We start from the raw sequence: 115,343 nt of genomic DNA, 5'->3' as shown, positions 1-115,343 counted from the left end.
GAATTCGTGCGACAGTTCAAGTGGGCGCTGTCGAGCCGCGAGGTATTCAAGTGGCTACAGGATACGCCACCACATACCCTGACGGATATCCAGCGCGCGGCCCGTTTCTTCTACCTGCAGCAGCATGCCTTCGGTGGCAAGGTCGACGGGCAAACATGGGGCACAGCCACGACGGCGCCGCCGATTAACCTGCTGCGCATCGAGGAGAACTTGTCGGCCGCGCACCTGCGTTTGTCTGGCGCTTATATCGAAAACCTTGACTGGTACAAGTGCATGGAGCGCTACGACCGGCCCCACACGCTGTTTTACTTGGACCCGCCGTACTGGGAGACAGCCGGCTATGGCGTGGAGTTTGAATTCGCGCAGTACGAGAAGATGGCCGAGTTGATGGCCAGGCTGAAGGGCAAGGCCATCTTGAGCCTGAATGACCACCCGGACATCCGGCGCGTGTTTGCGCGCTTCCAGATGGATACAACTGGCATCCAGTACAACGTGGGCGGCGGAGGCAAGGCGGTGGAGCGCAATGAGTTGATCATTTACAGTTGGGACAAGCAGGCTGAGCCGGCCGGGCTGTTCTAAGAATTCCGATAGGCACGCACCATTAGCCGCCGACTGTTTGATCCTTCTGCTCTTGACGCATGCCTATTCCAAGGTTGTACTGCTGAAGCTATGCACGAAGGAGGATATGGTTCTTCATCTGCTAATTGGCTTTTTACTAAATATTTGAAGGAATTGGTATAATAATGAAAATAAGACTCCACTTTGTGTCGAGGTTTTCATGCTCATTAATACTTTAGTAGCTGGTTTATTTGGTGCAATTGTTGCCGGAATGATTAATTTTTTTGTTAGGAGATTTTTAGACAAAAAAGCTATTCATCTAGCTGAAAGAAAGCTGGCATACGTGCACTTTGTTCGGATTTCAGGAATGTTAGCGACGGAAATGGCGTTGAAAAATATTTTTAAACTATACGCTAAGGATGTGAAGATAGGAAGTGAGGAGAGGAGTGGATATTCAATATCGCACGATATTTCTGTTCTTATTTCGGCGAAATTGAATGAGATCGACTCGAAGGAAATCGCTAAAAATCCAAATATTAAAATGGCTGTGAATTTTGTTGAATTTCAAGTTGAGGATTTGAAAGGCAATAAACTTTCTTTTGATGATTTATCTAAGTTTCCAAAAGAAATAATAAATGATTACTCTAATTTTTTAAGTGTTCTGAGTCACATAATTGTTTCATTGGACTTCTGGAAAGTCAGTATGTCTACCGGTGAATTTAAGTGGGCAACTCCAGAATCTATATATGATCAATGGTTGTTGTTGCAGCGATTTTCAAAATCAGTCGCTAGTGTACGCTCAAAAATGCTTGGTGCCGGTGTCGTAACTCCATTAGAGGCACACGTACTTCTAAAATCGCAGTTGGATTTTCTAAATAATATTACGCTTCAAAGTTTATTAAATAGAGATGCGCTCAAAGCTGCGGGGAATTCGGCGGATATGCGAAAAAGTAAAATGGATAATGGTTAATGTAAAGCAATTTAGTTTTTTTGTGAAATCCAAAAATAAATTAAACATTTGAAAAAACCTTGATGGTGGTAAATTGAAATTTAAAAAAATAATCAAAAAGAAAGTTGAGCCGGGAAATTGGTTTTCAAAATTGACTTTGGCGGCTCAATCTTACACTTCAATTGTCAGCGTGCTGGGAGGGGTGTCGATTTATATTGGCTGGACGTATTGTAATTCCTATTTCTCCACTATGGACGCGTCGTGGGTTGTTAGCTCTATTGGTGTGATAACGATGATTAAAATGTCGGCGCAAGTTATTGTTCCAATATTGATGATTCTGCTGGTGCTTTATACTTTTATGGCGCATTCTAATGATAAGAGAAAAGTTTTATTTAAAATAGATAAATATTCTGTCATCTGTCTTCTTTTATGGATTTTTATTTTTTCTATTTTGGTTTTTGTTTTTGATAGGGATCTTGGTTTTATTTTTCAATATGGAATTTCATTTTTCATATATGTGGTTTCTTCATCAGCGATTCTTGGCCTGATGGTTGATGTAGGTAGTAAGGATTATTCCTGGGAGAAGTTAAGAGAAAATTTGGTGAATGGTGTTCTAATGTTGGTGTTTCTTGTTGGACCTAGTTATCAGGCTTCACTTAAAGCTCGTTCTGATATGGATATTGTAGAAAGTGCATTGCCAGTTGTTAAAAGTGAATTATTGCCAAAAGACATTAAGTGGCGTTTGCTTACAACGTTGGATAGTACGTATGTTCTGGTCGCTCTTGCTCAACATCCAAAAGATAGAATTTTTAGAGTTTTGAATGTGAAAGAGCCGCTAACAATTAATTCTGCTGGTAAGTAAGTGAAGTTGGATTGTTATATTTTTGACATTTCTTCGCAAAAATCCAATAGGTAATTTATGTGTGCTGACTACACCCCTAGCCGTAAAGAACAGATCGAAGAAAGCTTTCAAGCCGGATACCCGCTGCTCGACCTTCCGCCAGAGGCATGGCCCGGCTACATGGCGCCTATTCTGCGCGGCTCGCATGAGGCGCCCGGCGAGTTGGAGATCGCTCCCGCCATGTTCGGCATGGTGCCGCATTGGGCTGACCACAAGCTGGCCCGCCAGACCTACAATGCCCGCACCGAGACGGTGGCCAGTAAGCCATCCTTCCGCAGCGCCTGGAAGCGCAAGCAGTTCTGCATCATCCCGGCCGCCAATTTCTTTGAGCCCAATTACGAAACCGGCAAGCCTGTGCGCTGGCGCATCGAACGAGCCGACGGCAGCCCGGTGGCCATTGCCGGCATCTGGGAGTACCGTCCGGCCGATCAGCTGCTCTCGTTCTCAATGCTGACGATCAACGCCGACGGGCACCCGCTGATGCAGCGCTTCCATAAACCAGACGATGAAAAGCGGATGGTGATGATCCTAAACCCGGACCAGTATCACGGCTGGCTGGACGGCTCGCTGGTGTCGGAGGAGGACGTTTATCGGCAGTATCCTGCAGAGCTGCTCGTTGCGCAGCCCGATCCGATGCAGCCGCGAACCCGTGCGAAAGCGCCTGCGCCAGTTACGCCTGTGGAGCAGGGCGGCCTCTTCTAGTTACAAATTTCGACTTCTCGTTGTTCCTTTTTGCCAATATACTGTATATATGTACAGTATTTTTGGAGTTCGTGATGAAGGTATGGGCGAAGCGACGGCGACAGGGCGGGGCGGTGCTTGGAGTGCCCGCGCCGGTGGTCGAGGGCGCCATGCTATTGGAGCTGCTGGTGGTCGAAGTCACGCTGGAGGGGAATCGACGCCCATCAAAAGTAGCGCGTTTGCAGACGATAGGTGCGCCACGCATTCTGGCGCAGCTTGCCAGGCCCAAGCTGGTGCGGGCACAGGGATGGAATCTGGTGCTGAGCGGCATTGAGGCAACGAGGGATGAGTCTGGCCACGCCCGCGAGGTCGCCCAGACCTGGGTGTGTAAGCTTTTCGTGCCGGAGCACGCCGTCGGATTCCGGATCAAGGAACTATATCGATCGGGAGTAGCGCTACCGAAAAAACTTGCGCGCGAGAGCAGTGGCTCGCGTGGGTTGCTGGCTGTGGCCGACGACTACTCAAATGTGCTACAGCGGCACACCACTTGCGCCGAGCTGCGCAGGCACCAGATTTCCACGTTTCCGGAGGGGCGTTTGATAGACTGTCACATCGAGTGGATGTCGGAAGAGTCGTTCGAACTGGGAGGCTTGCAGTTGCGGGAAGCATTTGAGAGCCGGCCCGAGCAATTGGAGCGAGGCGGGTGGATGATCGACATCGACTTCAAGGAACGCGAGCTGTCGAAGAGCGATGCGCGCATGCTGCGATAAAGTCATTCCAGCACATCTTTTAGGCCTATCCCAGCTTTCGCGCAATGATTGCCTGATGACGACCAGCCAGCTACGCGCTGCGCCTGGTCGACCAGTACGATGACCTGGCAGCCAGCCGCTGTGCTGCCATAGTTCAGCTGCAGATATTCGCCGAGGTGCTGATAGCTGGCGGGTGTGCCGTAGCGGGCGGCGAGGGCGAAGCTGTTCATTCCCGCCAGATCAATGTCGGCATGGCCATTGTCGCCGCTGGTAGCGCAGGCAGACAGAGCTGGTAAGATGAGCGCTACAAGTTGGCGCTTCATTGCAGACCTATAGTTAGCGGAAAATAAGTCTATTGTTGGGCACGCCGGCCGGACTGCTCTTGCGGATGCGCAGCAAGCGGCAATTCTGTCGGTGGACGCGGTCAAAAAACGCGGGCGGAATTTGGGCGAAAACGCAGACTTTTCCAGACTTTTCCAGACCACTCAATAAATGCGGTGGTCGCATTCCCACTATGTCTACAAAGGTTTACCGAAGTTCAAGACAAAAGATGAGAATTTCCGTATAATCTGCTTTTGCGCCAATAGGAAATGCTATGCGTCTACTTCAAAAAGCACTCACATTCGATGACGTGCTGCTCGTCCCAGCCTACTCCAACGTTCTGCCCGCCGATACGTCCCTCAAAACTCGCCTGACCCGCAATATCACCTTGAATATTCCCTTGCTGTCCGCAGCCATGGATACGGTGACGGAAGCCCGTCTGGCGATCGCGATGGCCCAGGAAGGCGGCATCGGCATCATCCACAAGAATTTGAACCCGAAGGACCAGGCACGTGAAGTGGCCCGCGTAAAGCGTTTCGAAGCAGGTGTGCTGCGTGATCCGATCACGATTCCGCCGGAAATGAAAATCCGCGACGTGATCGCGCTGACGGAACAATACGGCATCAGCGGTTTCCCTGTCGTCAAAGGCAAGGAAGTCGTCGGCATCATCACCAACCGCGATTTGCGTTTTGAGCAGGAACTCGACGCGGAAGCTTCCGCCAAGATGACCCCGCGCGAAAAGCTGGTGGTCGTCAAGGAAGACGCCGATACGGCTGAAGCCAAGCGCCTGATGAACAAGCACCGCCTCGAGCGCGTGCTGGTCGTCAACGACGCGTTTGAACTGCGCGGCCTGATCACCGTCAAGGATATCCAGAAGTCGACTTCCCACCCATTCGCGTCGAAAGACAGCCAGGGCAAACTGCTGGTCGGCGCTGCCGTCGGCGTGGGTGCCAAGGATGAAGAGCGCATCGACCTGCTGGTCGCCGCCGGCGTCGACGTGCTGGTGGTCGATACGGCCCACGGCCACTCGCAAGGCATCCTCGACCGCGTACGCTGGATCAAGACCAAGTATCCGCAAGTCGAAGTAATTGGCGGCAACATCGCTACCGCCGCTGCCGCCAAGGCGCTGGTGGAATACGGCGCCGATGCGGTCAAGGTCGGCATCGGTCCTGGCTCGATCTGCACCACGCGTATCGTCGCCGGTGTGGGCGTGCCGCAAATCACGGCCATCTCGAATGTGGCCGAAGCACTGGAAGGCACGGGCGTGCCATGTATCGCCGACGGCGGTATCCGCTTCTCGGGCGACATTTCCAAAGCGCTGGCCGCTGGCGCCTCGACCGTCATGATGGGTTCCATGTTTGCCGGTACGGAAGAAGCGCCAGGCGAAGTGATCCTGTACCAGGGCCGCAGCTACAAGTCGTACCGCGGCATGGGTTCGCTGGGCGCGATGTCCGATGGTTCGGCTGACCGTTATTTCCAGGACGCCACCATGAAGGCCGACAAGTTCGTGCCTGAAGGTATCGAAGGCCGCGTCGCCTACAAGGGCAGCGTGCTGGCGATCATCTTCCAGCTGGTGGGCGGCGTGCGTCAATCGATGGGTTACTGCGGTTGCGCCACCATCGACGAACTGCGCGAAAAAGCGGAATTCGTGGAAATCACCTCGGCCGGCATGCGCGAGTCGCATGTCCATGATGTGCAGATCACCAAGGAAGCGCCGAATTACCGTTCCGAGTAAATAGCGACAGACCAGACCGGCGCCTAGTGCGCCGGTTTTGTAATGACCTCAGATAAAGTCCCCATCATGCATTCTAAAATCCTCATTCTCGATTTCGGTTCCCAAGTCACCCAGTTGATCGCCCGCCGCGTGCGCGATTCCGGCGTGTTTTCCGAAGTCTTCCCGTATGACGTCAGCGACGAGTTCGTGCGCAACTATGGCGCCGCCGGCGTGATCCTGTCGGGCAGCCACAATTCCACCCTGGACGGCGACTCGCCGCGTGCGCCGCAAGCCGTGTTCGAGCTGGGTGTGCCCGTGCTGGGCATCTGCTACGGCATGCAAACCATGGCGGCCCAGCTGGGCGGCAAGGTGGAAAACGGCCTGGTGCGCGAATTCGGCTACGCCGAAGTGCGCGCTCGCAGCCACACCAAGTTGCTCAACGGTATCGCCGACTTTGTCACCGACGAAGGCCACGGCATGCTGAAAGTGTGGATGAGCCATGGCGACAAGGTGCTGGAAATGCCGCCAGGCTTCAAACTGATGGGCAACACCCCGAGCTGCCCGATCGCCGCCATGGCCGACGAAGAGCGCCAGTTCTACGGCGTGCAATTCCACCCGGAAGTGACGCACACGGTGCAGGGCAAGGCCATGCTCGGCCGTTTCGTACATGAAATCTGCGGCTGCAAATCGGACTGGAATATGCCCGACTACATCAGCGAAGCCGTGGAAAAAATTCGCGCGCAAGTGGGCACCGATGACGTCATCCTGGGCCTGTCCGGCGGCGTCGACTCCTCCGTCGCGGCAGCCCTGATCCACCGCGCCATCGGCGACCAGCTGACCTGCGTCTTCGTCGACCACGGCCTGCTGCGCCTGGACGAAGGCAAGATGGTGATGGACATGTTCGCCAAGAACCTGGGCGTGAAAGTCATCCGCGTCGATGCGGAAGACCAGTTCATGGGCCACCTGGCCGGCGTCACCGATCCTGAGCAAAAGCGCAAGATCATCGGCCGCGAATTCGTCGAAGTGTTCCAGGTAGAATCGGGCAAGCTGGTCAACGCCAAATGGCTGGCGCAAGGCACGATCTACCCGGACGTGATCGAATCCGCAGGCAAGGGCAAGAAAGGCCAGACCATCAAGAGCCACCACAACGTGGGCGGTTTGCCGGACACCATGAAGCTCAAGTTGCTGGAGCCGCTGCGCGAACTGTTCAAGGACGAAGTGCGTAAACTCGGCGTGGCCTTGGGCTTGCCGCATGACATGGTCTACCGCCACCCATTCCCGGGCCCTGGTCTGGGCGTGCGCATCCTCGGCGAAGTCAAGAAAGACTACGCCGACCTGCTGCGCCGCGCCGACGCCATCTTCATCGAAGAACTGCGCAACACGCCGTATGAGCCGGTCGTGGTTCCTGGCTTCGACCAGGATAGCGTTCCGACCAACTGGTACGAAGCGACGAGCCAGGCGTTTGCCGTCTTCCTGCCAGTCAAATCGGTGGGCGTGATGGGCGATGGCCGCACCTACGAATACGTGGTGGCCCTGCGCGCCGTGCAAACTCAGGACTTCATGACGGCCCACTGGGCGCACCTGCCGCACAGCCTGCTGGGCAAGGTCTCGAACCGCATCATCAATGAAGTGCGCGGCATCAATCGCGTCGTCTACGATATTTCGGGCAAGCCGCCGGCGACGATTGAGTGGGAGTGATGAGTTCGCTTTAACTGTTTGAATTTAAAGTGAAAAATAGATGGCCGTTGATGATTTAAAAAAATTATCAATGGCCATTTTTTTGATGTGCGTGCGGTTGACCCTTCGCGCCAAGGAAATACTTGCATTGACGTCTACGCCGCGATCCCAGGTCAATGACTTCATCCAGCCATCAGGCAGTTTTTTGACTACACAGGTCAGCGCATGAATCACGCTCCGCGTATTTCCCCGTGAGCTGCACCACTCCATCTACGGCGACTTCTCAGCAAGGTAGTGATCCGGTTATTTCTCGCTCTTGCTTGCGGACGCGGCGCAATCCAAGGCTTTTTTGTGCATGGCTTCGAGGCCTTGATGCGCGAGGTCCAGCAGCTCTATTTCTACGGTGCTACCATTTTGTATGGACAGGCGCTTCACGGCGGAGGCAAGCATGGGAGGAAGTTCCAGAAAGTTCAGGATTAGCGCCCCTCCGGCCGGCACTGGCGGGTCGGTTTGCGTCCCTCTGGCGATGGGTAATGTCCCATGGACAAGCCAGGCGGTGCTGACGCCGAGGGCCGCGGCAATCTTCTCTGCCGCGTCCATAAGTAGTTTGGCTTTGCCTGATTCATAGCGATACAGTTGCGTGGGATTGATGCCCGCCAGTTCGGCAAGCAGCACTTGTGAGATATGAAGATTCTCGCGGCAGCTTTTGAGGCGCTCAGAAACATGGGTGTTGCCAGACATACATATTGCCTTTCAATATACAACGTTCGTGAATGACCGGCTGTGACGCAGCTGTCTCCATAATGATGAAAGGAGCGAGAGCGTTTTTCCAGCCACAGCCTGGTCAACAGCAGTGATTTTACTGTCCGGGAGCGGCATGGCGGCATCCCTTGTTTCATATTCCTTCCGGTCGGCCCGGCCAATGTCGAGATCGTGTACGAGTGCCGGAGCTGACGCTGCCCCGCGCAGGGGAGGGCATTGGGCGCAGTTGAGCTTGTCAAGAGGAGGCCTGCGTTGCATGAGCTGTCTTGCTTGAACTCGCTCTCAGGTCCTGGATGTCAGCGCTCAGGATGGATGAAATACTGACGAATACGGTTTTTCTTGCGGAAGTGCTTTGCTTCCTCAATTTTCCCTTGGGCGAGCAGCGCATGGATTGCGTGGGCCAGCGGCGTCACATCCACCACCCTGGTTATCCATTGATGTACGTAAAGTTCTACCGCCCTTTTGCTGAGGCCGATCTGAATGGCTCTGTGAGCCTGCGGCCGCAACAGCAGATCCCGCTCTGGGTCCCATTGGATGCGCACGGGCGATGCCTCTTTCTTCGCCGACCATTCGTCCTTGCTCATGGATGCATCCGCGTGGCTCAGGCAACCGTGCTCCAGTGCCCATTCAAATCCCGCTCTGCTGATATCGATCGCCAGTATGCGTTGCTGACCAGCGTCTTTGAATCCCCAGCCCGCACGATACATCATCCATAAGAAAGACGGTTTAATCCAGGTCATGCGTTCCATCTTGAATGGGGGCGATGTAAATGTGCCGTTCGTCAATGCTGCATCCGTGATCGCATCCGGATAGGCCTGATAGACACGGATGGTCGATTCGTCGTAGGTGGCCCTGATCTGACGTTCAGGGATGGCTGATGTCGGGTGCTGATCATCTTGCATTGTTACCTTGATTGAAGCCAGGGAGAATCCCGGCGAGTTTGAACATGATGCTGACCGTGCCACCCGACTCCTGTGCGTGGCCTAAGCAATCCTTCTGCCAGCCATCCGTCGCCGGTTGATAGGTCATGCCGGAGGGCCCACCAGGAGGGTGGCAAGGTGGATGGCCTGACTGGCGAAAGTGGGGCGTGGTCAGCTTCGTAAATCTTACACGACCTTGGCCTTGTCCCGCTGCATGCGCAGGGTGCGTAGCTTGCCGATCAAGACGGTGGGAAGGCTGGGGACATTCTGACGCGATCTTAGTTAATACGGTACGCATCACCATCGCCTGCCCACCTGTTTTACTAGTGGTAATTGGATAGTTGAATGGCAGTTACCAAAGAGGTAAAGTTCTCAAGAAATAAATAAAATTTCCATAAGGAAATAATTATTTTATAATCTACTTAAGAAAATAATTACGTAAGGCAACATATGCACCTGCGCTTGACGCCATGGTGCGGTGTATTTTTGTTTAGCGGTACCTTGTGTGCCGCCGTGTCCGCGCAGACCCGTCCTGAAATCGCGCCGCCCCTTCCCACCACGCCTGGCACCAGCCAGCGCGACGATGCCAGCCAAGAATTGATACGCCAGCAAGAGCGCGAGCGCCTCCTGCGCCAGCAGCAGGAGCGCAGTCCAGACGTGCGCCTGCTCGAGACGCCGGCGGCCGTGTCAGCCAACCGCTTGCCGACAGGCGAATCGCCGTGTTTTACGATCGACCACCTTGTGTTGCGCGGCGAGGATGCCGCGCAGTTCCAGTGGACATTGGATGCCGCCAGCCGCGACGACCTGGGCGCGCCGGATTCTGCGCTGGGGCGCTGCCTGGGCACGCAGGCCATCAATGTGCTGATGGGCCGCATGCAGAACGCCGTGATCGCGCGCGGCTACGTCACCACGCGCGTGCTGGCCGAACCGCAGGACTTGAGCCTTGGCACCCTGGCATTGACCTTGATACCGGGGCGCATCCGCCAGATCGGTTTTGCACCCGGCACCAATCCCCGGGGTACCTGGTGGAATGCCGTGCCGGCGCGCCCGGGCGAGCTGCTCAATGTGCGCGATACGGAGCAGGCGCTGGAGAACTTCAAGCGCGTGCCGACGGCCGAGGCCGATATCCAGATCATGCCGGCCGAGGGCGGCAACGCCAAGCCGGGCGAGAGCGACCTGCAGATCCAGTGGAAGCAGGGCTTGCCGTTTCGGCTGGCGCTGGGCCTTGACGATGGCGGCTCGCGTTCGACAGGCAAGCTGCAGGGCAGCGTGACCCTGTCGTATGACCACTGGCTGACCCTGAACGACCTGTTTTACCTGAGCCTGAACCAGAACGTCGACGGCGACCGCAACGGCCCGCGCGGCACGGGCGGCATGGTGGCCCACTATTCGATTCCCTACGCCTACTGGCTGCTGGCTTTTACGGTGAGCGACAGCCATTACCACCAGTCCGTGGCCGGCATCAATCAAGACTACAACTACAGCGGCGCCAGCCAGAATCGCGAAGTGAAACTGTCGCGCCTGGTGTACCGCGACGCGTCGCGCAAGACGACGTTGTCCCTGCGCGGCTGGCAGCGCGCCGCGCAAAACTTCATCGACGACACGGAAGTGGAAGTGCAGCGCCGCCGCATGGCCGGCTGGGAACTGGGTATCGGTCATCGGGAATTCCTGGGCCAGGCGACGCTGGACCTGAACCTGCAATACCGGCGCGGTACGGGCGCGATGGACTCGATGGCGGCGCCCGAGGAAGCGTTTGGCGAGGGTACGTCGCGTTTCAAACTGATCCTGGCCGACGCGGCCCTGTCGGCGCCGTTCAAGCTGGCCGGCCAGCCGCTGCGCTACTCGGGCAGCTGGCGCATGCAGCACAACCGCACGCCGCTGGTGCCGCAAGACCGCTTTGCCATCGGCGGGCGCTACACGGTGCGCGGCTACGACGGCGAAAGCAGCTTGTCTGCCGAGCGCGGCTGGCTGCTGCGCAACGAGCTAGGCATTCCTCTGGGCAGCAGCGGCCAGGAAGCGTATGCCGGCCTGGACCACGGCGAAGTGTCGGGACCATCCGCCGAATGGCTGATCGCGCGGCGCCTGACGGGCGGCTTCGTCGGTGTGCGCGGCCAGTGGCTGGGGGTGCAGTACGACGCCTTTGTCGGCTGGCCCGTGCGCAAACCCGAGCTGTTCCGCACGGCCAGCCGTACGGCAGGCTTCAGCCTGAACGCCAGCTATTAAAAAATAACGATGTGAGACGCCGCCATCGACCAGGTGTTCTCTCCCTTTTTCGCATCATTTAATTGTCATTAGGACATTTCATGAACAAGAACCTGTACCGCATCATCTTCAACAAACGCCGTGGCCAACTGATGGTCGTCGCCGAAAACGCTTCGTCGCAAGGCAAGGCGGCCAAGGGCGAAGGTAGCCTGGACAGTGGCGTATTTGATGGCGATGGCGGTGGCGGGATCAATGGGCGCTTGCGGCCGCTGGCCTTGGCGATATTTGGCGCGCTGGGCATGGTGAGCTTTGTGGCCGGCCCGGCCATGGGACAGATCGTGGCCGACCCGAATGCGCCGGGCCGGCAGCGTCCGACGGTGGTGCAAAGCGCCAACGGCGTGACGCAGGTGAATATCCAGACGCCGAGCGCGGCCGGCGTCTCGCGCAATACCTACAGCCAGTTCGACGTGACGGCGAATGGCGCCATCCTCAACAACAGCCGCGGCAATGTGCAGACGCAGACGGGCGGCTGGGTACAAGGCAACCCATGGCTGGCGGGCGGCAGCGCGCGCGTCATCCTCAACGAAGTCAATTCGGCCGACCCGAGCCAGCTGCGCGGCTATGTCGAGGTGGCGGGCCAGCGGGCAGAGGTCGTCATCGCCAACCCGGCCGGCGTGGCCATCGACGGCGGCGGCTTCATCAATGCCAGTCGGGTCACGCTGACGACAGGCACGCCTATCCTCAATGGCGGCAACCTGGACGGCTACATGGTGCAGCGCGGCGTGGTCAGCATCAACGGGCGCGGCCTCGACACGTCGCTGAGCGACTATACGGCCATCCTGGCGCGCGCCGCACAAATCAATGGCGGGATCTGGGCGCAGGAACTGAAAGTGGTGACGGGCGCCAACCAGCTCGATGCGGCGCATGGCGTGGCGGGCGGCATCGCCGGCACGGGACCGGCGCCAGTCTATGCGCTGGACGTGGCGCAACTGGGCGGCATGTATGCGGGCAAGATCACCCTGATCGGCACGGAAGCGGGCCTGGGCGTGCGCAACGCGGGCGTCCTGGCGGCCACGGCGGGCAACCTGGTGCTGCAATCGAACGGCTGGCTGAGCAACAGCGGCAACATTCAGTCTGCCGGCACGGGCAGCCAGACCGGCATCGCCGTCACGGGCGATGTGGCGAACAGCGGCACCGTGTATGCGGGCGGCGACAGCCAGGTGCAGGCACAGGGCAATATTGCCAGTAGCGGCCTGATCGCTGCACAAAACAATGTCACGATGCAAGCGTCTGGGGCTGGGTCGCATATCGATCTGGCTGCCAGTGCCGTCATTGCAAGTGGCCTCAATGCGGACAACAGCGTACGCCAAGCCGGTGACTTGCGCATTGAGGCTGGCGATACGATTCGCATCCATGGCAATAGCGTCTCGGGCGGCAATAGCCAGATCGCGGCTGGCCAGCTGGACCTGAAGGATGCCAGGGTGTCCGGTGCACAGTTGAATCTGTCGGCAAGCGCGGGTGATCTCGATGCCAGCCGCGCGAGTATTGCAATACAGGGCGGGTTGTCCCTCAACGCTACAGCTACAGTGCGCACGGACGCGGCCGTCGTGACCGCCAATCAGATTGATCTGCGCGCGCATGATTTGTCCAATATCGGTGGGCAGATATCTCAATTTGGTAGCAGCGATCTGCTGCTTCAGTTGCCAGGTACACTGAACAATAGTTCCGGACGCATTGCGAGCAATAGCCAAAACCTGGCTATCCGCACGCAGCTGCTCTATAACGTCGATGGCAAGATGGAACACGCTGGCACGGGAGCATTCACCATGGCGGTGGCCGATACGCTCCTGGGGCAGCGTGGACGCATTATCACGAATGGCGGCTTGTCGCTCGATGCCAGCAAGCTTGATCATCGCGATGCGGTCATGTCGGCGCAGCAGATTGGCATCAAGAGCGCAGTGCTTGACAATCGCGGCGGCAGCATCAGCCAGACCGGTTCCGGCCAGGCATCGCTGCTGGCAACCCAAAGTCTGGATAACCGCGCCGGCAGTATTGAGCTTGGCGGCAATGCGGCGATAGCGACTTCGCTACTGTCGAATGCCAAGGGACGCATTACCTCCACCCAAAGCATCGATGTCAAGGCAGGTTCGGAGCTGAATAACCATGCCGGCATCGTAGCATCTGGACAGAACCTGACGCTTGAGGCTGGGAGTATTGAAAATACCGAAGGCACCTTGCAGGCGTTTGCCGGTCAGGTAAATTTCCAGTTTGCGGATATGAATAACACAGCGGGTAGCATTTTCGCTGGAAGCAATGCAAATCTCCAAGGTGGCAATGCCTATAGCAGCGGCAGTGTGTATGCGGTTGGTAACCTGGCCTTGAATCTTGGCGGCAAACTCACAAATACCGGCGTCATTGCCGCGCATGGCAATAATAGTATTCGAGCCGACAGTTTAAGCAGTGGAGTTGGTAGTCTGATTGGTGCCGGCGTCAAATCCGACGGCGGCTTGGCCGCTGCCGGCGATCTCACCGTCAATGTAAGTAATGACCTGGCCGCGCATGGCCAAAACCTGGCCGCTGGAACCGCCAGACTGAATGCGGCCTCAGTGAATCTGGATGCAAGTCAAACCAGTGCCTCGCAGATTGCGATGGTGGCAAGCGCGGGCAATGTCAGTAGCGCGGGCGCGGTCATCAGCACGCCTGGTACGCTGTCCATTACGGCAAATGCCAACACGAACCAGGTGCTGGACAACAACAAGGGAACCCTAAGTGCCGGCCAGCTTGATGTCGCGCTCTCGGGTCTGAATAACCGTGATGGCGTCATCATCCAGACGGGTGCTGGCGACACGAATATTGCGCTGAAGTCCCCGAGCGGCTTGCTGGACAATACGCGCGGCCGCATTGCCGTCAATAGCCGTGGCCTGGATATCGCAGCATCTTCGGTGACCAATGCGCAAGGGCGTATTGAACATGCCGGCAGCGGGAACTTATCCCTTCAAGCGGCTGTTCTGAATGACGAACAAGGAACATTGATCAGCAATGGTACTGTGCATATCGTCGCCGATGCCATGCAACATGATGAGGCAATGACATCGGCCAATCGTTTGAATGTGGATGTCAATGTTCTCAGTAATCAGGCGGGCCAGCTGGTACAAACTGGTACCGGGAACGCCGTGTTCACTGTCCGGCAAGGGTTGGACAACGCTGCTGGCGAGATCGCCAGTAACGGTACGCTGTCCTTGCAGGCCGGAAGTATTGACAATACCAAAGGACGGATTACGTCGGCAGCAGCTGCTTCAATCTCCAGCAAGGGGCAACTGGAGAATCGTGATGGCGTGATCAGTACCGGCAGCGATCTGGCATTCAAGATCGCAGGGGACTTCAGTAACTCGGGATTGATGTACGCGGGCCGCGACCAGCAGTGGACGGTGGGCGGTGCGCTGGCCAATAGCGGTTCCATCGCGGCGCTGGGCAACACGACCTTGCAGGCCAACAGCATTGCCAGTAGCGGCTTGCTGGGCGCGGGCCTGCAAGCGGACGGCAGTTTGGGGACCAGCGGCAACCTGAGCTTGACCGCCACGCAGGGCATCGTGGCCACCGGCCAGAACCTGGCGGCGGGCCAGGCCAGCTTGACAGGCGCGTCGCTGGACCTGAGCGGCAGCCAGACGGGCGCCGCCAGTATCAATCTGACGGCGACGCAAGGCAATGTGCTGACGCATGGCGCGGTGGTGAGCACGCCGGGCCTGTTGGCGATCACGGCGAATGCCGGCAACGCGCAGGCGCTGGTGAATACGGGCAAGGGACAACTGAGTGCGGGCCAGCTGGCCCTGCAGGTGGCGAATCTGGACAATAGCGGCGGCGACATCGTGCAGACGGGGCAGGGCAAGACCGTCATCGCCACGGGTCTGCTGAACAACACGGGCGGGCGCATCGCCGTCAACAGCAGCGATCTTGACCTGAGCGCAGCGACCTTGACGAATCTGAACGGGCGCATCGAGCATGCGGGCACTGGCGTGCTGGCCATCACGGCAAGCACCCTGAACGGACAAGGCGGCAAACTCATCGGCAACGGCGCGCTGCGCATCGACGCCGGCAGCATCGATCACCGCGACGCCACCCTGATGGCGCAGCAGGTGACGATCCAGGCGGGCAGCCTGGACAACCGTGGCGGAGGCATCGGCCAGACGGGCAGCGGCAGCATGACGCTGGGTATCGCTCAGACGCTGGACAATACAGGCGGTCGCATCGAGAGCAATGGCGACCTGGCCGTGACGGCTGGCAGCGTGCTGAACCAGCAGGGTTTATTAAGCGCCGTGCAGCAGGCGGCGTTGACGGTGACAGGCAAGATCGACAATACCGCCGGTACGTTGGCGGCCGGCCAGAACCTGACCGTGACCGCGCAACAACTGGATAACCTTGGCGGCAAGGTACAGGCGCAAAACGGCAATGCCACCTTGCAACTGCAGCAATTGCAGAACACGGGCAGCGTGTTTGCCGGCGGTAAGCTGGATACACAGGCCGAGGTGGTGCGCAACAGCGGCAGCCTGTACGCGGCCGGCGAGCAGCGCTTGCAGGTAACGGGGGCCTTGACCAACACGGGCGTGATCGCGGCGCAGGGCGACAACCGCATCACGGCGGCGCAGATCGACAGCGGTGCGCAAAGCCTGCTGGGCGCCGGCATCAAGGCCGATGGCAGCCTGGCGCAAGGCGGCGACCTGACCTTGACGGCCACGCAAGCGATCACGGCCAGCGGGCAGACTCTGGCGGCGGGCCACGCCAGCCTGACGGGCGCCTCGCTGGACCTGGGGTTGAGCCAGACCAGCGCCGGCAGCATTGACTTGACGGCGAGCCATGGCAATATCAGCACGGCGGGTGCTGTGGTGAGTACGCCGGGGCTGCTGAGCATCACGGCCAACAACCAGGAACAGCAAACCCTGCAGAACGCGAAAGGTACCCTGAGCGCGGGCCAGCTGGCCGTGCAGGTGGGTCAGCTGGACAACCAGGGCGGCAAGCTGCTGCAGACGGGCATGGACAAGGCCAGCGTGACGGTGCGCGGGCAGCTCGATAACAGCCAGGCGGGGGAGCTGGCCAGCAATGGCCAACTGCTGGTGCAGGCGGGCGGCATCGACAATAGCGGCAAAGGCCGCATCACCTCGACGGCGTCGCTGGACCTGAAAAGTGTCAATGCAGTGAACAATGTGGATGGCGTGCTCGCCGCCACGCAGGATATCAGTGTGACGGCCGGCAGTGTCGACAACAGCGGCGGCACGCTGCAGGCGAGCGGCGGCAGCATCGTCCTCGATGCGGGCAGCGTGCGCAATGCACAGGGCGTGCTGAGCGCGGGCAAGGATGTGCTGGCCACGCTGACGGGCGACTTGAACAACACGGGCTTGCTGTACGCGGGCCGCGACCAGCAGTGGACGGTGGGCGGTGCGCTGGCCAATAGCGGTTCCATCGCGGCGCTGGGCAACACGGCCTTGCAGGCCAACAGCATTGCCAGTAGCGGCTTGCTGGGCGCGGGCCTGCAAGCGGACGGCAGCCTGGGCACCAGCGGCAACCTGAGCTTGACCGCCACGCAGGGCATCGTGGCCAGCGGCCAGAACCTGGCAGCGGGCCAGGCCAGCTTGACGGGCACGTCGCTGGACCTGAGCGGCAGCCAGACGGGCGCCGCCAATATCGACTTGACGGCGCGTGCTGGCAACATCACCACGGTGGGCGCGGTGGTCAGCACGCCGGGCCTGCTGTCGATCACAGCCAACGCGGGCAGCGCGCAGGCGCTGGTGAACACGGGCAAGGGACAATTGAGTGCGGGCCAGCTGGCCCTGCAGGTGGCGAACCTGGACAACAGCGGCGGCGACATCGTGCAGACGGGGCAGGGCAAGACCGTGATCGCCACGGGTCTGCTGAACAACACGGGCGGGCGCATCGCCGTCAACAGCAGCGATCTTGACCTGAGCGCAGCGACCTTGACGAATCTGAACGGGCGCATCGAGCATGCGGGCACTGGCGTGCTGGCCATCACGGCAAGCACCCTGAACGGGCAGGGCGGCAAACTCATCGGCAATGGCGCGCTGCGCGTCGAGGCAGGGCGCTTCGACCACCGCGACGCCACCCTGGTGGCGCAGCAGGTGACGATCCAGGCGGGTAGCCTGGACAACCGCGGCGGTCATGTTATCCAGACCGGCTTGGGGCAGACAGACATCAAGGTGAACCAGACATTGAACAATGCCTTGGGTGAGATCGCAAGTAGCGGCATGCTGGCCATTCGCGCAGACATGCTTGGCAACGCTGGCGGCCAAATTAGCACGAATCAAGGCGCGAACATCGACGTTACTTCAGGTTTCATCAATACAGATGGTGTCATCGCGGCAGTACAGGATTTGTCGCTGAGCGCAGCTTCCATCGACAATCAAGGCGGCAACCTGCGGGCCGTCGGCGGCAATGTTACTTTGCAGGCTGAGGACTTTGGCAACAAGGGCGGCAGCGTGTATGCCGGCCATGACTTGAAGTCGACTGTTGTTAACATGAACAATAGTGGCAGCTTGTATGCTCTCGGCAACCAGATATTGAATGCCAGTGGAAGCTTGGAAAACGCGGGTGTGATCGCATCCCTGGGCAATACCGACATTCATGCTGGCAGCTTCCGTAGCCAAGGAGCGGCAAGCCTGTTGGGGGCTGGTATCAAGGCAGACGGTACGCTGGTCAATTCGGCCACCTTGAACGTCGTTGCCACTCAGGATCTGCTTGCCAGGGGCCAGAATCTCGCTACCGGCAACGCCGTATTCACCGGCGCTTCCGTGGATGTCAGCGGCAGCAAGACAAGCGCCACCAATATCACGCTCACCGCCACTAGCGGTAATGTGACGACCAGCAGTGCGGCCGTCAGCGCATCGGATGCGTTGACAGTCAATGCCGGCGCACAGGATAGTCAAAGCTGGATTAACAGCATGGGTGAGGCGAGTGCCGGGCAATTGTTGGTGCATGCTGCCAACTTGGATAACAGCAAGGGGACCATCATCCAGTCCGGCGTTGGCGATAGCGCCATCAGTGTGAGTTCTGCGACCGGTGTTTTGAATAATACGGGTGGCCGTATTGCCGTCAACGCCAATAACTTTAGTTTGGCTGCCAAGACGCTGCTGAACGTTGATGGAAAAATGGAACATGCGTCCTCCGGCATTTTTGCCATTGGTGCCGGCAACTTTACCGGCGACCGCGGCTGGATCACGTCGAACGGCTCGGTGAAAATCGATGCGGGCACTTTCAATCATGGCGGCGCAAGTCTGGTCGCCCGCCAAGTCAGCATTGAGGCGCAGGCGCTCAATAATGCCAAAGGCAGCATTACCCAACTGGGCACGGCACACAGCGATATCAAGGTCAGCGGACGGCTCGACAATAACGAGGGCGTCATCGCCAGCAATGGCGATATCGCGATCAAGGCTGGCGACCTGGATAACCGGCTCGGCACCTTGCAGGCCGCTGGAACTGCGCAGCTCGATCTTGCGATTACGGGCACCTTGGACAACCGCAAACTGAACAGTGCGGACAAGGGCTTGATCGCAGCTGGCGGAAAAGTCTCCATTACCGCCGGCGAGCTCTTAAATCAACAAGGTAAAGTAACGGCTGGTACTACTCTGGAGGTGAGTGTCGGGAACGGTATCGAGAATGCCGGCGGCCTGTTGGCCGCCACAGGCAACGCCATCGTAACGGGCGCCTCGCTGAACAATGCTGGCGGCACGCTCGCGTCTGTCGGTGGGAATGTTCAGGCCACGCTGTCGGGGCTCATGTATAACGCCGGCGGCAAAGTTCAGGCTGGTGGCGATGTGATCCTGAATAACCACGGCTTGACGAACAGCGATGGTGCGAGCATTACCGGGCGCAATGTAGCTATCGATAGCAATGGCCAGGAGTTGAATAATCGTCTGGGAACGATTGCCGGCACGCAGAGCGTCAATCTGCAGACCGGCGCCATTCAGAATGCCGGTGGCCGCATGCAGGCTGGCACTTCGCTGTCCGTGGATACCCATGGCCAGGTGCTGAACAATGCGAATACCGGCAATATCACCAGCGGCGGAACAGTCAATCTTGCGGTGGGCAATGTAAACAATGCCGGTGGCTATATCGGCGCGGCCGGCGCCATCACAGGCCATGCCGGGCAGATCGATAACACGGCCAATGGTGCGATCGTTGGCCAGTCCACCCTGAATCTGACTATCGGCGGCTTGAACAATCAAGGCGGACAAATTCAGGTGCTTGGCGATCTTGGCTTGAATACGGCTGGAACAATTGCAAATCAGCAAGGATTGATACGCGGCGGCGGCACCGTCACCCTGAGCGGTGCCGCAATCGACAATAGCAATACGCAAACGAGCAACCAGGGCATCGAGGGTATCAACCTCGCGTTGACCGCATCCAATGTCGTCAACAGTCAGGGTGCTTTGCGCGCCGACAATAACTTGATGCTACTCAGCTCTGGTGTCATTAACAATAATCAAGGACTGATAAGTGCGGGAAATGCGCTGAACATCCGTGACCTTGGCCCGGCACGCAGCCTGTCCTTCAGCAATAGTGGCGGTACCGCAATTGCCGGCAAGAATCTTGAGGTGCGTGCCGCCAGCCTGAGTGGCGATGGCAGTCTTTTGTCGCAACAGGATTTGACCCTGGATTTGTCGGGGAACTACAGCCATGGGAATGGCGGCAAGATTACGGCCAACAACAACGCCAGCATTGTGGTTGGCGGAAACCTGAGCAATGCGGGCATGTTGCAGGCCGGTGGCCTGCTTGACTTGCGTGCAGGCAGTCTCGACAACTCAATGACTGGCGATATCCATGCCACAACGACGCGGTTGAGCACGTCCGGGACCTTGAACAATCGCGGCCTGATCGATGGCATCAATACGGAAGTCAACACGGGAGCCCTGAATAACGTTGGTTCCGGCCGCATTTATGGCGATCACCTGAGCATTGCCGCAGGCAACATCGACAACAATGTGGAAGCGGGCCAGGCCGCCGTCATCGCGGCCCGTACGCGCCTGGACATCGGCGCGCAGACGATCAACAACAATGAACATGCGTTAATTTTTAGCGGTGGCGATATGGCGATCGGCGGGGTGCTGGATGCCAGCCGCTTTGCGGCAGGACAAGCCGCTCAGTTGACCAACGCCAGTGCAGAGATCGAGGCGCTGGGTAATATGCGGCTCGACGTGGCGCGTATCGACAACCTTAACAAGCATTTTACCCTGCAGTTGGGGGCGAATACGGTTGAGGAGATCGTTGAGTACCAGATGCCGGGTGAAGAGTACCGGCGTCAAACTGAACCTATTCCTTACTGTACGGGCTCAGCCTGTGACCCGCGAAATAGCAGAAACATAGAATATACGCAATATACGTATACGCGGACCACCACCAATAGCGCCATTCTGACCTCCGATCCTGGGAAGATTGTAGCGGGGGGAAGTCTTATTATTTCCTCAGGTAAAGTTGTTAATGAAAATAGCCACATTATCGCTGGCGGCTTGCTCAGCATTACACCAGGCACATTGGTCAATACATCGACACAGAGTGTTTCCGTGGTGACCGAACGTGGTGTCGCAGAGAAATATCTCATTCCTGAAGAGGTGGGTGGGGGGATGGATGTGGCGGAGTGGACGCCTCAGTTTAACGGTCGAGAAGTGTATGAGAGGGATATTCCGGGCCAGAGCGCACCAGTTACCGCCGGACGCGTTGAGGGTAATACGGCGGTGAGCGCTACCGGAAAAAGACCGGATGCGGTTTCCGGCATCGGCGGTCTGTCAGGTACCAGCGGCGCAGGCAAGGCCAATGCTGGCATCAGCCTGGCTGGCGTAGCGCAAGGCAGCACGGGCGTGGCGACGGTGCAAAATGTCAATGGACAAGGTGCGACGGCCGCAACGGGGGCGGGGGCGGTCAATTCGACTGATCGCGCAGGATCGGCCGGCCAGGCAGGCGACGTAGCGAAGGCGGCGGGTACGACAGTTGCTGCGGTGCAGGGCGGCGCGGCGCATGGCAGCGTCGGCCTGTCGCGGGCATCGGACGTGAGCACGGCTGCACAAGGCCGTGATGCCAACAACACCGCCAAGCTTGCTGATAGCGCCAAGGGTGGCACGGTCAGTGCTGTCGGCGCCGCGACGGCAGGCAATGCGAACCCGCTTGTGGCGGCAGACGGCAGCGTCGATGCAAAAGCGTTGGAGCGCGCTGCAAATGGCAAGGCACCAGGTGCAATCACGGGCGCCGCAGGCGTTAATCATAGCGACCGTGCAGGAGATGCGGGACGCGGTGGTGCCGTTGCTGCGATAGCCGGCATCAGCGCCGGCGCGGCGAATGGCGGCGCGACGGGCATGGCCGACCCATCGGCACTTGCCGGTGCCGTCAATAGTGGTGCAGCTGGAACGGTGGCTGCGGTCAATGGGCCGAATGCAAGCGATCGCACGGGAAGTGCGGGCCAGCGCGGCTCCATTACAGTGGCCAGCGGTACCAAGGTGGGAGTGGCCAGTGGTGCTGCGGCGGAAAATTCGGCCGGGCCGTTGGCCGGCGCCGTTGTCGGCGCGGCAGCTGGCGAAGCCGTCAACGCCGCATCCGGGGCGGACGCCCCCGCCGGCACCAAGGTGCAAGCAATTGGCCAAGTCGCATTGGCGAGCCCATCCGGCCGCGCGCAAGTGGTGCGTACCACTCTGCCATCGATGCAACTACCTACTGCCAGCCTGTTCAAGCTGAGCCCTGCGCCCGATGCGCGCTTCCTGGTTGAAACGGATCCACGTTTTACAAATCACCGTGAATGGACCGGCTCGGATTACTTGCTGGCACAAGTACAGCTGGACCCATCCGTGACGCAGAAACGCCTGGGCGACGGCTTTTACGAGCAGCGTCTGGTGCGCGAGCAAATCGCACAGCTAACGGGCCAGCGATTCGTCGGCGACTACACCGGCGATGAAGAGCAATACAAGGGACTGATGGATGCCGGCGCAAACTATGCCAAGCAATGGGATCTGCGCCCCGGCGTCGCCTTGACTGCCGAGCAAATGGCAGCCTTGACCAGCGACATCGTCTGGCTGGTGGAGCAGGATGTCACTTTGGCCGATGGATCGACGCAAAAAGCGCTGGTGCCGCAGGTCTATGTGCGCTTGCGCGAAGGCGATATAAACGGCAGTGGCGCGTTGTTGGCCGGCAAGGACGTCGACATCAATCTGAAGGGAGACCTGACCAATAGCGGCACCATCGCGGGCCGGGACATCGTCCGTCTGACGGCTGAAAATGTACAAAACATGGGCGGGCGCATTGACGGCGATGCCGTCGGCATCGCAGCCCGGAACGATCTCAACAATATCGGTGGCGCTATTTCTGCCAACAGTGAACTGATTGTCACTGCGGGCCGTGACATCAACATCACATCGACGATCAATACCAATACCGGGCGTCAAGGCGATGCCGCGCTGACGGGCACGGGCATTGGTCGGGTGGCGGGCCTGTACGTGAGCGATGAAGGTGGCACGCTGGCTGCTTCGGCCGGCCGCGACATCTCCCTGCTGGCCGGCGAGATTAACAACAGCGGCAAAAACGGCGCTACAGTGATCAAGGCGGGCGGCAACCTGGCCCTGGGAACCCTGACGACTGGCGATAATGCCAATCTGGTTTGGGGTGGGGACTACAGTGCGGGCAAGGCTGGCACTTCCCAGGAAACGGGCAGCACGATTACCGGTGCCGGCAGCGTGAGCATGAATGTCGGGGGCGACATCAATTCCCGTTACTCGAACGTGCAGGCGGGTACGGCCCTGGCGGTGATTGCAGGCCGGGATATCAACAATAACGGTAGCACCTTCACTGCCGCCAATCACTTGCAGGCCAGCGCGGGCCGCGATATTAATCTGGTGACGACGACCGTCAGCGACTCTCATGTACGCATGGATGGCAGAAACACCATCAGCGACAGCAGCACGGTAGTCGACAAGGTGGCTGGCATGTATGTCACCGGCAGTGGCGAGGGCAACACCTTGATAGCCCAGGCGGGACGCGATATTACCGTGACGGCAGGCGTCATCGCGAATGCCGGCGTGAATGGTCAGACTGCTTTAATCGCAGGCAATAACCTGAACCTCAATACGGTCACCGTCGCCTCAACGCACAACGAAGTGCGCAATAAGGACAATTACAGCAAGCAGAGCAAGACCAGCGAAGTGGGCAGCCAGATCATGGGTGCCGGCAATGTCAATTTGCAGGCGGGCAATGACCTGACGGCGCGCGCGGCGGACGTGCAGGCAGGCGGCATCTTGGGACTAGCGGCGGGCAATGACATCAGCTTGGTCAATGGTTTGCAGAACGAAGTGAGCGATGTCGCCAGCAAGTCGACGAAAAGTGGATTCTGGAACAAGACCACCACCATCAAGCATGACGTGGTCGATACCACCACGGCGATCGGCACCTCGCTTGGCGGCAGCAGCGTGACGGTGCAGGCGGGACACGATCTGCAGGTGACGGGTTCGAGCATCTTGAGCGACGATGCGACGCGATTACTCGCGGGTAATAACATCACGATCGACGCGGCCACCAATACCGTGTACGAGCTGCATCATTCCAGCACAAAGAAAAGCGGCTTCATGAGTAGCGGCGGCATCGGTTTCAGCTACGGCACCAAGACTACGACGGTGGACCAGGAGCGCGATGCCACCTTGCAAAGCGGCGAGGCGCGCAGTTCGATCGGCGCCACGGGCGGTGCGCTGACGATGGTTGCCGGCAATAACGTGACGATAGGCGGCAGCGATATTCTTGCCGCCACCGATCTCGACATCATCGGCAAGAGCGTTACCATCAAGCCGGGCCAGGACAATGAGAAGGGCAAGTTCGAAGTCAAGACGACGCAGGATGGCTTGACCCTGGCCCTGGGCGGCAGCGTGATCAGCGCCATCCAGACCCTGCAAACCATGAGCAAGGCAGCCAGCACCGCCAAGGATGGCCGTGTCACGGCGATGGCGGCGGCGACCACGGCGATGGCGGCGAACGGTGCGGCCAAGGACATGATGAAGGAAGGCGGGCCAAGTATCAGCATCAGCCTGACGGCAGGCCATTCTGAAAGCATACAGACGCAAACGACGGCCAGCACCACGCATAGCGGCAGCGTTTTGACGGGTAACAATATCAACATCACGGCCTTGGGCGGCGGCAAGGATAGCAATATTAATATCCTGGGCAGCGACCTGAACGCGAAGAACGATATCCGCCTGCATGCCGATAACAATGTCAACTTGCTGGCGGCACAGGATACGGAAAGCCAGCACAGCAAGAGCTCAAGCCTGAGCGCCTCAATGGGGGTGCAAGCCATCGTCAGCACCAAGGGTACCTCGTTCGGCTTCACGGCCAGCGTCAGCGGCAGCAAGGGGCATGAGGACGGCGACGGCACGACGCAACTCAACACGCATGTGAATGCTGGCGACAAGCTGGTGATCAGCAGCGGCGGCGACACCAACATCAAGGGCGCCGTGGCCAGCGCCAACCAGGTGATTGCCGACATCAAGGGCAATCTGAACCTGGAAAGCTTGCAAGACCTGGCCAAGTTCGACAGCAAGAGCCAGAGTATTTCCGCCAGCGGTACGGTGGGCATTGGCGCCAGCTTCAGCGGCAGCTATAGCCAGAGCAACATGCACAACGACTATGCCAGCGTGCAGGCGCAAAGCGGCATCAAGGCGGGCAACGGCGGCTTCCAGATCAAGGTGGGCGGCAATACGGACTTGAAGGGAGCCGTCATCAGCGCCACGGAGGCGGGCGAGCTGAACAGCAGTTTGACCACCGCGACCCTGACGCATAGCGACATTGCCAACCATGCGATATCGAAGGGTAGCAGTGTGGGTGTTTCGGGCGGTTTTTCGGTAGCGGGCAAGGAGACCGAAGAGAATAAGAATTTGACCAATGTTGGCGGTAAAGGCGGCACCACCGCAGGCCTGCCTGCCATTGTCGCACTTAGCGAGAACGCCAGCAGTACGACGCGTAGCGGCATCAGCGGTGGCACTCTGGTCATCACCGATGAGGCGGCTCAGCGCGCGGCAACGGGCAAGGGAGCGGATGAAGCTATCGCCGGTGTGAATCGCAATGTGACGACTGGAGTGGATTCCAGCGGCAAGATCGGCAATAATTTCGACAAGACCAAGTTGCAGGCGACGATGGATGTGACGGCGGCGTTTGCGGCAGCGGCGGCGAAAGAAGTGGGAGATTTTGCCGACAAACGCTTGGCGGAATCCAAAGAACTCGCAAAGCAAGCGAATGATGAAAAAGATCCTGCCAAAAAAGCCGAGTTATTGCAACAGAGTAAGGAGCTGGCAGAAACATGGAAGGAGGGTGGTTTTGCCAAGACAGCTTTGCATACGGCTATCGGTGGTATTGTGGGCGGAGCCGGTGGGGCATTAGGTGCAGGTGCAGCAGAAATGACGACGCAAGCCCTATCGGCGCAAATTGCCAAGCTGGGCCTGCCTAAAGAACTGCATAGTGCATTGTTGCTGGCAGCTAGTGCATCCGTAGGGGCTGCTGTCGGCGGTGGCGCTGGGGCGAATAGCGCGTTAAATGAGGTGGCGAATAATTACCTTAATCACAACAAGGTAGGCATTAAAAATTCGGAGCGGGAGCAATATGATGCGGCACGGGCTGCTTGCAAGAGCCCTAGTGATCCGTCTTGTAAAACCGCCGAAGCTTTGGCGAAAAAGTCGGCGGAGCAGGATGCGTTGTTGATTTCGGCCTGTGCTGGGGGGGGCGTCGTTAGATTGTAACGTATTGACAAATGAAGCTATTGCATATGGCAATAGAGTCATCTACGATCATAATAAGCTGCCACATGCGATATCGAAAAATGAGTCGATGCTGCAGGCAATTCCGGATTATCGTGCTGGAACTTATCACTATACTCAGGCCGCCAATTTACGCGATGGCGTGGAGATGGTTGCGACTGATTTTGTGATCGGCAAAGCGCTGGGTGGTATTGCTGCAGGTGGAAGGTATATATATGATGGTTTGGTCATTGGCGCAAAGTCAATGGCGCCAGCGATTGGTGAGGCTGTTTTTAAGTATGCTGAGCGTACGGGATTAATTTCTTATGCGGCAGAGAATACAGGTGCTTCTTCAGTAAAGGTCGGAGGTTTTTCGCAAGGGACAAATAAGATAGTCACAAGCGATGCCAAGTTAATTCCTGATTATATTGCAACATCTAATGGTGATATCGGATCTACTTTAGGTTTAGGGCCAAGAAAATTAACAGCACTTGAACGGGAGCTGCAGGTTGCAGAGATAACTGGAGGGCGTTCTGCTCAAACATCTCGAATTGGTCCAAATGGCAACTTAGTAATTGAGGACACTCCAATTTATCGAGATGGCCAAGTTGTATCTGGGGTAGATGTTTTTGGTAAAAATGGTGAGTTGATTCAAGTGGGTGGGCCAGGGAAGAATGCAAACGATGTAGTATTTGAACGAACTAAGAAAGCGTTGGAAGCGCTGAAGAGCGAAGCAAAAGCACGAGGGACGACGGCGCAAGTTTATTATGAGGCCGGAAATAGTGAGAGATTTAATAATCTTATCTTGGAGTCCAAAAAAATATTGGGGAAAAATAATGTATTTATATTGCCTAAAAAGGATTTATGATAATGGCTTATCAAATCTATATTTGTAATGATTCATCCTCGGATGATTTATTGCTTGATTTGTATTTGGGGTCCGCAGTCACAATTGAAATGTATTGGGAGTCAATTGGCCGTAAGCTGGAGTTGCCAATTATTTCCACGTTGACGGAAAAGGCAGATTCTGAAGAGGGACTTGCGTTGTCTGGTAATGATCTAGTCCTATTTAAAGATGAGATGAATATTTTTGAGCAATATTGGATTAGTGAAAATTCCAATATTGACCTTCCTGAAGGTTTTTTAGTTAATATTAGAAAGATTGTTGAAGAAACTGAGCATGCTATTAGCCGTGGATTAACGTTGATGGTTAGCTAAGAATAAATACGCAAATGGTGCAAGTGGAAATTTACTGTTCCGAGAGAAGTGCATGGCAGAGGGCCAGGGTCAGATACCGTCTTGAATGGCAAGCCCTTTTGCCAAATAATGCGCATCAAAGGGCTTGCCAGTATGGATCACACCATAGATCAGATGCGGAGCGAGGCCGGGGTCAGGTCCGGCATCCGTACACGATCTCAGCCTTAGTTGTCTCGATCTGCGCGAGGCCGCGAGGCCGCGAGGCCGGGGTCAGGTCCAGCATTCGTACACGATCTCAGCCTTGGCCGTCAGGAGGCCGCGAGGCCGGGGTCAGGTCCGGCATTCGTACACGATCTCAGCCTTAGTCGTCTCGATCTGCAGCAGGTTGCGTTTTACTAAACGAGGCCGGGGTCAGGTCCGGCATTCGTACACGATCTCAGCCTTATTCGTCTCGATCTGCAGCAGCTTGCGTTTTACTAAATGTCGATACGGCCCGACTGACTGTCCTGCTTGAGACGTGAAAAGCGGCGGCGATGTGGGACATGGTAAAAGCGGTTGAGAGATAGGCGCGTGCCATTGCCTCGTCTCTGTTGCTATAGAGGGCTTTGTATTGCGCTAGTGATAGCGCGACAGCGCGGCGCTGCTGCCTTGGCGTATCTTTGAATGCATCGGAAAGCTGCGATTGCTGATGTGCCGAAACGAAGGCGTCATCGCCCAGAAGCATCTGGTGGCAGGTATGCGCGAGCGGACTAGTTTCGCCCATCCCAGCCGCGACAAACCGAGAATAGTTGGCGACCGCCTCTTCGCGCGTGGTGCCAAACTGGCTTAAGAGCCAGTCACGCGTCAACCAGCATGGAGACGCTGTGTCGTCCAAAACGTAGTGATGGCTGCTCCAGTACCAGTCGTCGGGTGATGCCACCATGTGCGCCCGGACTGGATTCAAGACGATGTAGCGGGCTAATTCCAACAGATAATTTTCTTTCTGCACCAAGATGGCTTTGTAGCGGCCTTGCAATACGTGCCCGACAAGCTTGTGGCGTCGATTGAAATGCTGGGTATAAACGCCATTGAGTTGGCGCATGCCTTGCGACAGATTTGCCTCAACCGTTTCAACGAGAAGATGATAATGATTGCTCATCTGGCAGAAACTGTGCACGATAAAATGGTGCCGTCCACATACATGTTCTAATACTTCTTGCCAAGCAAGGCGATCAGTATCGTCCCGATAAATTGCGCTACGCCGGTCGCCGCGCGAAGTAACGTGGTAGAGAGCACCGGCAAACTCAAGTCGTAGTGGTCGCGTCATACGGTACAGGATATCTGAGCCGTAGGCATTGGCACTGAGATTGCGCAGAGGTTTTAGGTTGGGTATGGTTGGGGCCGTGTCGGAATGGCGGACCTGACCCCGCCTCCGTTGGGGCCGTGTCGGAATGGCGGACCTGACCCCGCCTCCTGAAATAATGCGCATCAAAGGGCTTGCCAGTATGGATCACACCATAGATCAGATGCGGAGCGAGGCCGGGGTCAAGCGAGGCCGGGGTCAGGTCCGGCATTCGTACACGATCTCAGCCTTAGTCGTCTCGATCTGCAGCAGCTTGCGTTTTACTAAATGTCGATATGGCCCGACTGACTGTCCTGCTTGAGACGTGAAAAGCGGCGGCGATGTGGGACATGGTAAAAGCGGTTGAGAGATAGGCGCGTGCCATTGCCTCGTCTCTGTTGCTATAGAGGGCTTTGTATTGCGCTAGTGATAGCGCGACAGCGCGGCGCTGCTGCCTTGGCGTATCTTTGTATGCATCGGAACGCTGCGATTGCTGATGTGCCGAAACGAAGGCGTCATCGCCCAGAAGCATCTGGTGACAGGTATGCGCGAGCGGACTAGTTTCGCTCATCCCGGCCGCAACCAAGCGGCAACCATAGATAAATCCGGTGAGGGTATCGGTTACTGAATGGTTTGGAAATCACTGAAAAATCAATCGCTTAGCCACCTCGTTGACCATCGAGTGGGAATAATCTCCCGTCCAGAACCGTAGGCTAATGCCGGGTCAATGAAACAGCTAAGCTCTGGCTATTAGGTTTTTTTGCCTAGTAGCCGTCGCAAACTACTGGCGATACCTGCATCGGCTATGCCATCTGCCCCAAGCTGATCAACCGAACCAGCGTCTCCTGCGCATTCATGCTCTTGGCCAGCTTGACGGCGTTCATGCCGCGGCTATCCACGGCATCAATGCGGGCGCCGTGTTGCAGCAGCAGGTCGAGGATGGCCAGGCGGTTGAACATGGCGGCCATCATCAATGGTGTCTTGCCGTCCGGGCTGGCGCCTTCCACATTCGCGCCGTGCTTGAGCAGTAGCTCGGCGATGTCCTGGTAGCCTTTGTATGCCACGCCGGCCAGCGGTGTCTGGCCCTGGTCGTTGGGGACGTTGGCGTCGGCGCCTGCTTCGAGCAGCAGGCGCGATGTCTCCAGGTGGCCATGGTAGCTGGCCAGCATGATCAGGCTGTCGCCTTTCTCGTTGCGGAAGTTGACCGGCACGCCTTGCGTGACCATGGCGCCCAGTTGCTGCGTGTCGCCTTCGCGCACGAGGGCAAACAGGCCCTGGATGAATTCCAGGGTTTCGGCATCCATCGTTGGCGGGAGGTTTCGTGCTTCGGTGTTCATCGTGTTCTTTCTGCGAAGGTTAAATGGATATTGAAGTAGTGGCAGGGAAGTGTCAATTGTACGAGTCCGGCTTCCCACTTGAGGTAAATACAACAAGGTGCTCTGCTTGTAAATTTCCATTATTAAACTATATTGGAAAATGATGTGTTTTATATATCATTTCAGTTATTCCGATTCGGAAATTTAATACTTCCAGAAAATCCAAAGGGGGGACGAGTCATGAGTGCAATGTTAGAAAAGAAATCCATGGATACGCCGGACGAAGTGCGCCCATTCAAGGACGGGGCAGGCCGGATGGCTGTCTTTACGCTAGGCGAACAGACCATGGGGCGCGGCGAATTTGAGCCCGGCTGGCGCTGGAGCCTGCATGTCAAACCGATTGCGGGAACGGATTCGTGCCAGGCCGCGCATACCGGCATGGTCCTCGAGGGGCGGATGGTGGTACGGATGAATGATGGCGCAGAGATGGAATATGGACCGGGTGACGTCTTCTATATGCCACCGGGACATGATGCCTGGGTGGTTGGAAACCAGCGTTGTGTCCTGTTCGATGTCACCGGTGTCGCAAGGTATGCCAAACCGCAATAAGGGCGGCAACTGAAGACAGCCGCTCACGCGCCCGCCGCCAGCGCCTTTTGCCGCGATGCCAATGCGGCGCCGATGAAGAGGGCGAGGGCCGAGGCGATCAAGCCCCGTTCCAGTCCGGCGGGGCCGTCGGCGATCCAGCCGACGACGATGGGGCCAACGATCTGGCCCAGCGCGAATACCGTCGTGTAGGCACTGATGCCGGCCGTCCAGGATTGCGGTGGCAGGTTATGCCGCACGAGGGCCGTGGTCGACGCCACCACCGACAGGAACACGGCGCCGAAGACGAGGCCCGAAATGAACACGACGGGCGCAAAGCTCGTCAGTGCGGGCAGGATGGTGACTGCGCCCAGCACGCCATTCAATATCGCCAGCGATTCGCCGCCCTTGTAGCGGTCCAGCATGCGCGCCCAGATGCGCGACGACGCCACCACCGCCAGCCCCAACAAGGTGTAGAACACGGTGATCAGGGTGGCGCTCATGCCTTGCTGCTTGAGCAGGGCGATGACGAAGGTCATGTAGCCGATGTAGCCGACGCCAAACATGAAGTAGCCGGCCAGACTGGGGGCAAAGTCGCGCCAGGCGAAGCGCCGCGGCGTATCGAGGGCGCGCGGCGCTTCGCCGATCGCCTTCGCCGGCACGGCCATGACGGCGGTGGCGGCCAGGCAGGCGATGCCCAAGGCCAGCCACGGCCATTGCCAGGCATGCGCGGCGCCGTGGTCTTGCGCGGCGGCCAATGCTGCCGGCACCAGCAGGGCCGACAGCGCAATACCAAAACCCGTGCCACCGTAATACAGGCCGATGTAGAAGCCGGCGCGCTGGCTATGCATGGAGCCGAGCCGCGCCGCCAGCACGCCGCCGGCGATGAAAATGAAGGCGCTGGCAACGCCTGCGCACACGCGTTGCAGGAACAGGGTGGTCGTGCTGCTGACCAGGCCCGACATCAGCATGAAGATGCTGGCCAGCACGGAACCGGCGATCAGCAGGCGCCACACGCCAAGGCGGCGCATCAGCGCCGGCGTGGCCAGGGCGCCGAGAAAATAGCCGAGCGCATTGAAGGTGTTCATGGCCCCGGCCAGCAGGTAGGACCAGCCCAGGTCGTCGCGCATGGGCGGCAGCAGCAAGCCATAGGAAAAGCGCGACAGGCCCAGAGCGACGGCGGCGCCCAGCGACAGCGCCAGCGCGGTGAACAGCGGATGGGACGGAGAACGATCGTGTGTCGGCATGGCCTGAGACCCATCCTGGTAGGGGAAAGCGTACGGTGGCGCTGGCGGCACGCTTTTTTGCTACCAAGTTAATGAATTGGGCGTGGGAAGTCAAGACGGGCCGCACTTGTATGTGGCAGGCAACAATGCAATCTTTGTCATCGTTACTTTTGGAGAGAATTGTGAGACATGCAATCTCATATAATTGCAATTAGGAAATTAACTTGCCAAAATTCAATTTTGCGGGTTGCTCCTGATCCTCCATATCTTAAGGGCACTATGAACAAGAATAAACCTGGCGCGTTGTTGATTGCAGCGCTGATTGGTGCGGCGTTGGCTGGCTGCGCTTCCGAATCGTCGCAAGCCGTGGCTGTTCCCACAGTGGCCAGCGCGGCCCGACCTTACGTTGGTCCACGTACCCTGATCGCTGTCGGCAAGTTCGACAACCGTTCCAGCTTCATGCGCGGCATCTTTTCTGATGGCGTCGATCGCCTGGGCAGCCAGTCGAAAACGATCCTGATTGCGCACCTGCAGACGTCCAACCGTTTCAACGTCCTCGACCGCGACAACATGGCCGAGCTCAAGCAGGAAGCCGACTTCAAGAAACAAGGCCAGAACATCAAGGGCGCGGACTTCGTCGTCACGGGCGACGTGACCGAATTCGGCCGCAAGGAAGTGGGCGACAAGCAATTGTTTGGCATCATGGGCCGCGGCAAGACGCAAGTGGCGTATGCCAAGGTCACCTTGAACGTTGTCAACATCGCTACGTCTGAAGTCGTGTTTTCGGCCGGCGGCGCCGGCGAATACAGCCTGTCGAACCGTGAAGTGCTGGGTTTTGGCGGCACCGCCAGCTATGACGCCACCCTCAACGGCAAAGTCCTGGACCTGGCCATGCGCGAAGCGGTCGAGCGCCTGGTGGCCGGCGTCGAAGCGGGCGCATTGCGCAAACAATAAGGTATCCCATGAAAACAATGATGAACAAGGGCGCCGCCCTGCTGGCCATGCTCGCCTGTGCCGCCCTGACCGGTTGCGCCACGCAGTCGAAGACCCTGTACCAATGGGAAGGCTACCAGCCGCAAGTGTACGAATACCTGAAAGGCGAAAGTCCGGAGCAGCAGATGGCCGCCATGGAAAAAGACCTGCAAGTGATCGCTGCGAAAGGCAATCATGCGCCGCCGGGCTTCCATGCCCACCTGGGCATGTTGTACTCGATCGCCGGCAAGCCGGAGCAGGTCGCCGCGCAATTCGAAGACGAGAAAAAACTTTTCCCGGAATCGACGCCGTACATGGACTTCCTGTTGGGTAAATTGAAAAAAGGCGAGAAATTATGATGTCGCGCATGTTGAAAATGGCCCTGTGCCTGGGCCCCGCCATCTTCATGGTGGGTTGCGCCACCAAGCAGGCGGCATACGATTACACCGCATTCAAGGCGGCCAAGCCCCGTTCGATCGTGGTCTTGCCACCGTTGAACAACTCGCCGGAAGTCAATGCCGGCAACAGCGTCTACGCACAAGTGACGTATCCGCTGGCCGAAGCGGGCTACTACGTGCTGCCGGTGGCCGTGGTCGGTGAAACCTTCAAGCAGAACGGCTTGACGAACGCCGCCGATATCCACGGCGTCGATGCGAAAAAGCTCAACGAGATCTTTGGCGCCGATGCGGGCCTGTACGTGACGATCTCCAAGTACGGCACGACGTACGCCGTGATCGACAGCGTGACGGTGGTGTCGGTCGATGCCAAGCTGGTCGACCTGAAGACGGGCACCTTGCTGTGGCAGGGCGCGGCCAGCGCATCTAGCAATGAAGGCAACAATAACAGCGGTGGCGGCCTGATCGGCGCCCTGGTGACGGCGGCGGTCAAGCAGATCATCAACACCAGCACCGATGCCAGTCATCCTATCGCCGGTACGGCGAATGCGCGGCTGCTGTCGGCCGGCGTGCCGAACGGCCTGCTGTACGGTCCTCGTTCGGAACGCTACCTGGCGCAGTAATTGTATTACCAGGCCCGGCGCTTTGCCGGGCCTGCCGCATGGCCTTCAACGCCCGAAGCAATCATGGACTCGGCTTTCGGCGCTGTCTTTCCTGAGTGCGTGCAAATTCCCTGCAAGGAGCAAGTGATGGCAACCCAATTCAACGTCCGCTACAAGGTGGAAACGGACGAGCTGCAAGGCAGATCCGTGCTGGTCTTTCTGAAGCCACACCAGCCGCAGGGCCATTGCCAGATCCACGCATGGCAGGTGTTGACCGGCTCGGCCGGCGCCACCGAATCGTTCGATTACGAAGACCGGATCTCGACCGATGTGAGCAGTTTCGGCATCAACAGGAACAGGATACTGTCTGGCCGCCAGGGCATCGCGCCAGGCCAGCTGCTGTCGGCCATCAGCCCGCATGGCTTGTCGCCGCTGCTGCAGCCGGCGCCCATGTCGTTGGCGCAAGCCAAGCTGACGCCGGCGCAATGTGGCGTCATCAACCAGACCAACCCGTTCATCGAATTCAGCTGCAACTGGTATGTCAACGAGCGGCCCGTCGTGAGCATGCCCAATATCGATGCCAACATGACGGTGAGTTTCGAATACCAGCCCAGCTTCTACTTCATGGTGGCCACGCCGCCGATGGCGGGACAGACCTACAGCCTGGAGAGCTTTCCAGACATGACGCAGTATGCGCGGCCGATCACGGCCACCAAGGTGGACGTCACCGTGAGCCGCCAGCAGGGCCTGTGGAGTTTCGACTTCAGCGCCAGCTAGCGCGCGCCGACCTGCACCGGCCGGCGCCGGCTCCAGAACGGCGCCGACGGCCAGCGCGTTTCCTGGCCGTAGCAATATGCCAGGTGGCGTTCGTACGCCGCGCCGATGGCCGCCAGTTCCCCATTGTAGTGCCGGCAGGCTTGCAGTTCGCCCTGCAGCGTGCGGTCGCCTGCCTCGGCCGCGGCGAGGCCCGTGTACAGGGCGTTGAAGATGCCTTGCGACGACAGCGGGTCGAAGCTCAGGGCCGCGTCGCCGACGGCGAACCAGCCTGGGCCGGCGCCGGCGTCCAGGCTGGCCGTATGCGCGGGCGTCGCCATGGCGAGCGTATCGGCCGCATAGCCTTGCTGCTCCAGCAGCTCTCGTGTGGCGGGCAGCTGGCGCGCCGCCGTTTCCAGCCAGCCGGCGTCGCGCAAGGCGGCGCTGGCGAGCAAGTCCGCATCCGTATGCAGGGCCAGCACGCGGCGCTGGCCGGGCAGGGGCGCGCTGTACCACCAGCCGTATTCGCAAGCTTCGATGTGGGCAAAGCCCCGCGCGGAAGGCGTGCGGTCGTGTCCGTATTGCCATACTGAAACCAGCCGGTCGCCGCGCTGGCGCCGCGCCCCGACTTTGCGGGCGAGCCGCGCGCTGCGTCCCGTGGCGTCGATGACGATGCGCGCGGCCGCGTCGCAGGGGCCATGCTGCGTTTGCAGCCGTACTCGCCAGACGCCATTTTCCGGCGTGATGCCCGCGACTGTGGCCGAGGCCAGCACGGCGGCGCCGCGCCGGCGCGCTTCGTCGCGCAGCCACAGGTCGAAGGTGCCGCGTGCCAGGTGCCAGCCGTGGCCATCGGGATCGCTGAGGAAATGGTGTTCCGTCCACGAGCCGTTCCACCAGGCGCGGTTGCCGTGGTAGGGCGCATGGTCCTGCCGCAGGAAGGCGTCAAGCAAGCCCATGTCCTGCAGCAGGCGCGCGGCGGCCGGCGACAACGATTCGCCGATGCGCGCCAGCGGTGCGGCCAACCGGTCGACCAGCAACACCCGGTGCCGCCCCGCCAGGTTCAGGGCGGCCGTGGCGCCGGCCGGACCGGCGCCGACGATGAGCACGTCGGCCTGCAGCAAGGTCACAAGCGGTGCCGCTGCAGATGGCGCGCTTTTTCCGTGTCTTCCAGGTCGACGTCGACGAACTCGTCCGGTATGGCCGCCGCCGCGCGCAGCTGGTGCTTGCCGGCTACCGGCTGCGGCAGGTTTTCCACCTGCAGGAAAGCGGGGAAGCCGGTCGCGTCCGCAGGGCCGGGGCGCACCTCGACCACGCCCACTTGCGCCAGGTCGGCGATCATGTTGTTGATCTGCTCTTCATAGCTGATGTTGCCCAGCGGACGTATCCACGCGGCGCGCCGGGCGAAGGCGGCCAGGCGGTCGTCGACGGGTACTTCGCGGTTCATCACCGTGTCGTAGGCCAGCTTGCTCATTACCTGGTTCGGCACGCGCGCGGGCCAGAACGTGGGCACATAGGGATCGTAGTCGGACTGGTAGCCGGAGCGGCAGCTGGCCGTGTCCGTCTGCCATGGCACGGCCATCCAGCGCGTCACGCCGCCCGCGATCTGCGCCGAGCAGGGGCTGCCGATATTGTCCGGCGTCAGGACAGCGCCGTAGTCGGGCTCGACCCAGCCCGGCGGCCGGTGCGCCAGGCGGAACGGCGCGCTGTACATGCTGGCCTGGCGCATGGGCCAGGTCATTTCGCAGCCGGGGTGGAAGGCGTCGGCCAGGCAGAATTCCATGGCCGCGCGCAGCAGGGTGTCCGGTTGCTGCGCCACGTCCACGTCGGCCAGGCTTTGCGGCGGCGTCTTGCCGGGCGCGTAGTCGGGCGTGAATTCGCCGGCCGCCCATTGCTTCAGGAAGCGCAATTGCAGATTGCTCAGCGCGCAGTTCTGGCGCGGCGTGTCTGCCGGCGGGATGGCCATCGCATCGCCATACAGCCACGGCCACGGCGATGGCGCCCAGGCGTCGCGCTCGAACTGGCGGAACTGGTTATAGATGACGTTGCGCCACTCCCTGCGGTTTTCGGACGGGCTGGCCAGGCGCGCCATCCACTCGTCGCGGCTGAACGGCGTGCTGCCGTCCCAGCCGAAGGCGGCTGCGAAGCCCGCGTTGACCCATTGCAGGTTGGACAGGCGCTCGAAAATGGGACGGATATCGTCCTGGAACGAGGGAACGGCAGGTGCGGCAATTTTGCCTTCGGAAACAAACAAGTCGCGCATCAAGTCCCACATCGTGCGCACGGACTTTTGCTGCGGCGCGTAATCGGGCGGCGCGACGACCACCCAGGCCATGTCGACGGGCAAAGCCTGGCCCTGGTAGTGGACGGTGGCGCAGACGGGGCCGTCGGCCGTGTCGTCATGCCAGCCTTCGTTGTTGGCAAAGGTGATGGCGCGCGCGCCATTCCACGAGGCCGACTTGCCATGGCCGCCCAGCACGATCAGCCGCCCCATGGCGTCCGTGCGCAATTCGCCCAGGTAGACGGGCGTGCCCAGGAAGCTGCCGCTGTCGAAGGCGACGGCCGGCTGTTCGCTGCCGCTGATCTTGCGCTCGCCCGGCGTGATGGACAATTGCGCGCGGTCGGTGACGGCCATGTTGCGCAGGAACGAGGGCTGGGTGATGTGCGCCTCGGGAATATCGAGCGCGATCTGGAACTGGTACCACGCCGCCTTGGTGTTGGCCAGGGTGACGGCCCATTCGATGTCGGCATTGCTTGCGTTCAATTCGGCCACCGCCACGCCGGCGGCATTCAGGCCGTAGATGCGAAAGAGCGCCGCCTGGCGCTTGATGGCCCCGGACGCATCGCGGTAGTATCCGGCCGGGCGCGCCGCCGGTTCCGGCACTTCCGGTCCCAGAAAGTATTCGCTGGGGCTGTTGCCCACGCGGGCAATGCCGATGGGCGGATAAATCGCCGCCTTGACGATGACGGTATCTTGGGTGGAACTGGACATGGCGTGCCTTTCCAGATGCGTGGAGGGAAGGAAAATATACCGCATAAAAAACGCGCCAAATGCGCACATAGTCACCGCATAGTGAATTCGTGCGAGGGGCGCCGGACACATGCTGCCGCGGCGGCCAGGCCCGCTTTTTCCAGCCGCGTTAAGATAGCGGTATTTTCAAGACTGCGAGAGGTCCAGGTGCGCGTGTTGCTGGTGGAAGACGATCCGATGATCGGGGAAAGCCTGGTCGAGGGCTTGCGCGGCGAGTGCTATGCCGTGGACTGGGTGCGCGACGGCCACGATGCGGAGCTGGCGCTGGCCGGTTTCGCCTACGATTTGATGCTGCTGGACCTGGGCTTGCCCGGCAAGCAGGGCATGGACGTGCTGCGCGCCATGCGTGCGCGGGGCGCCGAGTTGCCCGTGCTGATCATCACGGCGCGCGACGGCACGCCGGCACGCGTCGACGGGCTCGACAGCGGCGCCGACGATTACCTGGTCAAGCCCTTCGATCTCGACGAGCTGCTGGCGCGCATCCGCGCGCTGCTGCGGCGCCGGGTCAGCCGTTCGCGCTCCGTCATCGAGCATGGCGCGCTGATCCTCGACCTGGCCAGCCACGACGTCACGTTCGAGGGGGAACTGATCAAATTGCCGCCGCGCGAGTTTTCCGTGCTGCGCGCCTTGCTCGACCATCCGGGCAAGGTGGTGTCGAAGCGCCAGCTGAGCGAAAAGCTGTACGGCTGGGATTGTGAAGTGGAAAGCAATACCGTCGACGTGTACGTGTACCAGCTGCGCAAGAAATTCGGCGCGGACTGCATCCAGACCGTGCGCGGCGTGGGCTACAAGATGCGGGTGGCGGCATGCTGACCATCCGCCGCCAGTTGCTGCTCGGTTTGCTGGCCGCCACCTTGCTGTGCGTGCTCGGCGCCGGCATTTCCTTGTTCCGCTCGCTGCTGGAAGAAACCAATGAACTGGCCGACTTGCAATTGCGCCAGCTGGCCGTGGCCTTGCCCGACGAGTTCGAGCCGCAGGCGGGCCTGGTCGCCGCGCAGGATCCGGAAGAAGCGTTCGTGCTGCAGGCGTGGGACGAGGACGGCCAGCCATTGCCCGTCCTGCAGGGCCAGCCGGCATTGCCGCGCTATGCGCTGGCCGGTTTTGCCGATGTCGTGCTGCACGGCGAGGACTGGCGCCTGTACGGCGAGACGCGGCGCGGCCGCTACGTGCAGGTGGCGCAGGCGCAGGCCGTGCGCGACCAGCTGGCCTGGCAGATGACCATGCGGGCCGGCGCACCGCTGCTGGTGTTCGCGCTGATCCTGGCGCTGCTGATCGTCGTCGTCGTGGGGCGCGCGCTGGCGCCGCTGCACCGGCTGGCCGAATCCGTGGCGGGCCGCTCGCCGGACGCCTTGACGCCGCTGGCGGCCGACGACATGCCGCCCGAACTGCGGCCCGTGGCGCTGGCGTTGAATAGTTTGATGGGACAGTTCGAGACGGCGCTGACGGCGCAGCGTACGTTTGTTGCCGATGCCGCGCATGAATTGCGCTCGCCGCTGACGGCGCTGAAACTGCAGCTGCAGGTGGCCGAGCGGGCCGGCAGCGAGGAAGAACGCCGCGTGGCGCTGGCGCGCCTGCACGAACGGCTGGACCGCAGCACGCACCTCGTGCGGCAACTGCTCAGCCTGGCGCGCCATGAAACGGCGCTCACGGCCAGCCAGCTGCACACAGTGGATCTGGGACAATTGCTGGAAGCGGCCGTGGCCGACCACAGCGCGCTGGCCGATAGCCGCGACATCGACCTGGGCGTGGTGGAAGCCCCGCCGGCCAGAGTGCTGGTGCAAGCCGATCCCGATGGCTTGCAGGTGTTGCTGAATAACCTGATCGACAACGCCTTGCGTTACACGCAGCAGGGCGGCAGGGTCGATTTGCAGGCTGCGCTGGAAGAGGGCAGGCCCCTGCTGCGCGTGTCCGACAACGGCCCCGGCGTGCCGCGGCAGCACCATGCGCGCCTGTTCGACCGCTTCTTCCGGCCCGACGGCAACGACGCCTGGGGCTGCGGCCTGGGCCTGTCCATCGTGCGCCACATCGCCGAGCACCACCAGGCCGACATCGCGCTGGCCGAAGGCGAGGCGGGACGGGGACTGCAGGTGACGGTGCGTTTTCCGCAGCCAGCCTGACAAAAAAAAGCGGATGCCGTCGCCGGCATCCGCTTTTCATTCACGCTCGAGGCGCTTACGCCAGCTCGGTGATGAATTGCTCGCGTGCAGGGCGCACTTTTTTCAGGTCCACCAGCCAGTCGCCTTCGCCGGCGCGGTAGCCCAGCGGCAGCATGACGACGGAACGCAGGCCTTTTTCGCGCAAGCCCAGGATCTCGTCGACCTTGGCCGGATCAAAACCTTCCATCGGCGTCGAATCGACTTTTTCCTGCGCCGCGGCGATCAGGGCCGTGCCCACGCCGATGTAGGCCTGGCGCGCCGCGTGCTGGTAGTTGGTCTCGGCATCGCGCTGCGGATACGTGGCGAGGATTTGCTGGCGGTACGCTTCCCAGCCTTCATTCTTGAAGCCGCGCACGGTGTTGACCAGGTCAAACATCTTGTTGATGCGCTCGACCGTGTAATTGTCCCAGGCGGCAAACACCAGCAGATGCGAGGCGTCCGTCACTTGCGACTGGTTCCACGCATGCGGCTTGATCTGCTCGCGCAGGGCCGGATTCGTCACGACGAAGACTTCGTAAGGATGCAGTCCGCTGGAGCTGGCCGTCAGGCGCACGGCTTCCAGAATGCGCTCGACCTTGTCTTGCGGCACCGTTTTCGTCGGGTCCATTTTCTTGGTGGCGTAACGCCATTGCAGTGTTTCGAGCAAATCGGACATGTAAATCCCTTTCATAATGAATAGTTCAGATTGGAAATGATAGCGGATTCAGGCATTTCAAGTGCAAAGGGGCAAAGAATTGCTTGTCGCACTCAAGTTAGCGCACACCAGCATGGTTGTCTACAGGCCAACCATGGCAAGCTCCACCGCCGGGTAGCGCGCGCCCTGGACGGCGGCGGGTGCGATGGCCGCGCCGATGGCGGCCAGCTCGGTGTCGCTCAGTTTGATTTGCGCGGCGGCCACATTCTCTTCCAGATGCGCCAGGCTGCGGGCGCCCGGTATCGGCACGATGTCGGTACCTTGCGCCAGCAGCCAGGCCAGCGCCAGTTGCGCCGCCGTGGCGCCGCGCGCGGCCGCCAGACGCTGCAGTTCGGCAACGAGATGCCCGTTGGCCGCCATCGCGGGCGGCTGGAAGCGGGGCAGGCTGTGGCGGTAGTCGTCTGGCGCCAGCGTGGCGCTGGAGTTCAGCTGGCCCGTCAGGAAGCCCCGGCCCAGCGGGCTGTAGGGCACGAAGCCGATGCCCAGTTCCCGGCAGGCGGGTAGCACCTCGGCTTCCACGTCGCGGCTCCACAGCGAGTATTCGGACTGCACGGCGGCAATCGCATGCACGGCGTGGGCGCGGCGCAAGGTGGCGGCCGACACTTCCGACAGGCCCAGGTGGCGTACCTTGCCCGCCCGCACCAGACCGGCCATGGCGCCGACCACGTCTTCGATGGGCACGGCGGGGTCCACGCGGTGCTGGTACAGCAAGTCGATGCACTCGATGCCGAGCCTGGACAGCGACGCTTCCACAGCCCGGACGATGTGCTCGGGGCGGCTGTCGACGCCCGCCATGCGTTCCACGCCTTGGCCGTGGGGCAATATCTTGAAGCCGAACTTGGTGGCGATGTGGACCTTGCCGCGCAGTTCCTTCAGGGCGCGGCCTACTAAGTCCTCGTTGGCGTAGGGGCCGTAGACTTCCGCCGTATCGATCAGGGTCACGCCCAGTTCCACGGCGCGGTGCAGCACGCGCAGCGAGGTGGCCTCGTCCGCGCCGCCGTAGGCAAAGCTCATGCCCATGCAGCCCAGGCCGATGGGGGCGACGCGCAAGCCGGAGTTGCCCAGTGTTCTGTGTTCCATTGTCATTCCTTTTCAAAAAAAGATGCTGGGAGTATGGGCGAAGGAACTGCATGCGATAAGATGGCTTATCCTGCATGTATTGCTGAATGAAACTCATGAATAATGGCTGACCTCAACGAATTGACGGCTTTTGCCGCCGTCGCCCGCCTGCGCAGCTTCCGCAAGGCGGCCCTGGAACGGGGCGTATCCGCCTCCGCCCTCAGCCACGCGTTGCGCGCGCTGGAAGAGCGCCTGGGCGTGCGCCTGCTGAACCGCACCACGCGCAGCGTCACGCCGACGGAGGCGGGGCAGCTGCTGCTGGCGCGGCTGGCGCCGGCCATGCGTGAAATCGATGATGCCTTGCTGGACCTGAGCACCTTGCAGGATGTGCCCGCAGGCAAGCTGCGCCTGAACGTGCCCCGTCCCGCCGCCCGGCTGCTGCTTGCGCCCATGCTGGCCAGTTTTGTCGCCCGTTATCCGCGCGTACAGGTAGAAGTGATCACCGATGACGGCATGATCGATATCGTGCGCGATGGTTTTGACGCGGGCATCCGCTTCGGCGAGCAGGTGGCGGCCGACATGATCGCCGTGCCTGTCGGCGCGCCGCAGCCGTTCGTGGTGGTGGCGTCGCCCGCCTACCTTGCCGCGCATGGCGCGCCAAGCACGCCGCGCGCGCTGCTGACCCACGCCTGCATAGGCCGGCGTTTTCCCAGCGGGCGCCAGTATGCGTGGGAGTTCGAGCAGGCAGGCGAGGGCTTCAGCATCGCCGTCGGCGGCCCGCTCGTGTTCGACGACGATGAATTGATGCTGCGCGCGGCCCGCGATGGCGCGGGACTGGCGTATGTGTACGAAGCCGATGCGCGCGCCGATATCGCGGCGGGCCGCCTGGCGTGCGTGCTGGAGAGTTGCCTGCCGCCGCCGCCCCGTTACTTCCTGTACTACCCGAGCCGGCGCCAGATGCCGGCCGTCCTGCGCGCCTTTGTCGACATGCTGCGCGCGCCGGCGTAGTCAGCCGGCGGGCGGCGGCGCGGCATGCTCGACCGGCCACTTGATCGTAAACAGGCTGCCGCCCGCCTTGCCACGCGTGCAGACGGCGCTGCCGCCGTGGGCGCGTGCGATGGCTTCGACCACGGCCAGGCCCAGGCCGCTGCCCGCGTTCAGGTCGACCCTGGTGCTGTCGCCGCGGCGGAACGCTTCGAACACGTGCGGCGCCAGTTCGTCGGCAATGCCGGGGCCCGCGTCCTCGACGCTCAGGTAGTACTGGCCGGCCAGCACGCGGGTGCGCACGCGCAGCAGGCCCGGATGCGCATAGCGGCGCGCATTGTCGAGCAGGGCCAGCACGATTTGCCGGATGCGCGCCGCGTCGCAGCAGACGGGATGGTCGGACAGGTGCAGCTGCAAGGTAAACCCGGCCGCTTCCATTTCCTGCGCCAGCAACCGGCCCACTTCCTCGATTTCCAGGGTCAGGTCCGTCCACGCCATGCGCAGCTGCATGTGGCCGCTGTCGGCCAGGCTCAGGGTGCGCAAGTCCTCGATCAGGCGCCCCAGGTCTTCCACTTGCGCCAGCAGGCTGGAAAACGGCACTTCCTCGGGCTTGAAGACGCCATCGACGACGCCCTGCAAGGTGCCGCGCAGGATGGTCACGGGCGTGCGCAGTTCGTGCGCGATGGCCGCATTCCACGTTTCGCTTTCCTGCGCTCCCCGCTGCAGGCGCTCGGCCATGCTGTTGAAATCGTCGACCAGCATGGCCGTCTCGCCCAGGCTGCGGTCGCCGGCAAACGCGCGCGCGGACAGGTCGCCATGCGCCACGCGGCGCACGCTGTCCATCACGGAATTGATCGGTTTCAGTATGCGCGAAGCCAGCTTGATGGCGAAAAACGCGGCCAGGCCCAGGCCGAAGATGGTGATGGCGAAGATCCACAGCCACTCGACGGTGCTGGGCGACCAGTCGTCCGGCTCGGACAGCATGCCGGGATCGATCTTGAAGGCGATGGCGAAGAAGGTCCAGGAGCCGATCCAGATGATCAGGATACTGCACACCATCAGCACGGACATCGACAGGATGATCTGCCGGTTCAAGCCTGTGAAGCGCATCAGAGCTCGCTTTCGAGACGGTAGCCCACGCCGCGCAGGCTGGCCGGCATGTTCATCACGCCCGCTTCTTCGAGTTTCTTGCGCAGCTTGCTGACGTGGCTGTCCACCGTGCGTTCCATCGAATTGCTTTCGGGCATGCACGACTCGAGCAATTCCAGGCGGCTGCAAACGCGGCGCGGCGTGCGCGCCAGGTGCGCCAGCAGGCGAAATTCCGTCAACGTCAGGCTGAGCGCCACGGCCATGCCATCGTGCAGCACGCTGGCCACATACGTTTCCTGGTCGATTTCGATGGGGCCGCAGCGCAGGCGCTGGCCGCCCACCGGGTGGTGGCGCACGCGCGAGCGGCGCAGCACGGCCGCCACGCGCGCCACCACTTCGGCCGGATTGAATGGCTTGATGATGTAGTCGTCGGCGCCCACGCGCAGGGCGGCCAGTTTATCCGCGTCCTGGTCGCGCGCCGTCAGCATGATGACGGGCGTTTCGCCGCGCCGCCGCACTTCCGCCAGCACGCCCCAGCCGTCTACTCTGGGCATTTGCACGTCGAGCAGCAAGAGGTCCGGCGCCAGCGCCAGGTGCTGGTTCAGCGCTTCCTGGCCATCGTGCGCAAAGGCCGTGCGGTAGCCGTCGCGCTCGAGGTAACCGGCGAGGATGCGGGCGATTTGCGGTTCATCTTCAGCGATCAGGACGAGGGCGGAAGGCGGCGTGGTGGCAAGGAAGGAGGGCTGGCTGGCGCTGTGATGATAGTTCATGCAAATAGTCTAGCATTCTTCGCTGTCTCCATCGAATCTCCACATTTCTTTGACGGAACATCCATGTTGGCCTTCTATGCTCTTGTTATCTGTCGACCGGACCGCCGGTTGGGATCTGCCATAGAGAAAGACCATGCATCCGAGCCACCTCACCAAGAAAAACATGTTGATCGCCGCGGCACTGCTCAGCCTTGCCGCCTGTTCCAAACCCGCGCCGGAAGAAGATACCGCGCCGCCCGCCGCCGTCACTGTGCTCAAGCTGCAAGCGGCGCCCGTCGTCCTCAGCGATGAATTGCCGGGCAGGGTGGCCGCCTTCCGCACGGCCGATATCCGCCCGCAGGTGGGCGGCATCGTGCTGCGCCGCCAGTTCGAGCAGGGCGCCGAAGTGAAAGCGGGGCAGAAGCTGTTTCAGCTGAACCCAGCGCCATTCCAGGCGGACGTCGATTCGGCCGCCGCCGCCCTGCAGCATGCGGTGGCCACGGCGAAGCGCGCCAGCAGCCAGGCCGACAGGTTAAAACCGCTGGTCGAGGCGGACGCCATCAGCCGCCAGGCGTATGACGACGCCGTGGCCCAACGCGAGCAGGCCGTGGCCACCGTGGCGCAGGCGCGTGCCGCCCTGGCGCGCCGCCGCCTGGACCTGGCCTTTGCCAGCATCGAGGCGCCGATTGCCGGGCGCATCGGCTCCGAACTGGTGACGGAAGGCGCGCTCGTGGGCCTGGCCGATGCGACGCCGATGGCGCGCATCCAGCAGATCGACAAAGTGTACGTCGACGTGCGCCAGCCGGCCGCCGCGCTGGCCGCCTTGCAAGCCTCGGGCAACGGCGGCGCGGACAAGGTGCCCGTGACCATTTTAGGCGCCGATGGCCAGCCGCATCCCGTCACGGGGCGCATCCTGTTCTCCGGCATCAGCGTCGATGCGGGCACGGGCGACGCCGTCGTCCGCGTGCTGGTCGATAATCCGCAGCGCCAACTGCTGCCGGGGATGTTTGTGCGCGCGCGCATCGCCCGCGCCGTGCAGGCAAACGGCGTGCTGCTGCCGCAACAAGCCGTCTTGCGCAGCAGCGGCGGCCAGGCGCAGGCCTGGGTCCTCGACGGCACGAACAAAGCGAGCCTGAAAACGATCGCCGTGGGCGACGTGATCGACCACCAGTACGTGGTCAACGGCGGCCTGAAAGCGGGCGAAACCGTCGTCATCGAAGGCCAGGAACGCTTGCAGCCGGGCGCCACTGCCGCGCCGCAGCCATGGAAGCGCGCCGCCGCCGTGGCCACCGCACCTGTCGTCAGTGCCGTGCGCTGACTCGTACATATTGAAAGTTTAACGACATGCCTCAATTTTTCATCAACCGCCCCGTTTTTGCGTGGGTGGTGGCGGTCTTCATCGTCCTGTTCGGACTGATCGCCATACCGCAATTGCCGATTGCGCGCTTCCCTTCGGTGGCGCCGCCCAGCGTCAGCATCAGCGCCAACTACCCCGGCGCCACGCCGCAAACCATGAACGATTCCGTGGTGGGCCTGATCGAACGCGAACTGTCGGGCGTCAAGCACCTGCTGTATTTCGAGTCGTCCACCGATACGTCGGGTTCGGCCTCGATCACCGTCACCTTCCAGCCCGGTACGAATCCGGAAATGGCGCAGGTGGACGTGCAGAACCGCCTGAAAGCCATCGAACCGCGCCTGCCGCAAGCCGTGCGGCAAAATGGCTTGACGGTGGAGTCGGCGTCGTCCGGCTTCCTGATGATCGTCAGCCTGATTTCCGATAATGGCCAGCACGATGAAGTGGCGCTGGGCGACTATCTGGCGCGCAACGTGACGGAAGAACTGCGCCGCATTCCCGGCGTGGGCAAGGTGCAGCTGTTCGGCTCCGAGCGGGCCATGCGCATCTGGGTCGATCCTGCCAAGCTGGTGTCGTACAACATCGCCATGGGCGAGCTGACGGCCGCCATTGCGCAGCAAAATGCGCAGATCGCCCCGGGCCGCCTGGGCGATTCGCCCGCCGTGCACGGCCAGCGCGTGACCATTCCGCTGACGGTGCAGGGCCAGCTGCAAACGCCTGCCGAATTTGCCGCCATCGTCCTGCGCGCGAATGCGGACGGCTCGAAAGTGACGATCGGCGACGTGGCGAAAGTGTCGCTGGGCGCGCAAAGCTTCAACTTCAGCATCCGCGAAAACGGGCAAGCCGCGTCGGGTGCCGCCATCATGCTGTCGCCCGGTGCCAACGCCGTGCAAACGGCCAGCGCCGTGCGTGCGCGCATGGCCGAACTGGCGCACACCATGCCTGCCGGGATCAAGTATTCGGTGCCGTTCGATACGGCGCCGTTCGTGAAGATCTCGATTGAAAAGGTGGTCGTTACCTTGCTGGAAGCGATGGTGCTGGTCTTCCTCGTCATGTATCTGTTCCTGCAAAAGATACGCTACACCCTGATTCCCGCCATTGTCGCGCCGATCGCGCTGATGGGCACCTTTACGGTCATGCTGATGGCCGGCTACTCCGTCAACGTGCTGACCATGTTCGGCATGGTGCTGGCCATCGGCATCATCGTCGACGATGCCATCGTCGTGGTGGAAGCCGTCGAGCGCCTGATGGCCACCGAAGGCTTGTCGCCGAAGGAAGCGACGTCGAAGGCCATGCGTGAAATCACCGGGGCGGTGGTGGGCATCACCCTGGTGCTGACGGCCGTGTTCATCCCGATGGCCCTGGCCAGCGGCTCCGTGGGCGCGATCTACCGCCAGTTCACCGTGGCCATGGCCGTGTCCATCCTGTTCTCGGCGTTCCTGGCCTTGACCCTGACGCCGGCCCTGTGCGCCACCATGCTTAAACCGATAGGCCCGCACGACCATGACAAGAAGGGCTTCTTCCTGTGGTTCGACCGCGGTTTTGAGCGCATGACGGCGCGCTATGAAAAAGGCGTGGTGGCGATGGTGAAACGCGCGGGCCGCTCGATGGTGCTGTATGGCGCCATCGTCGCGGCGCTGGGCGTCGCTTTCATGCAGCTGCCGTCGGCCTTTTTGCCGGAAGAAGACCAGGGATACTTTATCACCTCGATCCAGCTGCCGTCCGACGCGACGATGGAGCGCACGCTCGATGTCGTCAAACTGTACGAGCGGCACGTGGCCACGCGGCCAGGCATCGAAGTGAACCAGTCTATTCTCGGCTTCAGCTTTTCCGGCGCGGGACCGAATGCGGGCCTGGCGTTCACCATGCTGAAGGACTGGAAAGAGCGCAACGGCGCCACGGCGCAGGAAGAAGTGGCGCTGGCGCAGGCCGCCATGTCGCAGGCGAAAGAGGGCGTGATCATGAGCCTGATGCCGCCCGCCATCGATGAACTGGGTAATTCGTCCGGCTTTTCCCTGCGCCTGCAAGACCGCGCCAACCAGGGTATCGCGGCCATGCAGGCGGCGCAGAACCGGTTGCTGGGACTGGCCGCGCAAAGCAGCAAGGTGGCCGGCGTGTATCCGGACGGCTTGCCGCCCGGCGCCAGCGTGCGCCTCGATATCGACCGCACCAAGGCCGAAGCGCTGGGTGTGTCGTTTACGGCGATTGCAGACATGCTGACGGCGGCCATGGGTTCGACCTATGTCAACGATTTCCCGAATGCCGGCCGCATGCAGCAGGTGATCATCCAGGCCGATGCGCCGTCGCGCATGCAGTTGAACGACGTGCTGGCCCTGCGCATCCGCAATAACGCGGGCGGCATGGTGGCCCTGGGTGAACTGGTGCGTCCCGTATGGAGCGAGTCGCCGCTGCAGCTGGTGCGCTACCAGGGTTATCCTGCGGCGCGCATTTCGGGCAGCGCGGCGCCGGGCGTCTCCAGCGGCGACGCCATGCTGGAAATGGAACGGCTCGTGAAACAGCTGCCACCGGGCTTTGCGCTCGCGTGGACGGGCCAGTCGCTGCAGGAGAAGGAATCGGCCTCGCAGGCACCGATGCTGATGGCGCTGTCGATGCTGGTGGTCTTCCTCGTGCTGGCGGCGCTGTATGAAAGCTGGTCGATTCCCGTCTCCGTGATGCTGGTCGTGCCTTTGGGATTGCTGGGCGCCGTGCTGGCCGTGATGTTGCGCGGCATGCCGAACGATGTGTTCTTCAAGGTGGGCATGATCACGATCATCGGCCTGTCGGCGAAGAATGCGATTTTGATCGTCGAATATGCGCGCCAACTGCAGGCGCAAGGCAAGGGGCTGGTCGAAGCGACGGTGGAGGCGGCCCGCTTGCGCTTGCGCCCGATTTTGATGACGTCGCTGGCGTTCGCGCTGGGCGTGGTGCCGCTGATGCTGGCCACGGGCGCCAGCGCCGAGACGCAGCATGCGATCGGCACGGGCGTATTCGGCGGCATGATCACCGCTACCGTGCTGGCCGTGTTTTTCGTGCCCGTGTTCTTTGTCGTGGTGCTGGGCGCCGTCGACAAGATGAGCAGCTATTTCAACAAACGCAGTCATCGCATCGCCGTCAAGGCGGTGGAAGGAGAGTTGTAATGCGTTTATTCTTTATTACGCCCCTGGCCGCGCTGGCCTTGTCGGCGTGTTCCTTGACGCCGCCGCTGGTCAAGCCGGCGGCGCCGATCCCTGCAGCGTATGCCGAGGTCTCCGCACCGGGCATGGGCGACACCTCAGCGGACCTGGGCTGGCGCCAGATGCTGCTCGATGCGCGCCTGCAGCGCCTGGTCGACATTGCGCTGGAAAACAACCGCGATTTGCGCGTGGCGGCCCTCAACGTGGAAGCCGTGCGGGCCCAGTACCAGATCCAGGATGCGGGCCGCTATCCGGCCGTCGGCGCCGATGCGGGCGGCGTGCGCCAGCGCGGCGCCGATGCGGTAACGCAAAACCAGTTCACGGCCGGCATTGCCATGAGCGCGTTCGAGATCGACCTGTTCGGCCGCCTGCGTTCCCTGTCGGACGCCGCGTTTGCCCGCTATCTGGCCACGCAGCAGGGCCAGCGCGCCGCGCACATGGCCCTGATCGGCGCCGTGGCCGATGCCTATCTGGAACAGCGGCTGGCGGAAGAGCAGCTGGCGCTGGCGCGGCAAACCCTGCTCGACTGGCGCTGGGCCTTGCTCCTGACGCAGCGCCTGCACGGCGCGCAGCAGGGTAGCGGCCTGGATGTGGCGCAGGCGGAAGGGCAGGCCGCGACGGCGGAAGCGGACGTGCTGGCGCGCGAACGGGCCAGTGCCCTGGCGCGCAACAACCTGGAATTGCTGCTCGGCGCGCCGCTGCCCGCCGATCTACCGGCTGGCCGCGCCCTTGATGGCCAGCCCGTGCTGACGCAGCTGCCGCCCGGCCTGCCGTCGGACTTGCTGGCGCGCCGTCCCGACATCCTGCAGGCGGAATATGCGCTGGTGGCGGCGAATGCGGAAATCGGCGCCGCCCGCGCCGCCTTCTTCCCGCGCCTGTCCCTGACGGCGTCGCTGGGTTTTGCCAGCCCGGAGCTCGGTGACCTGTTCCGCGGCAGCGCGCGCAGCTGGTCGTTCGCGCCGCAAGTGACGCAACCGCTGTTCCAGGGCGGCCAGCTGCGCGCCGAACTGCAGCTGTCTCGCCTGCGCAAGGACGTGGCTGTGCTGCAGTACGAACAGGCGATCCAGGTAGCGTTTCGTGAAGTGCGCGACGGCCTCGCCGGCAGCGCCACGTATGCGCAGCAAATCGATGCGCAGCAGCGCGTGGCGGCGGCGGCGCAGCAGCGCCAGCGCCTGTCGCAGCTGCGCTACGACGCGGGCCAGGACAGCCGCCTGGAGTTGCTCGACGCGCAGCGCCAGTCGTATGCGGCCCAGCAAGCCTTGCTCGACGCACGGCGCGACCAGTTCAAGTCGGCCGTGGCCTTGTACAAGGCGCTGGGGGGAGGGCTGGAGGAGTAGGGCCTTGTATGCTTAGACCGTAAAAGCTCCGATGGGCCGGTTGCGCGCCAGGCTCCAGCCTGTCGTGTGTTGGGGGCCGGGCTTGCCGTCGGCCTGCTGCACGCTGTGGCTCCAGAGGATTTCCGTGAAATTCAGCTTGAACTGCTCGGTCGGCATGTCATCGGGATGGGTTTGCAGCTGGATTTCGCTGATGATGGCGTCGCGCAGCCAAATGGTGATGATGTTGGCCGTCTTGTCGCCCGAGTTGCGGGCGATGTAGAGCTTGGTTGGCTGGTCCGCGCCCGTGCCCAGCGGCTTGGCTTGCAGGCACAGGTCGTACAAGTTGACCGAGGTCCGGTCGACATATTTAACGCAGGTAAATTCCGTGATCACGGGCCGTCCCGACGTGCGCGCCGAATTGCTGACGTCCGTCGTCACCTGCTGCTTCATGCCTTGATGTAATGACACCAGCTCGATGCACTGGCCCGTGCCCTGCAGCGCAGCGGCGTCGCGCCAGATGGCGTCGATGCCACCGTTGCCACCGTCCGGCGTCTTGCCGAACACGAGTTCCCCGTTGCCGGGTTCCAACAAGATCAAATCCATGACGAGCTCCTCCGCTTGATGTCAGCTGCCGCCGTGCGACAGGCAGCCCTTGAGCCGATGTGGCCGGGTCCAACCCGCTTCGCTGGCGTGGTCGACAAAACTGATGGTCAGCTGCGCGAAGCCTTGCGAGGTGAAATACACGCTGGCCGTTGCATCCTTGCGCTCACGGGTGATGAACCACTGTGCGTCGCCATGCGCCAGGCCCCAGCTGGCCACGCGGTGCACCAGCAAGTCGGCATTGCCACGCTGCACGATGGCCACCCGCACGTCGGCTTCGCCCATGTTGTTGGTCTGATAGATGCGTGCCACTTTCCTGACTCCAGTTTCAATCGTGCCTGCGACTATACACCGATTAAGTTGCCTAAACACAAGCATAAATTGCGCCGAAATAAATTTTTTGGCTCTGTCATCGGCAAGTAGGGGAATGCCGGAATTTTCCCTTGGCAGTGCTGTCTGACTCTGCATATCAATCACGCAGGGAGCAGATCATGCGGTCAGCCGAATGGATCACCTTGATTGCGCAGTTTGCTCACTTGAGCAGACGCCAGCGGCAAGCAGGCATTGCCCTGCTGCGTGGCAGCGCACCACACGACGCGACCGTCGCGTTGCTGGAAAATGTGGCGCAGCCGCGATTGGCCTGTCCCGCTTGCGGCTCGGCGCACCTGCACCGGCATGGTCATGCGCACGGACTGCAGCGCTACCGTTGCGTGCCCTGCGGCCGCACCTTCAACGCCTTGACGGGCACGCCGCTGGCGCACCTGCGCCACAAGACCTTGTGGCTCGATTACGCTGATTGTCTGCTGGCATCGGATTCCGTGCGCAAGGCCGCGCGCCAACTGGGCGTGCACCGTAACACCTCGTTTCGCTGGCGTCACCGGTTTTTGTCCTTGGCAAAGACGGACCGGCCGCATGGCCTGCACGGCATCGCCGAGGCAGACGAGTTATATCTGCTGGCATCGGAAAAGGGATCCAGAAACATGACGCGTCCGCCCCGCCGCAGGGGCGGCCATGCCCATAAACGCGGCATATCGAACGAACAGGTCTGCATCCTGGTGGCGCGCGACCGTACGGGACAGACCCTCGATTTCGTCACGGGCAAAGGGGCGTTGACGAAGGCGCAGTTGCACCACTGTTTGTTGCCCGTCATCGACAAGGATGTGCTGCTGGTCACCGATGGTCATGCCACCTACCGGGCTTTTGCCAGGGAAGCAGGGATCAGCCACCAGGCCGTCAACTTGCGCGCCGGCATCCGTGCGCAGGGCGCCGCCCACATGCAGAACGTCAACGCCTATCACAGCCGTTTGCGGCAATGGCTGGGGCCGTTTCACGGCGTAGCGATGCGCTACCTGCCAAACTACCTGGGATGGCGCTGGATACTCGACGCCAGGCGCATTCGCTCCCCTGAAACGTTATTGAAGGCAACGCTGGGCGCCTTCCCACATCTAATGGTGACATAGCCCATTTTTTTTGCATCACTGCATCCAAACGCGGGCACGGCGCGTAGTACAGGGGCGCGCTCGCCGCAACGGCGGCATGAGCGGCACCTCCACTCACTCTATCGGGAGCACGACCATGTCACCACTGCCAACCTTGCCATACGCCAAGCTGCTGCTTGTTTCCGCCGTCGTCATGACCCTGTCCGCTTGCGGCGGCAGCGACCACGACGATGTTGTCGTCACGCCACCGCCGCCCGTGGTGGTGGCCGGCGACGTTTTCGTGCTCACCGCCAGCAACAAGCTGCTGTCATTCGACCGCGCCACGCCGGCCACCATCCGCACCACGGCCATCGTCACGGGCTTGCAGGCCGGCGAAAACCTGCTGGGCATCGATTTCCGTCCCGCCGATGGCCAGTTGTATGGCGTCGGCAGCACGGGCCGCATCTACACCCTGAATGGCGTGACGGGCGCCGCCACCGTCAAAGCCACCCTGGCGGCCGATGCGGCCGATGCGACGGCCCCGTACATGGCGCTGGCCGGCACGGAGTTCGGCGTCGACTTCAATCCGGTCGCCGACCGCCTGCGCATCGTCAGCAACACGGGACAGAGTTTGCGCATCAACGTCGATACGGGCGCAACCACGACAGATGGCAATATCAACGGCGGCGCAGCGAATACGACCATCACGGCGGTCGCCTATACGAACAGCTTTGGCGGCACGGCCAGCACCACTTTATTTGTCATCGACGCGGCCAACGCCACCCTGTACACGCAAAATCCGCCCAACAACGGCACCCTGGCCAGCGCCGTGCCGCTGGGCGTGGCGGCCACCGGCGTGGCCGGCTTCGACATCGATGCGCGCACGAATACGGGCTACGCCGTCATGACGGTGGCCGGCGCGCGCAACCTGTACACCTTGAACCTGGCCGCAGCCACGGCGCCGGCGACTCTGGTGGCGGCCGTCGGCGTGACGGAAGAATTGCGCGGCATCGCCCTGAAAGCGCCGGTCGCGCCCGTCGCCTACGGCTTGACGGACGACGCCCGCATCGTTACTTTCAAGACGGCCACGCCGAACACCCTCGATGCCAACGTGGCCGTGACGGGCCTGGCGGCGGGCGAGCGCCTGCTGGGCTTTGACATCCGTCCCAAGGATGGCTTGCTGTACGGGATATCGTCGACGGGGCGCATCGTCACCATCGACCCGGCGACGGGGGCGGCCACCGTCAAGGCGACGCTGGCCGCCGATGCCTTGGACGTCAGCGCGCCGTACACGGCCATCGCGGGCACGGCCTTTGGCGTCGATTTCAATCCCGTTGCCGACCGCCTGCGCGTGATCGGCAACGCTGGGCAAAGCCTGCGCATCAATGTCGACACGGGCGCCACCACCACCGACGGTACCGTCAACCGCGCGGGCGCGGCGCCTAGCGTGACGGCCGCCGCCTATACCAACAGCTTTGCCGGCACGACGGCGACCATGCTGTTCGATATCGACACGGCCAGCGCCTCGCTCGCCCTGCAAAATCCCCCCAACGACGGCACTTTGGTGAATGTCGGCGCGCTTGGCGTGGCTGTGGCGGGCGACATGGGCTTCGATATCGCCGGTGGCGCCAATGGTCTGGCCCTGGCGGCCTTGCGTACGTCGGCCACGGGGCCGAGCTCGCTGTACCGCATCGACCTGGCGACGGGTACGGCCGTGCTGAGCGGCGGTGCGGCCACGCCGGCCGCTTCCGCCATCGGCAACGGGGCGGTGGGGCTGGTCGATATCGCCATCGCGCTGAAGTAAGGAAGTACACCGCAGCTTTGCTTTGATTCAATAATTCCAGTATTATAGAATTATTGATGGTATTCAATGGCTGCGGCGCATGGTGCCCGCGATGCCGCATCGAACGGAATCTCGCCCCATGCTCACCGCTTTCCTCATCTTTCTCGCCACCTTAATCCTCGTCATCTGGCAGCCGCGCGGCCTGGGCATCGGCTGGAGCGCCGTCATCGGCGCCTGTGTCGCCTTGCTGGCCGGCGTGATCCATTGGGGCGACATTCCCGTCGTCTGGCATATCGTGTGGAACGCCACGGGCACCTTCGTGGCCGTGATCATCATCAGCCTGCTGCTGGACGCGGCCGGCTTCTTCGAGTGGGCCGCGCTGCACGTGGCGCGCTGGGGCGGGGGCAGCGGCAGAAAACTGTTCGTGCTGCTGGTCTTGCTGGGCGCGCTCGTCTCCGCCGTGTTCGCGAATGACGGCGCCGCGCTGATCCTGACGCCCATCGTCATCGCCATGCTGCGGGCGCTGAAGTTTTCCGCCAGGGCTACCTTGGCCTACGTGATGGCGGCCGGTTTCATCGCCGACACGGCCAGCCTGCCGCTCGTGGTGTCGAACCTGGTCAATATTGTTTCGGCCGATTTCTTCAAGATCGGCTTTGCCGAGTACGCTGCCGTGATGGCGCCCGTCAACGTCGTCGCCGTACTGGCGACCCTGGCCGCCTTGCTGATCTTTTTCCGCAAGGATATCCCCCGCGACTACGAAGTCGCGCAGCTGAAACGCCCTGACGCCGCCATCCACGACCTGGGTACTTTCCGCGCCGGCTGGCTGGTGCTGGCGCTGCTGCTGGTGGGATTTTTCTCGCAGGAGCACTTGGGCGTGCCCATCAGCCTGATCGCGGCCGTGGGCGCCGCGCTGCTGCTGCTGGTGGCCGGCAGGGGCCACGTGATTTCCACGCGCCACGTGCTGCGCCATGCGCCGTGGCAGATCGTCGTCTTTTCGCTGGGCATGTATCTTGTCGTGTACGGCTTGCGCAATGCGGGCTTGACGGCTTACCTGACGGGCATGCTGAACCACTTTGCCCAGTACGGCGTGTGGGGCGCGGCCATGGGTACGGGCGTGCTGACGGCCTTGTTGTCGTCCGTGATGAACAACTTGCCGACGGTGCTCGTGGGCGCGCTGGCCATCGACCCGACGACGGCGCAGGGGGCCGTGCGCGAAGCGATGATCTACGCGAACGTCATCGGCAGCGACCTGGGGCCGAAGATCACGCCCATCGGCAGCCTGGCCACCTTGCTGTGGCTGCACGTGCTCGACAGCAAGAATATCCACATTTCCTGGGGCTACTATTTCCGCGTCGGCATCGTGCTGACCGTGCCCGTGCTGCTCGTAACCCTGGCGGCGCTGGCGCTGCGCCTGGGGTGATGGCGGAGTAGGGGATAGTTTACTAGACGACCGGTCAGATTTTTTGCTATACTGGCCGCATGAGCAAAAAATCTTCCGCTGACATGCGCCAGCACCTGATCGACATCGCCAAGGCCCTGATGGCCGAGAAGGGCTATACGGCCGTGGGCCTGGCGGAACTGGTGGCGGCGGCCGGCGTGCCGAAAGGCTCGTTCTACTATTACTTCAAGTCGAAGGAAGAGTTTGGCCAAGCCTTGCTCGATGACTATTTCACCACCTATCTGCAAACGGTCGACGCCTTGCTGGACGGCCCGGGCACCGCCCGCGAGCGCCTGCTGGCCTATTTTGACTACTGGAGCACGACGCAGGCCAGCAGCGCGCCGGAAGGCAAATGCCTGGTGGTCAAGCTGGGCGCCGAAGTGTGCGACCTGTCCGTGGACATGGGCGCCGTGCTGCAGCAGGGCACGGGCGCCATCCTGGACCGCCTGACGCAGTGCGTGGAAGCGGGCCACCTCGACGGTTCCGTGGCGGCGGCAACGCCGGCCCGCGTGCTGGCCGAATCGCTGTACCAGCTGTGGCTGGGCGCTTCCCTGATGGTCAAGGTCGCCAGGAGCGGCGGGCCGTTCGACGCTGCCATGTCAACCACGCAACGGCTGCTGGCGTAGCCGTTTTTTTAACTATTTAATAGACGACCGGTCAGTTATTTTCGACCTCTCGCACAATATGAAAGCAATACGATGACCGAGCAGCATGAAAACGATTTATTTTCTCCAGTCGAGCTGGGCGCGCTGGCGCTGGCCAACCGCATCGTCATGGCGCCGCTCACGCGCAGCCGCATGGCCGACGATGGCGTGCCGAACGCCTTGCACGCCGAGTACTACGCCCAGCGGGCCAGCGCCGGCCTGATCATCAGCGAGGCGACGAATATTTCGCCGCAGGCGCGCGGCTACGCCCTGACACCGGGCATCTGGTCGGACGAGCAGGTGGCTGGCTGGAAGCTGGTCACGGATGCCGTGCATGCGGCCGGCGGCAAGATCGTTTGCCAGCTGTGGCATGTGGGGCGGTTTTCGCACACGAGCCTGCAGCCCGATGGCACCGCGCCCGTCGCGCCGTCCGCCATCCGGGCCGAGGGCAGCACCTATACGGCCAGCGGCATGCAGCCCGTGTCGATGCCGCGCGCGCTGGAAACTGGGGAAATCGCCGGCATCGTTGCCCAGTATGCGCATGCGGCCGCATGCGCGCTGCGCGCCGGTTTCGACGGCGTCGAGGTGCATTCGGCCAATAGCTACCTGCTCGACCAGTTCCTGCGCGATTCGACCAACCGGCGCACGGACGCTTATGGCGGCAGCATCGACAACCGCGCGCGGCTGACCCTGGAAGTGACGCAAGCCGTGGTAGACATCTGGGGCGCAGCAAGGGTGGGCATCCGTTTGTCGCCCGTCACGCCCGACGCGGGCAACACGCCCGTCGACAGCGACGTGATGGCCACTTATGGCTACCTGATCGGACAGTTGAACCGCCACGGGCTGGCCTACCTGCACTTCGTCGAGGGCGCCACGGCCACCTCGCGCGACGTGCCCGATGGCGTCGACCTTGATGCGTTGCGGGCGCTGTTCGATGGCCCCTACATCGGCAACAACCATTACGACCTGCCGCTGGCGCTGGCGCGCCGCGCCGAAGGCAAGGTCGATGCGGTGGCCTTCGGCCGTCCCTTCATCGCCAACCCGGACCTCGTGGCGCGCCTGCGCCATGGCGTGGCGCTGGCCGTGGCGCCGCGCGCGGCGTATTACGGCGGCGGCGCCGTCGGCTACACCGACTGGCCCGCCAGCCAGTCTTGATTTTTCTTTTTACCCACCCAAGGAGCGCAACATGAACAACACCACTTATGTGCAGGATTACCAGGCCATCGTCGCCGTGCTGAATCAATACAATGCGGGCGGGGCGCAGGCCGACAGCAGCATCATGCGCCCGGCCTTCAGCAGCGAGGCCACCATTTTCGGTATCGACGGCGACGATAAACTGACGGGCGGGCCCATCGAAGGCCTGTTCGAAATCATCGACAGCGCCTTCCGGCCATCGCCGCAGGCAAAGGCGGCCATCGCGCGCATCGATATCGTGGGCACGGCGGCCAGCGCGCGCGTCGATACGGACGATATCTCGGGCTTCCGCTTCACCGACTTTTTCAATCTGCTCAAGGTGCAAGGCGAGTGGAGCATCGTGAGCAAGATCTATCACACGCACGCGGGCGCCTGATGCGCTGCCTGGGCGCCCGATGCTGTATCGTGTGGCGTCCAGCATGCGGGGAGAATGAATGAAACTGATACTGATAGGCGCCACGGGCCTGGTGGGCCGCGAAGTGCTGCGCCTGGCGCTGATGGATGCGCGCGTCACGGCCATCGTCGCGCCCGTGCGCAAGCCCTTGCCGGCGCATCCCAAATTGGACGCGCCGCTCGTCGACTTCGACCGCTTGCCGGCGGACGCGCCATGGTGGCAGGCGGACGCCGTCATCTGCACCCTGGGCACGACCATGAAGGTGGCGGGCACGCGGCAAGCGTTCCGAAGAGTCGACCATGACTATCCGCTGGCCGCGGCGCGGCTGGCGCGGGCGGCCGGCACGCGCGCGTATGCGCTCAATTCCGCCGCCGGCGCCAACGCGGCCTCGCGCTTTTTCTACAACCGCGTCAAGGGAGACTTGGAACGCGACCTCGAAGCGCTGGGCTTTGCATCGCTCACCCACGTGCGGCCGGGACTGATCGGCGGCGAACGCGAGGAGGCGCGGGCGGGCGAGGGCGCTGCCTTGCGCGTCCTGCGCGTGCTCGGTCCCGCGCTGCCGCGCCGCTGGCGCATCAATCCCGCGCCGCGTATCGCCAGCGCCTTGCTGGAAGCGGCGCTGGCCGGCACGCCGGGCGTGCACGTCGTGGGCCCGGAACAGCTGGCTTGAGCGCGCGCCCCTTATAATTGTCATTCATGTTTTTGGGTACAAAAAATGCAAACAGTGCGCCCTTACCAGGCCGGCGACCGCGACGCCTGCCTGGCCCTTTTCGACGGCAATACGCCGCGCTTTTTCGACCCGTCCGAGCGCGCGGACTTTGCCGCCTGGCTGGAAAATTCGACACATCCGTATCTGGTCATCGAGCGCCACGGACGCATCGTCGCCTGCGGCGGCCATGCGCTGGACGCGGGCGGCACGGTGGCCAGCCTGTGCTGGGGCATGGTGGCGCAGGATCTGCACGGCCAGGGCCTGGGCCGCGCGCTGACGCAGGCGCGCCTGGACGCCATCCGCGCCGTGCCGGGCGTGGCCAAGGTGAGCATGAACACCAGCCAGCACACGCAGGCCTTTTATGCGCGTTTCGGCTTTGAGACAGTCAAGGTGACGCCGGACGGCTTCGGGCCCGGCATCGATCAGTGGGATATGGTTCTGTCGCTGAAAAACGGGGACGATGCCCATGTCCACATCGCCGCCGTGCCGCTGGAAAAAGCCTATCGCCTGCTCAATCACGGCCCGTCCATCCTCGTCTCGGCCCGCCATGGCGGCATCGATAACGTGATGGCCGCCGCCTGGGCCTGCGCCCTCGATTTCGCGCCGCCGAAACTGACCGTGGTGCTGGACAAGGCAACGCGCACGCGCGCCCTGGTCGAAGGCAGCGGCACGTTTGTCATCCAGGTGCCGACGGCGGCGCAGCTGCAACTGACCCACGCCGTCGGCACGCACAGCCTCGATGCGCAGCCCGACAAACTGGCGCGCGCCGGCGTGCGGCTGTTTCACATGGACGGCTTTGATTCGCCGTTCGTGGCCGGATGTTCCGCTTGGCTGGCCTGCCGTTTGGTCCCCGAGCCGCACAACCAGACCGCATATGACCTGTTCATCGGCGAAGTGGTGGGCGCCTGGGCCGACACGCGCGTGTTCCGCGACGGGCACTGGCATTTCGAAGACGCCGATCCATCCTGGCGCAGCCTGCACTACATCGCCGGCGGGCGCTTTTATGCGATCGGCGAGGCGCTCGATGCTGTCCCAAGCTGATCCGCTGGCGAGCCAGGCCGCCGTCACGCCGCTCGTCATCGTCGCCAGCAGCGGCACGGGCGGCGACATGCAACCGTTTATCGCGCTGGCGCAGGGCTTGCAGCAGCGGGGCCGGCGCGTGCTGCTGCTGGTGCCGGGCTGGCAGGAAGCGGCAGCGCAGGCGTCAAGGCTGCCATATCACACCTTCGGCAGTGCGGCGGAGGGCCAGGCCATGCTGGGCGACCCGGGCCTGTGGGATGAGCGCAAGGGCTGGGGCTTGGTGTGGCGCGGCCTCGTGCCGCACCTGGGCGCCGTGCGCGGCATCGTGCAAGGCTTGCCGGACGGTGAAGATTGCGTGGTGCTGTGCCACCCCTTCCTCGTGCCGATGGCCGCGCTGGCACGCTCGGCACGCCCGGGCCTGCGCATCGTCGCGGCCTATCTGGCGCCATCGAATTTGTGCAGCAGTCATGATTTCCTGGCGGCCGGTTCGCTGCGCGTTCCCGCCTGGGTGCCGCTGGCCTGGCGCCAGGCCCTGTGGCGGCTGATCAACCGCAGCATGGTCGACCCGGTGCTGCTGCCTGGCCTGAACGGGGCGCGCGCGCAGCACGGCTTGCCGCCCGAAGCGCATTTTTTTGCGCACATGCTGACTGCGCCGGATGCCTCGCTGGGACTCTTTCCAACGTGGTTCGCTGCACCGCAGGCGGACTGGCCGCCGCATTTCGTGCAAACTGGTTTCGCCGGCGCCGCCACGCATGGCGCTGCGGCCCTGACGCCGGAGCTGGAACGCTTTCTGGGCGAGGGCGAGCCGCCCATCGTGTTTACGCCCGGTACCGGGCACCAGCACGCGCAGCGCTATTTCAGTATCGCCCTGAAAGTGTTGCGGCGGCTGGGGCGGCGCGGCCTGTTCCTCACGCCGCATGCGGCGCAAGTGCCGCAGGATTTGCCGGCCAGCGTCATGTGGCAGGCGCACGTGCCGTTTCCGGCCCTGTTGCCGCGCGTGGCTGCCGTGGTGCACCATGGCGGCATCGGCACCAGCGCGGATGCTTTCCGCGCGGGCATTCCGCAACTGATCGTGCCGTTCGCGTACGACCAGTTCGATAATGGCTGGAGGGTCAAACGGCTCGGCGTGGGGGATGTCTTGCTGGCCAGGCGTCTGTCGGCGGGACGCATGCAGCGGCAGCTGGCGCGCCTGCTTGCCGCGCCCGGGGTCCAGCTGGCGTGCGGTGACGTGGCTCGCAGGATGGGGCAGGGGCTCGAACCATCGCGCCTGCTTGACCAGGTCGAAGCGGCGCTGGCCGCTGCTTAGGGACTGTCGTCAGGGACTGTCATGCGGCGTATCGTCGAGGGCGATGACCCGGTCGTTCGCGCCGGGCACGCAGCCGTCGGCGATCGCATCCCAGCCCCGGTGCACCACCACCTGCTTGCCGTCGTGGCAGATTTCCACGCGCTCGCTGGCCGGCAGGCGCTGGCGTGCGAACGCTTCCAGGCTGGCCGGCAGGCTCACTGCCAGCTGCATCGTGCCGATGGCTTCCGGCGGGTGGTCGTCCATGTGCACGAGGGGCACGAAGATGGAACCGAGCATCAGCCAGCGCGCACCCACGTCGACAGGGGCGGGCGCATACGGCGCCGCGCGCAGCCAGTCCTGGGCGCGGGCGCGCAAGTCGCTGCCCGCGTCCAGTTCGCCCCAGGCGGCGGCCAGCAATTCCACCACCCACTGATTGCAATTCTGGTATTTCAGGCTGTAGGCATAGGCGTTGGCGCTGTAGCGGCCCGCCAGCAGTTGCTGCACGCGCACGGGGTCGAGCAGGGCGCGGCGCAGGGGCGGCACGGTTTCGGCCGGCAGTTTCACGAGCGAGATGTAGCCGAGCGCAGGGTTTTCCGTGCCCATGGCGAAACCGGCCGTGCCCTGGTCGAAGATGCGCGGGCGGCCTTCGTCGCAGGCGTAGTACAGCTGGCGCGCGGACCAGCCGCTGTCGTTGTCGTGGCGCCAGGCCAGCGCGGCGTGCGAATAGCGGATGCCGAAGCGGGCCAGGTCCAGGCCCGAGCGGCTGATCAGGGCCACGCTGCCTTCGCTGGCGGCCAGTTCTTCGCGCACGACGGCGGCAAAGCGCAACAGGCGATCCTGTTCCGTGGCCGTGAGTTCCTGCGCGCGGTCGCAAAAGCGTGATGTGGCGAGCGAAGTGCCCGCCTGCGCGGCGCCGGCGCTGAAGATGGCGCAAACGCCCAGCAGCAGTGCCGGGCGGCGCGGGAGAAAACGAATCAAAGGCTGACGGGACGCGTGGCCATTTCGCCGTACCAGTCGTCGGCCAGCACGAGGAAGAAGGCGGCGCGCGTGTCGTTGCGCGAGAATTCGATGCCGTAGGCGCGGTTTTGCGCATGCACCACGTCGCCCTGCGCCAACTGCTGCTTGTCGAGCGCCGCTTGCGGCAAGTCCAGCACCAGCGGCGTCGCCGTGGCGTCGGCCTGCATGGTCAGGCGCGTCATGCCGTTGCGGCCCGGCAAGGCGGCCACGTCGATGATGCGGTAGGGGCCATTGGCGACCTTGTTGTCGCGCGACGAGCTGTTGCTCGAACCGTTGAGCGAATCGGAAATGCTGCCGCTCGACTGGGAGCCGGCGCTGGAGGCCGAGGAAACGAAGCTGTCGGCGTTGGCGTTGCACGCCATGGTCAGAGCTGCGGCCAGGCCGAGCATGCGTAAGGAGGTAGTCAAGGCAGTTTTCCAGTGGACATCAATGAAAGCGGACCGGGTCCATCCCGGCCTGCGCCATCATAGCAGATCGGCCATCAACTGAGCAGCACCTCAATCAGGGCCTTCGCTTCGGCCGACGGCTGCGTGCGCAGCGCCTGCAGCACGGGATCATTTTCCAGGTAGGCTTGCAGCGGCGCGCTGACGGTGATGCCGGCCTGCGGCAGCGGCGAAGGCACGGGCGCCAGCGCCTTGGCCAGCAGCAGGGTGTCGCGCAAGCCTTCGGGCGGCAGCATGATGGTCGAGCCGGGCAAGGTATTGACGGCATCGGCCACCGCCTGCGGCACGCCCAGCTGGCGCATCAGCGCACGGCCGATCACTTCCAGGGCGGACGCCATCTGCGTTTCCAGGTGGGCGTACAGGCCCGGGGTCTTGTCGGCCTGGGCCAGCAGATAAAAGCCCGCCACTTCATGCACGATGCCGGCGAACAGCGCCGTATCGGCATCCGTCTGCGTGACGGCGCCTGCCAGCGCATGCGCCAGTGCCGCCACATGCACGGTGTGCGCCCACAGCTGGGTGGCGCGGGCGCGCAAGGCCTCGTCGCGGATGCCCGCGTTCAGCTGGCGGATGACGGCCGCCGTCGCCAGCGCATACAGGTTGCGGTGGCCCAGCCGCTCGACGGCGGCGCGCACGCTGGTGATGGCGGGCGTGTGGCCGGACGCGAACATGGCCGAATTGGCCAGCGCCACGGCGCGCGCCGACAAGGTCGGTTCGCACAGCAGCAGCCGGCTGATGTCGGCCGAGTGGCAATCGGGGTTGGCCAGTTCCTTTTGCAGGAGCAGGGCCGTATTAATGCTGGTGGGAAAGGCCAGGGTTTCCGTTTCGGCGCTGGCCAAAAGTTGCGCAAGGCTGCTGAGCGTGTTGACGTGCATGGATAAGGGAGCGAGAAGTAGCAATGTCCCATAGTATCAGGCAATCCGATCTGCATGGCGTCCGCCAGCCTTTTCAGTCATGCGGCTGCCAGGGGAGGCAAGTTGTCGCGCGGCGAAGCCGCGCTTGGCAATGTCAGGGCAGCAACAATGAATGCTGGCTGGCCGTATGGAAGTCGCGCCAGACGCGGTTGATGGCGCTGTCTTCGCGGGCCGCGTACAGGCCGCAATACGGATACAGGCCATCGACGGCGGCGCGGCACACGGCGACCAGCTCCAGCGAGGCCGTTTGCACGGTCTGCATTTCTTTTGCCTCCAGCGCCGCGCCGGCGGCCACTTGCGCCCAGCTGTCGTCCAGCACGGCATAAAAACGGGCGCGGGCGGCCGTGCAGGCATCCTTTTTTCCTTGCAGCATGGCGGCCACTTCCGGCACGTCCAGCAGCGGCAAGCCGGCGCGCGCATGGCGGCGGTGGCGCATGCATTCTTCGGCCAATTCCATGAAATGCGCGGCCATGCCGGCCACGTTGGCGGCCAGGGTCACGTAGGCCAGCGAGTAAAACGGGTAGCGGTACAGGGGGCCGCCGGCCGTCGCGGTGTCTGGACTGATCGTGAAGCCATGATCTTTGCCGAGCCACTGTCCGTCGATCCGGTAACTGTGCGAGGCGCTGGCGCGCATGCCGACGCTGCTCCACGAGGGCACCAGCCGCACCAGCGCGGAGGGCACGAGGAAGGCGCGGATGCGCGGCTTGCCTTCGTCATCGAGCAGGGGCCGGCCATCGCGCCGCAGTTGGGCGTTCAGGGTGAAGTGGGTGGCCATGGGCGCGCCGCTGGCGTAGTCCCAGCTGCCCGTGATGCGGTAGCCGTCGCCTTCTTCCTCCGCATAACCGGTCGCCGCGCCGCTGCCGCCCAGGCAGACGCGCGGCGTGCCGATGATGGTGCGCGCCATGCCGGGTGCCAGAAAACCCGCGAACCAACCCGCGCCCGCGCACAGGGTCAGCACCCAGCCCATGCTGCCATCGACGGCGGCCACGGCTTCTTCCAGACGCACCACCTGCGGCAAGGGCAGCTCTGCGCCGCCCGCGCTGCGCGGCGCCAGCATCGTCAGCCAGCCGCGCCGGTGCAGCAAGGCTTGCTGCACCGGATGCAAAAAGCGGGCCGCATCGGCCGCCTGGGCGTGGCGCGCGATACGGCGCGCGTCGCGTTCGGAAAGGGTAGCAATGGCAGCGTGCGGCATCGGCAATGTCCGGCAATGGTGAAGGCGGGCATTTTCGCACAGCACGGCGGCGCCGTTGCCGTCAGCCGTGCGGCAAGGCAATTTTTTCCATGACGGCGCGCAGCAGCATGGCATCCGGTATTGCCGCCGGGGCCGAGCGCCAGGCGATGATGCCGTCGGGCCGGACGATCACGGCGCCGTCATCGCCTGTGCCGAAAGTATCGTTGAAGGCCTGGTCGGCGGGGAAAACCACGTCGGCGCCGGCCAGCAAGGTCTTCAACGATAGGTGCGCGGCGGCGGCGGACCAGCGGGGATCGGCTGTCAGCAGCACGAAATCCTCGGTCAACAGGTCGATGCTGGAGATGCTGTTGCCGCGATGCCGTACCCATACGTGGGGGGCGCGCGTGCCTGGCTGGCCGGCCCAGTCGCGCGGGTGGGCGGCCGGCGGCAGTGCCGCGTGCGCGCCGAGGATGGCGCTGGAGCGCGTCAGCTGGCCCAGTTCCATCGCCAGGTTGCCATACAGTGGCGCGTCCTGGTAGCCGTCGCCGACCCATTTCGCGTAGTCCGGCCGGGCGAACGTTTGCTGGTGCCGCAGCCAGGCGATGGGGCGGCGCTCATCCGTGTAAGTGTCGAGCAGGGCGGGGCGCGACTGCCGCCGCAGAACCCTTTGCAGCTTCCATGCCAGGTTGTAGGCGTCGTCGATGCCCGTGTTGGCGCCGTAGCCGCCGCGCGTGGGCGGCAATTGATGGGCCGCATCGCCGGCCAGGAAAATGCGCCCCTCGCTGAACCTGTCCGCGATCAGGCCGGCCAGCTCCCAGCGCCCCGTGGTGATCAGCTCGAGCGCCATATCCTTGCCCAGGGCCTGGCGGACCAGCGCCCGCAATTGCGCGTCGGTGCTCTCGCTTTGTTCTTCAAACATGAGGAACCAGCGCCCGTCCGAATACGTGCCCAGGAAACCCTTGAAGCCTGGCTGGTCGATGTCGAACTGGCGGATGCCCCGTTCCAGAAAGGCGTCCGCCTCCGCGCAGCGGAACAGCACGCTACGCAGCACGCGCAGGGGACCGGCGCCCTGGCGCGCGATGCCCAGCTGTTCGCGGATGGGGCTGGCCGCGCCATCGGCGGCGATCAGGTAGTCGGCTGTGACGGCATAGCATGCGCCCGTGTCGCGCTGGCGCAGCTGCGCCGTGACGCGCTGCGCATCCTGCTGCACGGACAGCGGTTCCACGCCCGTGCGCAGGTCGGCGCCGCGCGCGCGGGCGGCCTCGCGCAGGATAGGTTCCAGCAGGTCCTGGGCGATGGCGGCGCCGGCCATGGGCGAGGCTTTGCCGTCGCGCTCTTCCGGCTGGCCTGGCGTCCACGGCAATTCCTCGTAATGCTGACCCGCCAGGCTTTCCACGCGGGCGCGGCGCACGGTGGTGCCGGGCGGCACCTGGGGGATGCGTTCGGCGATGCCGACGGCGCGGAAAAATTCCAGCGTGTGTTCCGTAACGCCCGTGGCGCGGGGATGCGCGGCGCTGCCGTGGTGTTTTTCAACGAGGATATGCGGCACGCCGCGCCATGCGAGGAAGAGCGAGGCTGAAAGCCCGACGAGGCTGCCGCCGATGATGAGTACAGGGGTGTGGATTGAAGCTGGGTTCATGATGTCGTCCTGGAGGTTGTGCAGAGCACTTGGTCAAGGACGTGGTGAATTTTCGCGGCAGGCGGAACGCCGTTCAGGCAGCAGGGTGACGGAACGCACGCCGACGAAAAAACGGCACACGTCCGCTTTTCGTCGTGGTCCGCGGCCCCCAGGGCTGGAATATGATCGTCCGCAGGCGGACGGCTGACCGGGGCTCACCACGCCGGTCCACCTTTTTCGACGCCACGATCTTAGCACGGGACTGTCGCGCGCCGCCAGCCCAAGGACACTCCGGGCAACGGCCCTCAAGCGGCCTTGGCCAGTCCTTCCGCTTCCCAAGCAGCCTTGACGCTGTCGCGCTCGGTCATGCGGCCCAGGAATGCCTGTACATTGGCCAGCTGCGACAGGTCCACGCCCAGCTGCGGCGCCCAGCCCGTCACGGCGAACAGGTAGGGATCGGCCACGGTCATGGTATCGCCGGTCAGGTAGGCCTGGCCTTCCAGGCGGCTGTTGATCCACGCATATTTCTTGCCCAGTTCCTTGATGAACAGGGCCTTGGTGGCCGCGTCGATGCGCGAATCGAACAGGGGGCTGAACGATTTGTGCAGCTCGGACGTGATGTAATTCTGCCATTCCATCACCTTGTAGCGGGCAAAGTCGCCCACGGCCGGCAGCAGCTCGTGCTTGCCGGCTTGTTCGGCGATGTACTGGGCGATGACGGGGCCTTCGCTCAAGGTCCTGCCATCGTCGAGCGCCAGCAGCGGTACCTGGCCTTTCGGGTTGAGCTCATAGTAACTGCCGCCTTCCGGCGTCTTGTGCTGGCCCAGGTCGACCTTGACGAGCGTGAACGGTGTGCCCGTTTCGCGCAGGATGATGTGCGGTGCCAGCGAGCAGGCGCCCGGCGAGTAAAAGAGTTTCATGGCGGTCCTGTCCTTGAAAAGGTGGGGAGATGCCACTATAGACCTGTGCCGCCGCGCGGTAAACGCGTGTTCGTGTGGTGATCATTGACGCCCGGTGTCGCCTTGCGCTGGCTCAAACCCCACGATTGCGCAAGGTGTCGGGCAGCAAGGTAAACGCGGTAGGAGGGGCCGCCGTGCGCAGCAGCTGTTCGCCCGCTTGCGTCGGCGAGACGCTGCGCGTGCTGTGCACTTGCAGGCGCAGGTCATCGCGCTGCGTTTTGCTGTTATTCTGCAAGCAATCTTGTCGGACTATCGCCTGATGAAAACTTTTCTTTATTCGCTACTGGGTTTTGTCATTGCCAGCGTCATCGCATGGGGTGCCATGTTGCTGTGGGGCGGTCTGGTCTTGCAGCTGCCGCCCGGCGACAGCTATTGGGACCGCACGCCGTATGCGGCCGATATTTTCCTGGCCTGCTGGCTATGCTTTGCTACCGGGGCGGCAGTGCTGGCGGTTCGGCTGGCCCGTTGATACTGGCTCCACGCAATCATTAGTTTGGCTAATAAGTTCCTGCGGACTTTGGCATTTCTTGTCATCATCCTCGTCAGTCAGGGGATGATCGTGCTCGACACGTCCATGGTGCAGCTTGCCTAAAATCCACCAGGAACTGTGCTTTACGATAAAGGTATGGCCTGGGTGCAAAGCGCCTACACCCTGACATTCGGCGGCTTGTTGATGCCAGCCTTGCTGCTGGTGCTGGTGCTGAGCTGTCAGGCGCGTCCGCCCAGACTACCTCCGCCATCGACCGCCAGCACCTGACCTGTCACGTAACTGGCTTGTTCCGATAGCAGGAAGCCGACGGCGGCGGCGATTTCATCGGGCTGTCCCAGCCGCCGCATCGGTATCGTTCCAAGCATCTGGCGTTCCATCTTGCTGCCGACGGGGCGGGTCTGGCGGAACAGTTCCGTTTCCACGGGGCCTGGCGCTACCGCATTGACTGTCACGCCGTGCTCGGCCAATTCCAGTGCCCAGGTTCTCGTACAGCCGACCAGGGCGCTTTTGGCGGCGGAATAGGCGGTGCGGTTCATGGTGCCGTGGATGGCGCGGCTGCAAATATTCACGATCCGGCCCTACCGGTGCCGCTTCATCGCCTCCATGAACTGCTGGGTCACCTGGATGGCGGCGCGCACGATCGCATGTATCGTGGCCTGGCGTTGCCGTCATGCCGCCGCGGCGGCTGACCATTCGCGCAGCAATTGTCCGAACGCTTCAGCCGCCGCCGTGTTGCTGGTGGCGCGCCAGACGAGCTGAAACTGGGCGGCGGGCAGGGCAGGCAAGCCATGCTGGCCATCGATGATCACCATGCCCGGCTCCAGGTCGCCTTGCGGCAGGGCCGTGATGGCCAATCCCGCCAGCACGGCGGCGCGCAAGCCCTGCTGGCTGGGCGAGGTGAACGCCACGCGCCAGTCCAGACCGGCGGCATCGAGGGCGTCGACGCCGACTTGCCGGTGCATGCACGGCGCGGGCGAAAACGCCAGCGGCAGCGGCAGCGCGCTGTCTTGCCGGAAATCCTGCGCCGCAGCCCAGACGAAGCGCGTGCGGCGCAGCACGGCCGCCTCATCTTGTCCGTCCGCGAGGGCCATGACGACGGCCAGGTCCAGCGCATCGGCAGCGACCAGTTTCTGCAAGTCAAGATAGGTGCCTACCGTGACATCCAGGCGCACGGCGGGAAACAGGTGCGCGAACTGCGCCAGCAGGGAAGGCAGGCGCGCCCCCATGAAATTTTCCGGCACGCCAAAGCGCACGGCGCCGGCAATCGAGGAGCGCAGGAAGCGCCGCGACAGCGCATCCTGCGCGGCCAGGATCTGCCGCGCGTGGCGCAGGAAATCTTCCCCATCTTCCGTCAGGCGCAGGCTGCGCGTCGTGCGCAGCAGCAGCGCGCTGCCCGCTTGCTCTTCCAGGCGGCGGATCTGGTGGCTGATGGCGGACTGGCTCAGGTGCAGCCGTTCGGCGGCGCGCGTAAAGCCGCCCGTGTCCGCTACGGCGACAAAGGCGCGCAGCAGGGCGGTATCGAAGTCCATGGGGTGACGCTCCTGCGATTCATGATGAAAATGAATGAATTGTACAAAATTTTATCATTTCCCTCATGAGTCGAGCTTTTCTAGAATGACCGCTTGCAGTGCCCCGGCACCACGTATCCCTCCATGACTACCGAAAGCAAGGCTTCGATGCTACTGACTACTTCGCAACAAAACGCACTCACCCTGGCCGCCGTCTGCCTGGCCTCGCTGATGTTCGGCCTGGAAATTTCCAGCGTGCCCGCCATCCTGCCCACCCTGGAAACCGTGCTGCATGGCGACTTCAAGGACTTGCAGTGGATCATGAACGCCTACACACTGGCCTGCACCACCGTGCTGATGGCCACGGGCACACTGGCCGACCGCTATGGCCGCAAGCGCCTGCTGCTCGCCAGCTTGGCCCTGTTCGGCGCCAGTTCCCTGGTGTGCGGCTGGGCCGGCAGCACGGGCGTGCTGATCGCGGCGCGGGCGCTGCAGGGCGCGGCCGGCGGCGCCATGCTGATTTGCCAGGTGGCCGTACTGTCGCAGCAGTTCCCGGCAGGCGCCGCGCGGGGCCGGGCGTTCGGCGCCTGGGGCATCGTGTTTGGCTTGGGCCTGGGTTTCGGACCCATCATCGGCGCCGCCATCGTCGCGCTGTCAAGCTGGCAGTGGGTATTTCTTGTGCACGGGCCGCTGGCGCTGGCGGCCCTGCTGCTGGTGGCGCTGGGCGTGAGTGAGTCCCGCGATCCGCAGCGGCGCAAGCTGGACGTGGCTGGCATCGTTACTCTGTCGCTGGCCGTGTTCAGCCTTGCCTGGTGCATCACGCAGGGACCGGCGCTGGGTTTCACGGACCCGCGCACGGTGGCCAGCCTGGCCGTGGCGCTGGCCAGCCTGATGCTGTTTGTCATGATCGAACGGCGCCAGGCCGAACCGATGGTCGATTTTGCCGTCTTTCGCATCCGTCGCTTCTCGGGCGCCTTGCTTGGTTCGGCGGGCATGAACTGCAGTTTCTGGCCGCTCATGATTTATCTGCCCCTGTACGTGCAACATGGCCTCGGCTACGGCAGCCTGGGCACGGGCCTGACCTTGCTGGCTTATACCTTGCCTACCTTGCTTGTGCCGCCGCTGGCCGAGCGGCTGGCGCTGCGCTACCGGGCCGATGCGGTGATCCCTGCCGGCTTGCTGGCCATCGGCGCGGGCTTTCTGCTGATGCTGTGGGGCAGCCAGGCGGACGCCGCCAGCTGGCTGACGATCCTGCCCGGCTGCCTGCTGGCGGGCACGGGTCTGGGCTTGACCAACACGCCCGTTACCAACACGACCACGGGCGCCGTGCCCGGCGAACGGGCGGGCATGGCTTCCAGCATCGACATCAGCGCCCGCATGGTCAGCCTGTCCATCAATATCGCGCTGATGGGTTTTATCCTAGTTGAAACCATCCAGTCCGCCTTGCGGCCGCATCTGCCCGGCGGACTGGACGCGGTCACCTTGCGCGCCATAGCCGAGGATTTGTCGGCGGGCAAGGGTGCCGGTGCGCTGCCGGCCGGCGTGGCGAAGCTTGCATTGGCACAAGGATTTGGCGCCGTGATGCTGTACGGCGGTGTGGCCGCCTGCCTGTTCGCCGTGGCCAGCTGGCTGGTGTTTGGCGCCGGACGGACGCGGCAGGCAGCCGGGCTGCCGGTAAGGGAATAGCCAGAAGGCTATAATCTGGGCATGTTGGCAAGTCTTGCTCAACGTCATTACGAGGCCGCCCATGCATAAACTGATTTCCGAATTCACCCGCCTGTATCTGTTCGAGGAACAGCAGCAATACGTCGATGCGGACGGCGGCAAGCAGCCGCTGACGCCGGCCGTGCTGGCGCGCCATTTGTCGGGCGAGCAGACGGTGGCCGTGCAACTCGTGACCGAGGGCGGCCTGACGCGCGCGCTGGTGCTGGAGTTTGGCGGCAAGGGCGGCGGCGAAGCGCACTGGAGCGCGCTGTGCACGATCGCCAACGCCGTGCAGCATGAGCTGGACTTGCCAGCGCCCGCCGTCAGCATCTCGGGCACGGCGTTCCAGTTATGGCTGTCCCTGGCCACGCCCGTGCCCGTCGCGCAGGCGCGCCAGTTCGTGCAGCTGCTGCGTTCCACCTTTTTACCTGCCTCGACCGACATCCTCGTCACCGCGCCGCCCGCCGACGTGGAGCAGGTAGCGCTGCCGCCATGTCTGCAGCCATCGGGCAAGTGGGCCGCCTTCATCCACCCCAGCATGGGCGCCGCCTTCGTCGACGAACCTGGCCTGGACATGCCGCCGCCCCCGGCCGCCCAGCTGGGCTTCCTGGAAAGCTTGCGCAGCATCAACCCGGGACAATTCGCGCAGGCGCTGGCCAAGTTGCAGGGACATGCGGGGCTGGCTGATGCCGTGCCGGCTCCCGTCGCCGCTCCATTGCCAACGGTGGTGACCCAGTCACCGACGCAGCCAGGCCTGCTGCTGCAGGACGCCAGCCTGGAAGACATCGTGCGCTGGCTGCATGCGCGTGATATCGAGCCGACGTTCCGGCACAGGCTGCCGTAGCGGGGCGCTTGCAGCTGTCGGCCAGTAGCGGACGACAGATACGCTCCACAAACAATACAGCCCTTTATTCTTTAATACACTCCGTATAGTCGATATGAAGCCAGAAGTTCAGCCCAACAAGATCGTTGTTCTCTCAGGTTCGGGCATCAGCGCGGAAAGCGGTTTGCCAACCTTCCGCGATTCAAATGGCCTTTGGAAAACGTATTCGTGGGAATAGGTAGCCAGTCCTGATGGCTGGAATTGTCGCCCTGAAGCTGTCCTGGAGTTTTATAACGAACGTAGACTTAAAGCATCGCAAGCATCTCCGAATGTGGGCCATCAAGCAATTGCTTCTCTTGAGGCGGCCTACGATGTGGTCGTAATTACCCAGAATGTGGACGAGTTGCATGAGCGCGCAGGGTCACGAAAAGTGATTCATCTGCATGGAGAACTTGTTTATGCACGTGGAACTTCGGAAGCACGCAACCGCTACCGAAACTATTTCGATAAAGCCGTTTGTCACGCCCTTCGGAGAGACTGACGAATTGCTTTGCTATGTGGGCGAGACTTTGCTTGGCAAAATTATGGAATGTGGCGACGGTGAGGGAAAAGTGATTGCTCTACTGCCTACACTTGACCGTAAGCGTGCATATCCCTGGCCAAGCGCGGATATGTTTTTGCAAGCGTTGTTGCACGTTCTGCGCTCCGAATCCAACGCGGTCTTATCTTGTGAGCGTGATACCGATCAAGACAAGGTTTTGCCGCTGACCGGGTATCATGACGTCACCACTGTGTTGACTCAGGTGGTTAAATTTAGCAAAGATGGGACGGGAACGTGTCCAACATTTCTGTATCAGAAACTGTGATACGGGTTCCGGCCAGAAGCAGTCATTCACCATGCGAAAGAATTGAAGCGATTAGACGAGTTAGTCAGCTGAGCGTGGATGACGGTTAACGTTTCTTTCTTGAAGACGCCTCCCGCGCAGATTAAATTCGTCAAGGCGTCAATTTGACGTCCAGTTTACGTTAGACACCCAGGAGGCAACATGACAGTCAAGCGCATGGACAACGTCGGCATCGTGGTAGAAGACATCGATGCCGCCATTGCGTTCTTCACCGAACTTGGTCTCATTCTCGAAGGGCGCGCCCCAATTGAAGGAGACTGGGCAGATGGCGTCACCGGTCTGCACGGCATGCGCGTGGAGATTGCCATGATGCGTACGCCGGACGGTCATAGCCGTCTCGAATTATCCCGTTTCCTCGCGCCGCCCGTGGTCGCCGATCACCGCAACGCCCCAGTGAACGCTCTCGGTTACCTGCGTGTCATGTTTACCGTCGAGGATATCGACGATACGCTCGTCCGGCTCGTCAAACGTGGCGCGAAGCTGGTCGGCGAAGTAGTCCAGTACGAAAACATGTATCGGCTCTGCTATATTCGTGGTCCCGAAGGAATCCTCATCGGGCTTGCCGAACAGCTTGTGCAGAAGACGTCCTGAGGTAATTCCACAGGACGTTGAAAACTACCGTATTGGCGTCCAACCTGTTAGCGAAGCAGGCCTGCGCGAAAGCCGCGCAGGTATGATGAATTTATACGTTGTAGACGTCTGTTTTCGGGCGGAACCTGGTAACGACGGCAAGCGGCCAGAAGCGGATGCCGCGATAGAGCTACCCCCGGCCATGATTGACTCGACAGATATGTGCAACAAGCAAGGACGATAGATCTTACCTACGCGAAGAATGCATTGTTCGTTCGTCAATCCGTTGCGGTCGCTTTTGGCGTGCCAATCGATAGGGAAATAACTTGGGTCTTCCTTCAAGATCTGCTCTGTCATTCCAGCGAGTTTGCATTACCTGCGCGGGTGTTAGTCTGTGGCCTGCCAAGTGCCAGCGGCACGATTGGAGATGAGATCCGAATGCTCCGCACCTTTCTCCGCGCGCTTGCGACAATGCGAAGCATCGAAGTCCAGATTGTTTTGCACGATTAAACATGTAGCGCTTTCTCCTACTCTGGGGACGACAGTTGCCGTACACTGTATGGCTGAGATTGGCCAGAAGCCGACCTTCCTAGCGACAGTTTAAACTGTTGACTCATTCACTGACCGCCCTGATCGGCCCACACCACTATGTTCTTCCGTCTCGCCTTCCTAGCCGCCACCCTGACGCTCGGCTTCGCCGATTCGGCTGTCGCCGATACCGCCGTCCTTGAAAAACTCACAGCTAGCCGGCTCGCTATCACTCTTGACAAAGGCACGTTATCGGGACCCGGCGCGGCACTGCTGCTGCAGGCTTCGCGCCAGGCGCAGTACGTCCTCCTCGGCGAGGATCATGGTGTCGCCGAGATCGCCCAATTCTCATCCGCCTACTTCAATGCCTTGCCCCCTGCCGGCTTCACGACCTTGGTAACTGAAAATGGTCCAGCCGTGACGAGTGCGCTCGAAGGGATACTCAAGGGTGCCGACGCGGTTGCTGCTATCGCCAGATTCGACGCCATCTATCCGGACTCCGTTGCTTTCTACACCATGCGTCAGGAAGCAGAGATGCTCGCCGGCTTTGCCCTGGCCGCAGGACCGCGCTTCCAGCACTGGGGCATCGATCAGGAATTCGTGGGTGCGGCCAAATACCTGATCACCCTGATGCTGGCCCAGCCGGTTAATCCGGCCGCCCGCACGAAGCTGGAAGCCTTGCGTCAAATGGAAGCTGTCGCGTCTCGAAAGGCGGCAGCCACCGGCAATCCCTTCGAGTACTTCATGCTGTCGGCCTCAACCGAGGAACTGACCTCGTTGCGCCCGCTACTTGCCGGCCCCAAAGAGCAAACCGCGCTAGGCCTGCTCGATGCATTGCTGGCCACACGCGCCATCTATCAGAAAAGCGCTTCTCAAGTGCCCGGCGATCGTGACCTATCCAACCGCTTACGTTTGACGCTGTTAAAGCGGACCCTGGAAACCCGGCTCGGCATGCAAGAGCAAAAGCTGGTGGTCAAGGTCGGCGCAAATCACGCATACAAGGGCATTAATCCACTCAATAATCGTGACATTGGCAACTTTCTGGCTGAACGCGCCGAAGGCCAGGGCCATACCACGCTGCACCTGATCGTGATGGCGGCGAAGGGTACGCAACTGAGATTCGCGGGAGCGGGCAAGCCATATCAGCCGGCACAAATCAAACTTGACAGCTCGGCCTTCAAACTGCTGGCCAGTGCAGGCGCCACCGACGGCAGTTGGTCTCTATTTGATCTGCGTTCGCTGCGGCCAGGCTCGCGCAAACTGGCGGGGGGCGACATTGAAATGTTCAACCTGATCAACGGCTACGATTTTGCCTTGATTATCCCCGAAGGCAGCGCTTCTGCGCAGCTCGTGACACCGTAGAAGGGGGGGCGGCATTTCGATAATTGTAATTTTGTAATTGTACTGATTCCCCGCTGCGAAACGGCCAAGCGTTCACGGAAATGCCGCCCTTTCGCTTCATGGCGGCGCCAGCCTAGAGTGAGGATCAGTGCGTTTTACAGATGGGCAAGCCGCTATCCTGGACGTCGTCGGCCGGATTGGGCCATTTACAGACGAAGATAAAGCGCGAATTTATATCATATGAACAAGCATATGAATTCTGAAGTTCACATAACACTTACCGCTGACGAAGCCCTTGTGTTATTTGAGCTTTTGAGCCGCTACTCTGATTCAGACCAGTTGAATATAATAGACCAAGCAGAACAAAGGGCGCTCTGGAATCTATACTGCATTCTTGAGAAGAAATTAGTAGCTCCATTTAATATGGAATGGTCAAGCGCTCTCAGAAGCTCGGGCGCGATTGCGTGATGAGGAATAATTTCGAAATTCCGCTTTGGGGCGGAACCTGGCAAGGACGGCAACCGGCCAGAAGCAGACGGACTACTGGACGTCGATATCATCTCAACTGTAGTGGAGGCGAGAATTCAAAGCTATCTATTCGCATCGTCAAACGAACCAAGTGCAACAGCGTCTTTGTCGATTGAAGCCTTAATGGCGGCGGCCTGTGCCGAGCTTTTCTCGGTCACGCTCGCCAGTGACGAAGAATTGGAGTTGCTGATGGGTTTGCTCGGCATTGAACCATTGCGCTCAATATCGTTGCGGCCTAACACTGAGTTCCTTGCGCTCTTTGATTATTCCGATAAATTTTTACCTCAAATGAATCAGGAAGACTTTGACGTGTTTTATGAGAAATGGCTACGCTTAACTCACCGAGATTCAAATATGGATGAGTATGGACAGCTGTTATTTCTTCAAGGGCGGGCTGCTAGCTGGAACCAGATGGCGAGCAGGTTCATACTCCGCGAAGCCCCAATGACATCAGCAGAGTGATTCCAACCGGCCACAAGCGGTCATTGAGTTAGGCAGCCAGAAGAATGAGTGGAGAGAGTGGGTGGTTCGTCTAGACTGTTCGGGCGTCAGATTCGGTTCTCAGCTGGACGAAAGGCATTTTTTCGAGTGAGCCATGCAAATTCCTGGCGTGCTTCGGTGGGAGCCAGAGACTCTTGTGGTGAAGTCATTGAACCTCGGCCAGGCGTCTTTAAGAGACTTGCTGGCGCTCTTTTTTCGGTATCGAATACCTATGAGGCAGTTGGCTCAGTTTAGGAGCGCCAAGAACGAAAAGTGGTTTGCTGCGCCCATTATGTACTGGCATACGGCAGTTTTTGGCTAACTAACGCTACCGGCCAGAAGCTTTCTGCGGGTCTACAAATGTAGTGAATTCAAGGTATGATTTTGAAAAACGAAACTCACACACAAGAATGGTTTCTGGTTGATCCTCGGACGCGAAAGTGGATTACTCAATGCATCGCTTGTCAGCAACTGGGCAGGAAATCGGATACGCCGAGTTCAATTCCTAAGTACCGCTTCGAGAAAATGTTTCCAATACAGGATTTGAATACTATTGGCTTATGTGAAAGGTGCGCCGCACATGCATAACGGTTACTTAGTACGGAATTCGTCGACCTCACCCATAGGTTGCAGATGAATGCCAACTTCCGCTTTGGTGCGGAACCTGGCAACGACGGCAATCGGCCAGAAGCGGTCGTTGTCTTGCCAGTTTTTTTCAGTAGTACAGAATAGGTCGCAGTTGAAAGGACGAAAACTTGAAACTAAATTGGCGAACTTTGATTTTTCAACTGCTCATTGCAGCGCTGGGGATATGGATGTTGCTTGCTTCATTTATTTTTAAACAACCTTCGTACCAAGAATTGTCCTTAGACTGCGTGTCCCACTGTAAAGAAAAAAAGATGGTCGGAACATTGGTTGCTCAGAGCGGGCCTGCCTCGCCGAAGCCATCGGCTCAAAGATTTGATTGTGCTTGCTCATAAATCGCAACTCCCTGTTTGGCGTTCCGGTTGCCAACTTGTTCGCCCGGACTGCCTTCTGCTGGTCGCGACAGTCAAGTCGAAAGACCGCCTAGGGGCGGAACCTGCCAACGACGGCAACCGGCCAAAACCAGCCGTTCGACTTGCTAAAAAAGTTGATGCACCTTGTACTACGAGAAGTCGAAAGTAGGAAATTTTACGGGACCTATTAGATGGAAAGATATGAACTCCATTCGCCTCGCCAGCGCCGCTTTGAGTGGTTTAGGAAGTGGGTGACAATTGTTTCTTGTTTGGTTGTAGCGTTTCTTTTCTGGGGTTTACTAGCTGCCGGATTGACCAGGTATTTTTTCAAGATTTCTGAGGAAGGTGCTCTACTGTATGTTGGCCTTCCAACTGGGCTAGTGGTTCTCGCTATTCTGTGGGCTAAACTTCCAAAATTGACACGTGCACTAGGTTTTGATGACCATTTAAAATAGCCTTGTGACTACAGCAGTCGGCCAGAAGCGGACATTCGCATCAGCGTGACAATGCGTGACTTTTCTCGCTGGGTAATTCGCTATGCTCATGGGCCGCTGGCGGCCAGAAGCCGCCGTAAGTTTTGCATTTCCCAAAAAATTACCAAATCGACTTAATCCGAAGATAAGATGACAACTGCCTGGAAATTTCGTGACGCTCCCAATACTGCATGCTACACGACTACGGATGTATTAAACGGTTTGCCGGTCAAGCATGTGTACCATGATTACGATGGGGACTGGCAATTTCATGGAGCATCCGATGTAACAACGGTGAGTTCATTCCAAATAGCCTGTCTAGAAGAGATGATCAAATATAACGACTTGCTTACAGTCCTGCATGACTTGCCATACGGATGGCGAGCAGAGTGGAACGAACGCGCGCGAAATTGGGATCGATTTAAGGACAATCCGTTTCCCTCATTTGCAGAGAATGGCTATTACTTGGAAGATGCCGTTTGGCTTTCTGAGTATTTGACGGACATAAAGCCGCCACCTGCCGAAATACGGGAAAATCTTGACATTGCATCACACGTGAAAATCGTTTTTCGATTCGCCCATGAAGACTCTGATCGAGTTGATGGCCAGTGTGAAAGATTGTGGGTAGAAATTACCGCGGTCGATGAGCAAAACGGGGGTTATATCGGCAGGATCGACAACGCCCCGTATCATGAAGCGGCTAGATGCGGCGACCTCGTCTCATTCCACTCTTTGCATGTGGCCGATCGTTATAGTGAAGAATGAGACGCGGTCGGAACTATAGTCACTGCCGCAATACGATCTGTTAGCTGGTGCGTGAATGTCCGCTTTGGGGCGGAAGCCGCCAAGGACGGCAACCGGCCAGTACAGACAAAGATAAAGCGCGAATTTACATCATATGAACAAGCATACAAATTCTGAAGTTCACATAACACTTACTGCTGACGAAGCCCTTGTGTTATTTGAGCTGTTGAGCCGCTACTCTGATTCAGACCAGTTGAACATAATAGACCAAGCAGAACAAAGGGCGCTCTGGAATCTGTGCTGCATTTTTGAGAAGAAATCAGTAGCTCCATTTAATATGGAATATGGTCAAGCGCTGTCAGAAGCTCGGGCGCGATTGCGTGATGAGGAATAATTTCGAACTTCCGCTTTGGGGCGAAAGCGGACACTGCAATACAGTCGCAGGTCGAACCAAGGTGGTATGCGGCCAAGGCTTTCATTGTCCTGGCCGCACGCGTGTCAGCGGCAGCCTGAAATCAGCGCGCCATTTCCTGTGCGAGCGTGGCCACCAGTTCCTCCGCCCCCATCTCCCGCGCCAGCGGCGCCCCCTGGCCGGCCCACTGCGCTGCGAATTCGCTGTTGCCGTGCTGGCTGGCCAGCGCGTTCAATTGTTTGGCGGCGTCGTAGGCGACCGGGTAGTCGGCGGGTATAGGGCTGCCCGGCGCTTCGCCGTGTGCGATCAGACGGTTCACCATGCCGCGCGCCAGGCGGCCCGAGAGCACGCTGGTCAGGCGCGTGGTCGATGCCCGTTCGCTTTTCAGGTTGGCGCGGTAGCCCGCGTTGGCCGATGATTCCGGACACAGCACGAACGCCGTGCCCAGCTGGGCGGCCGCGGCACCGAGGTCCAGCGCGGCGCGGATGCCTTGTCCATCCATGATGCCGCCGGCGGCGATCAGGGGTAGGGCGGTGCGGCCTGCCAGCAGGCGCAGCAGCACGCTGGTGCTGTGGCGCTCGTCCGGCGCTTGCGGGTCGAAAACCCCGCGATGCCCGCCCGCTTCCACGCCTTGCGCCACGATGCCGTCGACGCCGGCCTGTTCGATCAGCGCCGCCTCATGCAGATTGGTGGCCGTGGCCAGCGTGTAGATGCCGGCCTGGCGCAGGGCGGCGATCTGCTGCGTCGTTGGCAAGCCGAAATGGAAGCTGACGACGGCGGGACGCAGTTCCAGCAACAGCTCGAATGCCGCGTCATTGCCGATGAACGTTTCGTAGATTTCGTCGAGCGCCACGGGCGCGGCCGCGCCCAGCTCCGCAAACAGGGGCGCCAGGTGGGCCAGCCAGGCCGCTTCTCGCTGCGCATCCCTGATCGCCGGCGCATGGCAAAACACATTCACATTGAAGGGGCGGTCCGTCAGCGCGCGCGTGTCGGCGATCACCTGGCGCGCCTGCGCCACGGTGCCAGAGCCGATGGCCAGCGAACCGAGGCCGCCCGCGTTCGAGACGGCGGCGGCCATGCGCGGCGTGGAGATACCGGCCATCGGCGCCTGGATGATGGGCAACTGCAAGCCAAGACGGTCGAGGAAGGGCTGGAACGAGCTCATGATGTTTCCTTCACAAAGTTGAGGACATTGTGCAATGTTCGTATTTTAAGAATATAATAGAATAATCATTTTCAAATAGAGAATACCATGGACATGGAATCCCTGACGATTTTTTGCGCCGTGGCCAGTGAACTGAGCGTCACCCAGGCAGCAGCCAGGCTGGGGCGCGCGCCGTCCAGCGTCACCACGCGCATCCAGCAACTGGAAGTCGATATCGGCGCGGAACTGTTCGTACGCACCAATAAACGCATGGCCCTGACGGCGGCCGGCGAGCGTTTTCTCGAGTATGCGCAGCGTTTGCTGGCGCTGGCGGAAGAAGCGCGGCACGTCGTGACGGGCGGGCGCGAAGGCGGCACCTTGCGCGTCGGCAGCATGGAAAGCACGGCGGCCAGCCGCTTGCCGGCGCTGCTGGCCGCGTATCACACCCGCTATCCGGCGACGCGGCTGGCGCTGAGCACGGGGCCGTCGCGCCCCCTGATCGAGCAAGTGCGCACGGGCTTGCTCGACTGCGCTTTTGTCGCCTTGCCGCCAGCGTTCGGCGGCGTCGCCGCATTGGCGGAGCTGAGCCTGGCATCGATGGCCGTGTGGCGCGAGGAACTGTATCTGCTGCTCCCGGCCAGCGAAGCGCAGGCGCGTAGCGCTGCGGACGTGCACACGCGCTCGCTTGCGGCTTTCCCGCAGGGTTGCACCTACCGCGGCATCGCCGAAGAGGTGCTGGGCGTGGCCGGCAGCACGCAGTGGCAGGTGCAGGAAATGAGTTCTTATCACACCATGATCGCCTGCGTGGCGGCCGGCGCCTGCGTGACCTTGTTGCCGGCCAGTGTGCTTTGGCTTTCTGACGCGCCGGCTACCTTGAAAACGCTGCCCGCAGGGGAGATCGACACCGTGCTGGTGTGGCGCGCGGGATTCGACGTGCCCGCCTTCCAGCATTTGCTGGCGCAAGTGGGCGAGGCGGCGCTGTGAGCGCGCCGGCCAGGCTGCGCGCGGCCATTGCCGCGGCTGTCATTCTCGCCATCGGCATGGGCTTTGGCCGTTTCGCCTTCACCGCCATCTATCCGCACATGGTCAGGGAAGGCGTCTTGAGCTTGCGCGACGGCAGCCTGGCGGCCTCGGCCAACTATGCCGGCTATTTGCTGGGCGCCATTCTGGCCATGCGTGCGCGGGCCCACAGCGCGCACCGGCTGTGCCTGTGGTCGGTGGCCGGCACGGCGCTGTGCCTGGGCGTGCTGGCCCTGCCGCTGCCCGTCTGGCTCATCGTGACGGTGCGCGGCGTGGCGGGCGTTTTCAGCGCCCTGGCCATGGTGGCCGCCTCGCTGTGGCTGCTGGTCCAGCGCGGGCATGGGCGCGGCGCGCCGCTGCTGTATGCGGGCGTGGGCGCGGGCATCGCCGTGTCGGCCGAATTGCTGGTGCTGGCGTCGCAGCTGGGCTGGCACAGCGCCGGCATGTGGCTGCTGCTGGCCGGCGTCACCGCGCTGGCGGGGCTGGCGGCCGCGCCCGCCATTGCCGCCAGTGGCCAGGCAACCCTGGCTGCACCGGCGCAAGCCGCCGCATCGGCCTTGGCGCCCGTAGCGCCGTGGCCGCTGGTGCTGATCTACGGACTGGCAGGATTTGGTTACATCGTCACGGCCACGTATTTGCCCGTGCTGGTCGGCGCCGCCTTGCCGGGGCTGAACTCCGCCCATGTGTGGGCCGTGTTCGGCCTCGGTGCGGCGCCGTCGTGTTTCCTGTGGCATCGGCTGCACGAGAGACTTGGCACGCGCCAGGCGCTGAGGTTCAATTTGCTGCTGCAGGCGCTGGGCGTGGCCTTGCCCGTGCTGGCGCCCACGGCCGCCGGCTACCTGCTCAGCGCCATCCTCGTCGGCGGCACGTTTGTCGGCACGGTGACCATCGCCATGCCGGCCGCGCAGCGCGCCGCCGTCAAGGCGGGCACCAACATGATGGCCATCATGACGGTGGTGTATGGCATCGGCCAGATCATCGGCCCCGTGCTGGCCGGCAGCCTGTATGCGCAGTCGCACAGCTTCAACGGCGCCTTGCTGGCGGCGGCCGGCGCGCTGCTGCTGGCGATTCTCGTCAGCCTGCGGCTGTGAAACTCAGAGAGCGAATGCGCAGCGCATGAAGTCGCGCCGGATGTCGTTGATCCTGTCGAACTCGCGCGTGTAATACAGCTTGTTCGTCAGCAGCACCGCATAGCGGCCGCGCCGGGGACTGAGCCACATGGCCGTGCCCGTGAAGCCCAGGTGGCACCAGACGTCGTCTTGCGGCCCGGTGCCTGCCGCCGGATGCCAGAACAGGCCGCGCGAGGGCTGCAGCTCGCCCGTCTGTACCGTCAGCGATTCCCTCACCCAATCGGCATCGAACACCGCGCCATGCGGAGTCAGCATCGCCCGCAGGAAGCGCTGCAGGTCGGGCACGTTCGAAAACAGGCCGGAAATACCGCACACGCCGCCCAGCAGCCGGGTCGAAAAGTCATGCACCGTGCCGGCAAGGTGGGCGCCCGCCTGCTCGCAATACTCGGTCGGTGCGACCCGCTGGCCGTGCCGTGGCGCCACAGGACCATAGCCCGTGGCGGCCATGCCCAGCGGCTGCAGCACATGCTCGGCAAGGACCACGTCCAGCGGCATGCCCAGCAGCCGCTCGATGACCAGGCCAAGGATCAGGGCCGCGCGGTCCGTGTATTCGACGGCCTGGCCTGGTATGCCTTCCAGCGGCTCGCGCAGCACGCCGCGCACGATATCGTCGTACACGTCGCCATAGCTGGCGCGCAGGCGGGCGCGCAGCGGCAGGCCGGCCGTGTGGGTGAGCAGCTGGAAAATCGTGATCGGTGCCAGCGCGTAGCCTGCCGTGCCGGGCAAGACGTCGGCCAGCCGGCTGTCCAGGCGCAGGCGATTCTGCTTCACCAGCTGGCCGGCCAGCGACCAGACGCTGATGATCTTGGTCAGCGAGGCGATGTCGAACAGGGTGTCGACCTGCATCGCGGCGCTGGCGGGATCGGGCGTGAGCCGCCCGGCCGCGCCCATTGCGTGGTGGTCGACGGCGCCCACGGCCCAGGCCGCGCCTGGAAAAACGTGTTCGCATACGCCGGCCTCTGCCAGCGCTGTCAGTTGGTCTGTGGGGGTTGCTATTGGCATGATGATTGTGCTGTGTTTATCTTGTTATCGTCTGTCGCTGCCACGCCCAGCCACCTCGCCACCGATTGCGCCACCCATTGCCCCTCGTCGAGCGGCAAGTCGTGGCCCGCGTCGCCGTGGATCAGGCAATCGGCCTGCCACGCGCGGGCCAGGCGCTGCGAGCAGCGGTGATCGACCAGTCGGTCTAGCGCGCCGGCCATCACCAGCACGGGCATGGGGGGCCGGATTGCCGGGGCGCGGTAGCGGGCGGCCGACAGCAACTGGCGCAGCGCGTTGCGCCGGCTGACGGGGTATTGCTGCTGATATGTACACCAGTCGGCCAGCAGGGCCGGGTTGCCATGGGCATGCCTGCGGCTGGTCAGACGCAGGATCAGACTTTCTTGGCTGCGCTGGTCGCCCAATGCCAATTGTCGCAGCAGGGCGCCATAGTTCTGCCAGCGCAGGCGTTGATGGAAGGGACTGAACGGCCGCATGCTGGTGTTGATCAGCACGCAGCGGGCGATTTCCTGCGGGTAGCGGTTCGCCCATTCCACGGCCACCATGCCGCCCAAGGACAGGGCCAGCAAGTGGTACGGTGCGGGGATGCCGCGCGCCAGCAGTTCCTGGCGGCAGTCTTCCACCATGGCGGCCACGCGGGTGGCGCTGTCCTGCGCGTGGCGCGTGCCGTTGCCGGGCAGGTCGGGCGTGACGATGTGGGCGCCGGGCAGGGCGCGCGCCAGCGTGGCGGGGAAATTGCCCCAGTGGCGCTGTTCGCGCATCAGGCCGCGCAGCAGGATCCAGGTGGGCGATCCGCTCATGACTCGTACCATTGCGCCAGGGCGCGTCGGCGCTGGGCCTTGCGCAGCAAGCCTTCCGGCATCCAGCGGCCGTGGCTGCTGGCGGCGCGCATGAGGAAATCGAACCACACGAGGTGGCGCCGCAGCACGCGCTGCAAGCGGTGTGCGGCCGTGGGGTTGAAGATGCTGACCCGGTTGAACAGCTGGCGCGGGTTTTTCTTGACCCAGCGCCACGAGCCCATTTCCAGGGTCAGCGGCAGGAACACGCGCCCGCTGTCGCTGGTGCCGTTCAGATACAGATAGTCCCACAGGTCGCCATGCGTGCGGTATTGCCGGCTTTGCGGCTCGAACACATAGTTGTGGTTGGGATAGCTCTGGCTGAACAGTTCTTCCAGCGCGCCGATCTCGGCCAGGTGCTCGATTGGCACCTTGGTATGCGCATGGGGAAACCAGATGCGGTCGCGCAAGCCGAAACCGGAATGGCAATCGAGGGCGATGCTGAACTGGCGCGACAGCAGTTCGCGCTCGACAAGGTCGCACACCGCCTGGCTTTCCAGCTCCATCGGCCCTCCGGCAGCGCCCCGGTACCAGGGCAGGCGCGCGCTGTAGCGCTGTCCACCGAGCATGAACGGCACTTTTTCGCGCGCGCTCAATGGCGCGTTGCGCATCAGGTCGACGCCGCGCGGATTGCTGCGCGTGGCTTGCCACATGCCGCCGGGATTGACCAGCGGCATGAACACGAGGCGCATGGTTTCCAGCTGCCGGTGCAGGGTAGCGTCCCAGCGCAGGCGCGCGACCAGGCTTTCGAGGAAGGATAGCAGCACTTGCGTGCCGATGCGTTCGAGGCCGTGGATGCCGCCGAAAAAGCCCAGCACGGGCACGTCCGGGCTGGGATTGCCCATGGCGATCGAGTACACGGGAAACTCGCGCCCATCCATGGCGATGCTGCAGGGCGCGGCCACTTCCAGGTGGCTGCCGCCCTCGTCGATGAGGCGCTTCAGCATGACCAGCTCGGGCAGATTCTTTTCGATCATCAGGCGTCTGAAAGGGAAAGTAGCAACCAGTGTAGCCGAAATAAGCGCCACGCCCGACGTCCCGCATGGCGAAATTTATTGATGGCAAGCATGTCACGAAGCCGTCATTTTTTGTGTGTAGGCTATTGCAGTTGATGCAAGAATTATTACTTGGCAATGCCTTGTTGCCATGCAGTTTTCCCCTCACACGATAGCGACTCGATAGCGATATGACAGGCAGCCCGGCATCCGTCCATGTGCTTGCGCTGGCGGGATACCTGGCACTGCTGGGTTTCCTCGCCACGGTGGGGCCCGTGCGGGCGCAGCCGGCCGATGGTGCCGTCTTGCAGTTCGATATCGCCGCGCAAAATCTCGGCGACGCGCTGGACCTGTACAGCCGCCGCACGGGCGTCGCCGTGCTGATGGACCAGCGCTACGCGCAGCGCCAGTCGGCCGCCGTGCGCGGCCGGTATGCGGCGGGTGCGGCCCTGCAAGCCTTGCTGGAAGGCACGGGCCTGCTATCGCGCCTGTCCGACGCGCAAGCCGTCATCGTGTATGCCCCGGCCGGCGCCGCGGCAACGGCAGCGGACTTGCCGCAGGCCGCCGTCGTGGCCGCCGCCGACATCCCGGGCGCCATGCAGGGCGGCGGCGACCATGCGGCCTATGTCAGCCGCTTGCAGCATGGGCTGCTGGGACTGCTGTGCCGCGCGGCGCAGACGCGTCCCGGCGGCTACCGGCTGGCGCTGCAACTGTATTTGAACCGTGCCGGCGTGGTGGACCGCGTGCACCTGCTCGACAGCACGGGTTTGCGCGCGCGCGACACGGCCATTGCGCGCGTGGTGCTGGGCATGCGCGTGGGCGCCGCGCCGCTGCCGTCAATGCCGCAGCCCGTTTCCATCCTGCTGCTGCCGCAAGGGCCGGGCAGCGAAGTCGATTGCGCCCCCAAGACCATGTCCGCGCCATGAGCATGCCCGACCTGCGCACCAAGCTCAAACGCCACCTCAGTTCGCGCTACGCCGTGCTGCGCTGGCGCCTTGAGCGCGTCGTCGGCTGCAAGCACCATGCGGCCGATGCGCTGCAGGAAACCTGGCTGCGCCTCGAAGCGATGGTGGCGCCAGGGCCGGCCGCCGCGCCTGTCCACAATCCCGACGCCTATCTGTTGCGCATGGCGGCCAATATCGCCACCGATGCCTACCGCCGCGACCGCATCATCGTCACCGAGCGCGAACGCGAAGAGCTGATGGGCATGGCCGACGAGACCGGCGACGACATCAGCGACCCGGCCCGCATCGTCTCGGCGCGGCTCGACGTGCAGGCGCTCGACGCGGCGCTGGCGGGCCTGTCGCCGCGCCGCCGCGCCATCCTGACGGCGGCGCGCATCGACGGCATGCTCAATGCGGAAATCGCCGAGCGCTTCGGCATTTCCGTGGCGATGGTGAAGAAAGAATTGCAGGCCGCCCTGCAACACTGTAAAACGTGCATGGCCGACGCCGATGCGGCCCAGCGCAGCGATGTGTCGGGCCGGCGTAAATATTGATGAATCCCATGACTGCTCCTGACCGCGATCCACGCGCCCCTTCAGATCATGCCGACACGGCCATTGGCCGGGAAGCCGCCGCCTGGTGGGCGCGGCTGCGTGCCGACGATTTTACGCAAGCCGACGCCGACGCCTTGCGCGCCTGGTGCGCGCTTAGTCCCGACCATGCGCGCGCCTGGCGCGAGCTCAAGCAAGTGTGGCAAGCGCTCGACCCCGCCTTGGCCCGCGCCGCCGCGCCGCAGCAGGCGGCCGTGCTGGCGTTCCCGGCGCGTCCCGGGCGCCGTGCTTTTCTCGGTGGCGCGCTGGCGGCCGGCGTGGCCGTGCTGGCCTTGCGTCCGCCCTTGGGCGCCTGGCCGTCGCTGCAGGAACTGAGCGCCGACTACCGTACGGGCACGGGCGAGCAGCGGCAAGTGGCCCTGTCGCAGCAGATGACGGTGCAGATGAATACACAGACGCGCATCAATGTGCGGGCGCCGGAAGCGATCGAACTGCTGGGTGGCGAAGCGGAAATCGTTGCCAGCGGCGCGCGCCAGCCCGTGTCGGTGGTGGCCGGAGCGGGGCGTTTATTGGCGCAGTCGGCCCGTTTCAATGTGCGTCACACGGACGACGCCGTGTGCGTCACCTGCCTGGCGGGCGCCGTGGACGTGGTGTGGCAGCAGCGCCGCCAGACTCTCGATGCGGGGCAGCAACTGGTCTACGACGACCGGGGCGTGCAGGCGGCCACGGCCGCGCCGGCAGAGGAAGCCAGCGCATGGCGCACGGGCGCGCTGTCGTTTGCCGGTCAGCCGCTGTCCCGCGTGGTCGATGAAATCAACCGCTACCGGCCCGGCAGAGTCGTGCTGCGCAATGCTGAGCTGGGCCGGCGCCTCGTGCGCATGCGTTTTTCCATCATTCAGTTGGATGGCGCGCTGGCGATGATACGCGACCTGACAGGGGCGCAAATGACCAGCTTGCCAGGCGGCATCGTGCTGCTCAGCTGAAGTGCGGCACGTGCCAGGGGGCGCCGCAAAAAATATTTTACAAAAGTATTATCCCTTCAGCCGCCCAGCTACGTCATGGAGGCATGGACGCTTGCGCTAACGCCAGGCTCCGTTCCCTTCTCTCTAGCCAGGAAACCATTGCCATGACCAAGCTTCACACTGCCCAGCGTCCAGTCCCCACCGTCGACACGGGCGCGCAGCGTAGCTCCACGCTGGGCAGCCGCTTGCGGCTCACGCCGCTCGCATACGCATTGACCACCATGCTGATGGCGGGCGCCTTTACCACGCCGGCCCGCGCGCAGCAGGCGTTCAGCGGCGGCTGGTTCGCGGCCAAGGGCGCGGCGCAAAATACGGCGGCCAGCTCGGGCCGCTTGCCGAATGGCCAGCCGCTGCCGCTGGGCAGCCGGCCCGAAGGCCAGCAACAGCAGGCGAACCAGCAGTTGCAGCGCTCGCTCAACAACCTGAACCTGGCCGCGCGCGCCATCGCCGCGCAGCAAGCGGCCCAGGCGCAGGCGCGCCAGGCAGCTGGTAGCGCTGCCGGCGGCGCCAGCTTGCCGAACGGCCTGGCGCAGGGCGGCTTGCAGGTCGACACCAACAGCCTGACGGCCGGCTGGCTCAATGCCCAGGCGCCCGTGCAGACGGTAGCGGCGGGCAGGACGGCCGTGGTGGTGCAGCAGACGGCGGACAAGGCTGTCCTGAACTGGGAAACGTTTAATGTGGGCAAGGACACGACCTTGACCTTTCAGCAGCAGAAGGATTGGGCCGTGCTGAACCGGGTCAACGATCCGCAGGCGCGGCCCAGCCAGATCCAGGGCCAGATCAAGGCCGACGGCACAGTGCTGATTGCTAACCGCAACGGCATCGTGTTTACCGGCACGAGCCAGGTCGACACGCGCAGCCTGGTGGCGGCCGCCGCCCGCATCAGCGATACGCAATTCCAGAAGAATGGCATCTACAGCCCCGGTACGGCCGGCGCCATGACGTTCACGGAGGCGGACGGCAAGGTGCTGGTGCAGGCCGGCGCGCGCCTGGCCAGCAATGCGCCCAAGGGCAGCACGGAAGGCGGCGGTTATGTGATGCTGCTGGGCAAAGAGGTGCACAACGGGGGCGAGATCAGCACGCCGAAAGGCCAGGCCCTGCTGGCCGCTGGCGACGGTTTTACCATCAAAAAAGGCGTGGCCACGGACGGCAACCCGCTGTCGACCACGCGCGGCAGCGAAGTGACGCCGCAATTCGCGGCCGCCAGCACGGCGGGCAAGGTCGTCAACACGGGGCTGGTACAGGCGCGCGAAGGCGACATCACTCTTGCCGGGCGCACGGTGCGGCAGGACGGCGTGCTGCTGTCGTCCACCACGGCGGCCACGCGCGGCACGATACACCTCAACGCCCTGGGCGGCGACGCTGCCGTGACTCTGGGACGCGGCGCCACCACGGCCATCGTCGTCGAGGACGACGGCAAGACGATGGCGCTCGACAGCCAGCGCGACGCCATGCGCGGGCCGGCCGTGACGTCCACGGAAAATATCCTCGCCGTCAACGACCGCCGCGACCAGTCGCGCATCGAGATCGGCAGCACCGGCACGGTGGAATTCCTCGGCGATTCGCTGACCCTGGCCACGGGCGGCCAGCTCGCCGTCAACGCCGGCAGCCGCAGCCTCGTGCGCGATGGCGCTCAGCTCGACGTTTCCGGCGCCGTGGGCGTCAAGGTGGCGATGGCGGCGAACAATGTCGAGATTAACGTGCAGGGCAACGAGCAGCGCGACGCGCCCGTCAACCGCGACGGCAAGGCCCTGATCAACAGCAGCATCTGGGTGGACCGCCGCAAGCTCGTGTTCGTACCGAAAGGCACGAACGGCTACGACAGCGACCGCTGGTACACGGCCGGCGGCTTGCTGGAAGTGGCCGGTTATTTGGGCACGCAAGGCCATTCCGTGAGCGAATGGATGGCGCAGGGCGGCACGGTGAGCTTCGGCGGCAAGGACGTCGTCACGCAGCTTGGCTCCAGCATCAACCTGTCCGGCGGCACTTTGGACGTGCAGACGGGCGCCGTGCGCCAGACCTGGCTGAAAGGCGCGGACGGCAAGCTGTACGAAGCGGGCAGCGCGCCCGCCGACCTCGCGTACGCGGGCGTCTACAAGGGCTACGAGGAAGAGCATGCGCGCTGGGGCAAGGATGCCAGCGCCTTCTACGCCAATCCCCTGATCGCCGCGCAACTGCGTCTGGAAAACGGCTACACGGCAGGGCGCGACGCGGGCAAGCTGGTGGTCGCCACGGGGTCGGCCGTGCTGGAAGGCGGCATCGCCGGCGACGTCTTCCAGGGCGAGCGCCAGGTGCAGGCGCCGCAAGCGCTGCTTGACGGCTACCAGCAGTCGCAGTTCGCGGCCGCGCAGCGGGGACAATTGATCGTCGGCCAGTATCAGCCCATGTTCGACAAGCGCACGGGCGTGCTGCAGCATGCTTTGTCGGCCGTCATGGACGAGGTGCGCCTGACGCGCGTGCAGGACGGCATCGCGGCCGGCCTCGACGTGACAGGCATGCTGGACGCTGAACGCCAGGGCAAGCTGCTGCTCGACACCGGCTTGCTGAACAGCCAGCAGCTGGGCGCCATTCGCATCGCGGTCAAGGGCGCGGTCACCGTCGACAGCGCGCTGCAGGTGGCCGATGGCGGCAACATCACCCTGTTCGGCAATGACGTGGCCATCAACGCCAGCCTGCGCAGCCATGGCGGCAGCATCGCGGCCGGCAATGTGCTGAACCAGATCGGCGCGCTGGGCATGAACGACACCGTCGTCATCCCGGGCGGGTCCGTGGGCAAGCTGGTGCTGGCCGATGGCGTGAGCCTCGACACCAGCGGCTTGCTCAGCAATGTGCTGCACGACCCGCTGGCCGCCGCCGGCTTGCCCTACATGAACGGCGGCGATGTCTCGTTGCGGGCGAGCGGCGGCGTGCGCATCGGCAATGGCAGCCTGATCGACGTGAGCTCGGGCGCGGCCATTCTGTCGCAGGCGAAACAACAGGGCGGCAAGGGCGGCAACGTGAGCCTGGCCAGCTATGGGCCGAAGGCCGACCTGGTGCTGGGCGAGGGCGCGCAAGTGCGCGGCCATGGCGTGGCGGGCGGCGGCAAGCTGGAATTGCAAGCGAACAAGATCGTGATCGGCCAGGCCGAGACGGAACAGAAAGGCGCCCTGCAACTGGACGGCGACTTCTTCGACAAGGGGTTTTCCAGCTACAGCCTGGTCGGCAAGCAAGGCGTGATGGTTCTGGACGGCACGCAAGTCGATGTGCGCATGCCCGTGCTGCGCGTGGCGGAGAACGAGAAACTGGCCCTATGGACGCCGGAGCAGTACACGGAAAACGCGCTCAAGGGTACCTTGACCCAGCGCAAGGGCGCCAGCCTGGCCTTGCAGGTGGGCGACGTACAGTCCGATGCGGCCGACATGGCCAGCGCCGAATTGCTCATTGGCAAGGGCGCCGTGGTAAGCGTCGATGCTGGCCAGTCCATCAAACTGTCCAGCGTGGGCCAGCTGACGGTGGACGGGCGCTTGAATGCCTGGGGCGGCAAGATCAGCCTCGGCGGCGTGGGCGTCGGCGTGAGTGTGTCCGAAGCCGTGGAAGCGGCCGGCCATGGCCGTTCCCTGTGGATCGGCGAGAATGCCGTGCTCGATGTCGCGTCGCGCGCCGTCACGGCCACGGATGCGCAGGGCCGGCGCTACGGCAAGGTGCTTGACGGCGGCAGCATCGTCGTCGGCGGCGAGATCAACCATGCGCAGGGCAGCACGTCGGCGGCCAGCCTGTTCGTCGTCGTGCGCGATGGCGCCGTGCTCGACGCTTCCGGCGCGCATGCCGTGCTGGACGTAAACGGCGCGGCCGTCGACGTGGCCAGCGCGGGCGGCGGCATCGCGCTGGCGTCGAACAACGGCTTGTATCTCGACGGCCAGCTGCTGGCCAGGGCCGGTGGCGCGGGCGCGGCGGGCGGCACCCTGTCCGTGGCCACGGGCTCGCCCGAATACCTGAAAGTGCTGGCGACGGACAAGGTGCTGCAGGGGCGCCAGCTGGCGCTGACGCAGCGCCAGGGCGCCAGCGACCTGGCCGAAAATGTGAGCGCACGGGATGCGGCGGCAACGCTGCAGTACGGCCACGGCCGTTTTTCCGTGGAGCAGGTTGAAGCGGGCGGCTTCGGCAGCCTGGCCCTGCTGGGTGCCGCGTCCTTCGATGGCGACGTGTCGCTGCAGCTGCAGCAAAGTTTCCAGCTGTACGGTGCGCCCGTGCTGACACCAGGCGGCAAGCCCGGCGCGAAGGTCGGCATCGCGGCGCCCTATGTGCGCCTGGCCAGCATCAAGCCGGTCGGACGCGATTTCTATGTCACGCCAGGCACGGCGGGCGAATCGCCGGTCGCCGGCCAGGTCAGCATGACGGGCGACCTGATCGACGTGCGCGGCCCGGTCAATATCGTTGCCGACGACGTGCGCCTGACCAGCCGCGGCGACTTGCGCTTCCTGTTGTCCCCGCTGGGCTGGGGCGGCGCGGAGGCGACGACGGTGCTGTCTTCGCCAGGCGACATGACCCTCAGCGCGGCCCAGTTGTATCCGGAGACGGGCGCCGGTGCCGCCGTGCGCGTTGGCTATGGCCAGGTCGATGGAATGTTCGGCTACGACCCTGCGCGCAGCCTGCGCATCGCCCGCACGACGGAGGGCGTGCCGGCCATGCCGTATTCCGCCTTCGGCTCGCTGGAACTGGAAGCCGCGCATATCGAGCAGGGCGGCGTGGTGCGCGCACCGCTGGGGCGCCTGGCGATCGGCGCGGCCCGCTATGACAATGACAAGAGCCTGAGCGTCAACTTGCTGGCCAACAGCATCAGCTCCGTCAGCGGCGCAGGTCTGGTCATGCCGTATGGCGGCACCGTCGATGGCCAGAACTGGAGCGTGGACGGCAAGCTGGCCGCCTTCATGGGCGTGGGCGGCTTCAATGCGCAAGGCGGCTTGCGCGTCGGCGTGGAAATGGCCGGAGTGGCCGTGAACGTGCAGCCGGGCGCGCTGCTCGACCTGTCCGGCGGCGGCGAACTGACGGGCGCCGGCTTCATCGCCGGCCGCGGCGGCTCCACCGACGCGCGCACCCACCCGCTGGTGCAGGTGGGGGCGAACGGCGGTTTTGTCTTGCCGGGCCTGGCGACGAATCCCGTGTACGCCATCGTGCCGGGCGTGCAGGCGCCGCAAGCGCCTTCGGGCGCCGCCGATGCGGTCATTGGCCGGCAGGTGACGATAGGCGGCGGTGTGCCGGGCCTGGCGGCCGGTACTTACACCCTGATGCCGTCGACCTACGCCTTGCTGCCGGGTGCCTTCCGCGTGGAACTGAACGGCCTGGCGGGCCAGGGCAGCGCCGGCACTCTGGCGCAGCAACTGCGCAACGGTTCCTGGGCCGCGCCCGGCACGCTGTCGATCGCCGGCACGGATATTCGCGCGCCGCTGGCCAGCCAGCTGATACTCACGCCGGCCAAGGTCTTGCGCACGTATTCGCAGTATAACGAAACGGGCTATGCCGCGTTTGCCCTGGCTGATGCGCAAACGCGCGGCATTCCCCGCGCGATGCTGCCGTCCGATGCGAAAACGCTCAAGCTGACACTGGCGCCCGGCGGCGGACTGGACACGTTCCAGTTCCAGGGCAGCGGCAAGTTCGCCGCCGCCGAGGGCGGCTATGGCGGCACCGTGGTGCTGATGTCGAACGATAACGCCGCTGGCGACATCGAAATCCTTGCCGACGGCGCGCCGGCTACCAGCGGCGCCGGGCAGGTCAGCATACGTGCTTCAAGCCTGAACAATATCGGCGCGGCCCGCATCGTGGTGGGCAATTCGCCCACCGTGGAATATGGCCAGGGCGGCAATTACGTGAACTTCGGCGTCCAGTCGGCGCGCGCCATCTACCTGCGCGCCGGCGCCGTCCTGTCGGCGCCGGAAGTGTTCCTGGTCGCCCAGGATCCTGGCAATGAGGAATTGGGCGATGGCGTGATCGATATCGCGGCCGGCGCCGGCATCAACACCCTGGGCCGTGGCAAGGCCGCGTACGACGCCAACGACGGTTTCATCTACAAGAGCCGCCCGGACGTGCATGTGCTGGCCGCCTCGAACGGCTTGCTCAATGTGGCGCCCGTCAGCGGCGCAACGCGCGGCGGCATCCGCATCGGCATGTGCGACGACGCTTGCGTCGGCACCAGTACAGCGAGCCTGTATTCGGAAGGCACCTTGCTGCTGGCGACCAGCGGCAGCTTTCAGCTGGACGACACGGCCCGCTATGGCACGCGCAACCTGAGCCTGGCCGTGGGCGCCATCAATATCGGCTCGAACGAGGCGCTGGCGGCGGCCCAGGCCAGCGGCACGCGTCCCGCCGGCCTGACCCTGAACCAGGGTGTGCTGGACCGTTTGCTGCTCGGCGACACCAGCACGGGCGCGCCAGCCTTGCAAGCGCTGATGCTGAACGCGGCCGACAGCGTCAATTTCTATGGCGACGTGGTACTCGACACCTATGACAAGACGAGCGGAAAATCGAACCTGGATCGCCTGGTGCTGACCACGCCGGCCATGTATGGCCAGGGCCAGGCCGGCACGGTGGCCACCATCCGCACGGCCAACCTGATCTGGGGCGGCGCCCTGTCTGCGGCCGGCAATGTGATCGCGCGCGGCGCGGGCACGGGCAGCGGCACCCTGAACCTGGAGACGGAACGCATCGATTTCGGCTTCGGCCCTTTCACGCAGCCGGCCGGTGTCGACTCGTTCCACCGCCTGGCATTGGGTTTTGCCAATGTCAACCTGAAAGCGTCGGGCCAGGTCACGGCCAACCACAAGGGCGGCCTGTCCGTCTACCAGGGGCAGGGCGCGTATGAAACGGGCAAGGGTTTCCAGTACAGCGGCGGCAATCTGAACATCGTCACGCCGCTGTTGACGGGCGATGCCGGTTCCGCACACAGCTATGCGGCCGGCGGCGCGCTGACCGTGGCGGCGCCGGCCGGCACGGCGCCAGCGGCTGCCGTCAAAAACAACGATGGGCTGGGCGCCCAGCTGGCCTTGCACGGCGACAGCGTGAACGTGGCCACGGCCGTGGTGCTGCCGAGCGGCAAGCTCACCATCAGCGCGCAGCACGACATCACCGTGGCCGACGGCGCGCGCATCGACATGGCCGGCCGCAAGAGCACCTTCTTCGACGTGGACAAATACAGCTGGGGCGGCGACGTGAGCCTGGACAGCCGCGCCGGCGATATTCGCCAGGGCGCGGGCAGCGTGATCGACCTGTCGGCCGAGAACAACCGCGCCGGCAGCCTGAAAGCCGTGGCGCTTGATGGCGCGGCCGGCATGGTGGAGCTGCAGGGCAAGATTCTCGGCGGCGCCAGCGGCAGCTACGACGCGGGCGGCACCATGGTGCCGTACAAGAAGGGCAGCGTGGACGTGCGCGCGCAAACGCTGGGCACGGGCGGCACGCTGGACAGCCAGTTCGCTGCGCTGAACAAGCGCCTGACGGACGGCGGCGTGACGGGCGGGCGCAGCTTCCAGCTGAAACAGGGCGACCTGACGATAGGCAATGAGCTCAAGGCGGGCGAAGTGCAGGTATCCGTCGACAACGGCCGCCTGGCCGTCGCTGGCGTGATCGATGCCAGCGGCGAGCGCGTGGGCAGCATCCGCCTGGCCGGCAAGCATGGCCTGACCTTGGCCGGCAATGCCGTGCTCGACGCGCATGGCACCGTCTTGCGCGTCGACAGCTATGGCAAGATCATCGACAGCCCGAACCGGGCCATGGTGGAACTGAACGGGGGCGAGGGCACATTGGACCTGGCCGGCGGCGCGCAGATCGACGTGCGCCACGGCACGGGCGCCGTGGCCGGCAAGGGCAAGGGCGAGCACGACGGCGCCGCGCGCGGCACGGTGGAACTGAGCGCGCCACGCCTGGGCAGCGGTGGTGCGCGCACGGACGTTGACGCAGCCACCTTTGGCGACGTCGCCATCGCCGTCGGCGGCGGTTTCACCATCCGCGGCGCGAAATCCATCGCCATCAACGCCATGCAGCGCTACGACGACGCGGCCTACGCCATGGCGCCGGGCGCCAATGGGCAGCCGGTGCAAGACCTGTCGGCCAGCGGCCGCCCCTACCAGGTGATCAACCAGGCCTATCTCGACAGCAAGCATGCGGACAGCACGGCCTTCATCGATGCGGCGCTGGCCAACACGAACTTGCGCAACGGCAAACTGGCGGGCCTGGCCACGGCCGCGTATGCCGATGCGCTGCATTTGCGTCCCGGCGTCGATATCGTCAGCAAGACGGCGGACGGCGACCTGGTGGTGCAGGGCGACCTGGACCTGTCGGGCATGCGTTACGCCAGCCTGAACCCGCGCTTTCAAGTAAGCAATGTGCGCGGCTCGGGCGAGGTGGGCAGCCTGCTGCTGCGCGCCGGGGGCGATCTGAGCATCTACGGCAGTATCAATGACGGCTTCGCGCCGCCGCCTTCCACCCAGGACGACAACGGCTGGCGCCTGCTGCCGGGGCGCGACTTCAACGGCAGCGACGTCATCGTGCCGGGCAAGGGCGTGACCCTGGCCGACGGCACCATCTTCCCGGGCGGCGCCACGCTCAACTACGACGTGCCCGTCAAGGCCCTGAGTTTCCGCGCCAACACGCGCCTGCCCGTGGCCGTGGTCCTGAATCAGGCGCTCACCTTGCCGGCCGGCACGGTACTGGCGGCCGCCGTGCGCGACAGCGCCGGCAATATCGTCCACGCGGCGGGCACCTTGCTGGCCACGGAACAGACCTTTACTGCCGGCATGCGCCTCGATGCGGGCAGCGTGATCGCACAAATGGTCAAGGTGCGCGCCATGACCTGGCCGAAAGGCATCGCCTTGCCGGGCTTGCTGGGCGAGCGCAATGTGGTCACGCTGAATGGCAAGCTGGCGCTGCCGGTCGGCGCGCTGATCCCGAACGGCACCGACGTCAAGCTGCTGCCCGGTGTGACGGCCATCGAACTGCGCCCGGAAGTGGCGGGCCGCCAGGGTAAGCTATGGGCCATCGCGCCCATGCTGGCCGAAGGCTCGCAATCGTGGGGCATGCGCCTGGCGGCCGGCGCCGACCTGGAGGCGGCCGACACGCGCAGCGTGCAGGCGCATCCGGATCACGGCACCCTGCGCCTGGCCGACAGCCATTACGGCATGTATGGCGTGCCGGTGCCGCCGAAGGGCGTGCAGTACTGGACGCAGGCAGCGCAGGAGCTGGGCGAGCGCGAGGGCATCGTCGGCATCGTGGCAGGCACGCCCATCACCGAGGAATTCATCAGCCAGTTCGGCCAGACCGTGGCGGAATTCTGCGCTGGCGACGCGAGCATGTGCGTGCTGAAGGTGGCCTATGTCTGGACCAAGGCCGGCGCGGAGGAGTTTGCCGACCCGAGCGTGAAGGCGGGCGACCTGCTCGACCCCGTGGCGCTGGGTTGGCCTTCCATCTGCGAGGAAAATCCCACCTGGTGCGGCACCTCCAACCCCACGTATGACTACAAGGCGTCCAGCCTGCGCTACAGCGTGCTGCGCACGGGCACGGGCGACCTGGACCTCGTCAGCGGCGGCGACCTGCGCATGGACAGTCTGTATGGCGTGTACACGGCCGGCATGTCGTCGGTGGCGACGGCGGCCGGCGACCCGTACAACCTGCCGCGCGCGCGCAACCTGGACGGCACGGTGCTGTCCAACCCCGATGGCGCGCATGAACGCCTGGTCGATGGCGGCGCCGACAGCCTCTACCGCGCCTGGTATCCGGACCAGGGCGGCAATCTGCTGCTGCAGGTGGCCGGCGACCTGAGCGGCTCGCTGGTCGGCCCGTCTGCCGCCACCAACGGGCGCCCCGTCAGAAAGGATGGCCTCGGTGATACGGTGGCGGTGGGCAACTGGCTGTGGCGCCAGGGCAGCGGCGGCGTGGCCACGGGTGGTCCAGCCCAGCCGACGGCGTGGTGGATCAATTTCGGCAGCTACGTGGGCCGCGATACCCTGGCTGATACGGTGCTGGGCTTTACGGGCTTCGGCACCCTGGGCGGCGGCAATGTGCGCGCCGACGTGGCGGGCGATGCGGGCGTGCTGGCGCCGAAGGTTGCCACCGTTTTCAACACCAACATCAATACGCGCTCGCAGGGCTTGCTGCTGGCCGTGGGCAGCACGGGCCGCGTGCTGGCCGATGGCAGCCTGCAACTGACGGGCGGCGGCGACCTGGACCTGCGCGTGGGCGGCGATCTCAATCCCGCCAGCCAACCCTACGGAGGACATCTGAACGGCGCGCTGGCCGACTTGCGTGGCCACGTGGAGGTGGCGGCCGCGCAGCTGGGCAGCGTCGCGCTGCAGTACGGCACGCGCTCGACCGACCACGTGCCGCTGGAAACGCGGGCCTTCGACGCCTTCCGCGCCACGCGCGCGACGCCGCAGGGCGGCATGACCCTGGTGCCGGGCGACGCCACCTTCAGCGTGGCCACCCTGGGCGACCAGGTGCTGCAGGACGTGGCCGACCCCGGCCGCGTACCCATGTTCAACGCCGCGTCGTATACCAGCACGACGGGCGAACCGGGCGCCGGCTACAGCTGGTTCAGCCTGTGGACGCCGCGCACGGCGCTCGACCTGTTCTCCGCCGGCGGCAACATGACGCCGCTGACCATGGCGATCGGCACGGCCACCGACCTGGCCGTCGTCTATCCCTCCATCGTGCGGGCCGCGGCCGCGAATGGCAGCTTGTACTATGGCAAGACCATCACGGACTGGGGTGGCGCGACCTCCTATGCGGAACCATTGCTGCTGGCGCCGTCGCCTAACGCCCAGCTGCAATGGCTGGCCGGCGATTCCATCTATGCGGGCGGCTACGCCGTCAGCCAGTCGGGCGCGGCCGCCGACAGCATGGCGACGCCGTTCAAGCCGGCCTTTGAGGGCTGGAACCTCAGGCCTGGCAGCCCGACGTCGGCGGGTGGCAATGTCTCGAGCACGGGCGTGCCGTCGTCGCAATGGAACTTTCCGCTGTTCGCCTTTGGCCCCGATTCCGCCGCCGGTCCGGCCAACAGCGGCACGCAAGTGGCGCGTATCTATGCCGTGAAGGGCGATTTGGTCGGCGTGAATAGTGGCCGCATGGTCGAGTTCTACGATGCCAAGCATGCGGGCATCACCTGGTACGAAGGGGCGCAACCGGTCTGGATGAAGGCGGGCCGCGATATCGTCGGCAGCGGCACGGTGCTGCTGGAGGCCATCGACGGCACGAGCGGTGGCGACATGATGTTCCGCAATTACAGCAACCTGTTTGTGCACAACAACGCGTATGACGTGTCGGTGGTCTCGGCCGGGCGCGATATCCTGACCAGTTCCTTCAACGTGGCCGGCCCCGGCACGCTCGACATCAGTGCCGGACGCAACATATTGATGCAGGACAAGGGCAGCGTCGTCAGCCTCGGTCCCATTGTGCAAGGCGACAAGCGCCCGGGCGCCGGCATCGCCATGCAGGCGGGCGTGGGCGCGGCCGGTCTCGACTACCTGCGCTTCGTCAAGCCCTACCTGAACCCGGCGAACGTGGCGCAGACGGGCGTGCCGCTGGCCGACCAGGCCGGCAAGGTGGTGAAATCGTATGACAGCGAATTGGCGACCTGGCTCGTCGAGCGCTACGGCTTCAAGGGCACGCCCGCCGAAGCGCTGGCCTACTTCCTTGCCTTGCCCGAGCCGCAGCAGCGCGTGTTTGCCCGCGATGTGTATTTTGCGGAACTGAAGGCGGGCGGGCGCGAGTACAACGACTGGGACAGCGCGCGCTATGGCAGCTTTTTGCGCAGCCGCAACGCCATCGCGGGCCTGGCGCCGGCCACCGACGCCGGCGGCAAGGCGATTTCCTATGCTGGCGACATCGTCATGTACCGCGGCACGTTTGGTCTCTACAACCCGGACTCGGGAAGAAACGACCGCATCGTTCCCCGCAGCGGCTATGTGCACACCAACTTCGGCGGCGACATCGAGCTGCTGACGCCGGGCGGCAAGCAGGTGTTCGGCATCGAAGGCGAGGCGCCGCCGTCGACCTCGGGCGTCATCACCAAGGGCGGCGGCAATATCGACCTGTTCTCGCACGGCAGCATCCTGCTGGGCCAGAGTCGCATCATGACGACGTTTGGCGGCGATATCCTGGGCTGGTCGTCGACGGGCGACATCAACGCGGGGCGCGGTTCGAAATCGACCATCGTCTACACGCCGCCCAAGCGTGTGTATGACAACTGGGGCAATGTGACCCTGTCTTCCGACGTGCCGAGCACGGGCGCCGGTATCGCCACCCTGGCGCCGATCGCGGAAGTGCCGGCCGGCGACGTGGACTTGCTGGCCCCGCTGGGCACCATCGACGCGGGCGAGGCGGGCATCCGGGTCTCGGGCAACGTCAACCTGGCCGCGCTGACGGTGATGAACGCGGCGAATATCCAGGTCAAGGGCGAGTCCAAGGGCATGCCGACGGTGGCATCCGTCAACGTGGCCGCCATGACGAACGCCAGCGCAGCCGCCACGCAGGCGACGGCGGCGGCGCAGGACGTGGTGCAGCGCGAGCGCGCCGCCACCCGTTCGGCGCAGCCATCCGTGTTCACGGTGCGCGTGCTGGGCTTTGGCAGTGATGCGCCGCCCGACAGCGCGCAAGCCACGCCACAGGACGGCGCGCGCATCGAGGCGGCCGACTACAACCCGCACAGCGCCGTGCGCGTGCTGGGCCTGGGGCCGCTGCCGGAATCGGCCACGCGCCAGCTGACGGCGCAAGAGCGCAGCAGGTTGTCGCCATGATGGCCGGCATGGTGAATATGACGGCTGCCTTGCCCTTGCGCATGACGGGCATGGCTTGGTGCCGCCCGGCCATCCGCCTCCGGCAGCAGGCGGCCAACGATGTCGCGCCAGGGCAGGGCGCCCGCCTGCAGGCTGTGCTGGAGGGCAATTACGCAACCCTGCACCGGCGTCTGGCGCGCCACCTGGGCTGCGCCGAGCTGGCCAGCGACAGCCTGCACGACGCCTGGCTGCGCCTGGGCGCGCTGGCGGTCGGAGACGCGGACGGAGCTGCGCTGGCGCATAGCCCCATCGCTTATGTGTTCCGCGTGGCGTGCAACGCGGCCATGGACAGCCTGCGCCGCAACCGCGCCTGGCTGTATGCGGACGACGGTGATGGGGGCGGTGCCGGCCTCGTCGATTTCCTCGCCGATACGGCGGCGGGGCCGGAACGCCTGGCCGAGCTGCAGGCGGACGTGCGCCGGCTGGCGCAGGCCGTCGACTTGCTGCCGCGGCGCCACCGGCAAGTGCTCGAAGCGCTGCGCGTGGACGAGCTGACCCGCCAGGAAGTGGCCGAGCGGCACGACATGTCCTTGCGTAACGTCGATACGGCCTTGCGCCAGGCGCTCGACCATTGCGCCCGCCACACGGGCTACGCGGCGCAGGGCGGCGTCGGCACGTCCCGGCGCAGCCTCAGGCTGAACGTTCGTTTGCGTACAGACGCGTAGGCATCCGGCCGTCAGACTGGTGCTTCGGGCCTGCATGCGCCCACCCAGCCAGTCCACAGCCAGGAGGAAGCGCGATGACAGACTGTAATGAAATTAATGCCGGCAGGCGCGGCTTGCTGATCGCCGGCGCGCTGTCGGCCACGGCTGCGGCCGTGCCCGGTGTGGCAGGCGCGGCGGGGGCGGTGAATACGGCTGCCCAGGCCCGTGTTTCTCCGTCACCCGTGCTGATGAAAGTCAGCCTCGACGTCAACGGCCGGCGCCACAGCCTGGAACTCGACACGCGCACCACCTTGCTCGATGCCTTACGCGAACACCTGCAGCTGACGGGCACCAAGAAGGGCTGCGACCACGGCCAGTGCGGCGCCTGCACCGTCATGCTCGACGGCCAGCGCATCAATGCCTGTTTAACTCTTGCCGTGATGCATGACGGCGCCAAGGTCACCACCATCGAGGGGTTGGGCACGCCGGAGAAGCTGCATCCGATGCAGGCCGCCTTCATCGCGCACGACGGCTACCAGTGCGGCTATTGCACGCCGGGGCAGATATGCTCGGCCGTCGCCGCGCTGGGCGAAATCCGCCAGGGCATCCCCAGCCACGTCAGCGCGGACTTGAACGCGGTCCCGCAGGCGACACCCGAAGAATTGCGCGAGCGCATGAGCGGCAACATCTGCCGCTGCGGCGCCTACTCCAACATCATCGAGGCCATCACCGAGGTGGCGGGGAGGCCGGCATGAGAGTGTTCAGCTACCAAAAGGCCGCCACGCCGGCTGAAGCGGCGGCGGCCGCCGTGAACACGCCGGGCGCCAGATTCATTGCGGGCGGGACGAATCTGCTCGACCTGATGAAGCTGGAAATCGAGACGCCCGCGCATTTGATCGACGTCAATGGCCTCGCGCTGGATACGGTGGAAGCCACAAAGGATGGCGGCTTGCGCATCGGCGCCCTCGTGCGCAACACGGCACTGGCCGCGCACGCCACCGTGCGGCGCGATTATGGCGTGCTGTCGCGCGCCTTGCTGGCCGGCGCCTCGGCGCAATTGCGCAACAAGGCGACGACGGCGGGCAACCTCTTGCAGCGCACGCGCTGCCCGTATTTCTATGACACGAACCAGGCCTGCAACAAGCGCGTGCCGGGCAGCGGCTGCTCGGCCATAGTCGGCTTCAGCCGGCCGCTGGCGATTCTGGGCGGCAGCGATGCCTGCATCGCCACGCACCCGAGCGACATGGCCGTGGCCATGCGCGTGCTCGACGCCGGCATCGACACGGTGCGTGCCGACGGCACCGTGCGCAGCATCCCCATTGCCGATTTCTACCGCTTGCCGGGCAACACGCCGCACGTGGAAACCGTGCTGCAGCCGGGCGAACTGATCACCAGCGTCACCTTGCCCCCGCCCGTTGGCGGCACGCATTTCTACCGCAAGGTGCGCGACCGTGCCTCGTACGCGTTCGCGCTCGTGTCCGTCGCAGCCATCATCTTGCCGAACGGCACGGGCAGGCTGGCCCTGGGCGGCGTCGCGCCGCAGCCGTGGCGCGTGTCCGCCGCCGAGCAGGCCATGCCCGATGGCGCCGCCGCCGTGAGCGAACGCCTGCTGGCCGGCGCCCATCCCACTGACGACAATGACTTCAAGGCGACCCTGGCGCAGCGCACGATTGCCTCGGTGCTGGCGCAAGCACAAGCGAAGAAAGGCTAGGGCCATGAAATTTTCGACACCGGCGACCACCAATCCCATCGACCAGCTGAAAGTCGTGGGCCGCCCCACGGACCGCATCGACGGCCCTCTGAAAACCACGGGCACGGCGCCGTACGCGTACGAGCAGAACAAGGCAGCGCCGCATGCGGCCTACGGTCATGTCGTCGGCGCGGCGATTGCCAAGGGGCGTATCGCCTCGATCGACACGAGCGCCGCGCGGCGCGCGCCGGGCGTGCTGGCCGTGGTCACGGCCGAATCGGCGGGGAAATTGGGCAAAGGCAAGATGAACACGGCAAAGCTGCTGGGCGGGCCGGACATTGAACATTACCACCAAGCCATCGCTTTGGTGGTGGCGGAAACCTTCGAGCAAGCCCGCTCGGCCGCACAGTTGCTTGACGTCAAGTATGTCGAGCAACAGGGCGTGTTCGACCTGGCCAGGGCCAAGGGCGGCGCCACCAAGCCGAAGGAGGGCAAGCCCGACAGCAAGACGGGCGATTTCGCCGGTGCCTATGCCCATGCTCCCGTGCGCCTGGACGCCACGTACACGACACCCGACCAGTCGCACGCGATGATGGAGCCGCACGCCTCGATTGCCGCCTGGGAAGGTGACAAGGTGACGGTCTGGACGGCGAACCAGATGGTGGACTGGGGCCGCGGCGACCTGGCCCGCACGCTTGGCATACCGAAAGACAAGGTGCGCATCGTTTCGCCGTATATCGGTGGCGGCTTCGGCGGCAAGCTGTTCGTGCGCGCGGAAGCGTTGCTGGCGGCCCTGGGGGCGCGCGCGGCCCAGCGTCCCGTCAAGGTCGCCCTGGCGCGGCCCCTGATGATCAACAACACGACGCACCGGCCCGCCACCATCCAGCGCCTGCGCATCGGCGCCACGCGCGACGGCAAGATCACGGCCATCGGCCATGAATCGTGGTCCGGCGACCTCAAAGGTGGCCAGCCGGAAACGGCCGTGATGCAGACGCGGCTGCTGTACGCAGGACCGAACCGCATGACGGCCATGCGCCTGGCCGTGCTCGACTTGCCGGAAGGCAATGCCATGCGCGCGCCGGGCGAGGCGCCGGGGATGATGGCGCTGGAAATCGCCATGGACGAGATGGCCGACAAGCTGAAAATGGACCCCATCGTCTTCCGCATCCTGAACGACACGAAAGTGGATCCGGAAAAACCGAGCCGCCCATTCTCCCAGCGCCGTTTGATCGACTGCCTGCGCACGGGCGCCGTGGAATTCGGCTGGAAGGACAGACCGGCGCAGCCGGGCACGCGGCGCGACGGCCGCTGGCTGGTGGGCATGGGCGTGGCGGCCGCCTTCCGCAACAACCTCGTCATGAAGTCCGCCGCCCGCGTGCGTCTTGACGGCAACGGCATCGTGACCGTGGAAACGGACATGACGGACATCGGCACGGGCAGCTACACCATCATCGCGCAGACGGCGGCGGAAATGCTGGGCGTGACCTTGAACAAGGTTGTCGTGCGCCTGGGCGACTCGGATTTTCCCGTCTCGGCCGGTTCGGGCGGGCAGTGGGGCGGCAACAGTTCCACGGCCGGCGTCTACGCGGCCTGCGTGCGCCTGCGCCAGGCCATCGTCGTCAAGCTGGGCTTCGATGAGAAAGAGGCGCGCTTTTCCGATGGGCAAGTGAGCCAGGGCGAGCGCAGCGTGCCGCTCGCTGCCGCCGCCTATCATGGCGACGTCGTCGCGGAAGACCATATGGAATACGGCGACCTCGATAAAAAATTCCAGCAATCGACGTTCGGCGCCCATTTCGTCGAAGTGGGCGTGGACGGCGACACGGGCGAAGTGCGCGTGCGCCGCATGCTGGCCGTGTGCGCGGCCGGGCGCATTTTGAATCCGAAAGCGGCGCGCAGCCAGGTCATCGGCGCCATGACCATGGGCGTGGGCGCGGCCCTGATGGAAGAACTGGTGGTCGACCGGCGCCGCGGCTTCTTCGTCAACCACGACCTGGCCAGCTACGAAGTACCCGTGCACGCCGACATTCCGCACCAGAACGTCATCTTCCTCGAAGAAACGGACCCCACGTCTTCGCCCATGAAAGCCAAGGGCGTGGGCGAGCTGGGCATCTGCGGCGTGGCGGCGGCCATCGCCAACGCCGTCTACAACGCGACGGGGGTGCGCGTGCGCGACTATCCGCTGACCCTGGACAAGCTGCTGCGGGGGCTGCCCGTGACGGGCTGACATCTGCCTGGCGTCCTGGTGCGCGTGACAATGCGTGTATTTTTGGTAATTTCCAAGTGCTATGCTCGGAACGCATGTTGCGGGAAAATTTCCGGCCCGCAAGGCCATGCCGCCAGGAGAATGCATGAACAGCTCATCAATGCCGCCGCGGTTACTGATCGTCGATGACGAGCTGGCGCATGTGCGCGCGCTGTGCGACACCTTGTGCGGCCAGGCATACGACACGACGGGGCTCGCTTCGGGCGAGGCGGCGCTGTCGCTGCTGGCCGTCGAATCGTTCGACCTGCTGCTGGTTGACCTGATGATGCCGGGCATGAACGGCATCGCCGTGGTGGAAGCGGCGCGCAAGATCGATCCCGACCTGGCCTGCATCATCATGACGGGCGAAGGCACGATCGCCTCGGCCGTGCAGGCCATGAAGGCGGGCGCGCTCGATTACGTCGTCAAGCCGTTCAAGGTGTCGGGCATCCTGCTGATACTGGCGCGGGCGCTGGAAACGCGCCAGCTGCGCATCGCCAATGCGCGCCTGGAACTGCTGCTGCGCCAGCACACGGCCGAACTCGATGTCATGAACAAGGATTTGCAGCTGGCCCGCGAAGTGGCCGAGCGGGCGAACCAGGAAAAGACCAGTTTTTTGTCCAGCATGAGCCACGAGCTGCGCACGCCGCTCAACGCCATCATGGGCTTTTCGCAGATGCTGATGTCCGATTCCATCCCCTCGACGGGGCAGGAAAAGAAAACCTTTGCCTCGCACATCTTCGGCGCCGGCCGGCATTTGCTGACCCTGATCAACGACATCCTCGACATCGCCAAGATCGAGTCGGGCAATATGTCGCTGTCGATGGAACCCGTGAGCCTGGCCGACATCTACCACGAATGCTGGCAAATGATGGAACCGCTGGCGCACAAGCGCGGCATCACCCTGACGTTCGTCGAAGCGGGCGGCGTGCATGTGCTGGCCGACCGCACGCGCCTCAAGCAGGTGCTGATCAACCTCTTGTCGAACGCCGTCAAGTACAACCGTGAACAGGGCGAGATCCACGTCGATTGCCAGCCCGTCGACGCGCGCCAGCTGCGCCTGTCCGTGCGCGACACGGGCGGCGGCATGAGCGCCACGCAGCTGGAGGCGCTGTTCCAGCCCTTCAACCGCCTGGGACGCGATGCGCGCGACGAGGAGGGCACGGGCCTGGGCCTGGTGGTCAGCAAGCGCCTGGCCGAAGCCATGCAGGCCAGGCTGGGCGTGGCCAGCACGCCCGGGCGCGGCAGCACCTTCTGGCTCGATATCGCCAGTTGCCCGGCGCGCCAGCCGCCGCAGGAAAGTGCGCGCCTGCCCGTCATTGCCCGTCCCGCCGAAGCGCTACGGCTGCCGGACCGCAAGACGCTGCTGTATGTGGAAGACAATCCCCTGAATGTGACCCTGGTGGCGGGTTTGATCCATTTTCGTCCCGATCTCGACCTGCTGTCGGCCGGCGACGGGCAGACGGGCCTGGACATGGCGCGCCGCCACGTGCCGCAGCTGATACTGATGGATAGCGACCTGCCCGACATCAGCGGCACGCAAGTCATGCATCTGCTGCGTGCCGATGCCCGCACCGCGCATATCCCCGTCATCGCCCTGACGGCCGTGGCCGGGCCCGGCGATATCCGCCAGGGGCTGGCGGCGGGTTTTTACCGCTATCTCACCAAGCCGATCGATGTAACGGCGTTTTCCGAGGCCATCAACAGCGCGCTGGAGTCGGCCACGGCGCAGTGCAGCGCATGAGCGGCCTTGTACCGGGGCGGTGGATGGCCAGGCTGGCGGTCATCGCGCTGTTGCTGGCGCTGGTTGCCGTGGCCATCTGGCGGTTCCATGCCCGTCCCGCTGCGCCGCCCGGCCCCGTGGAAGTGCTGCGCCTGGCCGTGAATGCGGAATATGTGGGCAGCTGCCCCGTCCTGGCCGCGCATGGGCAGGGGCATTTCGCGCGCGAAGGCATCGACGCGCGGCTGCAGCCGTATTCGTCGGGCAAGGCCTCGATGCAAGCCGTGTTGCAGGGCAAGGCAGACCTGGGCACGGTGTCCGATATTCCCGTCGTGCTGGCCAGCCTGAAGAAGCAGTCCGTGGTCATCATCGCCAGCATTTTCGAGGCCGAGCGCGACCACGGCATCGTGGGGCGCCTGGACCACGGCGTGTCCACGCCCGCCAGCCTGAAGGGCAAGCGCATCGGCGTGACCCTGGGCACCTCCGGCCAGTTTACGCTGGATGCTTTTTTGAACCGCCAGAAGCTGCTGCCCGCCGAAGTCACCTTGCGCAACTACGCGCCCGAGCAGCTGGCCGGGGCGCTGGCGCGGGGCGAGGTCGACGCGGCGGCCGGCTGGGAACCGTTCCTGACGGGCATGGCGCATGGCATCGCGGGCAAGGCGGCCATCTTCTATGGCGAGGGCGTCTATGCGGGCCTGTTCAACGTGGCCGGCACGGGCGACTATGTGCGCAGCCACCCGGCCACGGTGCGCAAGGTGCTGCGCGCGCTGATCGCCGGCGCCCGTTTTTGCCAGGACGAGCCCGACGCCGCGCGCGCCCTGTTTGCCAAGACATCGGCCAGCGAGACGGCGCGGCTGCAGGCGGCCTGGCACGGTTACCGTTTCGGCGTCGTGCTCGACCAGGGCTTGCTGCTGGCGCTGGAAGACGAGGCGCGCTGGGCCATCAGGAACCGACTGGCCGAGCGCGGCGACATGCCGAACTTCCTCGACGCCGTCTACCTGGACGGCCTCGAAGCCGTGGCGCCATCGGCCGTGACGGTCATTCATTGAGAAGGCCACCGTGAAAATCGTAACGCGTTTCAAGCTGGCCGAACTGTTTTGCGTGGTGCTCGTGGCCATCATCGTCGCCATGCTGTTTTCCACCACCATGGCGATGCAGCGCGAACTGGCGAAGAACAAGGCGGCGGCCGATATCCTGCAAGCCGTCACGTCGCTGCGCTACCTGTCGATCGAATATGCGCTGCACCATGGCGAGCGCACGCGGGCCCAGTGGCAGCTGCGCAGCGAATCGCTGTCTTCGGGCCTGCTGGCCACGCCCGCCTTCAGCACGGACGAGGAACGCGCGCTGCTGCTGCAATTGCAGGGCGACCTGGCCGGCGTGGGCGGCCTGTTCCACCTGTTTGTCGCGAACCACCGCGAGCTGGGGCAGGACCCGCAACGGCGCGAGGTGCTGGACGAGCTGGAGTCGCGCCTGTCCGGCCAGATCATGGGCAAGGTGCAGGGCATGATTTCGGAGGCGATGCGGCTGTCCGAATTGAGCCGGCAAGGCGTGCTGGAGGCGCAGCAGCGGGCCAACGCGGCGGTGGTGCTGTTTGGCGGCATGATTATCGCGCTGGTGGCCGGCCTGATTTACTTCACCATGACCAGCGTCACGGGACCGCTGGAAAAGCTGCGCCAGGGCACCCTGATCGTCGGCGCCGGCAAGCTGGACTTCTCGCTCGGCGTGCACACCAAGAATGAAATCGGCGACCTGGCGCGCGCCTTCGACGGCATGACGGAAAAGCTGCGCCGCACCACCGTCTCGCGCGACGAGCTGGCGCACACGAATGCCGCGCTGGAAACGCAGATCGCCGAACGCCAGCTGGCCGAGCGCAAGGTGCATGAACAGCTCGAGCGCCTGAACCTGCTGCAGCAGATCACACGTTCTATCGGCGAACGGCAGGACTTGCGCAGCATCTTCCAGGTGGTGGTGCGCAGCCTGGAAGAGCAGCTGCCCATCGATTTCAGCTGCATCTGCCTGTACGAACCGTCGCAGCACGCGCTGCAGGTGACGTGCGTGGGCGTGCGCAGCGAGGCGCTGGCGCAGTCGTTCATGATGAGCGAACACGCGCACATTCCCATCGACGAAAATGGACTGTCGAGCTGCGTGCGCGGCAAGCTCGTGTATGAAGCCGACATCGCCGAGGTGGCGTTTCCGTTTCCGCAGCGCCTGGCGCAAGGGGGACTGCGCGCCCTCGTCATGGCGCCGCTGCTGGCCGAAAACACGGTCTTCGGCATCCTGATCGTGGCGCGCCGCGCCGCAAACAGCTTTACCAGCGGCGAGTGCGAATTCCTCAGCCAACTGAGCGAGCACGTGGCGCTGGCCGCCAACCAGGCGCAGCTCTACGGCGCGCTACAGCGCGCGTATGACGATTTACGCCAGACGCAGCAGTCGGTGATGCAGCAGGAACGCCTGCGCGCGCTGGGGCAGATGGCCAGCGGCATCGCGCACGACATCAATAACGCCATTTCCCCCGTGGCCCTGTACACGGAATCGCTGCTGGAGACGGAAACCAATCTCAGTCCGCAGGGCCGGCATTGCCTGGAAGTGATCGAACGCGCCATCGACGACGTGGCCGCCACCGTGGCGCGCATGCGCGAATTCTACCGCCAGCGCGAACCGCAACTGGCGCTCTCGCCCATCGATGCCAACCTGGTGGTGCAGCAGGTGCTGGACCTGACGCGCGCGCGCTGGAGCGACATGCCGCAGCAGCGCGGCATCGTCATCGCCCTGCGCACGGAGCTGGCCGACGGGCTGCCCATGCTGCCCGGCAGCGTGGGCGAATTGCGCGAAGCGCTGACGAACCTCGTCTTCAATGCCGTCGACGCCATGCCCGATGGCGGCACCCTGACCGTGCGCACGGCCAGCATGGGCGAGCCCGGCCAGTTGACGCGCCAGGTGCAGATCGAAGTGGCCGACACGGGCGTCGGCATGGACGAGAACACGCGCCGCCGCTGCCTGGAACCGTTTTTCACCACCAAGGGCGAGCGGGGCACGGGCCTGGGCCTGGCCATGGTGTACGGCATGATGGAGCGCCATGGCGCCAGCATCGACATCGTCACGGCGCCGGGGCAGGGCACGGCGGTGCGCCTGGTTTTTCCCGCTTGCGCGGCGGACGAGGGGGAACAAGCGCCCGACGCGGCCCACGCCGTGCCGCCGCGCCTGCGCATCCTCGTGGTCGACGACGACCCGATGGTGCTCAAGTCCCTGCGCGACATCCTGGAAATCGATGGCCACGACGTGGTGTCCGCCGATGGGGGCCAGGCCGGCATCGACAGCTTCCTGGCCGCGCGCGACCGGCACGAGGATTTCGAGGTGGTCATCACGGACCTGGGCATGCCCCACGTGGACGGGCGCAAGGTGGCCAGCGCCGTGCGCCAGTGTTCGCCGGCCACGCCCATCATCATGCTCACGGGCTGGGGCCAGCGCCTGGCGGCCGACAGCGACTATCCCGAACACGTCAACTGCGTGCTGGGCAAGCCGCCCCGGCTGAAGGAATTGCGGCGCGCCTTGAATGCGATCATATCGACGGCTTAGCCTGCTGCGGCATCCCTCGTCCTTCAAGACCGCTGCTGCGTTGTCGGCGCCTGACAACAATAGCAAAATTGCGGGACATCCTCCAGTCCCTGCAATATAATGAGAATCATTATCATTAAAGACGCCGGATCCGCTCTTGTCTGCCTTGCCTTTCCCTTCGAATGACGCCACGCTGGCCGCCAGCCTGTTTACGGGCCACCATGGCTGGCTGATGCAGCGCTTGCTGTTACGCCTGCGTAACCGGGCGGAGGCGGAAGATGTCACATCGGAAACCTTTGTGCGCGTGTTGCATGCGGGGCGGCTGGCCGCCATCCGCGAGCCGCGCGCGTATCTCACGACGGTAGCGAAAAGCGTCTTGCTGCGGCAGTGGCGGCGGCGCGATATCGAGCAGGCCTATCTCGACACCCTGGCGCTGCTGCCGGACGCCGTGCAGCCGTCGCCCGAGGAACGCGCCGTGCTGCTCGAAGCGCTGGAGCGGCTGTCGCGCGCGCTCGATACCTTGTCCGTCAAGGCGCGCAGCGCCTTTCTCATGAGCCAGCTCGATGGCCTCACGTATGCGCAGATCGCGGCGCAATTGGGCGTATCGGCCAGCATGGTGCGCCAGTACATGGCGCAAGGCTTGCGCTGCTGCCTGGCCGCCGCAGAGCCGGCATGAGCATGTCCCCTGCGGTACAGGACGCCGCCATCGGCTGGCTGGTCGAACTGAGTTCGGGAGAGGCGGACGCGGCTCAACATCAGGCCTTCGCCCGCTGGCTGGCCGCCGATGCGCGCCATGCGGCCGCGTGGCGCGCCCTGGGGCAGGCCGTCGAGTACAGCGTCGGCCCGCTGCAGGCGGCGGGCGGGGCGGGGACTGTCGGGCAAACCCTGGCGCGCGCCGCCCGGCACGATGAGCAGCGGCGCCAGTGGCTGCAGGGTGCCCTGTGCCTGGCGGGCGCGGCCTTCGGCGGCGCCTGGCTGCTGCGCGGCAGCCCGTTCTTGCCGGACTGGAGCGCCGACCTGCATACGGCCACGGCGAAGCGGGGCCGCTACACGCTGGCCGACGGCAGCGTGCTGACTTTGGATGCCCGTTCCTCGGCCGATACGGACGTTACGCATGGACATCGCCACGTCACCTTGCGCCAGGGCCAGCTGCTGGCCAGGGTGGCGCATGCGGCAAACGCGCCATTCCTGCTGCGCAGCGCGCACGGCACGGTGACGGCGCCGGGCGGCGAACTGATGCTGCGGCGCGAAGCGCAGGCCACCGTGGCGCTGGCCGTGCGGGGCGATCTCGACGTGCGTCCGGCCGGCAAAGGACTGGCGCGCGTGCTGCGCCAGGGCCAGGCGGCGCGCTTCGACGCGGACCGGCTGACCATGCTGCCCGGCATGGCGCCAGGGCAGGCGACGGCGTGGGAGTGGGGCATGCTGGTGGCCGTCGACCAGCCGCTGGGCGACATCGTCGCCGCCTTGCGTCCGTACCGCCACGGCTACATCGACATCACGGCGCAGGCGGCGGTGCTGCGCGTATCGGGCAATTACTCGCTCGACGACAGCGGGGCGACCTTGCTGGCGCTGGCCGAAACCCTGCCCGTCACCTTGCGCCAGGGACCCGGCGGCTGGTGGACGGGCCTCGACCTGAAGGCAGGCTGACATTTTTTTGCGCCGGCACTATCACTTTTGGCGCGCCGCGACTCATACCTGGTGTAGCCCCACTTTTCCTTCACCACCAAGATAGAGTCCCAGCATGCCACCATTGTTGATGCGCCAGATTCCCCTGGCTGTAATGTTACTTTCCTGCGCCGCGCCCACCGTCCTGGCGCAAACGCCAGCGGCGCAAATGGCGCCAGCCACCGTGCGCTATGACGTGCCGGCCCAGCCTTTGAACGCCAGCCTGATCGCCATTGCCAGCCGTGGCGGCGTGCGCATTTCCATCGATGCGGACCTGGCGCGCGGCGCCAGCGGGGTGGCAGTGCACGGCGATTTCACGGCGGAGCAGGCCTTGCGCCGCGCCTTGCAGGGCACGCAGCTGGCCCTGCTCAAGACCGATAGCGGCGTCTATACCGTGCAAGCGGCGGCGCCACAGGCCGCCGCCCATCCCGAGGCAACGATGCCGGAAGTGGTCATCACCACCAATTACTTGGGGCAAGTGACGGAAGACACGGGTTCCTATACGACGGGCGCCGTCAGCACGGCGAACCGCCTGGTGCTGTCGCCGCGCGAGACGCCGCACGCGGTCAGCGTCGTCACGCGCCAGCAGATGGACGATTTCGGCCTGGTGCAGCTGAGCGAAGTACTGAACCACACGCCGGGCGTGTACGTGCAGCACATCGACAGCGAGCGCACGATTTACTATGCGCGCGGTTTTTCGCTCGACAATTTCAGCTACGACGGCTTGCCGTGGACGCGCGACGCCTCGCTGAACCTGGGCGAGTCGCTGGCCAATATGGACCTGTACGACCGGGTCGAGGTGCTGAAAGGCGCGAATGCGCTGATGAGCGGAGCCGGCACGCCGGGCGCCACGGTCAACCTGGTCCGCAAAAAGCCCACGCGCGAATTGCGCGCGCTGGCCGACCTGTCGGCTGGATCGTGGAGCAATTACCGCGGCATGGCGGACGTGGGCGGTCCGCTGAACGACAGCGGCAGCGTGCGCGCGCGCGCCGTGGCGTCGTACCAGGACAAACACTCGTTCGTCGACCGCTACCAGCGCCGCTCCGAACTGGCCTACGGCACGGTGGCGGCGGACCTGTCGCCGCGCACCTTGCTGACCGTGGGCGCCGACTATCAGCACACGGTGCCGCGCAATAGCGACTGGGGTGGCGCGCCGCTGTTCGACGCGGACGGCAAGCGCTTCACCATGCCCCGCTCGTTCAATGGCGCGCCTACCTGGAGCACGCAGCAGACGCAAGCCAAATCCGTCTTCGCCTCGCTCGAGCACACCTTCGACAATGGCTGGCTGGCCAATCTGCGCCTGAACCACCAGGCCAACGCCCTGTACGCGCCCGTCGCCTACCTTGACGGTTTCCCGAAGGCGGACGGCAGCGGCACGTCCGTCACGGCGCGCCAGTACAACAGCGACGCCACCAGCAATGGCCTCGACGTGTACGCCAAGGGCCCGTTCACCTGGCTGGGCCGCACGCATGAACTGGTGGTGGGCGCGAACGCCTACCGCAAGCGGTCGGACGACGTTTTCAGTCCGTATTCCTTCATCAAGGTTGATAACATTTACACCTACCTGGGCATAGTCGCTGAGCCGAAGTGGGAACTGGACACGGCCCGCGAAGTCATCCGCCAGAAGGCCGTGTATGCGACGGGCCGCTTTTCGCTGCCGCAGGGCGTGCACGTGATCGTGGGCGGGCGCCTGTCGTCCTACGTCAATCCCACGGCCGACATCGATGAGGCGTCGATCTTCACGCCGTATGCGGGCCTGACCTGGGACTTCGCGCCAAACCTGACGGCGTTTGCCAGCTACAGCGACATCTTCAGTCCGCAAAACAGCCGCGACGTCGACAACAAGACACTGGACCCCGTGCTGGGCAAGAATATCGAGGCGGGCGTGAAGGGCGTATTCCTCAACGGCCGCCTGAACGCCAGCGCGGCCGCGTTCGAGGTGCGCCAGGATAATTTTGCGGAGTCTGTCGATGCCGTCAACAAGGTGACGGGCATGGACGCCTACCGCGCCATCGATGGCGTGCGCTCGCGCGGCGTGGAACTGGAAGTGTCGGGCCAGCTGATGCCGGGCTGGCAGCTGCAGGCCGGCTACACGCACAAGATTGCGCGCGACGCGGCCGGCAAGGTCAACACGTTGGCGCCCGAAGACCAGCTCAGCCTGTACAGCACCTGGCAGCCGATGCCCCGTCTGACGCTGGGCGGCGGCGCCCGCTGGCAATCGCACACCTGGCAGCAAACCCGGGCCGTGCGCGGCGGCACCACCACCGTGCACCAGGGTTCGTACGCCGTGTTCGACGCCATGGCGCGCTACCAGGTCTCCGATCGCCTGGCCCTCTCGCTCAACCTCAACAACCTGGGCGACCGCAGCTACTACGGCATCAGCACGGGCCGCAGGGTCAGTTACGGCGACCCGCGCAATGCGATGCTGAGCTTGAACTACCGCTATTGAGGTCGTGCGGGCCGGGCCGCCTTGACCCGGTCCGCATGGTGGTACGGCGAACATGGTCTTTCCGCTATACTGGCCCCCCGATATTGCCGTCATTTTCCGAAAACACCATGGACTTGAGTACCCACGCCGCCGTCGTCAATTGCGAAGCGTATCGCGACGGCAGGAAGATCGCCCATTTCGACATCGACAAGGTGGGCGACTTTCTCGGCGACCCCGATTGTTTCGTGTGGATCGGCATGGCCGGCCCCGACGCCACGGCCATGCAGGCGCTGCAATCGGCCTTCGGCTTGCACGAACTGGCCGTCGAGGATGCGCAGGGCGCGCACGAGCGGCCCAAGCTGGAAGAGTACGGCGACACCCTGTTCATGGTCATGCACACGGCCACCCTCGACGGCGAGGCCATCGTCTACGGCGAAACCCACGTCTTTCTCGGCCCCCGTTTCATCATCACGGTGCGCCATGGCCCCTCGGCCGGCTATGCGAAGCTGCGCGAGCGCAAGGAAAGCGTGCCCGAGAAACTGGCCAGCGGCCCCGGCTACGTGCTGTATTCGATCATCGATTTCATCGTCGACCAGTACCAGCCCTGCATCGACCATTTGCAGGCCCGCTTCCAGCACTATGAACTGCAGCTGTTCAAACCCAGCCTCTCCGAAGACAAGCTGCAGGATTTCTACCAGCTCAAGACGGAGCTGCTCAAGCTCGACGCGGCCGTCAATCCCCTGCACGACATCTGCACCCAGCTGATCCGTTTCCATGGCGACATCGTGCCCAAGGAAAACCGCATCTATTACCGCGACATTCTCGACCACGTCAAACGGGTCACGCACACGGCGGGGCAGATGCGCGAGCTGGTCAATTCGGCCATGCAGGTGGCGCTGGGTCAAATCTCGATCCGGCAGAACGAGGTCGTCAAGCGCCTGGCCGCCTGGGCCGCCATCCTGGCCGTGCCCACCATGGTCTTCAGCCTGTACGGCATGAACTTCGAATTCATGCCGGAACTGAAGTGGCGCGGCAGCTACCCGGCCGTGATCGCCGTCATCATCGCCGGCTGCTTCTGGCTGCACCGGCGCCTGAAGCGCGAAGGGTGGCTGTAGCAGCGGCAGATGGCCGGCCTGCAAGTATTGGAAAGTTTCCCCGCTCAATTAGCTGCTACGATGAAGTCTCTTGCCAAGGCGGTTGATGGTATGTAGCTGAACCTCATTGGCGTGGATAGCAGTCCGACTGGCGCTGCACCCGGAGCCGCCGGAGCGGACCTACATTGCTTGCCCGACGCCACAAGGCTCCTGGTTTTCCAGGAGCTTTTTTTTCCCCGGCCGCTTATGTCTGCGCCCATACGCACGTCGCTTCCCAGTTTGGAGGACGGCAGAAGTCATTGCTCCGTGCATGGAAGTTGATCTACATCAACATGTTGCTTTATGGAATTATTTTCAGGTTTATATTCTTTACAATGGAATGATTTTCCTTGTGAAATACATCGCCCACTGTTTGTGTGAATTCCAGCTCATACAACCGTTCAAGGCGCACGGAATAACTTTACTTAAAGCAGCTCAATGACGACACCAACACCAACACCAACACCAACACCAACACCAACACCAACACCAACACCAACACCAACACCAACACCAACACCAACACCAACACCAACACCAACACCAACACCAACACCAACA

General features: G+C 63.3%; 83 protein-coding genes and 3 pseudogenes (1 of these 86 cut by a window edge). 59 read left to right on the top strand and 27 right to left on the bottom strand.

Annotated elements, in window-relative coordinates; genetic code table 11:
* From ACQ4WO_RS08485 to ACQ4WO_RS08465, 5 genes are all read left to right on the top strand, one after another.
* Window positions 1-579, top strand: partial view of a DNA adenine methylase gene (locus ACQ4WO_RS08485; protein WP_436481028.1) — the 3' portion only. It extends 210 nt beyond the left edge of the window; the window shows 579 of its 789 coding nt (coding positions 211-789); the start codon falls outside the window, past its left edge; the stop codon is at window positions 577-579.
* Between the two features lie 199 nt (window positions 580-778).
* Window positions 779-1,528, top strand: a complete 750-nt coding sequence (locus tag ACQ4WO_RS08480) for a hypothetical protein (protein WP_436481027.1) — start codon at window positions 779-781, stop codon at window positions 1,526-1,528.
* A gap of 73 nt (window positions 1,529-1,601) precedes the next feature.
* Window positions 1,602-2,369, top strand: coding sequence for a hypothetical protein (locus ACQ4WO_RS08475; protein ID WP_436481026.1), 768 nt, complete (start codon window positions 1,602-1,604; stop codon window positions 2,367-2,369).
* 57 nt (window positions 2,370-2,426) lie between these two features.
* Window positions 2,427-3,110 (top strand): SOS response-associated peptidase, encoded by a 684-nt coding sequence (locus tag ACQ4WO_RS08470; protein ID WP_436481025.1) that lies wholly within the window; start codon window positions 2,427-2,429, stop codon window positions 3,108-3,110.
* A 74-nt stretch (window positions 3,111-3,184) separates the two neighbouring features.
* Window positions 3,185-3,859: a hypothetical protein gene (locus tag ACQ4WO_RS08465; RefSeq protein WP_436481024.1), complete on the top strand. Its 675-nt coding sequence runs from the start codon at window positions 3,185-3,187 to the stop codon at window positions 3,857-3,859.
* 2 nt (window positions 3,860-3,861) lie between these two features.
* Here the strand turns inward: ACQ4WO_RS08465 and ACQ4WO_RS08460 are convergent, their stop codons facing one another.
* Window positions 3,862-4,161: a hypothetical protein gene (locus ACQ4WO_RS08460; RefSeq protein ID WP_436481023.1), complete on the bottom strand. Its 300-nt coding sequence runs from the start codon at window positions 4,159-4,161 to the stop codon at window positions 3,862-3,864.
* A 272-nt stretch (window positions 4,162-4,433) separates the two neighbouring features.
* Here ACQ4WO_RS08460 and guaB point away from each other — a divergent pair, with 272 nt between their 5' ends.
* Complete coding sequence (gene guaB, locus ACQ4WO_RS08455) at window positions 4,434-5,894, top strand: IMP dehydrogenase (RefSeq protein WP_034752206.1); 1,461 nt, start codon at window positions 4,434-4,436, stop codon at window positions 5,892-5,894.
* 66 nt (window positions 5,895-5,960) lie between these two features.
* Window positions 5,961-7,571 carry a glutamine-hydrolyzing GMP synthase gene (guaA, locus tag ACQ4WO_RS08450; protein WP_034752205.1) on the top strand — a complete coding sequence of 537 codons (1,611 nt, stop codon included), beginning with the start codon at window positions 5,961-5,963 and terminating at the stop codon, window positions 7,569-7,571.
* Window positions 7,572-7,853: 282 nt separating this feature from the next.
* Here the strand turns inward: guaA and ACQ4WO_RS08445 are convergent, their stop codons facing one another.
* Window positions 7,854-8,291, bottom strand: coding sequence for a helix-turn-helix domain-containing protein (locus ACQ4WO_RS08445; protein WP_436481022.1), 438 nt, complete (start codon window positions 8,289-8,291; stop codon window positions 7,854-7,856).
* Between the two features lie 317 nt (window positions 8,292-8,608).
* Window positions 8,609-9,214, bottom strand: a complete 606-nt coding sequence (locus tag ACQ4WO_RS08440) for a DUF4291 domain-containing protein (RefSeq protein ID WP_436481021.1) — start codon at window positions 9,212-9,214, stop codon at window positions 8,609-8,611.
* 468 nt (window positions 9,215-9,682) lie between these two features.
* Here ACQ4WO_RS08440 and ACQ4WO_RS08435 point away from each other — a divergent pair, with 468 nt between their 5' ends.
* The 4 genes from ACQ4WO_RS08435 to ACQ4WO_RS08420 all read left to right on the top strand — a co-directional run bounded on the left by ACQ4WO_RS08435 (window position 9,683) and on the right by ACQ4WO_RS08420 (window position 27,411).
* On the top strand, window positions 9,683-11,455 hold the full coding sequence (locus tag ACQ4WO_RS08435; protein ID WP_436481020.1) for a ShlB/FhaC/HecB family hemolysin secretion/activation protein: 1,773 nt from the start codon (window positions 9,683-9,685) through the stop codon (window positions 11,453-11,455).
* Between the two features lie 80 nt (window positions 11,456-11,535).
* Window positions 11,536-26,196, top strand: coding sequence for a two-partner secretion domain-containing protein (locus ACQ4WO_RS08430; RefSeq protein WP_436481019.1), 14,661 nt, complete (start codon window positions 11,536-11,538; stop codon window positions 26,194-26,196).
* Between the two features lie 4 nt (window positions 26,197-26,200).
* Window positions 26,201-27,061 carry a hypothetical protein gene (locus tag ACQ4WO_RS08425; protein ID WP_436481018.1) on the top strand — a complete coding sequence of 287 codons (861 nt, stop codon included), beginning with the start codon at window positions 26,201-26,203 and terminating at the stop codon, window positions 27,059-27,061.
* 2 nt (window positions 27,062-27,063) lie between these two features.
* Window positions 27,064-27,411 carry a hypothetical protein gene (locus ACQ4WO_RS08420; protein WP_436481017.1) on the top strand — a complete coding sequence of 116 codons (348 nt, stop codon included), beginning with the start codon at window positions 27,064-27,066 and terminating at the stop codon, window positions 27,409-27,411.
* A 421-nt stretch (window positions 27,412-27,832) separates the two neighbouring features.
* Here ACQ4WO_RS08420 and ACQ4WO_RS08415 read toward each other — a convergent pair whose 3' ends face one another.
* The gene (locus ACQ4WO_RS08415; protein ID WP_436481016.1) at window positions 27,833-28,696 is read right to left on the bottom strand and encodes a transposase; all 864 of its coding nucleotides are present in this window, start codon (window positions 28,694-28,696) and stop codon (window positions 27,833-27,835) included.
* Between the two features lie 818 nt (window positions 28,697-29,514).
* Window positions 29,515-30,048 (bottom strand): ankyrin repeat domain-containing protein, encoded by a 534-nt coding sequence (locus tag ACQ4WO_RS08410; RefSeq protein ID WP_436481015.1) that lies wholly within the window; start codon window positions 30,046-30,048, stop codon window positions 29,515-29,517.
* A gap of 228 nt (window positions 30,049-30,276) precedes the next feature.
* On the opposite strand from ACQ4WO_RS08410, the gene ACQ4WO_RS08405 reads away from it, so the two are divergent.
* The gene (locus ACQ4WO_RS08405; RefSeq protein WP_436481014.1) at window positions 30,277-30,636 is read left to right on the top strand and encodes a cupin domain-containing protein; all 360 of its coding nucleotides are present in this window, start codon (window positions 30,277-30,279) and stop codon (window positions 30,634-30,636) included.
* 23 nt (window positions 30,637-30,659) lie between these two features.
* Here ACQ4WO_RS08405 and ACQ4WO_RS08400 read toward each other — a convergent pair whose 3' ends face one another.
* Window positions 30,660-31,859 carry a YbfB/YjiJ family MFS transporter gene (locus ACQ4WO_RS08400; protein ID WP_436481013.1) on the bottom strand — a complete coding sequence of 400 codons (1,200 nt, stop codon included), beginning with the start codon at window positions 31,857-31,859 and terminating at the stop codon, window positions 30,660-30,662.
* A 258-nt stretch (window positions 31,860-32,117) separates the two neighbouring features.
* On the opposite strand from ACQ4WO_RS08400, the gene ACQ4WO_RS08395 reads away from it, so the two are divergent.
* From ACQ4WO_RS08395 to ACQ4WO_RS08380, 4 genes are all read left to right on the top strand, one after another.
* A complete protein-coding gene (locus ACQ4WO_RS08395) occupies window positions 32,118-32,792 on the top strand; it encodes a CsgG/HfaB family protein (protein ID WP_128139521.1) in 675 nt (224 codons plus the stop codon).
* Between the two features lie 17 nt (window positions 32,793-32,809).
* On the top strand, window positions 32,810-33,169 hold the full coding sequence (locus ACQ4WO_RS08390) for a DUF4810 domain-containing protein (protein WP_205602385.1): 360 nt from the start codon (window positions 32,810-32,812) through the stop codon (window positions 33,167-33,169).
* Entirely contained in the window at window positions 33,166-33,828 is a 663-nt protein-coding gene (locus tag ACQ4WO_RS08385; protein WP_436481012.1) for a DUF799 domain-containing protein, read from the top strand. The genes ACQ4WO_RS08390 and ACQ4WO_RS08385 overlap by 4 nt, the downstream gene beginning before the upstream one ends.
* Window positions 33,829-33,954: 126 nt before the next feature.
* The gene (locus ACQ4WO_RS08380; RefSeq protein ID WP_436481011.1) at window positions 33,955-34,584 is read left to right on the top strand and encodes a hypothetical protein; all 630 of its coding nucleotides are present in this window, start codon (window positions 33,955-33,957) and stop codon (window positions 34,582-34,584) included.
* Here ACQ4WO_RS08380 and ACQ4WO_RS08375 read toward each other — a convergent pair.
* Complete coding sequence (locus tag ACQ4WO_RS08375) at window positions 34,581-35,687, bottom strand: tryptophan 7-halogenase (protein ID WP_436481010.1); 1,107 nt, start codon at window positions 35,685-35,687, stop codon at window positions 34,581-34,583. The two genes, ACQ4WO_RS08380 and ACQ4WO_RS08375, sit on opposite strands and share 4 nt — an antisense overlap.
* Window positions 35,684-37,549: a LodA/GoxA family CTQ-dependent oxidase gene (locus ACQ4WO_RS08370; RefSeq protein WP_436481009.1), complete on the bottom strand. Its 1,866-nt coding sequence runs from the start codon at window positions 37,547-37,549 to the stop codon at window positions 35,684-35,686. The genes ACQ4WO_RS08375 and ACQ4WO_RS08370 overlap by 4 nt, the downstream gene beginning before the upstream one ends.
* Before the next feature lie 186 nt (window positions 37,550-37,735).
* Here ACQ4WO_RS08370 and ACQ4WO_RS08365 point away from each other — a divergent pair, with 186 nt between their 5' ends.
* Both ACQ4WO_RS08365 and ACQ4WO_RS08360 read left to right on the top strand, forming a co-directional pair.
* Window positions 37,736-38,401, top strand: a complete 666-nt coding sequence (locus tag ACQ4WO_RS08365) for a response regulator transcription factor (RefSeq protein WP_436481008.1) — start codon at window positions 37,736-37,738, stop codon at window positions 38,399-38,401.
* Complete coding sequence (locus tag ACQ4WO_RS08360; protein WP_436481007.1) at window positions 38,395-39,705, top strand: ATP-binding protein; 1,311 nt, start codon at window positions 38,395-38,397, stop codon at window positions 39,703-39,705. The genes ACQ4WO_RS08365 and ACQ4WO_RS08360 overlap by 7 nt, the downstream gene beginning before the upstream one ends.
* Before the next feature lie 55 nt (window positions 39,706-39,760).
* Here ACQ4WO_RS08360 and ACQ4WO_RS08355 read toward each other — a convergent pair whose 3' ends face one another.
* Both ACQ4WO_RS08355 and ACQ4WO_RS08350 read right to left on the bottom strand, forming a co-directional pair.
* Window positions 39,761-40,399, bottom strand: a complete 639-nt coding sequence (locus ACQ4WO_RS08355) for an NAD(P)H-dependent oxidoreductase (RefSeq protein WP_034754795.1) — start codon at window positions 40,397-40,399, stop codon at window positions 39,761-39,763.
* A 120-nt stretch (window positions 40,400-40,519) separates the two neighbouring features.
* Window positions 40,520-41,518 carry an aldo/keto reductase gene (locus tag ACQ4WO_RS08350; RefSeq protein ID WP_436481006.1) on the bottom strand — a complete coding sequence of 333 codons (999 nt, stop codon included), beginning with the start codon at window positions 41,516-41,518 and terminating at the stop codon, window positions 40,520-40,522.
* Between the two features lie 102 nt (window positions 41,519-41,620).
* Between ACQ4WO_RS08350 and ACQ4WO_RS08345 the strand changes: the two genes are divergently transcribed.
* A complete protein-coding gene (locus tag ACQ4WO_RS08345; RefSeq protein ID WP_436481005.1) occupies window positions 41,621-42,505 on the top strand; it encodes a LysR family transcriptional regulator in 885 nt (294 codons plus the stop codon).
* Here the strand turns inward: ACQ4WO_RS08345 and ACQ4WO_RS08340 are convergent, their stop codons facing one another.
* On the bottom strand, window positions 42,506-43,591 hold the full coding sequence (locus ACQ4WO_RS08340; protein WP_436481004.1) for an ATP-binding protein: 1,086 nt from the start codon (window positions 43,589-43,591) through the stop codon (window positions 42,506-42,508).
* Entirely contained in the window at window positions 43,591-44,340 is a 750-nt protein-coding gene (locus ACQ4WO_RS08335) for a response regulator (RefSeq protein ID WP_100427141.1), read from the bottom strand. Before ACQ4WO_RS08335 ends, ACQ4WO_RS08340 begins: the two co-directional genes overlap by 1 nt.
* Before the next feature lie 133 nt (window positions 44,341-44,473).
* Between ACQ4WO_RS08335 and ACQ4WO_RS08330 the strand changes: the two genes are divergently transcribed.
* The 3 genes from ACQ4WO_RS08330 to ACQ4WO_RS08320 are packed head-to-tail and all read left to right on the top strand — an operon-like array spanning window position 44,474 to window position 50,183.
* Window positions 44,474-45,637: an efflux RND transporter periplasmic adaptor subunit gene (locus ACQ4WO_RS08330; RefSeq protein ID WP_436481003.1), complete on the top strand. Its 1,164-nt coding sequence runs from the start codon at window positions 44,474-44,476 to the stop codon at window positions 45,635-45,637.
* Window positions 45,638-45,663: 26 nt separating this feature from the next.
* Complete coding sequence (locus ACQ4WO_RS08325) at window positions 45,664-48,810, top strand: multidrug efflux RND transporter permease subunit (RefSeq protein WP_436481002.1); 3,147 nt, start codon at window positions 45,664-45,666, stop codon at window positions 48,808-48,810.
* Window positions 48,810-50,183 carry an efflux transporter outer membrane subunit gene (locus ACQ4WO_RS08320; protein ID WP_436481001.1) on the top strand — a complete coding sequence of 458 codons (1,374 nt, stop codon included), beginning with the start codon at window positions 48,810-48,812 and terminating at the stop codon, window positions 50,181-50,183. The genes ACQ4WO_RS08325 and ACQ4WO_RS08320 overlap by 1 nt, the downstream gene beginning before the upstream one ends.
* A gap of 12 nt (window positions 50,184-50,195) precedes the next feature.
* Here the strand turns inward: ACQ4WO_RS08320 and ACQ4WO_RS08315 are convergent, their stop codons facing one another.
* Together ACQ4WO_RS08315 and ACQ4WO_RS08310 are read right to left on the bottom strand one after the other, a co-directional pair.
* The gene (locus tag ACQ4WO_RS08315) at window positions 50,196-50,765 is read right to left on the bottom strand and encodes an Hcp family type VI secretion system effector (protein WP_436481000.1); all 570 of its coding nucleotides are present in this window, start codon (window positions 50,763-50,765) and stop codon (window positions 50,196-50,198) included.
* A 21-nt stretch (window positions 50,766-50,786) separates the two neighbouring features.
* Complete coding sequence (locus ACQ4WO_RS08310) at window positions 50,787-51,074, bottom strand: 7(1) septoil knot domain-containing protein (protein WP_436480999.1); 288 nt, start codon at window positions 51,072-51,074, stop codon at window positions 50,787-50,789.
* A 179-nt stretch (window positions 51,075-51,253) separates the two neighbouring features.
* On the opposite strand from ACQ4WO_RS08310, the gene ACQ4WO_RS08305 reads away from it, so the two are divergent.
* From ACQ4WO_RS08305 to ACQ4WO_RS08260, 10 genes and pseudogenes are all read left to right on the top strand, one after another.
* Window positions 51,254-52,222 carry an IS1595 family transposase gene (locus ACQ4WO_RS08305; RefSeq protein ID WP_436480998.1) on the top strand — a complete coding sequence of 323 codons (969 nt, stop codon included), beginning with the start codon at window positions 51,254-51,256 and terminating at the stop codon, window positions 52,220-52,222.
* 115 nt (window positions 52,223-52,337) lie between these two features.
* Complete coding sequence (locus tag ACQ4WO_RS08300; protein ID WP_436480997.1) at window positions 52,338-53,984, top strand: DUF4394 domain-containing protein; 1,647 nt, start codon at window positions 52,338-52,340, stop codon at window positions 53,982-53,984.
* A gap of 118 nt (window positions 53,985-54,102) precedes the next feature.
* A complete protein-coding gene (locus ACQ4WO_RS08295; protein ID WP_436480996.1) occupies window positions 54,103-55,383 on the top strand; it encodes an arsenic transporter in 1,281 nt (426 codons plus the stop codon).
* Between the two features lie 59 nt (window positions 55,384-55,442).
* Window positions 55,443-56,027, top strand: a complete 585-nt coding sequence (locus ACQ4WO_RS08290) for a TetR/AcrR family transcriptional regulator (protein ID WP_436480995.1) — start codon at window positions 55,443-55,445, stop codon at window positions 56,025-56,027.
* 72 nt (window positions 56,028-56,099) lie between these two features.
* Window positions 56,100-57,200, top strand: a complete 1,101-nt coding sequence (locus ACQ4WO_RS08285; protein ID WP_436480994.1) for an alkene reductase — start codon at window positions 56,100-56,102, stop codon at window positions 57,198-57,200.
* Between the two features lie 31 nt (window positions 57,201-57,231).
* Window positions 57,232-57,615, top strand: a complete 384-nt coding sequence (locus ACQ4WO_RS08280) for a nuclear transport factor 2 family protein (RefSeq protein ID WP_436480993.1) — start codon at window positions 57,232-57,234, stop codon at window positions 57,613-57,615.
* 58 nt (window positions 57,616-57,673) lie between these two features.
* Window positions 57,674-58,303, top strand: a complete 630-nt coding sequence (locus tag ACQ4WO_RS08275; protein WP_436480992.1) for a Rossmann-fold NAD(P)-binding domain-containing protein — start codon at window positions 57,674-57,676, stop codon at window positions 58,301-58,303.
* Window positions 58,304-58,348: 45 nt separating this feature from the next.
* A pseudogene (locus tag ACQ4WO_RS08270) lies at window positions 58,349-58,774 on the top strand (GNAT family N-acetyltransferase); the annotation flags it as partial.
* Window positions 58,775-59,383, top strand: coding sequence for a flavin reductase family protein (locus ACQ4WO_RS08265; RefSeq protein WP_436481181.1), 609 nt, complete (start codon window positions 58,775-58,777; stop codon window positions 59,381-59,383).
* Window positions 59,367-60,668 carry a glycosyltransferase gene (locus ACQ4WO_RS08260; protein ID WP_436480991.1) on the top strand — a complete coding sequence of 434 codons (1,302 nt, stop codon included), beginning with the start codon at window positions 59,367-59,369 and terminating at the stop codon, window positions 60,666-60,668. Before ACQ4WO_RS08265 ends, ACQ4WO_RS08260 begins: the two co-directional genes overlap by 17 nt.
* Window positions 60,669-60,677: 9 nt before the next feature.
* Here the strand turns inward: ACQ4WO_RS08260 and ACQ4WO_RS08255 are convergent, their stop codons facing one another.
* The 7 genes from ACQ4WO_RS08255 to ACQ4WO_RS08225 all read right to left on the bottom strand — a co-directional run bounded on the left by ACQ4WO_RS08255 (window position 60,678) and on the right by ACQ4WO_RS08225 (window position 67,001).
* Window positions 60,678-61,625: a DUF2145 domain-containing protein gene (locus ACQ4WO_RS08255; protein WP_436480990.1), complete on the bottom strand. Its 948-nt coding sequence runs from the start codon at window positions 61,623-61,625 to the stop codon at window positions 60,678-60,680.
* The gene (locus ACQ4WO_RS08250) at window positions 61,622-62,053 is read right to left on the bottom strand and encodes a hypothetical protein (RefSeq protein ID WP_034754765.1); all 432 of its coding nucleotides are present in this window, start codon (window positions 62,051-62,053) and stop codon (window positions 61,622-61,624) included. Before ACQ4WO_RS08250 ends, ACQ4WO_RS08255 begins: the two co-directional genes overlap by 4 nt.
* 92 nt (window positions 62,054-62,145) lie before the next feature.
* On the bottom strand, window positions 62,146-62,943 hold the full coding sequence (locus tag ACQ4WO_RS08245) for an HDOD domain-containing protein (RefSeq protein ID WP_230516546.1): 798 nt from the start codon (window positions 62,941-62,943) through the stop codon (window positions 62,146-62,148).
* 169 nt (window positions 62,944-63,112) lie between these two features.
* Window positions 63,113-64,210 (bottom strand): acyl-CoA dehydrogenase family protein, encoded by a 1,098-nt coding sequence (locus ACQ4WO_RS08240; RefSeq protein ID WP_436480989.1) that lies wholly within the window; start codon window positions 64,208-64,210, stop codon window positions 63,113-63,115.
* A gap of 61 nt (window positions 64,211-64,271) precedes the next feature.
* A complete protein-coding gene (locus tag ACQ4WO_RS08235; protein WP_436480988.1) occupies window positions 64,272-65,828 on the bottom strand; it encodes an FAD-dependent monooxygenase in 1,557 nt (518 codons plus the stop codon).
* A gap of 284 nt (window positions 65,829-66,112) precedes the next feature.
* Complete coding sequence (gene gstA / locus ACQ4WO_RS08230) at window positions 66,113-66,727, bottom strand: glutathione transferase GstA (protein WP_436480987.1); 615 nt, start codon at window positions 66,725-66,727, stop codon at window positions 66,113-66,115.
* 112 nt (window positions 66,728-66,839) lie between these two features.
* Window positions 66,840-67,001, bottom strand: coding sequence for a hypothetical protein (locus ACQ4WO_RS08225; RefSeq protein ID WP_436480986.1), 162 nt, complete (start codon window positions 66,999-67,001; stop codon window positions 66,840-66,842).
* 24 nt (window positions 67,002-67,025) lie between these two features.
* On the opposite strand from ACQ4WO_RS08225, the gene ACQ4WO_RS08220 reads away from it, so the two are divergent.
* Entirely contained in the window at window positions 67,026-67,235 is a 210-nt protein-coding gene (locus ACQ4WO_RS08220) for a hypothetical protein (RefSeq protein ID WP_046685009.1), read from the top strand.
* Between the two features lie 239 nt (window positions 67,236-67,474).
* Here the strand turns inward: ACQ4WO_RS08220 and ACQ4WO_RS08215 are convergent.
* Both ACQ4WO_RS08215 and ACQ4WO_RS08210 read right to left on the bottom strand, forming a co-directional pair.
* A pseudogene (locus tag ACQ4WO_RS08215) lies at window positions 67,475-67,894 on the bottom strand (SDR family oxidoreductase); the annotation flags it as partial.
* Between the two features lie 30 nt (window positions 67,895-67,924).
* Entirely contained in the window at window positions 67,925-68,785 is an 861-nt protein-coding gene (locus tag ACQ4WO_RS08210) for a LysR substrate-binding domain-containing protein (RefSeq protein ID WP_436480985.1), read from the bottom strand.
* A gap of 147 nt (window positions 68,786-68,932) precedes the next feature.
* Between ACQ4WO_RS08210 and ACQ4WO_RS08205 the strand changes: the two genes are divergently transcribed.
* The 9 genes and pseudogenes from ACQ4WO_RS08205 to ACQ4WO_RS08165 all read left to right on the top strand — a co-directional run bounded on the left by ACQ4WO_RS08205 (window position 68,933) and on the right by ACQ4WO_RS08165 (window position 78,252).
* Entirely contained in the window at window positions 68,933-70,450 is a 1,518-nt protein-coding gene (locus ACQ4WO_RS08205; RefSeq protein WP_436480984.1) for an MFS transporter, read from the top strand.
* A 61-nt stretch (window positions 70,451-70,511) separates the two neighbouring features.
* Complete coding sequence (locus ACQ4WO_RS08200) at window positions 70,512-71,312, top strand: TOTE conflict system archaeo-eukaryotic primase domain-containing protein (protein WP_436480983.1); 801 nt, start codon at window positions 70,512-70,514, stop codon at window positions 71,310-71,312.
* Window positions 71,313-71,406: 94 nt separating this feature from the next.
* Window positions 71,407-71,832: pseudogene (locus ACQ4WO_RS08195) on the top strand (SIR2 family NAD-dependent protein deacylase).
* The gene (locus tag ACQ4WO_RS08190; protein ID WP_436481185.1) at window positions 71,750-72,157 is read left to right on the top strand and encodes a hypothetical protein; all 408 of its coding nucleotides are present in this window, start codon (window positions 71,750-71,752) and stop codon (window positions 72,155-72,157) included. The pseudogene ACQ4WO_RS08195 and the gene ACQ4WO_RS08190 overlap by 83 nt, the downstream one beginning before the upstream one ends.
* Window positions 72,158-72,337: 180 nt before the next feature.
* The gene (locus ACQ4WO_RS08185) at window positions 72,338-72,787 is read left to right on the top strand and encodes a VOC family protein (protein WP_436480982.1); all 450 of its coding nucleotides are present in this window, start codon (window positions 72,338-72,340) and stop codon (window positions 72,785-72,787) included.
* Window positions 72,788-73,414: 627 nt separating this feature from the next.
* The gene (locus ACQ4WO_RS08180) at window positions 73,415-74,656 is read left to right on the top strand and encodes a hypothetical protein (RefSeq protein ID WP_436480981.1); all 1,242 of its coding nucleotides are present in this window, start codon (window positions 73,415-73,417) and stop codon (window positions 74,654-74,656) included.
* Between the two features lie 612 nt (window positions 74,657-75,268).
* Entirely contained in the window at window positions 75,269-75,625 is a 357-nt protein-coding gene (locus ACQ4WO_RS08175; protein WP_139143527.1) for a hypothetical protein, read from the top strand.
* Between the two features lie 1,639 nt (window positions 75,626-77,264).
* The gene (locus ACQ4WO_RS08170; protein WP_436480980.1) at window positions 77,265-77,879 is read left to right on the top strand and encodes a hypothetical protein; all 615 of its coding nucleotides are present in this window, start codon (window positions 77,265-77,267) and stop codon (window positions 77,877-77,879) included.
* A gap of 133 nt (window positions 77,880-78,012) precedes the next feature.
* Window positions 78,013-78,252, top strand: coding sequence for a hypothetical protein (locus ACQ4WO_RS08165; protein ID WP_081344752.1), 240 nt, complete (start codon window positions 78,013-78,015; stop codon window positions 78,250-78,252).
* 121 nt (window positions 78,253-78,373) lie between these two features.
* Here ACQ4WO_RS08165 and ACQ4WO_RS08160 read toward each other — a convergent pair whose 3' ends face one another.
* Window positions 78,374-79,435, bottom strand: a complete 1,062-nt coding sequence (locus ACQ4WO_RS08160; protein WP_436480979.1) for an NAD(P)H-dependent flavin oxidoreductase — start codon at window positions 79,433-79,435, stop codon at window positions 78,374-78,376.
* 87 nt (window positions 79,436-79,522) lie between these two features.
* Between ACQ4WO_RS08160 and ACQ4WO_RS08155 the strand changes: the two genes are divergently transcribed.
* Together ACQ4WO_RS08155 and ACQ4WO_RS08150 are read left to right on the top strand one after the other, a co-directional pair.
* Window positions 79,523-80,398, top strand: a complete 876-nt coding sequence (locus tag ACQ4WO_RS08155) for a LysR family transcriptional regulator (RefSeq protein ID WP_436480978.1) — start codon at window positions 79,523-79,525, stop codon at window positions 80,396-80,398.
* A complete protein-coding gene (locus ACQ4WO_RS08150) occupies window positions 80,395-81,525 on the top strand; it encodes a YbfB/YjiJ family MFS transporter (RefSeq protein WP_436480977.1) in 1,131 nt (376 codons plus the stop codon). Before ACQ4WO_RS08155 ends, ACQ4WO_RS08150 begins: the two co-directional genes overlap by 4 nt.
* Window positions 81,526-81,528: 3 nt before the next feature.
* On the opposite strand, the gene ACQ4WO_RS08145 is transcribed toward ACQ4WO_RS08150, so the two are convergent.
* The 3 genes from ACQ4WO_RS08145 to ACQ4WO_RS08135 are packed head-to-tail and all read right to left on the bottom strand — an operon-like array spanning window position 81,529 to window position 84,376.
* On the bottom strand, window positions 81,529-82,566 hold the full coding sequence (locus ACQ4WO_RS08145) for a serine hydrolase domain-containing protein (RefSeq protein ID WP_436480976.1): 1,038 nt from the start codon (window positions 82,564-82,566) through the stop codon (window positions 81,529-81,531).
* The gene (locus ACQ4WO_RS08140; RefSeq protein WP_436480975.1) at window positions 82,557-83,363 is read right to left on the bottom strand and encodes an alpha/beta fold hydrolase; all 807 of its coding nucleotides are present in this window, start codon (window positions 83,361-83,363) and stop codon (window positions 82,557-82,559) included. The genes ACQ4WO_RS08145 and ACQ4WO_RS08140 overlap by 10 nt, the downstream gene beginning before the upstream one ends.
* Window positions 83,360-84,376, bottom strand: coding sequence for a M14 family zinc carboxypeptidase (locus ACQ4WO_RS08135; RefSeq protein WP_436480974.1), 1,017 nt, complete (start codon window positions 84,374-84,376; stop codon window positions 83,360-83,362). Before ACQ4WO_RS08135 ends, ACQ4WO_RS08140 begins: the two co-directional genes overlap by 4 nt.
* A gap of 209 nt (window positions 84,377-84,585) precedes the next feature.
* Between ACQ4WO_RS08135 and ACQ4WO_RS08130 the strand changes: the two genes are divergently transcribed.
* The 15 genes from ACQ4WO_RS08130 to corA all read left to right on the top strand — a co-directional run bounded on the left by ACQ4WO_RS08130 (window position 84,586) and on the right by corA (window position 114,764).
* Entirely contained in the window at window positions 84,586-85,320 is a 735-nt protein-coding gene (locus ACQ4WO_RS08130; protein ID WP_436480973.1) for a hypothetical protein, read from the top strand.
* Window positions 85,317-85,892 carry an RNA polymerase sigma factor gene (locus ACQ4WO_RS08125; RefSeq protein WP_128139482.1) on the top strand — a complete coding sequence of 192 codons (576 nt, stop codon included), beginning with the start codon at window positions 85,317-85,319 and terminating at the stop codon, window positions 85,890-85,892. The genes ACQ4WO_RS08130 and ACQ4WO_RS08125 overlap by 4 nt, the downstream gene beginning before the upstream one ends.
* A gap of 8 nt (window positions 85,893-85,900) precedes the next feature.
* Window positions 85,901-86,872 carry a FecR family protein gene (locus ACQ4WO_RS08120; RefSeq protein WP_436480972.1) on the top strand — a complete coding sequence of 324 codons (972 nt, stop codon included), beginning with the start codon at window positions 85,901-85,903 and terminating at the stop codon, window positions 86,870-86,872.
* A 143-nt stretch (window positions 86,873-87,015) separates the two neighbouring features.
* The gene (locus ACQ4WO_RS08115) at window positions 87,016-99,666 is read left to right on the top strand and encodes a filamentous hemagglutinin family protein (protein ID WP_436480971.1); all 12,651 of its coding nucleotides are present in this window, start codon (window positions 87,016-87,018) and stop codon (window positions 99,664-99,666) included.
* Window positions 99,663-100,370, top strand: coding sequence for a sigma-70 family RNA polymerase sigma factor (locus ACQ4WO_RS08110; protein ID WP_436480970.1), 708 nt, complete (start codon window positions 99,663-99,665; stop codon window positions 100,368-100,370). The genes ACQ4WO_RS08115 and ACQ4WO_RS08110 overlap by 4 nt, the downstream gene beginning before the upstream one ends.
* A 74-nt stretch (window positions 100,371-100,444) precedes the next feature.
* The gene (gene paoA / locus ACQ4WO_RS08105; RefSeq protein ID WP_436480969.1) at window positions 100,445-101,104 is read left to right on the top strand and encodes an aldehyde dehydrogenase iron-sulfur subunit PaoA; all 660 of its coding nucleotides are present in this window, start codon (window positions 100,445-100,447) and stop codon (window positions 101,102-101,104) included.
* On the top strand, window positions 101,101-102,060 hold the full coding sequence (locus tag ACQ4WO_RS08100; RefSeq protein WP_436480968.1) for an FAD binding domain-containing protein: 960 nt from the start codon (window positions 101,101-101,103) through the stop codon (window positions 102,058-102,060). Before paoA ends, ACQ4WO_RS08100 begins: the two co-directional genes overlap by 4 nt.
* 4 nt (window positions 102,061-102,064) lie before the next feature.
* On the top strand, window positions 102,065-104,263 hold the full coding sequence (gene paoC / locus ACQ4WO_RS08095) for an aldehyde oxidoreductase molybdenum-binding subunit PaoC (RefSeq protein ID WP_436480967.1): 2,199 nt from the start codon (window positions 102,065-102,067) through the stop codon (window positions 104,261-104,263).
* A gap of 124 nt (window positions 104,264-104,387) precedes the next feature.
* A complete protein-coding gene (locus ACQ4WO_RS08090; protein WP_436480966.1) occupies window positions 104,388-106,025 on the top strand; it encodes a response regulator in 1,638 nt (545 codons plus the stop codon).
* Window positions 106,022-107,050: an ABC transporter substrate-binding protein gene (locus ACQ4WO_RS08085; RefSeq protein ID WP_436480965.1), complete on the top strand. Its 1,029-nt coding sequence runs from the start codon at window positions 106,022-106,024 to the stop codon at window positions 107,048-107,050. Before ACQ4WO_RS08090 ends, ACQ4WO_RS08085 begins: the two co-directional genes overlap by 4 nt.
* 10 nt (window positions 107,051-107,060) lie before the next feature.
* On the top strand, window positions 107,061-109,577 hold the full coding sequence (locus ACQ4WO_RS08080) for an ATP-binding protein (RefSeq protein WP_436480964.1): 2,517 nt from the start codon (window positions 107,061-107,063) through the stop codon (window positions 109,575-109,577).
* A 136-nt stretch (window positions 109,578-109,713) separates the two neighbouring features.
* Entirely contained in the window at window positions 109,714-110,232 is a 519-nt protein-coding gene (locus tag ACQ4WO_RS08075) for a sigma-70 family RNA polymerase sigma factor (protein ID WP_436480963.1), read from the top strand.
* Window positions 110,229-111,203 (top strand): FecR family protein, encoded by a 975-nt coding sequence (locus ACQ4WO_RS08070; protein WP_436480962.1) that lies wholly within the window; start codon window positions 110,229-110,231, stop codon window positions 111,201-111,203. Before ACQ4WO_RS08075 ends, ACQ4WO_RS08070 begins: the two co-directional genes overlap by 4 nt.
* 94 nt (window positions 111,204-111,297) lie before the next feature.
* Window positions 111,298-113,670 (top strand): TonB-dependent siderophore receptor, encoded by a 2,373-nt coding sequence (locus ACQ4WO_RS08065; RefSeq protein WP_436480961.1) that lies wholly within the window; start codon window positions 111,298-111,300, stop codon window positions 113,668-113,670.
* A 107-nt stretch (window positions 113,671-113,777) separates the two neighbouring features.
* Window positions 113,778-114,764 (top strand): magnesium/cobalt transporter CorA, encoded by a 987-nt coding sequence (gene corA, locus ACQ4WO_RS08060; RefSeq protein WP_230516515.1) that lies wholly within the window; start codon window positions 113,778-113,780, stop codon window positions 114,762-114,764.
* The last annotated feature ends 579 nt before the right edge of the window (window positions 114,765-115,343 follow it).

The organism is Janthinobacterium aestuarii (genome assembly GCF_051380835.1).
Taxonomy (GTDB): Bacteria; Pseudomonadota; Gammaproteobacteria; order Burkholderiales; family Burkholderiaceae_D; genus Janthinobacterium; species Janthinobacterium aestuarii.
This window is presented reverse-complemented; position numbering and strand designations above follow the sequence as displayed.

Excerpts from the sequence above, each read along its gene's own strand:
- ACQ4WO_RS08480 (WP_436481027.1), top strand. The coding sequence starts at position 779 with ATGCTCATTAATACTTTAGTAGCTGGTTTATTTGGTGCAATTGTTGCC.
- ACQ4WO_RS08470 (WP_436481025.1), top strand. The coding sequence starts at position 2,427 with ATGTGTGCTGACTACACCCCTAGCCGTAAAGAACAGATCGAAGAAAGC.
- ACQ4WO_RS08465 (WP_436481024.1), top strand. The coding sequence starts at position 3,185 with ATGAAGGTATGGGCGAAGCGACGGCGACAGGGCGGGGCGGTGCTTGGA.
- ACQ4WO_RS08460 (WP_436481023.1), bottom strand. The coding sequence starts at position 4,161 with ATGAAGCGCCAACTTGTAGCGCTCATCTTACCAGCTCTGTCTGCCTGC.
- guaB (WP_034752206.1), top strand. The coding sequence starts at position 4,434 with ATGCGTCTACTTCAAAAAGCACTCACATTCGATGACGTGCTGCTCGTC.
- guaA (WP_034752205.1), top strand. The coding sequence starts at position 5,961 with ATGCATTCTAAAATCCTCATTCTCGATTTCGGTTCCCAAGTCACCCAG.
- ACQ4WO_RS08445 (WP_436481022.1), bottom strand. The coding sequence starts at position 8,291 with ATGTCTGGCAACACCCATGTTTCTGAGCGCCTCAAAAGCTGCCGCGAG.
- ACQ4WO_RS08440 (WP_436481021.1), bottom strand. The coding sequence starts at position 9,214 with ATGCAAGATGATCAGCACCCGACATCAGCCATCCCTGAACGTCAGATC.
- ACQ4WO_RS08435 (WP_436481020.1), top strand. The coding sequence starts at position 9,683 with ATGCACCTGCGCTTGACGCCATGGTGCGGTGTATTTTTGTTTAGCGGT.
- ACQ4WO_RS08430 (WP_436481019.1), top strand. The coding sequence starts at position 11,536 with ATGAACAAGAACCTGTACCGCATCATCTTCAACAAACGCCGTGGCCAA.
- ACQ4WO_RS08420 (WP_436481017.1), top strand. The coding sequence starts at position 27,064 with ATGGCTTATCAAATCTATATTTGTAATGATTCATCCTCGGATGATTTA.
- ACQ4WO_RS08415 (WP_436481016.1), bottom strand. The coding sequence starts at position 28,696 with ATGACGCGACCACTACGACTTGAGTTTGCCGGTGCTCTCTACCACGTT.
- ACQ4WO_RS08410 (WP_436481015.1), bottom strand. The coding sequence starts at position 30,048 with ATGAACACCGAAGCACGAAACCTCCCGCCAACGATGGATGCCGAAACC.
- ACQ4WO_RS08405 (WP_436481014.1), top strand. The coding sequence starts at position 30,277 with ATGTTAGAAAAGAAATCCATGGATACGCCGGACGAAGTGCGCCCATTC.
- ACQ4WO_RS08400 (WP_436481013.1), bottom strand. The coding sequence starts at position 31,859 with ATGCCGACACACGATCGTTCTCCGTCCCATCCGCTGTTCACCGCGCTG.
- ACQ4WO_RS08395 (WP_128139521.1), top strand. The coding sequence starts at position 32,118 with ATGAACAAGAATAAACCTGGCGCGTTGTTGATTGCAGCGCTGATTGGT.
- ACQ4WO_RS08390 (WP_205602385.1), top strand. The coding sequence starts at position 32,810 with ATGATGAACAAGGGCGCCGCCCTGCTGGCCATGCTCGCCTGTGCCGCC.
- ACQ4WO_RS08385 (WP_436481012.1), top strand. The coding sequence starts at position 33,166 with ATGATGTCGCGCATGTTGAAAATGGCCCTGTGCCTGGGCCCCGCCATC.
- ACQ4WO_RS08380 (WP_436481011.1), top strand. The coding sequence starts at position 33,955 with ATGGCAACCCAATTCAACGTCCGCTACAAGGTGGAAACGGACGAGCTG.
- ACQ4WO_RS08370 (WP_436481009.1), bottom strand. The coding sequence starts at position 37,549 with ATGTCCAGTTCCACCCAAGATACCGTCATCGTCAAGGCGGCGATTTAT.
- ACQ4WO_RS08360 (WP_436481007.1), top strand. The coding sequence starts at position 38,395 with ATGCTGACCATCCGCCGCCAGTTGCTGCTCGGTTTGCTGGCCGCCACC.
- ACQ4WO_RS08355 (WP_034754795.1), bottom strand. The coding sequence starts at position 40,399 with ATGTCCGATTTGCTCGAAACACTGCAATGGCGTTACGCCACCAAGAAA.
- ACQ4WO_RS08350 (WP_436481006.1), bottom strand. The coding sequence starts at position 41,518 with ATGGAACACAGAACACTGGGCAACTCCGGCTTGCGCGTCGCCCCCATC.
- ACQ4WO_RS08345 (WP_436481005.1), top strand. The coding sequence starts at position 41,621 with ATGGCTGACCTCAACGAATTGACGGCTTTTGCCGCCGTCGCCCGCCTG.
- ACQ4WO_RS08340 (WP_436481004.1), bottom strand. The coding sequence starts at position 43,591 with ATGCGCTTCACAGGCTTGAACCGGCAGATCATCCTGTCGATGTCCGTG.
- ACQ4WO_RS08335 (WP_100427141.1), bottom strand. The coding sequence starts at position 44,340 with ATGAACTATCATCACAGCGCCAGCCAGCCCTCCTTCCTTGCCACCACG.
- ACQ4WO_RS08330 (WP_436481003.1), top strand. The coding sequence starts at position 44,474 with ATGCATCCGAGCCACCTCACCAAGAAAAACATGTTGATCGCCGCGGCA.
- ACQ4WO_RS08325 (WP_436481002.1), top strand. The coding sequence starts at position 45,664 with ATGCCTCAATTTTTCATCAACCGCCCCGTTTTTGCGTGGGTGGTGGCG.
- ACQ4WO_RS08320 (WP_436481001.1), top strand. The coding sequence starts at position 48,810 with ATGCGTTTATTCTTTATTACGCCCCTGGCCGCGCTGGCCTTGTCGGCG.
- ACQ4WO_RS08315 (WP_436481000.1), bottom strand. The coding sequence starts at position 50,765 with ATGGATTTGATCTTGTTGGAACCCGGCAACGGGGAACTCGTGTTCGGC.
- ACQ4WO_RS08305 (WP_436480998.1), top strand. The coding sequence starts at position 51,254 with ATGCGGTCAGCCGAATGGATCACCTTGATTGCGCAGTTTGCTCACTTG.
- ACQ4WO_RS08300 (WP_436480997.1), top strand. The coding sequence starts at position 52,338 with ATGTCACCACTGCCAACCTTGCCATACGCCAAGCTGCTGCTTGTTTCC.
- ACQ4WO_RS08295 (WP_436480996.1), top strand. The coding sequence starts at position 54,103 with ATGCTCACCGCTTTCCTCATCTTTCTCGCCACCTTAATCCTCGTCATC.
- ACQ4WO_RS08290 (WP_436480995.1), top strand. The coding sequence starts at position 55,443 with ATGAGCAAAAAATCTTCCGCTGACATGCGCCAGCACCTGATCGACATC.
- ACQ4WO_RS08285 (WP_436480994.1), top strand. The coding sequence starts at position 56,100 with ATGACCGAGCAGCATGAAAACGATTTATTTTCTCCAGTCGAGCTGGGC.
- ACQ4WO_RS08280 (WP_436480993.1), top strand. The coding sequence starts at position 57,232 with ATGAACAACACCACTTATGTGCAGGATTACCAGGCCATCGTCGCCGTG.
- ACQ4WO_RS08275 (WP_436480992.1), top strand. The coding sequence starts at position 57,674 with ATGAAACTGATACTGATAGGCGCCACGGGCCTGGTGGGCCGCGAAGTG.
- ACQ4WO_RS08265 (WP_436481181.1), top strand. The coding sequence starts at position 58,775 with ATGGTTCTGTCGCTGAAAAACGGGGACGATGCCCATGTCCACATCGCC.
- ACQ4WO_RS08260 (WP_436480991.1), top strand. The coding sequence starts at position 59,367 with ATGCTGTCCCAAGCTGATCCGCTGGCGAGCCAGGCCGCCGTCACGCCG.
- ACQ4WO_RS08250 (WP_034754765.1), bottom strand. The coding sequence starts at position 62,053 with ATGCTCGGCCTGGCCGCAGCTCTGACCATGGCGTGCAACGCCAACGCC.
- ACQ4WO_RS08240 (WP_436480989.1), bottom strand. The coding sequence starts at position 64,210 with ATGCCGCACGCTGCCATTGCTACCCTTTCCGAACGCGACGCGCGCCGT.
- ACQ4WO_RS08235 (WP_436480988.1), bottom strand. The coding sequence starts at position 65,828 with ATGAACCCAGCTTCAATCCACACCCCTGTACTCATCATCGGCGGCAGC.
- gstA (WP_436480987.1), bottom strand. The coding sequence starts at position 66,727 with ATGAAACTCTTTTACTCGCCGGGCGCCTGCTCGCTGGCACCGCACATC.
- ACQ4WO_RS08220 (WP_046685009.1), top strand. The coding sequence starts at position 67,026 with ATGAAAACTTTTCTTTATTCGCTACTGGGTTTTGTCATTGCCAGCGTC.
- ACQ4WO_RS08210 (WP_436480985.1), bottom strand. The coding sequence starts at position 68,785 with ATGGACTTCGATACCGCCCTGCTGCGCGCCTTTGTCGCCGTAGCGGAC.
- ACQ4WO_RS08205 (WP_436480984.1), top strand. The coding sequence starts at position 68,933 with ATGCTACTGACTACTTCGCAACAAAACGCACTCACCCTGGCCGCCGTC.
- ACQ4WO_RS08200 (WP_436480983.1), top strand. The coding sequence starts at position 70,512 with ATGCATAAACTGATTTCCGAATTCACCCGCCTGTATCTGTTCGAGGAA.
- ACQ4WO_RS08190 (WP_436481185.1), top strand. The coding sequence starts at position 71,750 with ATGCACGTGGAACTTCGGAAGCACGCAACCGCTACCGAAACTATTTCG.
- ACQ4WO_RS08185 (WP_436480982.1), top strand. The coding sequence starts at position 72,338 with ATGACAGTCAAGCGCATGGACAACGTCGGCATCGTGGTAGAAGACATC.
- ACQ4WO_RS08180 (WP_436480981.1), top strand. The coding sequence starts at position 73,415 with ATGTTCTTCCGTCTCGCCTTCCTAGCCGCCACCCTGACGCTCGGCTTC.
- ACQ4WO_RS08170 (WP_436480980.1), top strand. The coding sequence starts at position 77,265 with ATGACAACTGCCTGGAAATTTCGTGACGCTCCCAATACTGCATGCTAC.
- ACQ4WO_RS08165 (WP_081344752.1), top strand. The coding sequence starts at position 78,013 with ATGAACAAGCATACAAATTCTGAAGTTCACATAACACTTACTGCTGAC.
- ACQ4WO_RS08160 (WP_436480979.1), bottom strand. The coding sequence starts at position 79,435 with ATGAGCTCGTTCCAGCCCTTCCTCGACCGTCTTGGCTTGCAGTTGCCC.
- ACQ4WO_RS08155 (WP_436480978.1), top strand. The coding sequence starts at position 79,523 with ATGGACATGGAATCCCTGACGATTTTTTGCGCCGTGGCCAGTGAACTG.
- ACQ4WO_RS08145 (WP_436480976.1), bottom strand. The coding sequence starts at position 82,566 with ATGCCAATAGCAACCCCCACAGACCAACTGACAGCGCTGGCAGAGGCC.
- ACQ4WO_RS08140 (WP_436480975.1), bottom strand. The coding sequence starts at position 83,363 with ATGAGCGGATCGCCCACCTGGATCCTGCTGCGCGGCCTGATGCGCGAA.
- ACQ4WO_RS08135 (WP_436480974.1), bottom strand. The coding sequence starts at position 84,376 with ATGATCGAAAAGAATCTGCCCGAGCTGGTCATGCTGAAGCGCCTCATC.
- ACQ4WO_RS08130 (WP_436480973.1), top strand. The coding sequence starts at position 84,586 with ATGACAGGCAGCCCGGCATCCGTCCATGTGCTTGCGCTGGCGGGATAC.
- ACQ4WO_RS08125 (WP_128139482.1), top strand. The coding sequence starts at position 85,317 with ATGAGCATGCCCGACCTGCGCACCAAGCTCAAACGCCACCTCAGTTCG.
- ACQ4WO_RS08120 (WP_436480972.1), top strand. The coding sequence starts at position 85,901 with ATGACTGCTCCTGACCGCGATCCACGCGCCCCTTCAGATCATGCCGAC.
- ACQ4WO_RS08115 (WP_436480971.1), top strand. The coding sequence starts at position 87,016 with ATGACCAAGCTTCACACTGCCCAGCGTCCAGTCCCCACCGTCGACACG.
- ACQ4WO_RS08110 (WP_436480970.1), top strand. The coding sequence starts at position 99,663 with ATGATGGCCGGCATGGTGAATATGACGGCTGCCTTGCCCTTGCGCATG.
- paoA (WP_436480969.1), top strand. The coding sequence starts at position 100,445 with ATGACAGACTGTAATGAAATTAATGCCGGCAGGCGCGGCTTGCTGATC.
- ACQ4WO_RS08100 (WP_436480968.1), top strand. The coding sequence starts at position 101,101 with ATGAGAGTGTTCAGCTACCAAAAGGCCGCCACGCCGGCTGAAGCGGCG.
- paoC (WP_436480967.1), top strand. The coding sequence starts at position 102,065 with ATGAAATTTTCGACACCGGCGACCACCAATCCCATCGACCAGCTGAAA.
- ACQ4WO_RS08090 (WP_436480966.1), top strand. The coding sequence starts at position 104,388 with ATGAACAGCTCATCAATGCCGCCGCGGTTACTGATCGTCGATGACGAG.
- ACQ4WO_RS08085 (WP_436480965.1), top strand. The coding sequence starts at position 106,022 with ATGAGCGGCCTTGTACCGGGGCGGTGGATGGCCAGGCTGGCGGTCATC.
- ACQ4WO_RS08070 (WP_436480962.1), top strand. The coding sequence starts at position 110,229 with ATGAGCATGTCCCCTGCGGTACAGGACGCCGCCATCGGCTGGCTGGTC.
- ACQ4WO_RS08065 (WP_436480961.1), top strand. The coding sequence starts at position 111,298 with ATGCCACCATTGTTGATGCGCCAGATTCCCCTGGCTGTAATGTTACTT.
- corA (WP_230516515.1), top strand. The coding sequence starts at position 113,778 with ATGGACTTGAGTACCCACGCCGCCGTCGTCAATTGCGAAGCGTATCGC.